We start from the raw sequence: 115,343 nt of genomic DNA on the forward strand, positions 1-115,343 counted from the left end.
TATTTACACCATGCACATAATGGGAATTTATGAATTATTTGACTTAAAATAGATTTCCTCGCAACTTCATCATCCACTTTTTCATATAACTCGTAAGCCCTCTCATACGCGACATAATCATCACTAACTTCAAGTAATTTTGTATAAAAAAGCTGTGCATCTTGATAATATTCAGAACTAAGACAGGCATCACCCAGCATCTTAATAATACTTATATTCCTTGGATGTTGTTCAAACAGTTTAACTAATAGATCAATGGCTATCTCGTTAAAACCGTAGCTCACAAGGTACCCACAGACTTTAATCTTCACATCAACACTACCCTGCCACAAATAATTCAGTATTATTTCAAAGGTTTCAAATTCTTGTAATCGAATTAGATGTATCAGTGTTCTCTCTAATATATTCTCGAGATGTGATGTTAACTTTACATCTTCAGAAAATTCATTCATCAAAATTTTGTATAAATTTTTTTGTTCCTTTTGACTTAGATTGAGCAGTGATTTGAACCTTCTAAATAGAGTTTCATCTCTGAGAATAAAGGATAATAATAAAATGTCCTCCCCATTTTGCTCATCTACATCCGCCATTTTCAACCATAAGGCTTGCGCTCCATTATAATCCCTAGTGTATTGCCTCGCAGTAGCCATGACATTATCTTGAACAGTCACCATATACTCTGTCAGATATCTTTGCAAGAGGGGATGTCTCAACTTATACATCACCTCTAATAGCTTTTCTAGCTGTCCACTGTTTGATATTGGATACAACTGTTGCGTAAATGAAAATACTTCCTCTAATGGAACATTTACCTTCTCCATAATTCTAAAATATTTCCCCATAACTGGTACAAAATCTTTTTTCAGCTTGAAAGCTTCTAAAATATGCTCATAGCTCTTCATCAAATCATTTCGTGATTCATACCATTCTGCGAGTCTGAAATGTGCAATATAGCTGCCGTTGCCCTCAGTGACTGTGATACCTCGATCACCCACTTTAAGGCATTTGTTCATTCTCGCTATTGCATCTCTATAGTAATTAATTTCCATATAAAACAGCGCCTGAAGATGAATTAAATCCACTTCACCAGGATAAATTATTGTGGCCTCTTGTAATATAATTAGAGCCTCTTCATATCTCTTCAACTCACCTAAACTCCTACATAATGTTGAAATCAACTCCGGAGCAATTGTAAGTTCTTTGCTTAAAGGGTATGCTCTTTGTAAGTACTTAATTGCTTTTTCATGTTCTCCCACCCATGTGTACGTCCTTCCCATATTAAAAAGGTTATAGACAGTAGGATTCTCTTCCACTTCTTTTAACATGAGGGGTAAATTTCTGTTTGCCTTCTCTCTGCTCTTCATCATTTCATCTGTGTAACCAGTATGGGAAATAGTCAGCTCAGCATATGCTTCCTTTAATTTATCTTCTTGTTCCATCGTATTTAAGTGTTCATGAAGACGATTACGATAATGCAAGCCCTTATTGTTAGCAAAAATGCGAATGGCTAAATGAGTTATCCCTCTATCAGATGACATAACATTATATATTTTTGTGAAGTAGTAATCCGCTCCTGATGCAATTTCCTTTTGTAAATTAGCGGATCCCTCAAGATATTCATCCCCGTCAAGTACGAGAATATAATCTGTAGTTGCATATTTAATAGACTCATTTCTGGCAGCTGCAAAATCATTGATCCATTCCATATGATATACATCATTAGTGTATTCTCTAGCTATATTAACGGTTTCATCTGTTGAGCCTGTATCGACAATTACAATCTGATTTACTTTATCTTTTACGCTATCAAGACATCTTCTAAGATACTCTTGCTCGTTTTTTACAATCATACATAACGCTATAGTTTTCATCATGCATTCCTCTCATTTCGCATTTACGAATCAGTTAGTATATATATCGGTTAATTGATAATTATAAGTTAGATTCGACTTATAAAATATGAAGGTAACAACAATTCCTTATATGTAAAATATAAACACAAAAAAACTGCTGAGAATATTCTCAGCAGTTCCATTAAAAAATGATTAACGAAGCAATTGAAGAACAGCTTGCGGTTGTTGGTTCGCTTGTGCCAACATAGCTTGAGAAGCTTGAGCAAGAATGTTGTTTTTCGTTTGGTTCATCATTTCTTTAGCCATGTCTACATCACGAACACGGGATTCAGCAGCAGACAGGTTCTCGGAAGTAGTTCCCAAGTTGTTGATTGTGTGCTCCAAACGGTTTTGGTTTGCTCCCAATTTCGCACGTTCAGAGGACACTTTTGTAATAGCCGCATCCAGAACTGAAATTGCAGCATTTGCACCTGATTGAGTTCCAATTGCCACTGTACTAATACCCAGTGATGTAGCACCCATATTTCCAATAGACAATTTAATATTTTGGCCGATATTAGCGCCAATGTGGAACACCGCTCCGCTGACACCAGCACCGTCCAACAATTTTTTAGTATTGAATTCAGTATCTGTGGAGATACGGTCTATTTCTGTTGTCAATTCCCCTACTTCTTTTTGAAGCTCAGCACGGTCAGCATCAGTGTTTGTATCATTCGCAGATTGTACAGCCAACTCACGAACACGTTGCAGAATGCTGTGTGTTTCGTTCAGTGCGCCTTCAGCTGTTTGGATCAAAGAAATGCCATCTTGAGCATTTTTAGAAGCCATATCCAAACCACGGATTTGACCACGCATTTTTTCGGAAATTGCCAAACCAGCAGCATCGTCACCAGCACGGTTGATACGAAGACCGGAAGACAGCTTTTCGATCGCTTTGTTTGTGTTAGTAGTGTTGTTGTTCAATTGACGGTGCGTGTTCATTGCAGCGATATTGTGATTGATAATCATTTTAAATTTCCTCCCTGAAGGTAAATGTCCCACATCCATGTGGTTTATTGTTGTTACAGCTATCCGTTGAAGTCGGCCGCCCCTCCGCAATAGCTTGTACTATATATATCGACATTCTCGTCGAACTTTTAATAGCATTTTAGGATTTTTTTTATTTTTCGTTATTTTTATTTATCATCTTGCGCAAAGCATCTAAATTTGACTGCGTATGGGCAGCAGATTCACGATTGGACTCTTGAATGGATAAATAGATTTCTTTGCGAAAAATGTCCATCTGTTTGGGTGCTGAAATTCCTATACGAACAGTATCTCCCTCTACTCCGAGCACCGTGACCTCAATGTGATCCTGAATAATAATAGATTCGCCTTTCTTACGCGAAAGTACCAGCATGCTTATTCACCTTCCTTTGAGCGGACGGTTTTGTCTTCCTTAACGGGTTGCAGTGAATGCTTGGTCTGATACGGAGACTGGTGCAGAACAACTTGCTTGGCTTGCCTATTATCGGGATTGAACACTAGAGGTGCCAATAGATTAATCGTTGAGTTTTCCACCTGCTCCTGTAATGTTAGTATGCTACGAACGACCAAATTAGATTCAATCTTCAGTTCTTCTGCTTCGCTATCAGGGAGTTCAAACTCATATTCAGGATAAAAAATAAAAGGATCCACTACAACAAAAGAGAGTTCTTTTTGCTGAAGGGACTGGAGATAGTAAAAGGGTGCCTCATCTTGATCAAGCAACACAAATTCAGTCGTCTCCTCAAATCCCGGAATTCCTTTTTCAAAACGATATATTTCTTTTTCATTAACTTCAAGGTCACCCCAAATAGATGTGGATATAATCACTAATATTCCTCCAATATTTAATCAGATCTATACGTACCTTTTATTAAAAAAAGGCTATAGATGGCTTGAACAACCTCTATAACCTTAACTTATTTTACATCATGACATCAATTTCAGGTGGAATATAGGTCACGGATGGATACTGCTGCATATAAATCTCCAGTTTCCCCCGAGTATACTCAATCTCTGGACGATTAACGGTCACATGCATTTCCGATACAGCAGGTGTATATGTAATATCAGGTGCACGCGTTTCAACACGAATATCGACATTATCCATAGATGCCGGGCCCCTAAATTCAGGAAGCACATGCGTTTCTGTATCCTCTCCATAAACATTGGCTACAGTATTGCCAGGAATGTGAATCGCCGCCATTCGGTTGCCTTGCTCCACTTTATGCGCAAGAGCTTGTAAAAAAATTTGCGGCAACCCTGAATAAATTCGATTATTCATCTCAAGGTAATTGCCACCATTATAGGCAGAGAAGGCCGCACTTTGATCTATGGTCAGCTGTGGCTGGTACTGGTGAATTTCAAGTTGAGCACGTCGTGTCTTTAATTCCATATCAGCCGAAGGCTGTCGAATCGAATACTGCCCAGGGTCTGCGTCAATATGCAGGATAGCCGGAGTTTGCCGGATCTGAAGTGTAGGAATGATGGCCATCTCTCCACCTCCTTAGACTATCTTAAGAAATCAACTAATGATGCAGATATGATTTTTGCTCCCGCTGACAAAGAAGCATTGTAAATATTCTCTTGAATCTTGGAATTCATTAAAAGCTCAGCATAATCCGCATCTTCCGTTTTAGATTGCAAGTCTGTTAAGTTTACTTCCAAATCACTCAAGCGATTCTGCATTAACTCCACACGGTTGGATTTAGCCCCCATTTCCGACCGCACTTTCAGCATTTTATCCACACGCGAATCAATATTAGCTAGTTGATCCCCGCTCGTTTTAATATCACCACTTGCCAAAGCTGAAGATAGCTGATTAAAAATAGTAAATAAATTATCAGTATCTGTGCTTGTTCCTACGACTTCGTTACCAGTAACATTAATTGGCAATGCTACATTCTCGCCCACTATAAAGTTAACATTCCCAGTATCCGTAACTATTGATGCTGCTCCAGACGTATCATGCGTATTATCAGCGTTCAAAGGGAGGTCATAAGGCTTCTTGTCATAGGTCTGACCATTGAATATATATTTTCCGTTTAATTGACTGTTCAAAACATCAATCATTTGTTCCTTAAGCTGACCAACTTCTTTATTAATGCTGTCCAACGCAGATTGTGGATTAGTCCCCGTGGAGGCCTGTACTGTAAGTTCACGTACTCTTTGCATAATTTGGCCAGCCTGATCCATGACCGTATCATTAAAATCAAGCCATGACACTGCGCTGTCCACATTCCGCTGGTATTGTTCATTTGAAGACAGTTCAGATCGGTACCTTAAGGAATACGTAATGCCTACAGGATCATCAGAGGGTTTGTTCAACTTACGTCCAGTCGACATCTGGTTCTGCGTATTATTCATACGCTCAGAATTTCGATTTAAATTAAGCAAAAGCTGTGAGCTTAGCATATTGTTAGTAACGCGCATAGTTATATCCCTCCGTAATTAAATATCCAGTGTATATAAACATCAGATATTTAATCCCAATTCTTATCTTCCTACTACACCTGTGGAGTTAATTAATTTATCTAATAATTGATCGAATGTGGTCATAAACCGAGCAGCGGCACTATAGGCATGCTGAAACTTGATCATATTGGACATTTCTTCATCCAGTGAAACACCGCTCACAGATTGACGCATAGTTTCTACCTGAGATACGAGAGCTGTCGAGTTTTGTGTCTGTCTTGTAGCCTCTTGAGCCTCTATCCCCAACTGACCAACCATAGAACTGAAGAAGCTATCAATAGTAGCTGTATTCCCTGTAGAAACCGAAGTGAAATTGCTTAATTTCAAATTGGACATCAAAGATGCCAATGTATTATTACCCTTAACCAACTCCTCAGTAGGAGCACTGCCTGTTACCCGAAGGGATGCTGCAATAGCATTAGGATTATCTACTATAGCAGTGTTTAACGTGATATTACCTGCTGTTATTGTCCCACCATTATTTGAAGTTACAAAAAAAGGTTTACCCGCAACCATATTACCATTAGCATCTTTATCTTCTTGGGTATAACCCAGTTGATGCAAACCATTAAGACCTTTAACTGTAACTGTTAAATCCGATTGAAGTGTTCGGCTGGTCCCTGTGTAAGTCACTCCATTCAGGACAGTGCCTTCTGGCAAAACTGAGCCTTTAGGTAGCGTTACAGTAATATTACCTGTCGCCAAGGTGTTGGCGAGATTATCCATTTGGGCTGTGTAATCTGCTACAAATTGATCTCTAGAGTAGATCATTCCATGCACTTCGCCACCTTGTAAATCATTAGAGGCAAAAGCTGCTTGTAAAAAGGCGCCGTTAATTCCAGTAGTCGGTTCAAATCCAGTTACTAATGCTTGCCCCCCCATATTAACGTTGTAGCCTTGATCAGTATCAGTTACCGTAACATTAACGATTTTTGAGATTTTATCGACAATCAAATCACGTTGGTCACGTAGATCGTTAGCATTATCGCCCAAACCTTCAATTTTAGTAATCGATTGGTTCAAATCAGCTATGGAGTTTACATAACTTTGTAGCTCACTAGACTTAGCCTCCACATTAGAGGTTAAATCCGCAGATAAATTACTCAACTGTTTACTCATATGATTCATTGCATCAGTCAAGGCAAGTGCATTTTCTTTAACAATGGTTCGTGCGGTCACGCTTTCTGGATCTTTACTTAAATCAGACCAAGATTTATAAAAGTTATCTAGAACCTTCCGAATCCCTGTATCGGACGGCTCATTCATAATCTGTTGTAGCTTATCAAGCGTATTACTACGGATTGTCCAACTACCCAATTCAGTATTTTCTCCGCGATACTGGCTATCCAAGAACTTTTCACGAATACGTTCAATAGCGTCAAATTCAACACCTGTTCCCAATTGACCAGGTACATTAGAACGGTTAATACCGTAAGCCTCCATGGGGATGGAAGCCTTCATTTTGACCGTCTGCCGTGTGTAGCCTTCCGTGTTAGCGTTAGCTATGTTGTGTCCTGTTGTATTTAAAGCTGCCGTTTGTGTAAAAAGACTTCTTTTAGCTGTTTCTATGGAATGAAATGTGGATGGCACTCTATTTTCCTCCTCGGCTCAAGCCTTAGTGTCAAACAATCCAGGTCGTGCGTGTTGATTACTCTTCTGATCAGGATGCATATAAGTCATCTCCTGATTAGGACGTCCTACAAGTAGATCTAAAGAGTAATCAATAAACACCAACGATTGCTCGATGAGTTTTTGATTGATTTCATTAATTTCCTTTAATTCTGAAAGAGTGTGGGATAAGCGGCTCTGGACACTGAGGAGTTTGTTCTTATCTTCTAGATCAAAGACAAGGCGCGCCAGCTCGGTTATAGTCAAATTAAGCTGAGACTTAATACCACGTTCACGAAGAAGCTCATACGAAACCTCCATACGAGCTTCTTCCAACTGTTCTACTTGTTTAAGGAGTCTGGATTCCTGGTTCAAATGCTGTACCAGGCTATCCATATCATTTTCCATGACAATCTTTTTTTTACTTTTCGCCAGTTCTAATAAAATAAGATGCTTTTGATCTAGCTGTTCCAGCACACCAATCAAACGTTCTAAAGGCATATCCTTCACCTAGCTTTCGGAAGACTGCTTAAAGAAAGGTAACAGCTTCTCTGCAATTTTATCGGCATCCACACGATAGGTTCCAGAAGCTACTTGTTGCTTAAGCTCCTGAATTTTCTTAACGCGGTCTGCATCACTGCTGCGGTTCAGCATTTCCATTGCTTCTGGAGAAATGGAAACCTCGTCCTTACGGCGGGACTTCTTAAGCTCCTCCTGGCGTCCTGTTTCAATATTTCGCTGATATGGATTAATAGCTCCGATGCGGTTGGTCTCGTTAATTTTCATAACTTCCACCTTCCTTAGTTATTTGATATGGTCAGAATGTATCAGACGACATAGCGTCGAACATGGTTCGTATTATGCCTTACTTCTTTATTTTGGGCATGGTTGCTAAAATAAAAAAACCGATAAGCTCTATAAAGATTATCGGCGGTATTTGAAACTTTTTGAATAGCTGAATGCGTATTTAATTCCCCTGTACTAGTTTCCACGAAGTTTATCAATCGCGCTGTAGGTACCTGAGCCCATATTATTACTTTGATCCTGATTACTACTTTCGCGTATGGCCTGATTCAGGTCTTTAGTCAGACGCGTTCGACAAGAATCGCACATATGCCCTTCACGAATTGGTATCCCGCATACCTCGCAAGGATACGTCATATTAGGCGCATTAGCAATGGAAATACGTCCCTCACGTATAAATGTCGTGATTTGTTTAACGGAGACACCTGTAGCTTCCGAAAGCTCATGCATATGAATACCTTTATTTTCACGTATATGTTTGACACAGTGCTCGTATTCAACCTCAATTTCTTTAATACAGTTCTGGCAGATTCCTCTGACATTCTTAACAAACAACTTTCCACAGCGAGGACAGTTATCTAAATTCATCCTCTGTAGCGCCCCTTTCCAAGTTCCGGTCTTTAATTACTATTATCCTTACATTAACTTATAGTGAAGAGCCTCGTCTAGCAAATATTTCAAAACTCTTTTTTAGTTTTAACACAATTCCACATTTTGTTCGTTATCATAGTAAAAGTATAAGAGAGGAATCAACGGACAAAAATTCTCCCATTATATGTACATTAATATGCAACAACATAAAATGCAGAGGCAAATAAGTACTCATAATCCAGCCTATTACATGTGAGTATTTATCGTCAAACATTACTCCCTACTTTAGAGGAAAAAATAAAATAAGCGCCATTCCAGTTATTCTCGGGAATAGCGCTTCATTATCATTAAACAGCTATATATGAATATGGTTAAAATGTAGAAATAAAATGAGGGAAAAACCGGGCGAAACAATCCTCAGAAGAATTCATGTTCACCTGTGCCCCGAACACAATCAAGAAAATACTATAAATCCGGGGGATCGGCGTCCATACGAATGCTCCGCACATGGAGTGTGGGTATTCATAAATCTCATACACCTAACATCATTTCAACTTATAAGCTATCTGAAATTAAGCTAGACGTACCATTGGAAATTTGCAGCCCAAAAAAACAAGCAATTTTACAAATAATTATTCAAAAAAGCATTGTTTTAATAGAGGCCTTCCCGTATACTATAGTCAAACGCTTGGTTTAATAAATACATTTTATAAAACAGTTTATAATGTTAATTATTTATTTGTGTTTGTTTGTGGCACTTGCAGTTCTTGGCCAACTTTAACCAGGTTGTTGATTTTAACCAGTTCTTCGACAGTTACACCGTATTTTTCAGCAATAGAAGCCAGTGTGTCACCTTCTTGAACATTTACAGTGATTGTTTTTACAGTTGTTGCTGGTGCTTCAGTTGTAGTTGTTGCTGGTTTGGTACTTGTTGTTTGGTTGTTGTTCTCTGTTGTCGATTGAGCAGGTGTTGTAGTTGCTGCACTTTCAGTAGTTTCAGTTTTGAAGTACTTAGCTTCAAATGCTTTTTGCGCTGCTTCTTGTTGTTCTCTCATGATTTGGTCTTCCAATTGCTGTACTTCGTCATCGGAGCTGGATTTCGCCATTACTTGACCTGTTGCAAGTGGACTCAACAAAGATACTGCACCTAAGCTAACTGCCAACATGCTAGAAACTGCTACTTTTTTCATTACGTTTTTCATGATTTTGTTCTCTCCTCTTTTTAGCTTTAAATTTTAATTAACTGCTTTACTACTGAGCGAGACACTCCCAATGTCCGCTCTTTTGTCGTTAGCTGATCACTTATTACCAATCATGTTAGCTATCAACAGATAGAAATTGTACTCCTCTTTTCCAAAAAAATCAACCTCTAAATTGAAATATTCTGATTTCATCCCTCACTTCCTAACTTTTTGTTCGTCTCTATATTTTTATTATATACCTCTCTCTAGCTTGTTGTCAAATTCTGCTGATTGTACGGATTAAAAGGCTTCGGCCCTAGCATTTGATCCTTCTTTCAAAAGAATTATAACCTTTTTTTCATAGTTTCAAGCATAAAATTATGGAATATAATAGAAATTTAGACTCATGATCTCGCTAGAGTCAGGCAAAAGATAGCCAAATGTACTCCTCGTTCTAATGCCTTTTCTCTCAAAACACGTGCACACGCCTGCAATGTACTCCCCGTTGTATAAATATCATCTACAAGCAAAATTGTAACGGAGTGCGTGCACTCCTCCGTAGCACGTCGAGATTCAGCTTTTAAAGTAAAGGATTTCATCAAATTCATCATATTGGGGTGAACAGAAAATGCATTATTCATTGTATTCATGCGTTCATTTTTTGATTTAAAGCTTTGCTTGCCTGTATCTTGCGGGCGAACAAGTAAAGGTAGAAAGGGGAGCTTATTTCGCTTTGCAATCTCTTCTGCCAAAATTTCAGCCTGATTAAAGCCACGCTCTGTCAGCCTCTTTTCACTTACCGGGACACAGGTCACTATATCTACATCCCACAAAGATTGCTTGAAACGATTACATTTATGACCTGCAAACTCATGTCTCATCGCCTGATAGGCACGGTTCATGATTTCGCCCAGCAGGGGGCCAAACTTTTCATTGCCGCGGTATTTAAACTGTCCTATCCATTCTTTCATCATCGGCGTATACCTGGTTGCACTCCGATTACATACATAATAACGCACTAATCGGTCAGGCCTGACACAATCTGGACAAGACGTCGGACGTCCACAATGTGCACAACGAATGTTGTAAACCCAAGGAATTTGGGTCGAACAATGAGTACAAAGCCCAGTAAATTCGGAAAAATGACCTGTGAGAGTGCCGCAAGCAACACATGTTTGCGACTGACGATGGAATAACCAATTCAAAAACAAACGGGTTCTTGGAATCATCCCCATACCAAAATGCACCTTTCTTGGTAGTTTACGTACCAACATTGTTTCAGGTTTCACAGTTCCAAAAAAACTTTTTTTATTTAATGCATTTAATGCTTCACCAATTTCAGATATCCTTTTTTCCGAGCCAGTGCATTCATACGTTTAATCTGTTTAATCGCTCTCTTTTGACCGCTAGTCCATTGAGGGGATATAAAAATAACACTACCACATGGGTCATCCTTAGATCTACCAGATCGGCCAGCCATTTGGACAAGGGACGCTTCATCAAAAAGACTGCTGTCCGCGTCTAGCACATACACATCACTCCGCGGAACAGTCACTCCTCGCTCCAAAATAGTGGTTGTGACCAGCACACGTATTTCAGTAGCCCGAAATAAACGCACCTTAGTGGTTCGTTCTTCATCCTGCGATGAGGTACCGGCGATAGGTATATCAGGAAATAGTCTAATCAGCAGTTCCACAAGACCTTGAATATGTGAGATTCGTGTCACAAATAGAAAGACCTGCGCCCCCCGTTGAATGGATACGTTTAGGCGCTGAATAAATGAAGCAGGAAGCTGACCTTTTTGCAGCCACTGATGCACTGGAGGAGTCCCCAAACGAATTGGGACAGGTAGGGGATGACGATGAAAACGAACGGGAACCTTGGCATGTGGCAGTTGACCACGTGCAGCCTCTTTCTGCAAGGGGCGCGGTGGCGTAGCAGACAAATAAATAAACTTTCCTTCCCGCTTACATACTGCTTGGGCAGCAAAGGCAAGCATTGGATCATTGTGATAAGGAAATGCATCAATCTCGTCAATTACAACCAAATCAAAAGAGTGGCGATAACGCAACAGCTGATGTGTTGTTGCCAGTGTCAGTTGTCCCCTTTGCCACCGTTCTGCACTCCCTCCATAAAGCCTCACCATGCTAACCTGGGGAAACGCAACTGCCAAGCGAGGTGCCAATTCCAATACCACATCACGGCGCGGTGTTGCTACGAGCGCTGTCCCTCCGCGCTCCAACACATGCTGTAAAAGCGGAAACATCATTTCCGTCTTGCCCGCGCCAGTCACGGCCCAGAGCAGAAATCGTTCGGCCGCAGAATCGGGTACTTGCCGGCCAGCAATCTCCCAAGCACGCTCGCCAGATTTGGGCGATGACTGCTCGTTGAGGGCAAGAGTGCTGCCATGCGCAGTGGCAGCACCTAATTCCTGGCGCGCACGCATGCTGCGCCGGAATAATTCGCGCGCTCGTTGCCATTGGCCTGCCGGGCGAGAGCATTTTCGCACCCCTCCGGGTGGTGCGGCCAAAAAGCACAGCGCTGCTTCGGCGGCGGCACGTTGCGCAGGGCTCAGCCCCCAGCGGTCGAGATTCGTCGCCGGGGTTGCCTCTGCCGTGCGCGGCATGGCAAGTTTCGCTGTACCGCGCAGCAGCAATGAGCACTCACGACTGCGTCCAAGCGTCAGACATGTCTCGCAGTAGGCGCACGCCTTACGACCGCACGATGCGCAGCTTGTGCGGTGCACCTTTCCGCTGCCACAACGGTTGCAGCGGAGTTCCTGTCTACGCGCGGCAGACCAGCGCGCACGTGGTGCTGGAGCGAGACCATCAGCAAAGCTGAGTCGGCCTTGCAGATATGCAAGTTGCGCAGCTGAACGCCAAGTATGCTCCAAATCCGGGGCTGCCTCTGCTAGCAATGCTTCAGCTTCAGGAACAAGCAACTGGCGTCCTGCCAACAAATGAGTCAGCTCGTTCGCTTGTCGTGTTAAACATTCCATATCCAATCCATTTACTCCCGTGGCGAGCTTCCGGTTTTGAATAGAACGTACAGTTCCTATTGTTTCTTGTCCCTCATTCCCATGTTGAGTGCGTGAAACCCACCCTTGGTGCCGGTCCCAAATGCATATATTGTCTACTCCTCCAGATAAGATCCGTTCTCCATTAGAAGACTCAAGAACCAGCTCATTCTTTAGCTGTGCAAGAGTATAGGCCCACCATTGTCGATCCCCCCACCGCTCCATATCTGCTAATTCCTTAAATCTTCCACATAGGCTTACTCCCCAAGACAAGGGAAGCTCGTCTCCTAATAACACCCACCTTTCGACAGCATTCTCCTGGTGCTTATCTTGACACCACCACCATGTCATATCTACTCGAATATCCACAGATAATCGAAGATTCCAATTTCCTTTATACCTGACTGCATATACTGCAATTTTCATCTTTGTTCTCTCCTCTCATTCATCATTGTTCCTAGTTCTTATCACCCCAGAGAACAGCAAAAAAGCACACTTCCATGGCTATTAGCCTGAAGTGTGCTTCACATCAAACAGATTTCAACGAAATCCCTATTGTCTTGCATATGCAACTGTCTATAAATATTTATATCTGATTTTAACCACGATGTCCACAGATCCCTGTCACTAAGGAACAAGTGGGACGCCCGCCAACGGGTTTGCTGTTCTAAGATCAATAACAACCTGTTTTTCACCGCCTGACTTCGGCAAAACCGGGTTCCCCGGTGAAAAACGACATGAGATGACTGAAACATCCATATGACTATAGCGCACCAGCCGGGTCAGAATCGGTAGCGTATCGTCTATAGATTCATCATCCAGTACCGTTACATGTAGCGGCCTCCGGTGTAGCCAGGCAAGGATACTCAATGAACGCATCACCCATTCCACACGATCTCCATCATTGGATGTAATCACAATGTAGCGAGTCGCACGACGATTCAGCGATGTCGTGTGAGCATCTTCGCCATTGTGATAAGCCTGAACCGCCTGTCGTATATACATGAGATGCACGACTGCAGCTCCCACACCGTATATAAGCAATATCCAAACCAAGTGAGCCGTCACGAGGGTTCCACCTCCTCCTATAGCGACAATATATGCCGTATAACAGGAAGAGGTGTCACGGTTATGTACTGGACTTCCATACGAGCGGATATCTCGCTCTAAAAGAGAGGCGGTACAGCATTCATATCTAGGCAGCTGCATCGTCTAATACATGAAAAGACTACACTTTACAGCGTAACCCATCCATATTTGATGGAGTTAATAACTGCTTGTGTACGGTCATCCACTTCCATTTTTTGCAGAATACTGCTGACATGGTTTTTGACCGTTTTCTCGCTAATGAATAAATATTCACCAATCATCTTATTGCTCTTGCCTTCGGCCATCAGACGTAACACTTCTGCTTCACGACGAGTCAGCGGATTATTTTCACCTGCGACAAACTTCACGCCTGCTTCCTTAGTATGACCTTCCGCCATAGCCCCTGTTTCATTCAGGTAAGTCATCCGACGAAGCTGCTGAATAAGCTTGCCCGTTACCTTCGGATGAATAAATGCATATCCTTCATGTACTGAACGAATAGCATTAATGAGGGACTCGGCTTCCATATCTTTTAACAGATAGCCATTGGCTCCCTTGCGCAACGTCTCGAATACATAGCTTTCATCATCATGAATGGATAAAATGATCACTTTGACATCCGGGAACATCTCCCGTAGTTTTTCAGTTGCCTCTACACCATTTTCAATTGGCATATTAATATCCATCAGAACAATATCCGGTTTCTCTACGTTGCAGAATTCCAACACTTGAATGCCATCGCCACATTCTCCGATGACCTCAATGTCGTCCTCCATATTCAAAATACGTTTAAGTCCTTCACGAAACAACTGATGGTCGTCCGCTAAGAGAACTTTAATGGGTGCATTACTCATTTCCTGATTTTCCATGTTGTTACTCCTTTCCCTTTTCCACGTTGGTTGGGATATGAATCACTATCTTGGTGCCTTGATTCTCAGCTGATTCGATCTCCATTCTCCCCTCGAGCAGTTCAACCCTTTCCCGCATACCAATCAGACCAAAATGCCCATGGTCTTTGCTTTTTTGCTGAAAAAGCTCTGGCTTAAAGCCCAGACCATTATCCTGCACAACAATTTTTACAAGCTGTGCCTGGTAGGTAATCTCCACAAGCACATAGGTAGGGTAAGCATGCTTGGCAGCGTTAGTCAAAGCTTCCTGGATCAGACGGTAAATGGCTGCTTCCATCGCGGAAGAGAGACGGTGTTCCTTGCCCCTTGTTTCAAAAAGCGCTCTAATCTTCGTTTTTTCTTCAAAATCCTGCACATATTTCCGGAGCGTCGGAATAAGCCCCAGGTCATCCAAGGCCATGGGACGCAAGTTGAAAATGACCTTTCGCATTTCTTCAAGACTGGAGCGAACTTGTTTCTTCAAGTCTACTATTTCGTCCTGAACCATCTTAAATTCCTGCTTGGCGATCATTCTTTCCACAATTTCCGTCCTAAGCACTAGATGCGCAAGGAGTTGCGCAGGTCCATCGTGAATTTCACGGGATATGCGCTTACGCTCCTCTTCCTGAGCCAAAATAATTTTCAGACCAATAAACTGCCGATTTTTGGCCGATTCAATGATCCGCGTCACTTGTCCCAATTCACCCGATAAATATTCCAGCACGACCCCCATCTGCGAACCGATAGTTTCGGCCCGCTCGACAGAAGCCTCGACACTTTTGGCCCGCTTTTGAAGATCATCTCTTCTGGCTTTGAGATACATTTCCTTCTCGCGAAAAATCATCACATCGAGTTGAAGCTGTGTCGCCTTCTCATAAGCCTGTTTGATATCCTCTTCCGAGTAACGGACGAAATCACGGCTGACCTCAGTCAACCGAATTCGGGACCGCCGATAGTTCATTTCCAGCTGGTCCACTTTTTCGATCGTTTCTGCCGTTTCCTTCAATACGCTCTGAAGCTCTTGATTTAACGTAACCAGTTCGGTCCGGGCCGTGTCCAATATTTCGAACATCTGATATTTGCTGTTCTCCATCACCTGGATGGCATTTTTAATGACTCGGTCTATGATATCGGCTTGAAAGTCCACAAATGTTCTACTCCAATCCTAGCATTTCAAGTATATATCATACCATATCATGACTGGAGGGTGATGGTCTTCGTTTCTTGTTCCCATTTTACAGTCATTCCTAACTGTTCAGACACCAGTCTTAATGGGACTAAAGTCCTGCCTCCCAGTACAATAGGTGCAACTTCAGTGCTCTGACGCTTTCCGTTTAGAATCACTTCTTTTTTTCCTACAGTCAAATCCATCAGCACACCACCGCGCATAATGGTGATCCGCTGATCGCCCGCATTCCATTTGGCTTGTCCGCCAAATGCGTCCAGCACATACTTAATTGGAACATATGTCGAACCATTGCGAGTCATCGGAGCTGCATCAATCGTTGTTGGCGTTCCATTTACCGTCATTGATTTTTGACCGATCGTCATCTGAGCTGTTCCCTTTTTAAGTCCTTCTGTGCCGACCGTCCCCGGTGTATTAAAAGAGATATTATCAAAAGCGACCTTACCTGTCTTAGCGCGCTCATCCTGACCCTCGGCTACATTGACCACATAGAGACGTTTCAGCTTCGCCGGATAGGAAATATTCAAACTGCTCATATCTGCGTTAATCGTTTTCCAGCCGTTCCAGTCAATCACTTTGGCGAGATCAATGTATGCCGTTTTGCCTTGAGCATCCTCCAGCTCCGCACGCAGCCAGTTCAGACTCTTATCCCCTTTGACATCAATCGAGATGGATGTAGCTGCCTGCTCCAACGTCTTCCCGGATGTGCCATTTAATTGAGCGTAAGCATACATTTTGCCACTGCCGTTCGTCATGTCGTAGCTTAGCTCCAGCACTTTGGAATTGGCATGGTCTCCATCCCCTTGTACAACAGCCGCTGTACCGGTAACACCTTCCACATTTGAAGTGAAATCAACCGGATACGAAACATTTTCGAAGTTTTCCCAGTTATTTGTACTTGCCCCGCCAGCGGACAGGAAGACAACCGCACTGAAACCATCGTAGCGACCAATAGCATAGCCTGTTTTCACACCCGCATCCACTGTATTTACCGTAAGCTGATTGTCCTTAACGTTTCCCTTAAAGCCGATGAATTCCCATTTGAGCGCATCTGATGTAATGCTGACACTCTGTCCATCTTTCGTCTTGGCCGTTATCGGTACTGCGATTTTAGCTCCTGCAGTAAGCGAGCCTGTCCCACTTCCTGCAGTAAGTGATGAAATTTCATCTGCTCCAAGCACGGTGACCTTGGTTGTCGCACTAGCTGAGCCACTGGATGCAGTTAAAGTAGCAGTTCCCGGTTTGGCTCCCTTCACAACACCGCCGCTCACGGACACAACAGCTGGGTTGCTGGACTTCCACGTCACTTGTACTTTCGAGGTATCAAATGGATTGTAGTAGTTGTCGTAGCCTTTGAAGGAGTAACTTCCGCTCTGACCAATCAGCAGCGTTTTATTGCCCTTGATGGTAAAGCCTTTGAGCGTTCCTTTAGGAGCAGTGGTATATACTCCCACTCCATTTACGATGCTACGTTGCTCTGTACCATATTCTGTATTGAATGTAAGCCCCGCTGTCGTATCTCCCAAATCACGAGTTACCATGGTGGTAGAGCCGCCACCATCGAGGTTCATCCCCTTCCAGACACCAATATCTTTCATCAGTGTTTGCAGCTCGCTCAAGGATACACCAACGCTGTTCCCATTCTTCTCAACGGCGATGACATAGGTATATCGCTTGTCACGGGAATATCCCAAAGCCGTACGCGCACGCGTCCCGCCTATACTTGTCGTACTTCGGGAGAACGAAGTCTTCTGTCCGTCATTTACTAATATGGTATGTCCACCGATCATCATTTGTAGGTTGGAAGGATCTACTTCACTCCCTGTCGATTTGACACGAAGGTGATAGTTCGTTTCTACAGTCTGTCCCACAGTCAGATGCGCTTTGGCATAATCCGCTGCTTTACCGTGTGTACGCAAAATATAGCCATCCTGCGGAACAGTCATATTCAATGTAGCATTTTCGGAGACTTGCGTAACCACGCCATTTTGTACCAATATTTCAGTAGGCGTTGTCGAACTGTTTTTAGGTCGTTCAATTGCTTTCCAAGCAGATGTATAAATATACATAGCATTGGAGTGACTATAGCTGCTCCCACTCGTCTCAGGCGAGTACGAAGCCTTATTCATCCCTGCCAAAGAGAAGGAAGACCCATCACCAGCTTTTACTGTACCTTCAAAAGTAAATTGCTCAACCATCGGTGAGCCATCCTTCGTTACTGCAAAGGCATACATCCCTGTTAAATCAGAGGGAGTAGACATCAACACCCCTTTGGACACCTGTCCACCGATCGGTGCTCCCTCGCTAGAGGTATTAAAATAATCCCCGTTCACACCAGCAACCGCACCGGTCTCTTTTGCCATACCGCCTGTACTCTGACGGGTCGTAAACTGTCCGTTCTTCCCAGTCATGACATCCAGCTTTACGTACGGATTTTGCAGGTCTACTCGAACGATATCAGCCAGCGCTGTTCCCTTGGACCCTTTAAAACGATATTTCAATAATGTTGCGCCCGAAGTAATGATCTCCTCACCCAATTTTACCGTTGAACCGGAGGCAGCACTCGCGATTGGCGCAGATATCCAATTATTTAACGGGACTAGAACCCCAGTTCCGGCAACCGGACCGACCCATAATACTCCTGCCAGCGTTAAAACAGCCCATCTTTTAGCAATTCCTTTGCCATCTACTTTCACTTTGCTCTGTTTTCTATTACTTAAAAACATTTGGATAATAGCTCCCATCTTCTTTGTATTCAAACGGATTAATCCGCGCATGTACTCTACCAATAAACAAAAAAATCCTCTTATGTTAATAGACTTATTATAAAGGCAAAAGTTCCGAAATTCCGCCAACTAATTCATAAAATCCAAAACAGTGAATTGACGAATGCAATATAGGCGCACTATAATACACATGAACTAATGAGTTCATTTTAAACCAATTAGTTTAAACTCGATTTTATGACCCTATCGGAAGGAAGGATAATCATGAATAAACAACGGGCCATCATCATGCTCACCTTATCAATGAGCCTCGCAATTGCCGGATGTTCTACCGAAAAAAAAGATGCTGCTTCAGGTTCATCCGCACAGCCGACCGTTGTGCGCACTACAATCGTCAAAAATACACCACTCCATACCGCCTATGACTTGTCAGGCACCCTTCAGGCTTATGAAGAACGTACACTGGCCTTTCAAAATGGAGGTATCGTCGCCAGCGCAGAGGTCACTACTGGCACTCTAGTCCAAAAAGGGGCAATCATTGCCCGTCTAGATGATGCTGACTACAGGCTACAGGTTGCACAGGCAACGGCCTCTATCCAAGAAGCTTTAGCCGGTATAGATAACGCACAGGCTAACCTACAGGCAGCTGCCTCTGCCATTCAATCCGCCGATGCAGGTATTACGAGTGCTCGTGCAAATGTCAGCAAGGCCAGCAAGGGTGCGCGCGCTCAGGAAAAACAGCAAGCACAGATCACTGTCGATAAGGCACAAAGCGCCTATAACAAGGCCAGGACGGATAGCGAGCGGACGCAAAAGCTGTTTGAGGCAGGTGCAGCTACCGCGTCGGATAACGAGAACGCCCGCCTGAATGCAACTGCTGCTCTTCAAAATCTGGAGCAAGCAAAAGCTTCCTTATCTCTTTTGCTGGAAGGGGCCACAGCCGAAGAGCATCAATCTGTCCAAGCTTCCTTTCAGGATGCGATTGCAGGTAAAACTAAAGCTCTTGCAGCCAGCGAACAAGCAGAGGCTTCCCAGAAACAAGCACGTGCCAACTACGAAAAGGCCCTTGTCGCCAAGGACCAGGCGGAGCTGGCATTGTCACGCACCCGTTTAACTTCTCCCGTGAACGGCGTAATCTTAGACAAAATCGTGAATACAGGTGATTTGGTCGCGTCGGGCCAAGCCGTCTATCGCATAGGCTCCACCGACCGTCTTAAAGTACTCCTTCCCGTACCAGACAGTGAAATTAAGAATTGGAAAAAGGGACAACAGGTGAAGGTGGCACTCTATGATGAGACTCGTCATGGTATGGTGTCCAACATCTATCCTTCAACCAGCACCGATACGGGGCGGGTTAACGTAGAGATTATCATTGCCAATCCACAGCGAGACTGGTTACCCGGCCAGGTCATTAAAGCTGCGCATCAGGTGACAGACAAGAATGGTATTCTTGTGCCTGCTGAAGCAGTCATCAATACGGGAAGCAAGCCTTTTATTTTCAAAGATGTTCAAGGAAAAGCGGTTAGAACCCCTGTGGAGCTTGGCAATCAGGTTGTAGATAATCAATTGCAAATTGTATCCGGGCTTCGTGAAGGAGAACGTATTGTCATTAAAGGGGCAGAATCCCTGTTTGATGGAAGTGCGATTCAGTCGGAGGAAGGCGGACGTCCATGATTGAGTACATCGTAAAAAAGCGAAAAATAACATTGCTGTTTTTTGTCATGCTGATTGTAGTTGGAGCTTTCGGTTTTTTCCAGTTACCACAGCAGGAAATGCCAGACGTGACCATACAGAATGCTATGGTCACAACCGTTTACCCCGGTGCTTCGCCACAAAAGGTAGAACAAACCGTAACTAAAGAGCTGGAGAAACGCATCAAGGAGGTTGAAGGTGTTAAAACGATTAATTCGACTTCTGGCAACGGATTCTCCTCTATTCTAATCGAATCCAAAAATGGAGTGGATCCTCAGACAGTTTGGGATAATATGCGTAAAAAGGTGCAAGATGCACAAGCCGATCTTCCTCAAGGTGCTGAGGTGCCTGTTGTAAATGACAAGCTGACCAGCTCGTTTATCGGCTCTTATGCTCTGACCGCCGACTCATCTGCACCACTGTATAAACTAAATGATTTGACCACCACCTGGAAAGATCAACTTAATACGATTTCCGGCGTATCCAGTGTCAAATTCAATGGTCTTCCTGACCAAGAAGTACGTGTCCATATCGACAATCAGAAGCTCCAGCAATATCAGTTGTCGTGGGGACAAGTGGCACAAGCGATCCAATCTCAGATCGATCGAGTTCCTACCGGTAATATTGAATACAACGGACGTACCTATCAACTCATTGTTCGTGAGACCGAAAAAGCTGACGAATTAAATCAGGTCATTTTGACACGTACAAAGGAAGGTAATCCTGTTTATTTAAGAGATATTGGAACAACTGAGCTGGCACATCCTGAGGCAGAATATTTCGCTTATGTAGAGGGTAAACCGGCCATTACGCTAAGTATTGGAGCGGAAACAGGCACAGACATCCCCTCTATGAGCGAAAAGGTCAATACCAAGCTCAAAGAGCTGGAGAAAACACTCCCCGTAGGTGTTCACTTACAGACTCTCTTTGCACAAAAGGATCAGGTAAACCATATCTTTGACGACTTAAAGCGTGAAACGATTCTGGCAATTGCGGCTGTTATTCTCGTTTGTATGTTGGGCCTGAATTTGCTCACCTCTGCTTTTGTCGCGCTGGCAATCCCTATTTCGGTTTCGATTGCCATTATCTTTCTACCTATGTTCGGCATTACTTTAAATCAGATTTCCGTTGTCGGTCTGATCATTGTACTCGGCATACTCGTGGATGATGCTGTAGTGGTAAACGATAATATTGAGCGCAGACTTACGGAATTAGGAGAATCACCCTCCGTTGCAGCTATAAAAGGTACCAAAGAGGTCATGCTGTCTATTTTGGTTGCAACATTGGCCACCATCTCAGCTTTCGCTCCACTGTTGTTTCTTCCCGGAAATGTAGGTGCCTTTATTAGACCCATTCCCGCCATTGTTTCTCTGACCATGTTAGCCTCTATGATCATGTCCCTCACGATCATCCCTATTTTTCGAGAATGGTATGAAAAGCGCAGACAGACTCGTCATCCTCAGGGGAAATCAAAACCAGTAGGCTTGCTCGGTCAGCAGATTCACTCTTTAAACAAGCTTTATTCACAAAAGCTGATGCCTAAAGTCATTCAGCGTCCCTTGCTGACGGCTATGGTTGGACTCATGCTTGGAACAGCTGCTTATGGATTAGTTCCCTTTACATCCGTTGAGCTTTTCCCTGAATCGGAAGACCCTCATGTTGCACTAAATGTAAAAATGCCTGTAGGCACTTCCATTGCGGAAACCGATCAGGTCGTTAAAGATCTTGCAGGCTGGATCAAGAAGCAACCTGAAACTTCCAAGGTCGTTTACAGTGCAGGAGGGACTGCTCCCCAACTGTTTAGTGACATTAATAGCATGGGTGGAAATATTACTTATAACGAAACCGTAGGTCAGATTGCTGTCGTCGGAAAAGAGAACGTATTCGATCTCAATTCGACAGTTGATGCCTGGGAACAACATGTTAAGAAATCCTACCCTGGCGTCACGGTTACCATGTATGTTCCCCGTCTTGGGATTCCAGTAGGCAAACCCGTTTCTATTCGTATCTCAGGTCAGGATTTGAATGAACTGCAAACCCTTGCCCAAAAAGCAAAGGAGCAGATCGCGACAGTAGAGGGCACAACGGGCATCGTAGATGACATAGGAATTGAACGATATGCCCTCGAGCTTGAGGTCAACAAACAAGCCATGGATCAATATTTAGTAAGCTACACAGATTTGACTCGTACCCTTCTTCTGTTAAAAGAAGGAGCCCAAGTCAGTCAATTCGATACTGGAAGCAGTCTGGTAGATATCAAAATGTATTTGAATCACAGTAACGAGGAGCCAAGTAAGCTTTTCCAACAACTAAGTGTAGTGAATGCAGCCGGAAAGCAAATTCCATTAAACCAGCTAGTACAGATTAAGCCGTCATTTGCTATTCAGCAAATCAAGCATTACAATATGGAGCGGACGATTACAGTCGAAGCCGACTTGAACGGACGAACTGCAAGCGAAGCCATGGTAGATGTGGAAGGCAAACTGGCACAAATGAAGTTCCCTGAAGGCTATAAATGGGAGGTAGGCGGTGAAACATCCGATCAGTCTACCATATTCGCGGATTTAGGGAAGCTGGCGATCGTTGTAGTCTTACTCATTCTACTCTTGATCACAATGCAGTTTTATTCACTCTCCATTCCTATTATTATTATGACAACCGTGTACCTAGCAGCAGCCGGCGGGATAATTGGTATTTTTCTGACTGGTATGCCCATCGGTTTTATGAGCATCATGGGAATTATTGCACTTGCGGGTATTGTTGTGCGGAATGGGATTGTCTTAATTGAATTTATCGAGGATGCAAGACATGAAGGAATGGAATTAAAGGAAGCCGTAATACAAGCGGCCGCTGCTCGTTTCAGACCGATTTTATTGACTTCCCTGGCTGCCATTGTAGGCATGATTCCCTTAGCACTATTGGGAAGCCTGCTCTTTAAGCCACTAGCGTTCACCGTTATTTTCGGTTTGTTATTTTCGACCTTGTTAACTTTGTTTGTGGTGCCGTCCTTGTATATGATCATGGCCAAGTACAAGATGCACCGACAACTCAAAAAACAGCAGCACACAGTTATTACACGTGACCAACCTTTGTAATGTATGAAGTGGTAAATCTGCATGCTGTCGAGTTGGTTCCTGGAGGGAAGTATGTATGGAAAGTAAAAAAAATGATATTTTACAGGCGGCCATTCGGCTGTTCTCCAGAAAAGGCTATTATTCAACATCTGTTGAGGAAATCGCCAAAGAAAGTGGAATGGCAAAGGCATCCTTCTATAAATACTTTCAAGGGAAAGAAGAACTGCCTTTGGAAATGTGCATCATTCTGGAGAATAACATTGAACAAGACATCCGGGCTCTCTACAGTAAACCTGATCTTTCTAAGCACGATAAACTGCAAGGTTTTATTGTACTTTATTTGAAAAATCTCGTTGAAAACAAAGTGTATCTCATGATGGATCTTCCTGAGCCTTCCATGCTTATTTTTCAGAATGAACAACTCAATGGTGCGTTTGAACAGCATGAATACAAATTGTACAAATGGGTTCACGACTGCCTAATTGATATTTTTGGACCAGGCATTGAAGATCATGCATGGGATATAACCTTTGTACTGAAAAGCATTGTGTTCGAATATATTCGCTTCTTTGCCGATCGGATGAATGATGAAACGATTGAGCATCTAACACAGTTTATCATCTTCTTATCCAGTTCCTTGGCAACCAGCCTGAGCAGTGCTGATTCCGCTCCACATTTGTTCTGGAGCAAAAAGGGCTGGTTACCCGAGAGCGCACTAAGTAATCCCTTTGACCAAGGTCGTCAAATTAACGGCCTGCTCCACTCCCTGGAAGACAGTATACTGCTTTCTTCGTGGAGCACAGAGGAGAAACAGGAGTGTCAGCAAATTTACGCTCAATTAAAGGAAGAGGCTCTGAAATCGAACCCTCAAAAAGGTCTCTTAAAAGCTCTTTTTGCGTATTTGGAGCAATATAAGGAAGTACAAAAGGTGTGTCATTTACTCAGAAATTTATTGGGTCTCGCACCGATATCCGAATAGTGGTGTGAAATTAAGTACACCATGGCAAGTTCATAATTAATAGCAAAGCATATCAAAAAAAGACTGTCTCATGCATAGCATGAACAGTCTTTTTAGGTTAATGCGTTATTCTGATAACTTACGAGGATTATAACCCCGCTTGCTCTCTCAGAATTTCCGCTTTATCTACACTCTCCCACGGTACATCCAGATCTGTACGTCCAAAGTGGCCGTAAGCAGCTGTTTGCTTGTAAATTGGACGACGCAGATCCAACATGCGAATGATGCCTGCTGGGCGAAGATCGAAGTTATTTCGGATCAGTTCAACGAGTTTTTCATCACTAACTTTCCCTGTGCCGTATGTATCGACGTTAATCGAAACAGGCGTAGCTACACCGATGGCATAAGCAAGCTGAATTTCCACCTTGTCAGCCAATCCAGCTGCCACGAGGTTTTTCGCTACATAACGAGCAGCATAAGCAGCAGAACGGTCCACTTTGGTTGGATCTTTACCCGAGAATGCTCCCCCGCCATGACGTGCATAACCACCGTACGTATCCACAATAATTTTACGGCCTGTCAGACCTGCATCCCCTTGAGGACCACCGATAACGAAACGCCCTGTTGGATTAATGTAGTACTTGGTTTGCTCATCCAGCAATTCTGCAGGAACAACTGGCAAAATAACCTTTTCCTTGATGTCTGCTTGAATCTGTTCCAAAGTTGTATCTTCTGCATGCTGCGTAGAAACCACAATAGCATCAATACGAACAGGTTTTCCATTTTCATATTCTACCGTTACTTGAGTTTTACCATCTGGACGAAGGTAATTCAGCGTTCCATCCTTACGCACTTCAGACAAGCGTCGTGCAATACGGTGAGACATAGCGATAGGAAGAGGCATTAGCTCAGGTGTTTCGTTCGTAGCAAAACCGAACATTAATCCTTGGTCACCAGCCCCAATGTTTTCTGTTTCCTTATCTACTTCAGCAGGATCACGGCTTTCCAGGGCAGCGTTAACCCCTTGAGCAATGTCTGGCGACTGTTCATTCAAAGAAGTCAATACAGCGCAAGTATTATAGTCAAAACCGTATTTTGCACGTGTATAACCAATTTCCTTAATCGTATTACGAACAATGGATGGAATATCCACGTATTCCGATTTGGAGCTGATTTCACCAATGACGAGAACGAGACCGGTAGCTACCGATACTTCACATGCTACCCGTGCATTAGGATCATTAGCCAAAAAGGCGTCCAATACAGCATCGGATATCTGATCACAAATTTTATCCGGATGGCCTTCTGTTACAGACTCGGACGTGAACAAATGACGACCTTTTACAGACATGAATTTCAACCTCCCACAATTAAAATACATGAGGATTTTTAATAAATCCTAACATGGCATGGCATTATTCAGTTACCTTCAACTCAACAAATGACGGAAGATATCTTTTACACCTGATTAACAAAAAATGAACCTTTTCCGGTAGGAAAAGGTTGCGTACAAGCCTCAAATGCCATGATATCCTATTTAAAACAAGGTGTCAATTCATGTCATCCAAATAACAAAATTCGAAAATGAAGTGAGTTTACATGCGAACCATTATGATCCACATGTAAATAGCTCCAGTTTATACCTACTATTTGTTTAAAATCTATATCAATAATTACAATTTATAATGTACCAAATTCAGACAAGCTACGTTCAGCGGATTGTATCAATCGTTTAGTAATTTCTCCACCAACGGAACCATTTTGTCTTGAAGTTAAATCGCGCCACTCTACATTTTGATTCCTTGTAAACTCCCCCAATTCTGCAGCAAATTCACTATCAGCATTCGGATGTATATGTGCATATTGAGGATTATAAACAGGTAACCCAAACTCGGCAGCAATTTCATACTTCAAATCATCTAACCTCGCACGGCTTTCGGGAATTAATCGTCTTTGACTTCTTGACGCCATCGTATGCACCCTCCACTCAATGAATTATTTTTCATGAAGTTAGTGTGCAGTGTTTAAAGTCAACTTAGCCAAGAACAATTTGCTATCCCAAGCAGTATTTAAGAAAAAGAGTACCTTAAACAGAGATAGACACCAGTTATTGAACAGTATAACCGCCTCGTACCATAACGACTAGGCCAAACTTCTGCCCTTCTTTTACTTGAATACCTCTTCCTTCTCTAGGAAACGATAATAAATGATTTTTTTCGACAGCCTGGTTATGAACAATTTCAGTTCCAGAAGTAATATCAATAGCACCACTGGCATCCATGCTGTACACAACAGCATTTCCATTACGTAAAATAAATTCTGCCCCAGCTTTGGCAATCAGTTTCTGACCAGGCTTTACATCAACAACCTTCAAAGCCTCTGTCTGCTCCACCGTTGAACTTTTAGCAGCATTAGAGGTTCCTGAAGACGTTGTATTAGAAGCAGTGGTGTTTGTTGCTGGAGCAGTCGAGTTAGTTGTTTTACTACTAGTACTGCTTGCAGTTCCCCCACCTTTGATGGCCTGAGCAATTTTTTGGTCAACGTAGCTTTTGGTTACGACTGGATCATCAGCTGTTCCAGGTTGTCCAGAACTGGAGGCTCCATTAACTGAATTGTTCATCAAAGAGCCAGCCACAATTCCTCCTCCAAGTAAAACAGCAGCCAACGATACTTTATAGCGTGATTTCATGAAAACCTCCTACTGCAGTTATAACAAGTATAGGTAAGCTTAAATTATTGCGCACTTGCTCCAGCGGAACCTTGCATAGCCCATGGCTTATTGAAAGCCAGCTTCAAAGTATCAATACTTGAAACAATATCTTCCGCTTGTTGTTCAGCGGTAGTCACTTTCAAATTAGCCTCGTAAACCTGAAGCTCTGTAGCCAATCCAACATCAAATTGCTTTTTAGCCATATCAGCCGCACTTCTTGCACTCACCAAACCAGCTTGGATCTGTGAGTATTGGCTTTCCAGTGCCTTGATATTGTTATAAATCGTCCTTACAGCTTCTTCCAGTTGTCTCTTTGTGCCTTCTGTAGCATACTGAGCCTTTTCAACATTAAGTTGTTCAGCTTCATAAGGGGTATTTCCTGGACTGCTAAAGTTATAAAGCTTTAAACCCAGTTCAGCCAAATCCACTTTTTGCTCACTCAACCAAATAGCAGTACTGCTAGTGAGTACTTGGCTTACTTTTGTCTCTACATTATCTTTAAATTCAGAATAGACAGGCTTATCCTTTAATTCATAACGTTGCTCTGGTTTGTATCCAATTACTTGGTTCAATGACACATAAGCACTATCCAGATCTTTTTTTGCTTTTTCCAGAGCAGCTTGATTTTGAGTCACCTGATTAGTCGCTTGGGTAACTTCATAATCACTCGACATTTGATTATCTCTCTTGATTTGCGCAACTTTAAGTTTGCGCTCTGCATCTTCAATATTCAATGCTGCCAGTTTAACCGCATTTTGTTTTTGCAGGAGCTTGTTATAAAGATCCTTCACATTATATTCAATACTTTCTTTGGTCATTTCCAGATTCTTTTTGGCAGCCTCATAATTAAGATTGGTTTGGGCATACCCTTTAAAGGCTTTATCTTGACCCTCATCTCCTGCTTCAGCAGGAACAAAATCAATATTTTTTCCAGTTTCTTTCATAATTTTCCCTGCTTGATCGATACTCACTTCTCCTGTTTTAACTGAAGTACTATCAGCTATAGCCAGTTTTACTGCAGCATCATAGGTCAAGGAGTCATTATAGTAAGTATCATAAGTAACTTTGGTCACAGGAGCTGCAAGTGGCTTACTGGACAAGCTAATAGTGTCAGTGGCACTATTAGCTTGATTCGAAATGGTCACTGTTCGTGTAGTTTGATCCCAATTTACTTTGGCGCCTAATGATTGGCTCACAAAACGTAAAGGAACGAGCACTTGACCCTTTTGAATTTGAGTTGCTGCATCCAGCTGTACAGGCTTACTGTTTTTATAAGCAAGTTTAGAACCAATATTTAAAGTTAATGTATCGTCATTTTTAGATGCTATTACTTTTTTGGCTTTGCTGTCCCACTCTACTTGCGCTCCCAAGCTTTCAAAAACACCACGAAGAGGCACTAGGGTTGTATTTTGACTGACTATCGGAGACTGTGTATATTGCTGAGTTACACCGTTAATAATAACCTTTATATCACCTGACTGAGCTCCTGCAAGATTAGCAAACGCAGAAGTAAGAACCAATGTGGATAGTAATGCCACTCCAAAACGTTTCATAATTTCTCTCCTTTGTCAATAAGACTAATAAAAGAAAAGGGCTCCAAAAGGAACCCTCTTCTCATCTAATTCAGTTAACTCAAAAGAGTTGCTCTTAAATTAGTTGTTGTTTTCAACAGTTACTGTTTTAGCAGTTGCATCATAGTTGATGGATGCATCCAAAGCTCTGCTCACCCAGAAGATAGGCAGTACAGTACGGTTTTTGTTAGTTACAGCTTTAACGTCCATACGAATCACAGAACCGTTAACAGTCAACAGGTTAGTGTTCAGTTTGATTTGAGCAACGCGGTCACCTTTAATCAGGGTAACTGTGGAAGTTGCTTTGTCAAACAGGATGTTTTGTGGGGATACACCCAAAGCTTCAGCTGCATAACGTACTGGCAAGTAAGTGCGTCCGTTTTCAGCATAAGCAGCTACATCAGCTGTTTTAGTTTCGCCGTTCACAGTGTAGGAAGTGCTTCCCAGTGTGAAGACAGCTTTAGTTTTAGTAGCACCTGGAGCTGGAGTTCCAACAGTTGCGATTGCTACTTCAGCAGCTGCAGTGTTGTTGTCTTTCCAGTTTTGAGTGTTGTCAGTTGCGCCTTTGTATGCAGTGTAAGAAACTGCGCTACCTTTCAGCTTAGCAACGATGTCGCCTTGTGCTACAGTACGGTCAACAGTCAGCTTAGGAGCGGAGATTGTGATTGTACTTGGAGTAGCAGATTCGCTGTCGATGTAGAAGCTCAGACGGCCTTTGTTGCTTTCGCCGTAAGTATCAGTAGATACGCTCTTCACTTTAACGTCACCAGCTGTAACTTTTACTTCTGGAGTAGAAGCAAAACGTACGCCTGTTGGCAATTCCAAGATTACTTCACGGCTACCGTCTTTCTTAACGAAAGCTTCTTTAGCAGCTTCAGTGATTGTGATATCGCCAACTTGTTGATCGCCCAGACCGATTGTCAGGGTTGGTTTGGAAGCAGCAGCCAGAGTAACTGCTTGTTTCACAGTTGCAACCTTAACAGTACCGCTCAGACCTTGGCTACCAGCAACATCAACATTCAGATCGCCAGAGAAACCTGGTTGCGTAGCAACTTCAACGTTTTTCAGTTTCAAAGTACCAGCGTCTGTTGTGCTGTTAGCGCTATTGAAAGTCAATTTCAAAGTACGTTTGTCAGAGTCAGTGTAGGAAACCTCTGCTCCACCCAAACCGTTAGTGTTCTCCATAGAACCAGAGAAGTTGCTTCCTGGGTTGTTGCTTTCAAAAGTAGACTGCCAACGAGCACCTTCAGGCAGACGCAAAGTTACAGTACGTCCTTTTACGAAAGAACCAGCAACAGTTTCTTTAATTGTTACATCACCAATTTTTTGCTCATCATGACCAGCAAGAATTGTTGTTGGAGTAGCAACGGAAACGCCACCACCGATTTGACCATAGCTACCTACTACCAGGGAGCTAACATCAGTTGTTGCATTACCAGAAATGCTAACTGTTACGTCGCCTTCTTTAGCGCTGTTTTCATCATCAACGTAGAATCCTACAGGCAATTGGAAAGATGTTTGATCACCACTTACTTTATCCAAAGACAAAGTCAGAGTGTCGCCGTCAGTAGAATATTTTACATTTTCAGGTTTGATATCAGTACCAAACAGAATAGTAGCTGGGAATTTAGGAGCGGAATCCCATTTGAAACCGCTTGGCAATTTCAACTTAATGTTGTTGTTACCCAAAGAACCAGCTGTTTCTTCTTTAACTTTCAAAGTTGCAGTAAAATTTTCTTCGCTGGAAACAGTATCAGCAGCACTCAAAGAAACTTGACCAGAAGAAACCACGTTACCAATCACTACTTCACCACTAGTCAAACCGCTTGCGGAAGCAGCATCAACAGCAACTTTGATTGGTCCATTGCTAGGTCCAGTAACATTGATTTTACCAAAGTTCAGGTAAAGATCAGCAGCATCAGCAGAGTTACTGAAATTCAATTCAACTTTTGCAGATTTGTTAGTCAGCTTAGTAACTACAACTGCGTTTGCATCATTGTAACCAGTAGATTCAATGTTTTCAGCGTCGTCGTTATCTTTTGCATCAAGATATACGCCCAAACCATAAGTAGCGTCAGTAGCAGTCTTTACGCGACTAACACCGTTTCCAGCGCCAGAAAATTCAAAACCTTTTGGCAATGTTACTGTAAACGATGCACCAGGTCTGATGGAAGCTTGGCTAATGCTAACTTTTGCTCTACCCAATTCAACATTATTTTGTGCACTGGAGCCAATGCTAGGATTGCTCAGGTTTTGATAGCTAGAAGCTGCATGGATTGCAGTTGGTGCAGTCAATGCTGCGATTGGAGCTGCTACACCAGCAACCAATGTTGCTGTTGCCAGCACGTTGATCATTTTTTTGTTAAACTTTGTCATAACCTTTTTTTCTCCTCCTTGAATATAAACAGAAATATTATTTTTGTCTTTTTGTCGGATCTTGTCACTCATCAGTCGTTACACCTCCTTTCCGAGCTTTATGAGAACCCTTATAAAATGATATCTGTGACAATATCACAGAAGCTTGGAATCTAGTTGAAAGAAAGCGTCCATTTATGACGTACTCCAGTATTATACAATGTGATAACAATGCAGTAAAGATTTTTTTTAGCGAATTTTGTCTTTACGCTTTTGTACCCCTTTGTTTCATACTCACCCAATTAGACGTAGCATGGGTCTAAAAAGTTGCGTCTGTTTCAAAAAAAAATTTATTTTTTTGATTATGTATTCCGCTTTCCACAGTCATAATTATACTATTGAACCTGTTCCTCCGTCATCCTACAACTTTTACCTTCTCAACCTTAAATGTACAAGGGTAATTTATGTACATTAATCAGGTCTTTAATGGAGTATATTCGTAACGAATAATCCATAGAATACATAAAGTACATAAAGACTATAGATTCCTTAGAAATCTAATACTCTAATACACTTTAAATAGTAGAAATGACGGGGAACAGTAATATAATGTAAATATAACAAAATAAATTATTTTACTACATTAATCTTCGCGCCATCAGAAAGCAAACTTACACCCTTAACGACAACATTTTGTCCCTCAGTAAGCCCCTTGGTTATCTCAACCTGTTTGGCACTTTCCTGGCCTGTCTGCACTTCTACACGCTTAGCAACAGAACCCTCCACTACATATGCATACTTCTTACCTGCCTGCTCCGTAATGGCGTCCTGCGATACTAAAATGTTTTTAGGAGCCTCTGTCTTCATATATACAGTTACAACCATCCCTGATTTTAATTCGCCAGAACCATTAGGAACCGAAATCTCGACAGGATATGCCTTAAGGTCATTATCCATTACCGGATTGACGGCCGACACTCTGGCTTCAATGCGCTTGTCTAACGAGTCCACACCTACAGTTACAGATGAACCCACCTGCATCTTCAGAAGCTCTGATTCAGAAACGTTGACCTTAGCAATGATAGGATTGGTATTCGCAATTGTAACAACTGCAGATTGCGCACTAACCATTTGCCCTTGGACTCCTGTTACTACCGATATCGTGCCGGAAATCGGAGCTTTGACTACAGCATCCACCAGTTGACTACGCGCTGTATCTAAGCTTGCTTTGGCTTGATTTACAGAAGCGCGGGCTACATCTATGCCTGTTTTCTGTTGTGCAAGACGTAATGATTTCAGAGCATTATTATATGTTGTTTGTGCACTTTCCTTGGATGTTTGTGCATTGTGAAGTGCAATCTGTGCATTTTCCACCGCAGTTTGAGCCTTTCGGTACGCTATTTGGGACTGCTCTAACTCGGATTGAGATAGAGCGCCCGCACTAAACAACTGTTGGTTGCGGTTAAGCGTATTTTGTGCATCACGTACGGAATTTTGAGCATCAACCAGGCTGGTCTGAGCTTGAGTAATGGAATTGTCTTGCTGTACAAGCGCACTTTTGGCTTGATCCACACTGGACTCTGACTGTTGCACAGATTGCTCTGCGCCTGACTCAGCCTGTTTTAAATTGGCCAAGGCAACCTGATATGATTCCTGGGATTGCTTAATCGAGTCCCGTATATCCTTTTGATCTATAGTAAACAATGTGTCGCCTTTGCTTACCTTTTGCCCCACTGTAAGGTTAATACCTTGAATCTTACCACTAATTTTTGGAGATACTTGAGCCGTCTCCTTGGGAGCAAAGCTTCCAATAATACCTGTTGAGTCGTTAATACTACCTTTGGCCACTTTGGCTACTTGAACCGGAATAGCTTGCTGCGCGGCAGTTGGAGCGGCAGGGGCCTCACCCCCACCGCAACCCGCTAATGCAACTGATAAAAGCAAAGTTGTAGCAATCAGAGCACTTTTTTTATTCATTATGTTTCTCCACCTCACCTTATATATGAACACTTTTTTGTAGTTTCGCTTCTTTTTTCAGTTGTCTCTTTGCCTGTCTTTTCAATTTCCGATTTTTACGTTTTTGTATCATATTATCTAGGATTACGTAGACTACCGGAATAAGAATCAATGTAATAATAGCAGCGAAGGACAACCCGAATACAACAACTACTGCCATCGGTGCTTGTGTTTCGTTACCACTGCCTGTAGCAAATGCCATTGGAAGCAATGCTAGTACAGTTGCCAGCGTCGTCATCAAAATTGGACGTAACCGTTCAGACGCTCCATGAATAATGGCTTCATCTCGATCTTCGCCTTCTTTTCGAAGCTGAATTATAAAGTCAATCATAACAATCGCATTGTTGACGACCAAACCGACGAGCATGATATAACCGGTAAATGCTGATACGCTGAGGCTTGCTCCCGTTACAGCTAAACCGATAAGCACACCAATTACCGTAGGTGGAACTGAGAACATAATAACAAATGGTGTAAGCAACGATTCAAACTGTCCAGCCATAACCATATAAATCAGCACGACTGACAGCAAAATAGCTATCGCTAAGTTCATAAAAGATTCCATCATTTGTTCATTTTGTCCGCCACCCGTATCTGCACTATAGCCTTCTGGGAAGTGAGTACTTTTCAAAAGAGCATCTATTTTTTGATTAATGGTAAGAATATCCCCTGTTCCGTCGATATCAGCTGTAATCTGTACTTGACGGGTTTGGTTTTCACGAGTAACAGTATCGGGTACACTCCGTTTATCAATACTTGTTACTGATGATAAAGGAACATCAATCCCCTGCGAGGTGGTAATACGCAAGGCTTGTAGAGATGACAGATCATGGCGGCTTTGCTCTGGCAATGATATCTTCACATCAATCTGATCATCACCCGTACGATAGCTTGTGGCGGCTGATCCATTAAATGAAGTATTAACTGCAGATAAGATTTGAGTTGCTGACAAGCCATATCGACTAGCAAGCTCCCGATTAACGGTAATTTCATATTCTTCACGAACTGCACTCAAGCTACTTTTGACATTAACGGTACCCGGTATTTTTTTCACATCCGCAACGAGATTGTCCGAGAGTTCACGCAGGACGTCCATATCGTCACCTTTTAAATTAATGTTAACAGCCTTTCCACTCGAAAGACCTGTTGCAGATGCTAGTGTAATCTCTGCATCTGGAATACTATCAAATTTCTTACGAAGGCCTTCAACTACAGCGTCTGTTGGCTGATGCCCATCCTTCAGCGTTACATTTATATCTGCCGAGTTGGATGGGGCTGCACCTGAAAAGCCTGAGTTGCCACCAGAACCAACCGTGACTGTCATTTTATCCAGATCAGGAACTTTCAAAATTTCTTTTTCTATACCTTGAACTACCTTCTCCGTTTCTTCCAAGACTGTTCCATTCGGAAGTTTCACATTAATCGAAAATTCACCAGTATCGGACTCAGGGATAAATTCAGCCTTAACCAAAGGAACCAAAGCACCTGCCGCCACAAACATTAATAAAGTAATGATTAACACAGATTTTCTGTGGTTAATTCCCCACTTCAGTACACGTCGATAGCCACCCTTAAATTTCTCAAATCCGATATTAAACCACACAATAGGGTTAATACCTTTATAAGTACCTGAAGAGTAAATGGATTCATCTGGTATGCTAGGTAACCAACGCGAGCTAAGCATCGGCACAATTAGAAGGGATACCAGCAAAGCAGCGATGTGAGAGAAAATTACAGTTAACGCCAACGGTTTAAATAGGACCCCTGCAATTCCATCAACAAAAACAACTGGTAAAAATACTACAATCTGTGCAAGTGCAGATGCCATAACCGCATTACCCACTTGCTTGGAGCCGTCAATAGCTCCTTGTAGCATACTTTTGCCTTCATGTCGCTGCCTAAAAATATTCTCAATAATAACAACGGCAAAGTCGACGAAGGATCCTAACCCCAAAAGCAAACCGCTCAATGAAATAACATTAATGGTTTGTCCGGTGAAATACATCATCATAAACGTTGCTACGAAGGAAATTGGAATAACGATCGCAGCAATAATAGTAGAACGTATACTGTTCAAAAATAATAGCAGTACAATGGCTGCGATAATAAGTCCCAATATAGCATGCTCTATTAGCGAGTGTACGGAGTCTCTAATAGGCTTAGAAGCATCTGTTACCATTTCCAATTGAGTTCCCGCAGGTAACTCTTTCCGTATTGAATCTAAACTCTCCTTCACTGAATTGGCGATTGAAAGAGTATTTCCACCTGTAGCCTTAGTAACAGAAATATTAATACTTGGCTTTCCATTAAAGGTAGAAATAATAGTAACATCTTCGGTGGAATCTTCAACAGTCGCAATATCCTTTAATTTCACGCTTCCCTTACCTACAGGGATTGGCGTTTCACCCATTTCCGAAACAGCCTGATATTCACCTTGTACCCGAAGCTGAATTTGTGTATTACCACGATATACAGAACCAGCAGACCCAGCAATGTTATTAGCCGATAGCGCTTGGCTGATTTGGTCCAGAGTAATACCATAGCTTTGTAGCTTGGCCTGATCTACAGTGATCTTTACGAGTCGTTCTTGGCCGCCTGACATGTTGGCTGCGGCTACTCCCGCAATTCTTTCAAGTCGCGGCTCAATAATATCTTCAGCAATAGGCTTCAGCTTGTTAATATCCTGGTCCCCTGTAAAAGCGAGGGTTATAACTGGTGTTGCGTTAAGATCCAATTTAAGTACGCGTGGCGAATTTGCCGCCTTAGGAAGAGAGCCTCTAACCCCATCGATTTTATCTCGCATATCGAGGGTTGCCTGATTTATATCTACTCCCCAGTTAAATTGAATCATGACCATAGATGTTCCTTCTGAGGACTCGGACATGATCGTATCCACATTCTCGATAGAAGCCAGATTTTTCTCAATAGGTTTAGTAACCAATTCCTCAACTTCTGTAGGTGTTGCATTTGGAATACTGGTCACCACTGCAGCATATGGCAGCTTCATATCCGGCATCTGCTCTACAGGAAGCCTTAACGCAAAAATACCGCCCCCGATTAACAAAGCAATAATTAACATAAATACTGTTACAGGACGGCGTATTGAAAACTGAGACATCTCATCACTCCCCACTCACTTCTCTATGTAATATTTAAGCACACACATCCTCTACTACGATGAAATAGGCGTAAAGTTTCAGATAAATGCGCAAAAAAAACATATATAAAAATAATAAACACATTTTGAGATAAATCCTTAAAAAAAAGCAATTAATTACAGTCGTTTAAGGCAAATCAAAAATAAAAAAAACGCCGAAATGCTTATCCAAAGTATTCATCTCACTGATATTATGGCACAGGCCCGTAATTCCAGTCAAATAGCTGATTTATAAAAAACATCCCTCTCATGTATATGAAAGGGAATTTCCATTTCGCATGGAGGGATGTTTAATAATTACAGGTTTTTAATTGATTAGATTTTAGGAAGCAGTTTTTTATCAGCCATAACTTTGGCTACAATAATCGCTGCATCTCCGCGCAAGGTCAAGGATGTAGGATTAAACATATAACCTTTTTTCGGATCACTTGCATCTACAGGAGACCCTGTGATAAAGCCTTTCTTGGCGATAGCCAATACAGATGCTTGCGCATAGTAATCGATCTTGTCCGCATCTTTAAAGGTCTTGGACAGATTTTTCATGATCTTGTCATGATCTGTTTCCAGCTTCAAATTCAATGCCTTGGCGATAATGACTGCTGCATCTTGACGTGTGATTACATCTTCCGGCATAAAGATTCTTGGTTGCGAACCTTTGACAATACCGGCACGCGCAGCTGTTTCAATATAACGATAATCGTAGAGCGCATCTGCGGATATCGTGTTTGGAATAGACACATCGTCGAAATGCTTCGCTCCGCTGAAATTAAGCGGAATTTGCAGACCTTTCACAATCATCGACGTGAATTCGCCTCTTTTAATATAGCTGTCAGGTCCAAAGCTATTAATTGGATCCATTGGGTTCATAACACCTTTAGCCAAGATTGCTTCGATGTAATCTCTGGCGTACTTGTGCTTAATGACATCACTATATGTTTCTCCAACCTTAGCAACTACATAATAGCCAAAACGATCAAACGGTACTTTAATGGTATGTTTCTTCGGATCCACCACACCACCAATGTTCTGCCAATCCTTCAAATCAGGATCAAAAAAGAACACCGTCATTTGTTTCCCTGCATCCTGAGCAATACTGCTATCATACGTCAGCGTCAATGTAGCACGCTTGGAAGGTACCAGCTCGTTGGATGGGTCACGCCAGTAGAAGTTTTTAATCTTGCTACTGTCATTTTGCGATTTGTTTGCCAATTGATATGGATCGGCACCATACGTTACCGGGTCGTAAGCATCTGTTTTGATATCATCTGCTGTACCAGGGTCAATCCAGAATACTGGACTGGACTTGGTAAAGCGACTTGGGAAATCTCTGTTGAAGTATCTACTTCCATCTGCAATCAGACTCTGCATATCGGACAATGCTTTTTCAGTTTCAAATTCATGACGATCTACCACACCATCTTCGCTATTCGCGATCGCAAAGTACAAAGTATGACCAGAGAAAACCTGATTTTTGAATTGCTGTGGTTGATCGTAATCCCGACGTATCAGGCTCGTTCCCTTTGCAAAAGCAAGTGTAAGATTACCATCGAACACTTTGTGTGATGTTTTCATCGCTTCCATGTACTGCTCGCCAGGGATATTAGTAGGCACATATTTAACAGTAATGGTCTGTTTTAATTTTTCCTTGCCTACTGTAACCACTACATCAATTTTATTATCTTTGTTGGCTTTTAGACCTGTAACGATGGCTTTGTAAGTTGATGGGTAGTCCACAGTACCATCATAATCAGAGTCGAAGCCTTCTTGAACTGCTGTTTCCTTACCTACTGTAACACTATCTGCATTACCTGCGTTTACAACAACTTGCACAAAGTTTTGATTTACGATCCGTTTTTCAGGAAGCGGACGCAAGATATCAAAAGATGTGGATTGACCGGATACTTGCAGCCGGAAAGTAGCAAACGGCCCGCTCTTGCCGCTATTGTACAAGGTAATGTTATAAGCTACTGGCGTTCCATCTTGCGAAATAGTTTGGTTTTTCAATACAAAACTGAAATACTTTTTGTCCGGATGGTAGTATACGAGCAGATCTTTTAGATCTTTGCTTGTAAACTTATCCGTAGTAGCACCAGAGTTGTATGCCGTTTTGGCATCTTCTGCCGAGAAGAACTCGTTATTCAGCGTCCAGTTAACCTCACTGTCGTCTGATCCCTTAATCTCTAAAATGTATTGATCTTTATTGGCAATATCACTTAATGAACCACTCACCTGATCCGCTTTACCCAAATCAGCAATACTGAAGGTACCAAAGATATTGATATTTTTCAGAGATGTTTTGTAGTTAGTGTCATCTACTTTAGTGAAATTTGCATCTTTTGCTTTCGGTGCAATTTCGCTATACTTCGGCGTATTGCTCAAGCCGCTAACAGGTGTAAAAGGAATAATGCCCTGTGTGTTTGGAACAGGAATTACTGGAATATTCGTTTGTGTAAAGTTTACTTTTACCGTATTGCTATACTCAATACCTGGCTTGAACACAAACTTGATTTCATTATTTCCGTTTGCCAGTGCGTTGGCAGCCGCATCATACGAAGAAGCAGCCAGCTTAAAGTTCGCTCCGGAGCCATCAAGATCAACTAATACGTTGTTCACATACAAAAATACATTTCGGTTACTGCCAGTGTAGTGAATATCCGCTGCATTACTTACATCCAGCAATTTACCTTTAAAATAACCTAATTGATTCAGTTTATACGTATTCAAGTTTGCACTTGATGTATTCAACGGAATTTGTTGACCATCATAAATCGTATCGTATTTCATGAATGGCCCCTGCAATAAGTTTACAGTTGCCTTAATCAATTTGCTTGAGTCATTCAGGTAGAAACTCAGGACGTTTTGTCCTTCTTTAGGCAAAGTATCTACATAAGCGACAACTTTCTTCACTTGTGTTGACTTACCATTGATTGTCCGAATCACATCTTGGGGTGAACCCACGGTATGAACGGATACACCAGAAAGCTCGCTAATTGAACTAGGTGTACCATTAACAATGATAAACTCCATACCTACAGGCACAGATGGAGCATCTGTAGTCTTGTTCTTCATAGAACTTCCCGTTAATTTCATAGCTTCATCTATGGCAGCAGCTTGATCAGACCCACTACCATTAATTCTACTTAACAGCTGATTATTAAAATCAGGGAGAAAGTTCACGTCGTCAATATAAGGCTGAGTGCTGCTGCGCAATGTAAATTGAACCGCAGATGCATTGGAGCTTGTTCCATCTGCAAACCCTACACTCAGGGATGCACGAATCAAGTGGTCAGTTACGATACCATCAGGCACAGTTACCTGGAACGGATATACTTTGTAACCACTAGATGTAACCACATTGGCTGTATCAATCGTAGCATCAATTCCATTGGTATCCCCAATGGCGCTACCGTTATTGCTTACATCCGTAAATCTGGCATTAATTTTGCTCACTACTGGATCAGTTGCCCCGGAAGGAACCAGAACATTACCTTTCAAAACCACACCGCTTGTAGACGATACGGTAAAGTCAGGCGAAGTCGTCAGATCAGCAGACACATTGCCGTCCTTATTCAAGGTCAAATCAGAAAATTCAGGTTTACCGGTATATATCGTAATTTCACGCGTAACTGTAAGAGCCTGAGTTCCGTTATTCACTTTAATCGACACTATATTTTTACCCGGAGTGAGTACAACACTACCTGTTAATTTATAGCTAGTATAAGAGGAAACATTATACGTGTTACTACTTTTTGTAGAAGTGAGCGTTACACTGTCAGCATTAGGCGCTGTACCTTGAATGACTACCTTCACGTCATCTGTGCCGCTATTTTTTGCATCTGTCAGCACCGCCGTCTGATTCTCTAGCAACTGCTGGGTTTGGCCATTCAGCGTAGCAGACAGATCATATAGCTTGGGTCCATCCTGATACTCAATGTAAATGGAATCCTTCATTTCAGCCGAATTTTGACTGCTTTGGAATGTAATTCGGTTCAAACCAGGGAACAGTTTAATATCTGAAATTTGAATTGTAGAGCCATTGACCGTAATTCCGCCCTTTTGACTCTCATTTTTATTAACTACTGTAAGGTTTGTTCCATTTTTGGAGAGTTGGAATACACTATAAGATATAGTACTTCCATTCACTCCGTTAATCGTACCGTTAACTGTAACACGGTCGGTGTTTACCATTCTGGCCGAATCCGCATCATATTTTTCATTTGGAAAAATGAAATAAGTTCCTGTCGCAGCATGAGCCGTACCTACCAGGGCCGCCGGCACCAAGCCAATGATGAGACCAACCGTCAGCAACATGGATAGCAATCGTTTCAAATCATTGTCCTCCTTTGATTCTGTCGCACCTTGGGGTACGTAATCATTCATTACTTTTTTTATCGGTAGCAAACATACAAAAAATTAGTAAATTCTCAAAAAAGGAGGGAGTTTTTTTACAGCAAACATCAAAAAAGCCTTCAAACCCGCGGTATACCGCTAAGCTTGAAGGCTTACATTTAAATTAAAATTATAATTTCGATCGCGTCTGGGAATCTGGCTTAGCCAACAACCGAATTAGTGTGTTAAGAACAGGACGTTTGGTTTTGCCAACGAGCCCAATAACTTCTGCCCCGATCTGTAGGAAGAACATCATGATACATATCACGACAAAGGTGACCCAGTTGGCTTCATTAAGCGCAGCCGACGATTGAATCACGGCTAATATACCGAAAAATACAGCAATACCGTAGATAATCAACACCGTCTGTCTGTGGCTGAAGCCTAGTTCGCGTAAGCAGTGATGCAAATGACCTTTATCCGGTGAGAATATCGGTTTTTTCTGCAACTTGCGACGAATAATAGCAAAGAATGTATCTGATAAAGGCACACCGATAATAATCAATGGCGTAATAAATGATACGATAGCAATTTGCTTGAAACCAAGCATTGAAAGCATAGCCAAAGAAAAGCCTAAAAATAAGGACCCTGTATCACCCATAAATATTTTTGCAGGATGAAAGTTGAAAAACAAAAATCCGATAATACTGCCCAACAGTACAAGGCAAAGCATGGCTACCATGTAATTGCCCATTAGTAGTGACATCACAGCGATCGTTCCAATCGCAATTCCTGAGACACCTGCAGCCAGTCCATCCAGACCGTCAATCAAATTGATGGCATTGGTCACACCTACGATCCAAAAAATCGTAAGCGGAATGGAAATCCAGCTTTCTAAAGAAGAGTATGCATCTTGAAAAGGTACATTTACAAAATCCACACGAATATCAAAAGCAAACACGACCATACACGCCACGGCAATTTGAGCCAAAAATTTCAATTTTGCATTAAGATCAAGACGATCATCGAGAGCACCAATCAATGTAATCAGCGTACCGCCAATCAGAAAGGCTGCAATAAAGTTAATATCCCGCGAGGACAGCATTCCGTCAGGCACAAAAGGTAACATCGCCAATAAGGACAACAGAAATGCCAAGAAAATCCCCAGACCGCCAAGACGCGGCATAATTCGGGTATGTACTTTTCGGGCATTCGGCACATCGACGGCTCCAACCTTCACAGCGAATTTCTTGACGAGCGGTGTCAGTAACAGCGCAAGTCCCAGTGCCATGATGAAACCAATAATATAGATCAATAACATTTGATCATTCGACCCCCAATTTTAAAGCAATGCCTTTTCAGATGTAACCGCATTGAATTATACTCTGATCAAAAATAAATACCAAGCCTCATATTCTGGCAAATTAGCGGGTTTTAAAGGCAGATTCAAGCTATTTATCACACTTTTGTGACGTTTTCTTTTTCACGCATCACTTTCACTGCGAATTTCGGCAACGCAAGCATTCTTTTGTAACGAGTGGGCTCTTTTAGGAGTCTATATAACCACTCGGCTCGTAGCTTTTGAAACAGTTTAGGTGCGCGTTTTGTTTTGCCTGATATAACATCAAAACTACCGCCGACCCCCATCATCACCGGCACACCAAGTTTATCCTTGTATTTACCAATCCAAGGTTCCTGTGTGTCCGCTCCACGTGCTACAAACAACAAATCAGGGTTCGCTTCACGAATAGCCGCAATCACTGCTTCGTCCTCGTTAGGACCAAAAAAACCATCGCGCTTGCCACAAACCGTAATTCCAGGATAAAGCTCATGTACCCGCTGAGCGGTCGCCTGAATCACTTCAGGCGTCGATCCAAGTAAGTAAACTTTCCAATGATAGTTTTCTCCAGCTGCGAGCAATTCATGTAACAAGTCAAAACCCGCCACCCTCTCGGGTACAGGATGCCCAACATAGTTTGCAGCCCAGACCACACCAGTTCCATCCGGAACAATCAACTCTGCCTGTTTCATCACATTCATATACACTGGATCTTCCAATGCAGCCATTACCATAATCGGATTGGCAGTGATCACTTGATGGGGGCGGCGAGACTTCACCGCCTGAATTAATACATTTAATGTATCTTTCATATTAAGCCTTGATACCTGAACACCGAAAATCGGGACGGTAGGCACACTCGTAACCTTATCAACTGTCACTGTATCCATCATCCTTTGCGACACAAGTAATTAACGATATGTTGTGCTGGTAAGCGAGCCTCACTTTTTAACAAAGCAATTGCTGCCCCCTGGCTCTCAATCCATTGACTGCGCTGATCCAGCAGTCGTATGGACTCATTAGCCAACTTTTGCCCATCCAGTGCATCTGTAGTACCTACAGGCTGGCTACCAACACGGCTGAGGAAATGATCAATTTTGGGATCGTAAGATATCCCCAACGGGGGCACCTGATGGGACGCTGCATAAATTAAGCTGTGAAGCCTCATCCCGATCATCAAACTACATCTGCTGACTTCCAAAAGCATCTGTTGCGGATCGGTAACTTGTTCACACATGCTGACAAGGCTTCCCGTCCCCCTAATATCCCCCAACAAATCCATTACCATCCTTGAAGCCTGTACGTCGTCAGGTAAATGGAATGGCAAGAAACGCAAGTGAACACGGCGTTCCGCGGCTAATCTTTTTAAGCCGTCTGCAATAGCCGTTAAATCGCGTTGTTCCTTATCCCAGTAGCGTACAGACACACCAACAACCGGGAGTTTATCCTCATCAGTCTCAGTTGCTGCATTATGTAGCTCGGAACCAGAGGGCAAAGGAAGCCCCATTACAGGGTCAGGAACAACATGAACAACCGGGCGTTTCAGTTTCATGGTACCCAGCAAAGCAGCAGATTGCTCATCTCTGACGGAAACATATTCACAGCGTTGAAACACAGATCGGATCATAGGATAAAATATCTTCCGCTGTACCGGGCCCATGCCCTGAGCGTATACAAACGTAGGCTTTCCAGCCCATTGAGCCAGTTTCAGAATCGCTAGATAATAAGGAATGCTTTTAGGGCTTGTAGCATCCTGGAGCAGACTCCCGCCGCCACTAATTAGCCCATCGCTGTTTTTAATCGCTCTCCGCACTTCTCCTAGGCTCATACGCGGAACAGCTTCTACTCCGTACATTTTCTGTGTCCAAGCAGGGTCAGAAGATAGAACAACAGGCTTGACCGTAATCCCCGCCTGACGACTCTCCTCTTCTAAAGCAGTCAGAATCGACTTGAGCACCGCTTCATCCCCACTATTGCGAAACCCGTAATAACCCGAGATTATTATCGTTTTAGCTGTGGTGACCATTTCTTCCAACATCCTTCCAGCACTTGCCACACGACAATTGCGATGATTCCCAGCACCAGACCCAATCCCAATCCCAACAGCCCGCGACTAAGCGAGAGTGCAGCTGGAGAGTGAATGTGAGCGAAGGTATCCACCATCGAGGCTTGACCAATAGCAGCTATGATCAGCAAATAGATTGCTTTGCGATATTTCAAAGCCAAGAATATCCCTGCAATAAACAGTGGGTGAGCCATTAAAAATTCCTTATTACGCGGGCGTACACCAAACGCATTCTCAAGGAAATTACGGAAAACCAGTTCTGTGTTCGACACCGTACCTGCGTTTCCAGTACGAGTCAAATAGTAGTAGCCTGCCGCTGCGATAACAGCCAATACGATAACCCACAATACAGTAATCGGCGTACGTAACAGTTTGGAGATTTCCTCCCGTATAGAAACGCCACGATAAAAGAAAATATAAATCGCAGCCAAGAAGATCGGCAGAATGTGAAGCAAGCTTACACCTCTAAATTGGTTTAACACCAGACTGTAGGCAATGCTGTTCAACAGTGCAATAACAAAAGGCACTGCAGCCAGCGACAAGATCGCTGTCTGTACGTATAGTATAAGCGTTTGACTCAAACGTTGACCTACAGAAAGTTCAGGCCCCTGTTCACGTTTAATTCTGATCGTACGCACTGCAATGATCATTGCAACCGTAGGTCCGCTAATCGCTGCGAGCAGCGCCAAACCTTGTTCCATTAAGCTGGAGTTCAAAACATAAAGCCCTGCAGAGCCTACCAAACCGAGTGCAAATGCAAGCAGAGTCAATGCCGGAACGAAATAGGACACCATTATGGAGAAGAAAGCTAGTGCACCCAGTACGACGATCATTTTGAGATAGCGCTGAATGGAGGAATCGACCACTTGGAACGGTTCAGCTTGTCCAAGTTCAAACCCTTTTTTCTCCATTCGTTGTATAGCGTTGCCCGGTTTGTCTAAGCTGTGAATCAGGTTGTCAACCGAGTCTTTCACCTTGGCCTCAGCAACACTACGACTAGGCGCGGTATTCAGATACAACATGCGAATATTCCGATCCTTGGTGGCCAGTGCAAAACGATCGGCCAACGTTTCCACATCGAGCGTTGCATCTTTATCACTTAGTGAGTATAGACGCACAACATTATAGTGGATATCGTAAGCAAGCTTATTGAAGCCTGCCTGCGGTTTTTTTAAGTTTTCGATAGCAGCTAGGCCAATATCGTATTTGTTCAGCAATTTAGCAAATGCCGCTAAGCTATGCTCTTTCTCATTATCAGTAAAGCCTTTGACTGAATCACCTTCAAACAAAATGCGTTTTACACCATTTTGCTGAAAGGAAGCCAGCATCTCTTCCGTCAACTCCTGGTTATAGGGAAGGCTGTCACTCATGCGTGGAACAATAAAAAATCCTTTGCTCCGAAGCTGCTTCATAGCAATCGGGTCAGGCTGCATAGGCTTGAGATACGCATCCTCGGGGGATGTTTCCACAACAAGCCCCTCCTGTCCCTGATAACTCCACGGCTTTACGTTGATGCCCAAACTTGTAAACGTACGTAAAATTAACGGCTTTAGTGCCTCAGCATTTTCTTTGTCAGCGAAAACAACGTACGTATAATTCTCATTTGCAGGTGAAAGACGTTTTTCTAGATCCGCAACATTCTGAGTCGTATATGTTACAATACGGCCCGCTTTACGGAAATCATCCAGCGTACTTTCATACATCGCCATGCTGTTCACACCAGCCTGTTGTAAGCGGTCAAGCTGCTCATTCAGATAGTCCTGCGGATGAGCCTGATACGAAGCCGCCTCCGTCAAATCCCGATAATCGAATACAATCTCTACTTTTTTACTTGAGGATTCTGTCTTTACACGATCGGCGATGACTGGAATGGAAGCCAGCAAGCCAACAGCGACCAGAATCCACAACCATTTTCGAGAAGTCGTATTCCAATACTGCCATTTCTGATACACCAAAGAACCTCCTTAATATTCGGGATTTTGCAAAATTCAATGCTGCCCACTTGCCATTCTGCCCTTTAGGTAGGTCACTCATTGAATTTTGCAAAATCCTCCGTTGCCGGAATAAGCCTATTTTTCCAAAGCCTCTTCCAGGTTATTCTGCAATACAGAGAAATGACCTCCACGGCGTACTGCCCTTTGCCGTGAGAGGTCACCGATTACTCATTTCATATCTAATTACCTTAACCTATTCTATTATAAAGGGAATTTTCTCAAGCGTCTACGCGAGCCATAACAGCATCGACCAGCTGACCGATTCTTTGCTCCGCGTCTGACAGCGAGGAACCACGTACTGCAAAATATACTTTGATTTTAGGCTCTGTGCCCGAAGGACGCAGGCAGAACCATGAACCGTCCTCCAATAAAAACTTGAGTACGTTTTCCTGCGGAAGTCCGTCCAGGCCTTGAGAGTAGTCCAGTACTTTGTCTACCTTCACACCTGCAATCTCTTGTGGTGCGTTGCTGCGCCAATCCGTCATTTTGCCCTGAATTTGCTCTACTCCATCCTTACCCTTGAGTGTACGAGACTCCAGCTTCTCAAGGAAGTAGCCAAACTGCTCGTACAGCTCTTGTAAAACATCATAGAGCGTCTTGCCTTGCGTGCTGTAATAAGCAGCAGCTTCAGCGATCAGCATGGCCGCCAAAACAGCATCCTTGTCACGAGCATAATTCCCTGCCAGATAGCCGTAGCTCTCTTCATAGCCAAACAGGTAGGTATACTCGCCAGTTTGGTCAAACTGGTTCATTTTCTCCCCAATATACTTGAAGCCAGTTAGCGTGTTAAACACTGTTGCTCCAAAATGCTCAGCAATGACTGCACCCATTTCGCTAGTAACGATGGTTTTGATAACTGCACCATTATTCGGAAGCTTGCCGGTTTCTTTCAGTTGATTCAGCAAGTAGTAAACCATAATGGCGCCGGACTGATTACCGGACAAGACCACATATTCGCCATCACGGTTTTTCACAACTGCCCCCATACGGTCAGCATCAGGGTCTGTTCCGATCAACAGATCTGCACCAATTTTCTCACCCAGCGCAATCGCCAGTTTGAACGCATCACGTTCTTCCGGATTAGGCGACTTAACGGTTGAAAATTCTGCATCTGGCTGCTCTTGCTCAGGCACAATATGCACCTGTTCAAAACCGATTTTTTCCAGCACACGACGAACAGGTATATTTCCGGTACCATGAAGAGGTGTAAACACAACTTTGAAGTTCTTGCCCGGTCCAGCTGCAATCAGTTCCCGGTTTACACTCACACTGGTTACCGTATCCACAAACGCTTCATCTTCCTCTTCTCCAAGCCAAACCAACAATCCCTGTGCCTCTGCTTCTTCACGTGTCAGACTTTTGATGTCAGCAAAAGAAGGAACCTCACGAATATAGCCAATCACCTTTTCAGCCTGATCAGGAACAAGCTGACCACCTTCATTGTTGTATACCTTGTAACCATTGTACTCGGGAGGGTTGTGACTCGCTGTTACAACAATCCCTCCACTGGCACCCAAATGACGTACACTAAACGAGAGCTGTGGTGTTGGACGCAAGGAAGGGAACAACTTAGCTACGATACCATTGCCCGCCAGCACCAAAGCTGCATCCAGAGCAAACTCTGGCGAAAAATGACGCGAATCATGTGCAATGACAACTGAAGGTTTTCCTTCTTTGCCAGCATGCTGCTCTAAGATATAGCGAGCGAGCCCTTGAGTCGCACGTCCAATCACATAACGGTTCATCCGGTTACTGCCTGCCCCGATCACTCCGCGCAGACCGCCTGTACCGAATTCCAGTTCTTTGTAAAAACGATCCTCTAGTTCCTGGTCGTTGCCTTGCAATGCGCGCAACTCCTGTTTGGTTTCTTCATCAATATAAGGGTCTTGCAGCCAGCTCTCAATGCCTTCTAATGCTTTTTTACTCAACTGCGTCATACGGAATTTCCCCTCTCCATTTTTGGGTTGTCAAAACAGGATCTCTATGTACACATGCACTCGGTTCAGACGTCGTGCTTATGTCGGCAGGGCTTGTCTATTGTGGTGGGTCTGATAAAGCAAACATAATCTCGCCCTCAGCTACTACCGTGTCGCCCACTTTCGCCGTAGCTTTCCCTTTGCCAAAAGCGCCTTTGGAACGAGTAATTTCCACTTCAAGTGTCAGCGTATCCCCAGGGACTACCTGTCCACGGAAACGGAAACCGTCCAACCCTGCCAAAAAGCCGATTTTGCCGCGATTGCTCTCTAGGTGCAGTAATGCGACTGCTCCGACTTGCGCCAACGCTTCAGTGATCAACACACCAGGCATAACGGGATAACCCGGAAAATGTCCAATGAAATGAGGCTCAGTCATCGTTACATTTTTAATGCCTACTGCTCTCTTCCCTTCCTCCAGTTCAATAATACGGTCCACCAACAAAAATGGCGGTCGATGCGGAATAATCTCCTGAATTTGATTAACATCCAATTGCAATTTGTCCATTTAGCTTAATAACTCCTCCCGCTTGCAGATTTCACTCTGTTCAGCCAGAGTTACTGCAAGCATAATATTACCCCGCTAACGCTGTATAAAAACAGCTCATCACGGCAACAATGTTAGATATCCTTCACCTACTGCAGAAGTGAAGGTTGAGATAAGGGGCTTTTTCCGCCGGTTACGCAACCAGAGGCGAGAAGAAGCCCTTTTGCTCGTGCTTGGTTTTACCCCGCAGTGTTATAAACTCCCCATCATTATACATTCATCAGGTGCAAAAAGAAAATTATGCGGAAGTACCATATTTGTTGCTCCTATTATGGAGTGAAGCGAAGTTTCAATTGAGTCAAGGTGAGCAGGCTACGGGGGATGGATCATTCTTCCGATCGCTGTTATCCTCAGATTTTCCATTATATAAAACCCGAAAGGGTTAAAATCCGAGGATAAAGGCGAACGCTATCGCTTCTTCAGAACGATTCACATCCCCTCCGCCAAGTTATTTTTGACTCATAAAGAAAGCTCGCTTCAATAATACTCGCTTGTCGTGAAGGGCAGAGAAACAATCGGAGGGCTCTGCGAATGGCCTACATTGGCCGTAAGCCATGCGTGCTGCGCTGGCGGCTCTTGCCGTTGGAGATAAAACAAAACCCTGCGCCACTGGCACAGGGTTTTGTTTTCTATACTCCCCACACAATCGCGGGTGGTTTATTTTAATAAGAGTGGCCCTAATGGCGGGTAGCTAGCGGAGCGGGCAGAATTGTTTTGGAGAAGCACAGCGTTTGCCTTTATCCCCGGATTCAAACCTTGAATGCCTTAAAATCAAAATGAATCTGGGGATAACAGCAATCGGAAAAACAATCTGCACGCAGAGCGACCTTTTCCCGCCCCCACTCATTAAATTAAACTAAGGCGCAAATATAAGATCAATGACATGCTGCCAGGTTTTCCATTCAAATACGCCTGCCAGCCCTTGCTTACCTACAATTACATATCCTGCAATTAAGCCGCCTAACAGCGAGAACAGAAGCAACAACGGAACTACGAAATAACGTGCAGTGCGCCAGCGGGATTTAGTCTTTTCAGGCATCGGACGGGAATCAGATTGTTCTTCCTTCATCACCAAATCCTTAAGCCCTCAAATTGTTAGCCAGGTTCATCATCGTATCGCTAGAGGTTAATGCCCGTGCTGCCATTTGATACATCCGCTGGACTTGCATCATATCTGTCATTTCGCCCGCTAAATCCACATTAGACTCCTCAAGATAACCGGAACGCACAGATACGTCCGTTGGAACAGCACCTGCCACCCCTGCTGCACCGAATACGTCGGCTTCTGTCACGCCATTTGCTAACACAAACAGGTTATCATCCCGCTGTTGCAAACCTTCTGGACGCTGTACATCCATTAGCTTTATTCGCTGACCAACTGTCGGAGCGCCAGTTCCATTAGCACGAATCAGCAATTCGCCATCGGAGTTAATAGCTACTTTGGAACCCGCTGGTGCAGTCACAGGAACATCGTTATTATCCAGCACAGAATAACCTTCGGCAGTGGTCAACATCATCGTCTCATTATCATTCGGATCAGGAATAAAATGAAAGCTGCCGTCACGCGTCCAAGCTTTTTGCCCATTTCCTTGGATTTCAAACAAAGCATTCCCCTGGATCGCCAGATCGGTAGGAAGTCCCGTCTCCTTGAGCGGTCCTTGCTCCATATTTTTCATAATTGCGGTCGTTTTGACTCCGTAGCCCAAATTATAGCCGAGCGGCATCGCCCGTCCATTTTGGAGATACGTCGAAGGCTGTTGCTGCACATTGGCCAATACATCTTCAAAGGATCCCTGTTTACTCTTATAACCAACCGTATTGACATTGGCGATATTATCGGCAATTAAATCCAAACGCTGCTGCACACTGGCCATAGACACCATTGCGCCAATCATGGAGTTGTTCATCACTTACCCCCTGTTATACACGGCCTACTTCGTTAACGGCCTTGTCCAAGCTTTTATCATAAAATTGAATAACCTTCTGATTCGCTTCATACGCTCTTAACGCAGCCATCATATCCACCATCGACTGAGCAGCATCTACATTAGATACTTCCAGATAGCCCTGGCGAACAGATACAGTATCGTTAGCGGTCATCATTCTAGCCGTAGCACCATCCGTATCATTCAGACGGAAATTACCGTTGCCCTCACGAACGAGCTGGTATGGCCGATCAATAACACTAATTCCAAGCGTCGTTCCGAGCAACTGGTTAGATTGGCTGTCCACCAATTGACCCCGTTCATTTACTTTAAGCGCTGAGACAGGCCCCGTCAATTGAATTGGGTTTCCATTCGTATCCAACACTGCTGAACCAGTCGACGAAAGCAATGCTCCCGTTCCATTTACTTGAAAATGTCCATCACGTGTATAGCGGACATTACCATTATTGTCCCGTACCGTAAAAAACGCTTCTGGACGATAGGTGACTTCACCGTTAGCATTGATGAATTTTCCCGCCTGATCAAAAGCCATAGGTCGACCAGTAGCCGGGTCATTCACATTAATATTGGACTGTATCGCAAAATCCGTAGTTTGTCCACTATCCTTCAACGCTCCCTGAATGTAAGGAGAGAGGCTTTCCTCAGCAAAAACGCCAGTATTAAGCTTGCCGACCGTACGGTCCGGGTTATCAGGGTTTCCCCCCGTCATGGAAATAAGCATTTCGGGGAATGAGCGCTGAACGCTATTCTCCTGTTTATATCCCGTGGTATTCATATTAGCAATATTTTGCGTCACAGTGTCATGACGTCGTTGTTGTGTCATCATTCCGGCGGCCGCAGTATATAAACCTCTCAACATGTATTGTGCACCCCAATCCTATACTCTGCTCATCAATTATATGCTCGCATGGAGGCACTAAAGCCAAAATGCTAGGCAACCTGCCTGACCGCACACGAGTCTCTTATAGTCACTATCGGCAGATTAGAACTTTTTCTTAACCACATGATCCAAATTATCCAGCATAATTCCTGTACCTTTAACGACACAATGCATCGGATCTTCGGCAACCAGCACTGGAACACGCAATTCTTCAGCAAGCAGCTCGTCCAAACCGCTAAGCAACGCACCACCGCCAGTCAAAATGACACCACGGTCAATAATATCGGCTGATAGCTCCGGTGGCGTCTGCTCCAGTACAAACTTAGCTGCAGCTACAATCGCTGACACGGGATCTCTCAGCGCGTCCTGCACTTCTTCCGCGGAAATACTTAACGTTTTGGGCAATCCGGATACCATATCCCGTCCACGGATGTCCATCTCAGCACGTCGTCCGCTCGGATGCACGGTTCCGATAGCAATCTTGATATCCTCAGCCGTACGTTCCCCGATGAGAAGCTTGTACTTCGTTTTCACATATTTCATGATGGCTGTATCAAATTTGTCCCCTGCCATTTTAATAGAAGAAGCTGTTACAACATCTCCCATAGAGAGGACTGCAACGTCTGTTGTTCCGCCACCAATATCTACGACCATGTTGCCGCTAGGCTCAAAGATATCCATTCCGGCCCCGATGGCAGCCGCTTTTGGCTCTTCCTCCAAAAATACTTCTTTCGCCCCGCTACGCTCCGCCGCTTCACGAATCGCTTTTTGCTCCACTGAGGTAATGTTCGTCGGCGCACAAATCAAAATACGAGGGTGGCTGTACCAGCTTTTACCCCCTACCCGATTAATAAAATATTTTAACATCGCTTCCGTTACTTCAAAATCGGCGATGACACCATCACGCAATGGACGGATGGCTATGATATTACCAGGAGTACGTCCTACCATACGGCGTGCTTCCTCTCCGACAGCCAGAACTCTTTTTGTATCGCTTTCTATCGCAACAACGGAAGGTTCGTCAAGAACAACCCCCTTACCTTTGACGTGGATAAGCACGTTGGCCGTACCGAGGTCGATACCAATATCATTACTGAACATATTAAAAAGGCCCCCAAAGTGATATTTTAAAAAGCTAAGATTCGACAAGAAGCGGCAAATATATGTATAAACCTACGGTTACATGTCATTTTTCGTCTTGTACCATCTTTTAACATATCATACTTCAGGGGGTTGATTCAATGGCTTTGCCAGCCAATTCACTATATATTTTTAGGACTTGCCAGAAACAAGAATTCCCCTTCTTTTCCCACTCGTTTTTTTGTATTTAATTTTCGTCGCTTCACCCCCCCGCAGATGGCGGATGGATTTATGGTATTCGAGAATGTGCTTCACCTGATCGGCAAGATCCGGGTTAATTTCAGGCAGCCGTTCGGTCAGATCTTTATGCACCGTGCTCTTGGAGACACCAAATTCCTTGGCAATCGTACGGACCGTATTCCTTGTTTCCACGATACAGCGACCGATTTTGATGGTCCGTTCCTTGATGTAATCGTGCACGCTCCCGCCTCCCTACTGTGGATAGTTTGGTACATTATATGAGGAGCGTGCCTATATATTCGCGGTTTGGTGGTAAGACATGCTTCGGAAGGCCTATTTATTTGGCAAAAGTAGCTTATGTTTACCTTATGCGCTAAAACTACACAAGAAAAAAGCAGGGAATATGAATTCCCCGCTTTGCATGCAAAGCTATGACCCATTTATTTTTTAGGAAGCAGACCTGTTGGATTCACCGGCTTGTCATCCTGGTACACTTCAAAATGCAGATGTGTTTTCAAATCCTTTTCGAGCTCATTGCGACCTGCTGAAGCAATCACATCATTTTGTTTCACTTGATCGCCTTCTTTTACTTTCAGATCGCTCAAGCTTTGGTACACTGTTTTGAGATTATTATCATGCGTGATTTCTACGACGTTACCTACCAGCGGATGTTGTTCCACACGGGATACTTTCCCACTCAGTGCAGCTCTCACTTCAAACGCCTGATCGTCGGACCGAGAAAGGTCAATCCCGGTGTTAGCGGTAAATGTTTTATCGTACTCTACCATAGCTGCCGCTTGCTCATCAGCCGTCGCGTTTTCGTCAAAGAAAGGCTTAACGACCTGCACTGCGCTAGCATCTGCCACCGGCCATGCGATATTTTCCGACTGAGCAACAACCTCCACACTTTCTGGTTGTTGTTCGTTAACATCGGTACTCACTGCGCTTGTGCTTTGTACCGATGGACTAGCTGGGTCAGGTTTGAAAGACTTATGGCTAGCATCCTGATAGACCCACACTAAGGTTAGTATAATGGCTGCTGCGGCAATGTAGGCTGCCGGGTATGCCCACCTTTTGGACAACAGCTTTTTCCACGAAGACGGCCGTGAAGCTCTTCCACCCTGAAAGGTTTTGGGTGTATCTTCATGATTTTGGTTCTGGTTTTTATTTTGTTCACTCATTTGCTCATCACCTCAGTAACCAGTGTTACCGGGCGCAACTCTTTTATACTTCAAAGTTACGAAAAATTTACTAACTTAGAATACGAGAGGCATTCGCAAAAGAAATGCCAGTATAATAGTGAAGAAGAATCTGAGTGGCCGTATGTCCTTCCTTGGCCATTCCATTGGCTCCCCACTGACTCATACCGACGCCATGGCCATAACCGTAGGTCGTTATAGCAATCCGATCCCCTTCGGTCTTCCACGTAAATTCAGCCGATCGTAGCCCTAGTTTGTTACGAATCTCCGGTCCCGTAAAGACCGAACCTCCCACCTCAATCTTTTTGATGCGATGCCCTTCTGTTTTGGAGAGTATACGAATCTCTGGCATACTCCCCCCTCCAGTAGAAGCAGTGACCGCAGCACGACTCAATCCTAATCTATCGAACACGCTCTGACGACTCAGTGTAACGGTTTCTGTAAAACGAGGAGCCCACTGCTTGTCCCATGGACTGGACACACTTCGTAAATAGGGCACGGCCTTCGCCCATACATCCTCTGAATTTTCGGTATAGCCGTTGCTGGTAGAAAAAAAAGAAGCTGTAATGGGTTTGCCATCATATACCATGATTGTATCCTTGGTGTCGCGTACAGCCTGACGAATTTTAGTCAGATCTGCGGATTTACCAGAATGCTCCCATTCTCTAGTAAGTTTAGCTTTGGAGATGTAAGCCTGGTGTTTAACGGTATCTGTCACATCTGCGCCCGCCGGGGCACCACTGGTATCATCAGCCAACAAACGCCGGGTAATGAAGGTACGCGCGGCAATGGCCTGTGCCTTCAATGCCTCTTCCTCAAAGCTGGGCGGCATTTCAGCTGCTACTACGCCGACAATGTATTGCTCCAAAGGCAGTGTCTCCGTCCGGCCAGTAGACGTGACGTACACCCGCACGTCCGGCTCTGCCGCAGCCGGCACGCTGCGCGCTGGAGCAGCCGGTACGGCTGGCATCGGCGGGACACCCGGCAGGCGCGTAACGGGCGCCTCGCTCTTTGCCGCCGTATTAGGCTGCGCGGGTGCGGCTGTGCGGCTCCCAGACGGCAAAGGCTGCACTGCCTGTCGAGGCCATGCCATTAGTGCGGGCACAGCCATGGCAAGCACCAGCACCCCTGCCATGGCGGCAAAGGGCAGCCATGGGCGGCGGCTCCCCCAACGTGGGGCTCGACCGGCTACAGGCCGCAGATGCGGCTGCGGTCCCTGCCGCCTGCTTGCGTCGTATGTGTTACCGGGAGCTGTTCCAGTGTCAGGAAGCATCGCACCGACAGTGTGTATAGTGGAAGTCAACGCTGTGGTACGCCGATGGGTCTTGGCGATAGGCGGCAATGCGCCTGTTGTGCCTGGTTGCTGCTGCATAAGCTTATTTTTCTGCAACGAAGTTGCTATAGAGCCAGAGCTTTCCTTCGCAAGTGAGGCCTGGCGATGTTCCTTAGGATGATGTATTGGTATACGGATGCGAACCTGTGAATCTTTCATAAGCTGAAACCTCCATCAAAGGGTTAAGTGTCCGGCTAAAGTACACATATACTCCAGCAGATATTCTCAATCATATGAGGTCGTCCACTTTGATAGAACCGTTTTGAGAGAACTGAAAGAATGAAAAAGACAGGCAGCAAAAACACAAAAAAACCAAGTCCTTTCGGACTTGGTTCTAATGGTTCAAGTTAATACCTATGCCAATACGTTAAAGGTTAGGCGAGGGAAGGTTGAATCTTCTTGAACAGATTCCCTGACGTTTCTTCTGCCACAACGCGCTCTGTGCTGGCCGAATGATCCAGTTTGGATTCATCTACAGTCACTCTGTAAATATCCGCTCCCAATCCAGTCAGTTTCTCAGCCAAATGAACGTAACCACGATCGATGTGATGAACGCCAGATACCTCCGTTGTACCTTCCGCAATAAGTCCGGTCAGAATTAACGCAGCTCCTGCACGCAAATCTGTCGAGGTTACTTTCGCACCCGTCAGCTTAGCATTGCCAGTTACAATCGCCGAACGACCTTCGACCTTAATTTCCGCATTCATGAGATGAAATTCATCCACATGCATAAAACGATTTTCAAACACAGTTTCCGTAATGATGCTCGTTCCTTCAGCGGCAAGTTGAAGTGCCATCATTTGAGACTGCATATCGGTCGGAAACCCAGGATAAGGCAGCGTTTTAACATCAACGGCCTTTAGCGGCTTATCCGCAATGACACGAATACCATTTTCATCGGGTTGAATCGTTACACCCATTTCTTCCATCTTGGATATAACCGGTCCCAAATGATCGGATATCGCGCCTTCTACATATACGTTCCCGCCTGTGATCGCAGCAGCAACCATATAAGTACCTGCTTCTACCCGGTCGGGAATGACCGTATGTTTTACACCATGCAGCTTCTCGACGCCTTCTATACGAATTACGCCTGTGCCTGCACCGCGTACTTTGGCTCCCATGCCATTCAGGAAGTTGGCGAGATCAACGATCTCAGGTTCCTTAGCAGCATTCTCAATGGTAGTTACGCCCTCAGCAAGAGTAGCGGCCATCATAATATTCTCGGTTGCTCCTACGCTGGCTACATCCAAATAAACTTTAGCTCCGCGCAGACGACCGTTACTTTTAGCTTCAATAAAGCCCTGGCCCAAGCTTATCTCGGCGCCCAACGCTTCGAACCCCTTCAAATGCTGATCAATAGGTCTTGTTCCAATTGCGCATCCGCCTGGAAGCGAGATTCTTGTACGTCCCAAACGTGTAAGCAATGGCCCCATAACCAAAAATGATGCGCGCATTTTCCTAACCCACTCGTAAGGGGCTTCACAGGAAATTATCTTCCGCGCGTCAACACGAATGACCTCGTCTTGGTATGTAACGCCTGCTCCTAAGGACTCCAGCACTTTGTTAATGGTCATCACATCGTCTAGAGGAGGTGCATCCATAATAACACTTTCTCCTTCTTCTCCTAACAGAGAAGCGGCGATGATCGGCAGAACTGAGTTTTTGGCTCCGCTGACTTTGACACTCCCGGTCAATCTGTTGCCACCGCGGACGATAAATTTGCTCATCTATGGTTCCCTCCGCGCGTCATTTCTCTTTTCCATTTTTGAAAAAAAGAACATATTCCGCTATTTTCATGCCTTGCTTTTTCATTACATAAAAAAACAAGATTTTACTAATACCCTAACTGCCATCATACCACTGATTAAAACAAGTATACAAGCGTTTTTTTGTACTTGACGACCATTGACGACCATTGCGTTCTAACTGATTGAGCCAGTTATACATGTATGGTTCTTTTGTTTACCATTGTTAACAATATGGCACGATGTTATTCGACAATTCCTGCAACATCCACAATCATAAAATCATATAACCCGCCTACTTCATGTTAAAACAAATTCTAGAGCATCTGGCTCCAAGAGATGTAGTTCAACAAGAAACCAGAAACCAACTGTCCCAAAATTATAGCAAGAAACAAGTGCAGCAATCTGCCCTGCGGTCCTTTGGGTTGCCGGATTAACAAATCCAGCTTTAAGCTTTGCAAAGCCCACCAAGCTAACGCTATACAGACGAGCGATACGATCATGGAGATCAGCGCGGTCATACTCGCCGATTGACTTAACTGTTCAGCCAACTGCTGCTTCCCGTTCATCCGTAATTCCTCCCATCTGCGTCACAGACTTCTTTATAATACTCGGCGAGCGCCTAATATGCCAGTGCTATTTCTGTTTCCAGTACATTTATTTCGACAAAATGTGAATAATCACTTCTGTTTCGCGAATTTAAAAGGTACTAAATACCTAGCCATCAAACAAGAAATAGGACTATATTTTTGGAAAAGACAGCTAAAAAAGGGCTCGATCACAGTGATCGAAGGAAGCAAAGGCGTCACTTACCTTCTGCAGGCATTCTTGGGCAGAAGTTATGAAGTGGTCTCTTTGTCATTCCATCCGTATACTATGCCGAACCCTTTTAAAATTCCACTCAAAATCCAATATTAATTCTTATTGGTTCTGATACTTGTAGCATTCAATCGGTTAAGCGCCCGTTGCAGAGCGACTTCTGCCCGATGATGATCTATCTGTTCCTGCTTGCTCTGGAGCCGCAGTTCTGCCCGCTCCCTTGCCGCACGGGCACGCTCCACATCAATATCTTCGGAACGTTCCGCACTCTCAGCCAAAATGACCACTTTATCTTTGCGGACTTCAACAAAGCCCCCATTGACCGCGATCACTTCAGTTTGACCACCGATTTTAATACGTATCGGTGCAATCTTCAAGGGAGTGACCAAGGGAAGGTGTCCTGGTAAAATCCCAAGATCGCCTTCCGAGCCGCGAACACTGATGCTGTTTACCTGTTCCGTATAGACCAGGCGCTCCGGCGTCACAATCTCTAGTAAATACGTGCTCACTTGAATCCCTCCTGGAAGCTGTCCACAGACAGCTCACTTCGTAAGGCTCGGCTATTCTCTGCCTGTATGTTTACAACGTTTTAGCTTTTTCAACTGCTTCTTCGATGGCTCCTACAAAAAGGAAGGCCGCTTCTGGAAGGTGGTCATACTTGCCCTCCAAAATTTCTTTGAAGCTTCGTACAGTTTCTTTAACCGGCACATATTTACCCGGGAAGCCGTTAAATGCTTCGGCAACATGGAAAGGTTGTGAAAGGAAACGCTGGATTTTACGGGCACGTGCTACCAGCATTTTATCTTCTTCACTCAACTCGTCCATACCCAGGATCGCAATAATATCCTGAAGCTCATTGTAGCGGGCCAAAATTTGTTTTACCCCTTGCGCTACATTATAATGCTCTTCACCCACAACGTCTGGAGCCAAAATACGGGAGCTTGATGCGAGTGGATCAACCGCTGGGTAAATACCCATTTCGGAAATTTTACGTTCCAGGTTTGTTGTAGCATCCAAATGGGCAAACGTCGTAGCAGGAGCCGGGTCAGTGTAGTCATCCGCAGGCACGTAGATTGCCTGAATGGAAGTAACTGAACCTTTTTTAGTAGAAGTAATCCGTTCTTGCAATTGACCCATCTCAGTTGCCAGCGTAGGCTGGTAACCTACTGCGGAAGGCATACGTCCCAACAGGGCAGAAACCTCAGAACCTGCTTGGGTAAAGCGGAAAATGTTATCAATAAAGAGCAACACGTCACGGCCTTCTTGATCACGGAAATACTCAGCCATCGTCAGACCTGTGAGGGCAACACGCAAACGCGCACCCGGAGGCTCGTTCATTTGTCCAAACACCATCGCTGTTTTGTTGATAACGCCGGAATCTCTCATTTCATGGTACAAGTCATTTCCTTCACGTGTACGTTCACCTACACCTGCGAATACAGAAATACCACCATGCTCCTGAGCGATATTGTTAATCAATTCTTGAATGGTTACGGTTTTACCTACACCAGCACCACCAAACAATCCGACTTTACCACCTTTGGCATAAGGAGCCAGCAAGTCGATAACCTTAATACCAGTTTCGAGCATCTCTGCTTGAGTTGTCAATTCTTCGAAAGAAGGCGCTTGACGGTGAATCGGATTTCTAGCCGTTTCACTCATATCAGCACCATTATCAATTGGCGTTCCAAGCACGTTAAATACACGTCCAAGAGTAGCTTCGCCGACAGGTACCGAGATAGGCGCTCCCAGATCTATTGCTTCAGCTCCACGAACCAAACCATCTGTGGAAGACATGGCAATACAACGCACACGGTTGTCACCTAGATGTTTTGAAGCTTCGAGCGTCAGATCAATTTTGACTCCGCTCTCCAGCACAGTCCCAATATGAATGGCATTCAGAATTTCCGGAAGCTGCCCACGTTCAAACTCAACGTCGACAACCGGACCCATGATGCTCACTACGCGTCCTTTGTTCATCTTTTGGTTTCCCTCCTACAAGCTTGCACAGCCGCAAATCCGAACCATTCTGATTTGTTTTGCGCCCGCAATTTATACATAATAGTGTAGACCCTGTTATAAAACAGTCGCAAGAAGTCGCATTAAGACTGAGCGTTAGCCCCTGCGACAATTTCCGTAATTTCCTGGGTAATAGCCGCTTGACGAGCACGGTTATAGGTTAAGGAAAGCTCTCCAATCAACTTGGTAGCATTCTTCGTAGCTGATCCCATTGCCGTCATCTTCGCTCCCAGCTCACTTGCTTTACCATCCAGCAAAGCGCCGTAAATGAGCGTTTCCGCGTAACGCGGTAGCAATACTTCAAGCACACCTTCTGGTGAAGGTTCATACTCATAGTTAATTGAGGATGAAGTCGTAGCAGAATCCGGTGTTGCCATCGGTAACAAACGATCAACTGTTGGAATTTGAGTCAATGCGTTGACAAAGCGGTTATAGCATAGATAAAGCTCATCAAATTCTTTAAGTTCAAAGCCTTGTACTGCCTTGCTAGCAATCGTTTTGATATCTGCAAATGCAGGTGTATCTGACAGATCTGTTACCGATTCAGCGATAGGAAATTCACGACGTCTGAAATAATCCCGTCCTTTTCGCCCAATGATGAAAATCATAAATTCATCCTGTGAACGGTGACGTTCAGCAATCGTCTGCGTAACCTGTCGCAAAATATTGGCGTTATAACCACCAGCCAGACCACGATCAGATGTAATGATGAGATAAGCCGTCTTTTTAACTGGACGCGTCTCTAGCATTGGATGCTTGATGTTATTCGCTCCAGAAGCAATGCTACTCACAACTTCTTTAAGCTTTTCCGAGTAAGGACGAGCCGATTCCGCTTTTTCCTGAGCTTTTCTCAGCTTGGATGCAGCGACCATTTCCATTGCTTTCGTGATCTGCTTCGTACTCTGCACACTTTTAATCTGACGTTTAATCTCGCGCATACCTTTTGCCATGATTTCACCACCTTCAAGCTTTGACAAAGCCAAAGCTAACTTCGTAAGATTCAAATCCAGCCGGACATATGTTAAAGGGCCTGTTAGTGAGGGTAAAACATGCCAAGGAAGCCACAACCCAGAGGGTACGCTTCCTTAGGACATCTTTCATCATAAACAGGCAAATTCCAATGTATTAAACCGACGTGGCGAATGATTTTTTGAATTTCTCGATAGCTGCCTTCAAAGCTGCTTCATTATCAGCAACCAAGTCTTTCGTGTCGCGGATAGATTGAAGCACATCCTGATGATCGGACTCCATGAAAGACAGGAAGTCTTTTTCAAAACGTTTTACATCCGCTACAGGAATATCATCGAGGAAGCCTTTTACAGCAGTATACAAGCTCACTACTTGTTGCTCTACAGCAAGCGGTTGGTTAACACCTTGTTTCAAAATTTCCATCATGCGTGCACCGCGATCGAGACGGGCTTTAGTGGATTTATCCAAGTCGGACCCGAATTGGGAGAACGCTTGAAGCTCACGATATTGAGCGAGATCCAGACGCAGGGAACCTGCAACCTTTTTCATCGCTTTAATCTGAGCGGAGCCACCTACACGAGATACGGAAATACCTACGTTGATCGCCGGACGTTGCCCAGCATAGAACAAGTCAGCTTCCAGGAAGATCTGTCCATCCGTGATGGAAATAACGTTAGTTGGAATATACGCAGAAACGTCGGAAGCCTGTGTCTCGATGAACGGCAATGCGGTAAGTGATCCGCCACCGAGCTCATCATTCAGCTTCGCTGCACGTTCCAGCAAGCGAGAGTGCAGGTAGAAAACGTCACCCGGATATGCTTCACGACCCGGTGGACGACGCAGCAACAGGGAAAGTTCCCGGTAAGCAGACGCTTGTTTAGTCAAGTCATCATAAACAACGAGGACGTGCTCGCCTTTGTACATAAAGTACTCACCCATGGCACAGCCAGAGTAAGGAGCAATGTACAGCAATGGTGATGGTTCGGAAGCAGATGCCGTAACGACAATCGTGTATTCCAGCGCACCATGACGACGCAATGTTTCAACAACTTGAGCAACCGTGGATTGTTTTTGACCAATAGCAACATAAATACATTTCATGCCGTTGCCTTTTTGGTTCAAAATAGCATCGATTGCGATAGAAGTTTTACCTGTTTGACGGTCACCGATAATCAACTCACGTTGACCACGACCAATCGGAACCATCGCATCAATAGCTTTAATCCCTGTCTGCATAGGCTCATGTACCGATTTACGGGCCATAACGCCTGGAGCCTGACTTTCAACCGGACGGAATTCTGTTGTAGCAATCGGTCCTTTACCGTCTACTGGTTGTCCCAGCGGGTTAACTACACGTCCGATCATTGCTTCGCCTACAGGGACTTGCATGATCTGACCTGTACGTTTTACTTGACCACCTTCGCGAATGTCGGAGAATTGACCCAAAATAACAACACCGACATTGCTCTCTTCCACATTGAGCGCCAAGCCCAATACGCCAGTGTCGAATTCGACCAATTCACCGGCCATAACTTTTTCCAGTCCGTAGACGCGGGCAATACCGTCGCCGACTTCAACAACAGTGCCGACTTCAACGACCTCGATATCATTTTTATATTGTTCAATCTGACTTTTAATCAATGAACTGATTTCCTCAGGTTTGATACTCAAGTGTGTTCACCCCTATCTTCTATACTCGTCTGTTAAAGGATTTCTCGAGACGATCCAGCTTGCCGGCCAGACTGCCGTCGTACAGTGTATCGCCGATAACCACTTTCAATCCGCCCAGCAGACTCGGGTCCACTATATTTTCCACACGGATTGTTTTATGTTCACGGGTTCCGAATTCCTCGGCTACCGCTGTTTTTTCCTGATCACTTAAAGCATAAGTCGAATACACCTTAGCATGGGCAATCCCCAGCTTGTATTCCTGAATATCGAGATATCCGGCCAGGAGAGATTCGAACAAATCTGCTCTACTGCGCTGAATCAGCAGCTTAATCGTGTTAATCAGCGACGCAGACAACTTGCCTTCAAAATTGCTAGCCAGAACCTGAAGCTTGACTGCTTCCGTAATGTTAGGAGAATTAATGAATTTACGGATTTCAGCATCCCCCGATACAGCTTCTACAAAGGCACGTAGCTCCTGTTCGGTTTCCATAATGGTTTGCTCCTGCTCTGCTACTTCATACAAAGCTTTCGCATACCGTTTGGCAACTACCGTATCTCGGCTCATGCTTTGCCTCCTACCTCTTTAAGGTATTGGTCGACAAGCTCTCCCTGGACTTGGTCTTCCTTAATTTCCTTTTGAATCAGTTTGGAAGCAATTTGTACCGAAGCTTTACCCACTTCGCTGCGCAATTCGGCAACTGCCTTATTACGCTCGCTTGTGATTTCACGAACAGCTTCGTCTTTCAGGCGGACAGCTTCGTCTTTGGCCTGAATAATAATTTGTTCCGCTTGCTTGTTACCTGTTTGTTTTGACTGCTCTATAATATCGTAGGCTTCCTTACGCGCCTGCTGGAGAGCCTGCTTTTGCTCCTCAACATAAGCAACAGCCTGTTCACGTGTTTGTGCCGCCTCATTCATTTGCTGTAACACGAGTTGACGCCGCTTTTCCATAACGGAAAAGAGAGGGCCAAATGCATAGCGCGTCAGTAACCAGTACAAGATCAAAAATGCAATGATAGTGAAAACGATACTTGTCCAATTTAAACTCAATTGAAGTCACTCCTTTCCGGTGAACGTCGGTTCTGGGTCTTTCATGTTCAAACGAACAAAGAAGGCGCGGATGGCTGTGCCTTCCCCGCCAAACCTTGCTTCCATTCAATTAAGCACCTGCGTAGAAAATGAATGCCAGAACGACCCCGATGATTGGCAGGGCTTCGACCAGACCTACACCGATAAACATTACCGTTTGCAATGTTGCTTTAGCTTCAGGCTGACGAGCAATACCTTCAACTGTTTTACTTACGATCAGACCGTTACCAATACCTGCGCCCAAAGCGCCCAAACCTACTGCGATTGCAGCTGCGATATATGCCCAAACTCCCATTTTAAAAAATCCTCCTTAGTGATGTGTATTTGTGTTTTACATGTATTTGCAGTTAAGCGCGAAGCGTACTCCTGAACTTAACTAAAAACCGGAAAACGTGCTTGTCTAATGCTCTTCTTCATGCGTGTCAATGGACTGCGAAATATATACAAACGTTAGAATCGTAAAGACGAACGCTTGGATACTGCCGACAAAAATACTGAATCCCTGCCAGACTACGAGTCCCAATACGGAAGCAACCATACCTCCCACACCAAGTGCTGTCATTTTCAGCAGAACACTAATCAAAACTTCGCCGGCAAAAATATTACCGAATAGACGCATACCGTGTGTCAATAGTTTTGAGAACTGCTCAATCAAGTTAATTGGCAAAAAGAACGGAAATGGCTGAACGTAATGCTTGAAGTAAGCTTTGGTATTACGGAAGATCCCCAGGAAATGAACCAGGACAAAGATCATCAATGCCAGTCCAATGGATACCCCTGCATCTGCGGTAGGTGATTTCCACCAGCTGATACCTACATGGGCAGCTTCGCCCGGGTGAGACGCCTGTGCTTGTTCTAATGCTTCTTTGACTGGAATGATTTCATGTCCAAATACTTGGGCACTTTGCACATTATCGAATTCAGTCACAATGCCGAACGGTAAACCCAGCATATTGCCCACGAAAATGAACATGATCAGCGTCATCCCCAAGGAGAGGAATGGCTTCCCTTTTTTCAAATCCATCGTGCTGGAAATCAGTCCTTGAACGAATTCTACGACCCATTCCATAAAATTTTGCAACTTGCTCGGATTGTCCACAGACAAATTGCGCGTTGCAGCAAATGCCAGTCCAAATACAATCGCGCAGGTCACAACCAGCATAATAATGACGGACAAGTCAATGTTAAACCCGCCCAATTGGATAATCGGTGATTCATGCAACATGTTTTCTCACCCCTTTCTCAGTTGAGCTATCATTTTTCCTGAAGCGCGAATATGATGCCTATAATTAACAGAAGGAATTGTCCGGTCACCAAGCTTGCCATTACAGCGATCTCATGGAAATAGGCCGGGAATTCTATAGCCAGCACCACTGCCAAAATTGAGGTCCCTAATCGAACGCCAAAGCCAATACCAAACACTCTCTTCTTTCTTTCACCGGCGGCCGCACTCGCAACCTGTCGAATTTTGTAGGCCATATACAGCACATTTAGACAGCTTACTCCCGTTCCCAGAATGATTCCGTGAGCAATGTCACGATGTTGGGGCATGAAGGCGGAGACCAGGAAACACAGAGCCATAATACCAAGCGCCACGATCCATAACATTTTTTGCATACGGGTCATCTCATTCATGGTTATCCCTCAATACCTTTCCGATCACAAGGGCAATACTTAATGCGCCTACAACCAAGCCTGCGAGAACGCTTACGCCAATCCAAATTCCGGAGCCACCAAGTTTGGTATCAAGCCATTTTCCGGCATAGAAACCACCCAGTGTGCATATCGTCAAATCAATGCCGATCGCGCTCACCAGTCCTATAGCCTTAAAGGCATTTCCGGTGTTGTTTCGGTTGTTGTTTTGCTTGGAAGGTTTGACCACTTTTCTCATGTCACCCCTGCAATTCCAGTCCATTTTACTTAAATATAAGATGCTTTGTCAATTGAGATATTTTAGCGCCCTAAAGTATAAAAATCAGTCGACAAAGCATCTAAAAGTGCTGTATCCCTTGGTAACCGTACAGTTTAACTGTATGCTTACCTTGTAAAGATTAATTATTACGAACGGACGCCTTTTGTGAACATTGTGTGAAATTCTTCAGGACGTTCTGTTTGAACACCATAATGGTGCAAAATCGCATTGACAATTCTTACAGATGCCTGTCCATCACCGTAAGGATTCGCTGCCTGACTCATAGACTCATACAACGCGGAATCTGTCAAAAGAGCCTTGGTCCGATTGTACACGTTCTCTTCACTTGTACCCACCAGTTCCAAGGTACCCGCTTCAATCCCTTCCGGTCTTTCGGTCGTATCACGCAGCACTAGGACAGGTACTCCGAACGAAGGCGCTTCTTCCTGAAGACCACCGGAATCGGTAAGAATCAGATGCGTGTGTGGATAAAAATTGTGCAGGTCCACTACATCCAGCGGATCAATCAGCTTAATACGCGGATGGTTGCCCAAAATTTCAAATGCAGGTTCCTTCACAGCCGGACTCGGATGAACCGGGTAAACAATTGCAATATCCTCAAACTCATCTGCGATCCGCTTAACCGCATTAAAAATCTGACGATGCGGTTCCCCTTGGGATTCCCGGCGATGTGCTGTCATGAGAATCAGGCGTTTGCCCTGAGCCCAGTCCAGTACCGGATGCTCGTAGTCCTGGCGAACTGTATACTGAAACACGTCAGTTACTGTATTGCCTGTTACATATATTCGCGATTCAGGTTTATTTTCCTTCCGCAAATTTCCAGCCGATAAAGAAGTAGGCGAAAAATGCAGATCGGACAGCACACCTGTGAGCTGACGATTCATTTCTTCAGGATATGGAGAAAGCTTGTTCCATGTCCGCAAACCTGCTTCCACATGCCCTACTTCAATTTGCTGCATAAAGGCTGCATAGCTAGCCAAGAAAGTCGTCAGCGTATCGCCGTGAACCAACACGATATCAGGCTTGGCTTCACGCAATACGGGTTCCAGACCTTGAAGTACACGTATGGAGATTTCATTGAGTGTCTGGCGATCCTTCATTACATCCAGATCATAGTCAGGGTGGATATTAAAAACTTCCAGAACCTGATCAAGCATCTGGCGATGTTGAGCTGTTACGCATACTACGGACTCGATATGCTCCGGATGGCGCTGAAGCTCCAAAATGAGAGGTGCCATCTTAATCGCTTCCGGACGCACACCGAAAATGGTCATCACTTTAATTTTAGACATTTTCTGTTGAACCCCTTTTCATAATAAACGTCTGCTTCCCAGATCTTCCGTGATTCAGATAGATGATCTGTCTTAGCGTCCATAGATTGTGCCGAACCGCTAAAAGCAGTCTACTTAGTTCCGTACAAGCGGTCTCCCGCATCTCCAAGACCCGGAATGATGTAACCATGATCATCCAAACGCTCGTCCAGTGCAGCGACATAAATGTCTACATCAGGATGCGCATCCTGCACAGCTTTCACTCCTTCAGGAGCGGCAATCAGATTCATCATTTTAATTTGAGTACAGCCTCTTTTTTTCAACACATCAATCGCTGCGATCGCCGACCCGCCCGTTGCGAGCATCGGATCAATTACGATCAATTCACGTTCAGTTACATCCGTAGGCAGCTTCGTATAATATTCTACGGGTTGCAATGTCTCAGGATCACGGAACAACCCCACATGTCCTACTTTTGCAGCAGGCAAAAGCTTTACGACACCATCCAGCATACCCAGGCCTGCACGCAAAATCGGGATAAGGCCCAACATACGACCAGAAATCACTTTACCTTCAGTTTCAGCAACTGGAGTCTGTACCGTAATGCTCTCCAGCGGAATATCTCTTGTAATTTCATAAGCCATCAAAGTTGCTACTTCATCAACCAGTTCACGGAAATCTTTCGTGTTGGTCCGCACATCGCGGATAAATGTAAGTTTGTGTTGGATCAAAGGGTGATCGCAAACCACCAGTTTTGCCATAATATATTCCCTCCGGTATTATCGTCACGTTCTTCCGCACCAGCATATCGAACATCCTGATTCGAAAGGATCTATGTAACCTATTTGTACAAACCAAATAAGCACAGATGCAATGCGTGCCTGTAAATCCTGTTTATTATAACATTCCCTTGATTGATTTAACACCTGCCACTGCAACCTTTTGTCAAGGGAAAGATATGACAGGCAAAATACTTGGCAAGGCCCATTTACGTGTGACTTTTGTCATATGAAATCATACTAAAAAGGCTCTGACGGTCCTTGACCGTCAAAGCCTACCAGTTCTAAACTTCCTGCCTGAGATATAGCCTCTGCTATCCCACGCATATATTCTTTATCTATACTTAAGATTATCCCACGCTCCCTGAAATTGCTGAAGCATTTCGTCCTTCGTAATAACGCCTGCGATATAGGCTTGCATACTACTGCTTAAATCCTGATTTAGCCCCTTTGGAAAGCGCTGGAAGTTCCAGCTCCATATCTTGCCTTCCTTCACGTGCCGAGATATTTCCGCACCCAAATCACCTGTGGTCTCGTCACTGGACGTGATACTTTTGAAGGCAGGAACGAACTTAAACTCCTTGGTAATATAATGCTTGCCTGTTTCTGATGTGACCAGCCAGTTGAGAAATTCCTTTGCCTCCTGCTTCACAGGCGAGTTTTTGTTGACAACCCAGTTCGAGGCCACTCCCACAGCCAGTTTGTCTCCAGTGGAAGAATTATTGTCTATAGGCGTAGGAAGAATACCCAAATTCAAGTTAGGATTAATTCCATCTATTTGCGGCTGCGTCCAGTTCCCCTGGTGCATCATAGCGGCCTTGCCTGTTGAAAACAGTGTCACTTGTGTATTGTAGTCCGTCGTGAGCGGATTGGGGTTTCCATATTTTAAAGTCAGGTCAAGCAACTTCACCCACTGATCGAACACGGGGTTACCAGGAATGCGAGCAGTTCCTTGGTTTAAATCCGCAACGTAGCTCTCCGGGTTCGGCTGTCTGGCAAAGGGGATATTGATAAAATGGTTTCCCAGAACCCACCATTCTGCATAGCCGTTAGCAAAAGGGATAATCCCTGCTGCTTTCAGTCGCTTGGCTGCTTCCTCCAATTCATCTAACGTCTGAGGCAATTTGGTTATACCCGCTTTTTTGAACAAATCCTTATTATAAACAAAACCAAATCCCTCCAGGTTCATAGGCTGTCCATAAATCTTACCGTTAACCGTCATCGGCTTACGGGCGAAATCGTCCAGGTCCTTCACCCATGGCTGATCCGACAAATCCTCCAGATACTCAAACCACGTATCGCGATCCTGGTAACCCTCATTCGTGAAAATGTCCGGCTGATCGCCTGAGGCGAATTTAGCCTTCAACGAAGCAGCGTAGTCCGTACCCCCACCGACAGATTGAATATCCAGCTTGATACCAGGGTGCGTTCTTTCATACTCAGCCTTCAGTTTGTTCAACGGTTCCGAAATCTCCACTTTGAATTGATAAATGTGTATCGTTTTGGTCCCACTCTGTTGAGCCTTTGTATTACCACAACCTGCAAGCATACACGTAAGCAGCAACATCAGGGAGATGACAAGCAGCACTGTCTTTTTCATCCGATAACCCTCCCATCAGCCTTTAACCGCTCCGGCCGCAATGCCAGAAACGATATATTTTTGCATCACCAGAAAAAACACAACGATTGGCGTGATTCCGAGCACCAGTGCAGGCAACGCCAAGTCCCATTGCTTGGTATATTGACCAAACAGCATATAGGTCGCAATCGGAATCGTACGCAGCTCAGGATCATTTAAAATGAGCGAAGGCAGCAGATAATCATTCCAGATCCATAACGTATTCAAAATAAGTACGGTCACGAACATAGGGAGCAACAGTGGACAAACGATGCGAAAGAACACCCCGTAACGAGAGGAACCATCTACTCTCGCCGCTTGCTCAACCTCAATAGGCACCGTTTTAATAAAACCATGAAACAGAAAAACCGATAAAGGCGCTCCAAAACCCAGATAGCACAAAATCAGTCCTGGTATGCTGTTGTTCAGGCTCAATACGTTGGACACTTCCATAAGCGGCAACATAATCGATTGAAAAGGTACGACCATCGCAGCCACAAGTAAACCGAACAGGAACCGATTAAAAAGAGTATCATGCCGAACCATTTGGTAGGCGGCCATCGAGCTGATCAGCAGCAAAAGCGCATTGCTGACGATGGTGACGATCAGTGAATTCCCCAGTGCTGTGGGAAAGTTTATTTTATTCCAGGCGTTAGCATAGTTTTCAAAACGGAAGGTTGTCGGCCACGAAGCGGAATGAGCCAAAATGTCTCCAAAAGATTTAACCGAGTTCACGAGCAAAAAATAGAACGGAATTAGAAAGATCAACCCAATCACAATAAGCAATATTTCAGCTACCCATGTGCTCAAACGATAGTTCGATGTTTTTTCCATTACATTTCGACCTCCTTTTTCTTCGTGAGGCGCACCTGAATGCTGGTAATGATCGCAACGACCACGAAGAAAATCATAGCCTTGGCAGTTCCCAATCCAAGTCGATTATTTGTAAACGCTTCATTATATATGTCCAACGCTACAGACTCTGTCGCCTTGAATGGTCCACCCTTTGTCAAAGCCAAATTCAGCTCAAATACTTTAAAGGACCAGGATATCGCCAGGAACAAGCAGACGGTCACTGCTGGCATAATAAGCGGCACCACGATATGACGCAAAACCTGTCTTCGGCTCGCACCATCAATTTGGGCTGATTCAATAAGAGCATGCGGGACATTATTTAGAGAGGATATGTAAATAACCATGAGATAACCTGCGTATTGCCAAACAAACACAATGACAGTTCCCCAAAATGCAGTAGGCCCATCACCCAACCACGGCAGTTTGAAAAAGGAAAGCCCTGTGGCCTCTCCCACCGCTGAAAAGCCGCGTACAAATATAAATTGCCAGATGAAGCCGAGCAGCAAGCCGCCGATCATATTAGGCATAAAAAATACAGTTCGCAGTGCATTGCGGGTACGCAACGGCTTTGTAAGCGCATAGGCCAGGAAAAAGCCCACCAGGTTAGTTAGAATGACACCACATACGGTAAAGCGGACCGTAAACCAAAATGCATTACGGAAGTCCGGATCATCTTTAAAAATATGAATGTAATTCCCTAGTCCGAGCCATCGGACATGTTCAGATACGCCATCCCAGTTCGTCATGGAATAATACAGCCCCAACAGGAACGGAATGACCATAATTAAGACGAAAAACAACGCCATCGGTCCTACAAATATGAGCTGCTGCAATAATTGCGCGGATTTTCTTTGGCTCAATGCAATCACTCCTTTGTCGTAGATCATGAAGGAAAATGCGCATAAATCCTTACTTTAATCGCTTATTACCCAAAAACGTAAGTTTCGAGTCGTCTGGAATCAAAAAAAAGGCTGTTCTCCCTTCGCTAACGAAAGGAAAACAGCCTTATCATATAAAGATTAAAAGGAATGGCGATGAATTAGTATTGTGTTCCTGGATAGATCGGGAACTTATCTGTCAACTCGCCCACCGCTTGGCTTGCTTTGGACAATACAGTATCATCTTTTGGATTTTTAAGAGTATCAGCAATAATTTTACCAATTTTAACCATAGCTTCTTCATCCATACCACGAGAAGTTGCAGCAGGTGTACCAATACGGATGCCGCTGGTAACGAACGGACTCGTTGGGTCGAAAGGAATGGCATTTTTGTTGACCGTGATACCCACGGAATCCAATACATGCTCCGCTTCTTTACCTGTAATATTCAAATTGCGAGTATCCAACAGCATCAGGTGATTATCCGTACCACCGGATACAATGTTGATTCCCTCTGCCAGCAGTGTTTCAGCCAGCACCTGTGCGTTGCGAACTACGTTTTGCGCATAGGTTTTGAATGATGGCTGGAGCGCTTCACCCAGAGCAACTGCTTTGGACGCGATCACGTGCATCAGTGGTCCTCCTTGAGTACCAGGGAAGATAGCTTTATCAATCGCTTGCGCCCACGCTTTGCGAGTCAGAATTAGCCCCCCACGCGGACCACGCAGCGTTTTGTGTGTCGTTGTTGTCACAAATTGGGCATGAGGAACTGGACTAGGGTGAATCCCTGCTGCCACGAGACCTGCGATATGTGCCATATCCACCATGAATAAAGCACCTACATCATTAGCAATGGAAGCAAAGGCTTCAAAATCGATAGTACGCGGATATGCACTTGCACCAGCTACGATGAGACGAGGGCGGTGCTTGAAGGCTGCTTTGCGCACTTCATCATAGTCGATGCGGAAGTTGTCTTCACGTACACCGTAAGCAGCAAAGTTATACAACAAACCGGAGGCATTAACCGGGCTTCCGTGTGTTAAGTGGCCGCCATGCGCCAGATTCATACCCAGTACAGTATCTCCAGGTTGAAGAGCTGCCAGATATACCGCCATGTTAGCCTGCGCTCCAGAGTGAGGCTGCACGTTCGCATGCTCGGCGCCAAATAGTTCTTTCGCACGGTCACGTGCAATATCTTCGACGATATCTACATGCTCACAGCCACCATAGTAGCGTTTGTTCGGATAACCTTCAGCATATTTATTGGTAAGCACGGAGCCCATGGCTTCCATTACTGCTTCACTGACGATATTCTCAGATGCGATCAGCTCGATATTGTGGCGTTGCCGTTTCAGTTCAAGCCCCATTGCTTCCATCACTGCCGGGTCACTTTTACGCAGATGTTCCATCATGATTGATTACTCCCTCTCCATGGTCAAATTGTTGGGTATACAAGCAAATGCCTGCTCCTCTGTTGGGTACCTCATCATCAATGCAAAAAAGATCAGTACAAACATGCCGACATGCCAAATGCTAATCGCAGTTTCCACCGGCTTCTTGTTCCAGACTGTACACTGCCCGTTGTCCGCCAATAAGCGGAGGACGAGTGAACGCAGCCGTCACACGTGCTTCACCAATCCAGCGAAGGCTTGGGCGAAACGGAACGGCAATCGGGCGCAAATGCATGCCAATCAGCGTTTCGCCGATGTCTATCCCGGCATGAGCCTGCACATTCGCCGCCAGACACGCATCGTCCATAGAGCGATAGGCAACGGTAGCCATAGAGCCCCCTGCTGTACGAACAGGAACAGCCGCAACCTCCATCAGGCCTAATCGCTCCAGTAGAGAACGTTCAACGACCAGTGCTCGGTTCAAGTGCTCACAGCATTGAAACGCCACATCAAAGCCATACTCTCTGCGAACGGATTCTACTCCAGACAACACTTGCTGAGCCACATCCAGCGCTCCTGCTGTGCCGATCCGACTTCCAGCCACTTCACTCGTGCTTGCGCCAATAACCAGCAGGCGACCAGCTTTAAGACTGGCCACTTCTGCAATTTCCCGCACGACAGAAGCGGTCTGTGCTTCGAGTGAAATCTCATGATCCAATTGTTCTACCATTGGAACCTCCTTTGGTTGAACAGCCTCTCAGAGACTAGGCATGGTCCCATGCCCCAAGTTCAACACACTCTCTCCTGATCACAATCTGACTATATTATAGCCGATGTTTCAGATTTCGAGCAGAAAAAATGGAAGAACAAGAAGGCAACAGAAGATCTGCTGTAGCTCGTATACGAAAAAAGAGCAGTCCACACCTATGTGGAATTGCTCTTTTGCCCAGGCGACCGGCCGTATATCCGATGCTCCATCGTGGTTAATCCCACTTTTGTCGCCAGTTACATCGGATTCTCATTTTTCCACCTTATCTTAACGGATTAACTGTCGAAAATCAACAGATTCCGTACAAAATAGAGGAATGGTACCGACTTTATTCGGAAGATCCCTTTAGCTTGTCCAGCAACTTATGCAAAGCTACACGGATTTCCGCAGCTGTGACATCGTAGTCCTCCCGCGAACCGCCAAACGGATCTGAGATATCGAAGCCCGGAATCCGTTGATGTAATTCAATCATTCGCTCACGTTCCTGCGCTGATAGCTCTTGTCCAAGTGAAGCCATCAACTGCTGTGATGCATACAAACCATCTAACTCCTGTACGTCATTCAGCACTGCGTCCCGGTCCTCCACATATTCCTTCAGCGTAAATACTTTGCCCGCCGTTTGTGGAAACCGTTGAATGACATGCTGTTTATGTCCTTGCGTCAAGGTTAAGATCAGATGTGCCCACTCGGCAAGCCCGTCGCTTAAAGGGGTTGAAGTGATCTGATCGGATATATCGTGATCACGTAGAACCGCCTCTGCATGCCGGGATATCGACGCCCCGTCCATCGCAGCTACTCCAGCGGAACGCACTTCCAGTTCCAGTCCATGCTCAGCAGCCAACTTACGTAGCATCCCCTCAGCCATTGGACTGCGACAGGTGTTCCCTGTGCATACAAATAAGATATTCTTCAACGTCTTCACCCCCCGTATGTTGAAAAAATATATAAACAGAGGATTACTCAAATCCTGTATTTATTTTACACTGTCTACGTTAAAATCAAAACATAAACATAAAGCCAAATGCCAGCAAAACGGCACCGCCCACCGCCTCTCCATAATCCCCCAGATTGCGGCTGACCTTGCGCCCCAGTAACAGCCCCAGCATCGCCATCGCTCCCCCGCAAAAACCAAAGGCCAGAACAGTCAGCACCAGGTCACTCTGGAACATCCCCAGGGACACTCCCACAGAAAATGAGTCAATGCTCACCCCAAGTGCAAATAGCAAAAGACCCAAAGGCGACCGATGATCCAATACGTGTACGCCGTCTCCCTTGAAGGAATTGTACACCATATGCCCGCCCAAAAGGATGAGTAATCCCCCTGCGAAATAGGTCGTCACATGGCCTAATAAAGAACTCATATAATGGCCTGTGAACATTCCCAGCAACGGCATCAGGATGTGAAAAAAACCAATCACAATGCTGATGCGCAGCACGTCTCGCAGGCGTATCCCCTTCATACCGATCCCTACGCCCAGCGACAGCGCATCCATCCCTAGCGCTACCGCCATGATCAGAATCGTTACAACCTGCCCAGCATCGGCAGAGGCTGCCAGCATACTCCATCCCTCCATTATCCGTCTGTTCTTGTACACGTTATGCGGACAAGGGGCAAATCAGTACAAGCAGGTACTGAAAATACCCAAAACAGAGACGAGGAGAGAGGAGGAATTAAAATAAGAGACTCCATTCTTTACAGAAGCTACAATCGGATAATTCGATGACCTGCCGCTTTAAGCAGTCGATTCATGACGGCGTCTCCCAATCCCTTCGGCGGGCAGGCTTCCGCCAAAATGTAGGTGACGCCGTCTTCATCGCAGCGTCGGAGCACGCCATATAGACGCTGCGCTGCCTCATGAAGCGCGTCCAGCTTGCCCAGCGTGTAGACCCGTTCTCCGGCGTAGCCGGCGGCATGGTCGTCGAACGCGAGCACCGCCGTGCGCTCCCCGCGCGCGGCAGCCTCCGCCAGCGCGTCGCGAATCCAGCCCGTCACTTCAACAGGCGACGGGCCTTGTACCACGCTCAAGCGGCCTCGCGGCGCGTAGTGTGTATACTTCATGCCCGGCGAGCGTGGCGCCAGGCTGTCGACATCCTGCCCCGGTGTGGCAGCCAACGCCGGGTCCAATACGACGGCGCGAGCAACCGCAGCGAGCTGTTCAGCCGTCACGCCGCCAGGGCGCAGAATGGTGACGGTTCCGTCGTCACCCACTTGCACTACCGTGGACTCCAGTCCCACCCCCGTGGGACCTCCGTCCAAAATACCGCCGATGCGACCCTCCAGGTCCTCCAGCACATGCTGTGCTAGAGTCGGACTGGGTCTTCCCGAGCGGTTGGCGCTTGGTGCAGCCAGCGGACAACCGGCTTCCGTGATCAAGCGCAGCGCGATCGGATGATCCGGCATGCGCACACCGACCGTGTCCAAGCCTGCTGTCACACGCGATGACAGTGCCTGCGGCACTACCGGCAATACGAGGGTCAGCGGTCCTGGCCAAAATGCATTCATCAGCGCTCGGGCTGTATCGTTAATTTCCGCTACCATACCTTTTAATTGAGCAGCATCGGAAATATGTACAATGAGCGGGTTATCGGAAGGACGACCTTTGGCAGCAAATACCGCCTCCACCGCTTTAGTGCTGCGTGCATCGGCCCCCAGTCCGTACACGGTTTCCGTAGGGAAGGCTACCGTCTCTCCAGCCTGGAGAAGTACGGCGGCCTCGCGTATGCCCTTTTCCGCTGCGATCAGAGCCTGTCCAGCTGAAAGTTCGTCAGAACCATCCCCGTCAGTGTTGTTCACAGAATCAACGGAATCCACTTTTTCCACCTCAAAAGACGAGGTAGCAGATACAGTCGTGCTCTCTACAGGAACCAGACATCTTACATCCCACCAGTGTGTATGAGAAGGCTGTAACGCCTGCTCCTGCTCTGCTATCTCTTTTTTCACAAAACCTACGTGCATGTCATGCATTTGATTCACTTTATCACTCATATCAGATCATCCCATATCTTATTGTCATACAGGCCATTTCATGGCCCTGATCCCCAAAACCTACTTTAACAAATCAGTTCGATTTGGCTCTGCCCTCTGTATATCTATCGTAAGTTCCATTATAACATATGGGGAAAATTACACTCGTTGTTCTCTTTTCCATAGCACTGACGAAACATTTAGGCAAACAAGCCACTCACCCAGCTCCACAGCCCCGTAAGGGCATCCCACAGGAAAAAACGTACTTCCGGCTCCTTGTCAGCGGCGTTCGTTCGATTGTCTTCATGACTTGTTTTTGCCGATACAGTTTGTGCTGCTGCTTCACCGCTGCCTGCATCAATAAAGCACAACGGCGGGAACAGCACACACCACCAATTTTGCCCTTTCCCTTGCCCCAGTGTAACCCGAAGCGCCTCATAATTCCCTGCCGGGTAGACAAGACCACCGTACATTTTCGTCGGAAAAGGTACACTTGCCAGCTCCACCTGATGATCATACGCTATACCGCGATGAGCCAGTTCTTCACCTACTAAGCGATCAATTTCAGGTAAATGTGCGTCAATCAACACTCTGGCTTGACTTAGGCTTTGTGGATTGTCCAGCTCACCCACCCACGCATTCATCTGCTGCACGATGGCATCCCGTATTTCGCGCTTAACCAACTGATCCTCTGGACGATCTGAATTTGCTAAAATTCGCAGTCGAATGGAATCGTGCGGAATTACCTTCAACCCTGTGGTGGTTACTCCAGACGCTAAAGTTCCTCTTGCTCCCGTGGTCATCGCAGCATCTGTTTTTTGACCTTCCCAAGACATCATTAATATTGAAATACAAAAGAGTATCATTGCAGCTTGCTTTATCCAACTTCTCATCTTCGTCCCCCCAAACCCAAACTCTATCATGTCTATCAGTCTGTCCGGTTTGGGAGAGTCTAAACCTATGAATCTCGTAAAATAATTCAGGCTATTGCAAGCTAGATCGTCACCTAGGAATATAAAAAAGCCCAGATTTCACAATCTGGACTCTTTTGTTGCACCGTTTCAACTCGTAAAAATAACTATTAATATTAAGCCACAACCCACCTGTACTAGGCTTTTTTCGCCTTCGTCAAGCTTACTCTGGAAGGCTGCGGCAGGTCATCCTCTAGCTCCTGACCATGCACCTTAATGCTCATAACTAAGCCAATACTAGCCATGTTAATAAGCAACGAGGTACCGCCATAGCTTATGAACGGGAGCGTAATCCCCGTAAGTGGCATAATGCCCAGAAACGCACCAATGTTCTCAAAAATCTGATATAGCAACATGGACACAATCCCGACAATAATATATGGTCCAGCTCGATCCCGGCATTCCAGCGAAATCAGGATCATTCGATGAATCAAAATAAAATATAGCAACAGCAGAATGGATGAGCCTACAAACCCAAACTCCTCTGCTACAACTACAAAAATAGAATCCGCATAGGTATAGGGAACACGTCCGGACTGTACCGAGGTTCCTTGCAAAAAGCCCTTGCCCATCATACCGCCAGAAGCTATGGCCAGTTTGGCATTTTTCGTATGATAAGATGCCTTCGCAGTCGCTTCTTCTGGTACCAGCCAAGGGTCTAAACGCTCTACCCAGTGACTACGTCCAATGCCTTTCATAAAGGAATCAATCTCATCATGAAACGAAATATACGCTTTGATCCCGCCACCAACGGCGACTGCAAATACGATAAATCCGATTAGCGCATGGGACGCCTTCACATTACCAATCCATAGCATACCAATGACGATGACAATGTAACCGAGCGCATTCCCCAAGTCATTTTGTGCCATGACCATGGCAAATGGGACAAAGCTCACCAGAGCAACTGGAAGGACATCCTGAATAAAATACAGCTTGCTCTTGCGCTTTTTAATCAGCATATACGCCAAAAAAATGATAAGAACCAGCTTGAATACCTCAGCAGGCTGGAGATTTAAGCCACCAATTTTCAAAAAGCCTTGAGAGTTATTAACCGTCCCGCCAAAAAAGCCGAGAATCAGCAGAAATATCCCGCCTCCATATACATACAAGGCTTTTTTAATGAATATCCGAAAATCAACTATCGCTAAACCCAAGATCGCTACAAAGCCCAATATATAATACCCGATCATCTTCTGGTAATCGTTGCCGTGCTCTGCCAAGTTCGTAGGACCCCTACCAGCACTGTATACCGTTATGATACTAATCGCCATGAGCAAAACCAGAATAAAAATAACCGGACCATCAATTTTTTTCAATTTCTGAAGCATGATTTCCCCCTGAGCCGTTTCTCGGTCATACTCCTCTTATTCTAAAGGAAAGACTCGCAAAAAGAAAATGCAGCATTACTCCGAGACGCCTAGGACATGTCGCTCGATCCCCGCAAGGTCAGGAATGATTAGAATGTTCTTCCAATGACCTGCCTGTTCCAGCAGGTCAGCCACGTCTCTGGCCTGTCCCATCCCCAGCTCAAACCCGATTAGCCGGGGTGGGGCCTGAAGGAGCCCAAGCTGCTCCAGCATTGCCCGATACGGGCCAAGCCCGTCAGGACCGCCATCCAGCGCCATTCGCGGCTCATGGTCGCGCACCTCTGGCTGCAAGCCAGCGATGTCAGCAGCCGGGATATATGGCGGGTTGGACACGAGGATGTCCACCGCTGTTCCCGCAAACGGCACCAGTAGATCGCCCTCGCGGAATTCTACGGCTGCGCCGTTTGCGGCGGCGTTCTGGGACGCCATTTCGAGCGCAGCAGCAGAAATATCCCCCGCTGCTACGTGCCAGCGCGGCCGCTCAGCCGCCAGCGTCACGGCAATCGCGCCGCTACCCGTGCCAATGTCGAGCGCGTGCAGAGCACCGCTCGACCACAGCCGGTCGCCGTGCTGGAGTATCGCCTCGACGAGCAGCTCTGTCTCGGGGCGCGGAATCAGCACCGACGGTGAAACCGCGAACGGGCGTCCATAAAATTCCTGCCGTCCGATAATATACTGCGCCGGTTCACCCGCAGCTTTGCGGGCGATGATCCGTTCCCACGTCTCCTTAACGGAGGAAGGGAACGGATCGCCCAGAGCGGCGTAAAACCTCGTACCTTCCAGCCCAAGCACATGTTCCAGCAGCAAGCGGGCATTATGCTGCGGCTCCAACACGCCGCAACTTCCTAAAAAAGAAGAAGCCTCAACTAAGGCTTCTCTGACACTCATGTTCCGTTCCGGCGGCATCCGATACACACAATCGCGTTCGTTCCCCAAAACTTAAACCTCTTGTTCCATCAAATCAGCCTGCTCTGCAATCGTGAGTGCTGATACGATTTCTTCGATCTCTCCGTTCATCACCTGGTCCAGCTTGTGCATGGTCAAACCAATGCGATGATCCGTTACACGGCTTTGCGGGAAGTTGTAAGTACGTATACGCTCACTGCGATCCCCGGTACCTACTTTGCTCTTACGCTCGCCTGCATATTTGGCTTCCTCTTCCTGACGCATCATATCCGAAATACGGGCACGCAAAACTTGCAGCGCCTTCTCCTTGTTGGAGTTCTGGGATTTGCCGTCCTGGCAGGTTGCCACAATACCTGTTGGCATATGCGTTACACGCACCGCCGACTTGGTTGTATTAACGGACTGACCGCCCGCACCGCTGGAGCAGAAAGTATCCACGCGGATATCCTTGTCTAAAATTTCGATATCCACTTCCTCTGCCTCAGGCATCACGGACACCGTGGAGGTAGACGTATGAATACGTCCGCCAGATTCTGTTGTCGGAATCCGCTGTACACGGTGTGCGCCGCTTTCGAATTTCATTTTGCTATAGGCACCGCGTCCATTAATCATGAAAATAACCTCTTTAAAGCCTCCAAGGTCATTCATGTTCGCATCCATCAATTCTACACGCCAGCCTTGTGTATCTGCATAACGAGTGTACATCCGGTACAAGTCCGCTGCAAACAGTGCAGCCTCGTCCCCACCCGCAGCACCACGAATTTCGATAATAACGTTCTTATCATCGTTCGGGTCCTTCGGCAGCAGCAAAATGCGGATTTTCTCGTCCAGTTCCCGCTTACGGGCACTCAGCTCTTCGATCTCCATTTTGACCATTTCACGCATCTCGTCGTCAAGCTTTTCAGCCTGCATGGCTTTAGCAGCGTCCAGCTCCTCAACGACAGTTTTATATTCGGTATATGCTTCATAAGCAGGCTGTAAATCAGACTGTTCTTTGGAATAATCTCTAAGTTTTTTGCTATCGTTCGCCACATCCGGATCGCAGAGCAGTTCGCTCAGTTTATCGTAGCGGTCCGCCAATGATTGCAATCGGTCCAACAAGCGATTCACCTCTTCAGTTAAATTAATATGAAACCAGCTTTGAATTCACTGGCTACAGCTCTTTATTATAACAACTAATCGATTAATTAGCTACATAAAATACTTGCTAATTTAGGATTTTGCAAAAATCAACAAATCAATTGAAGTCGAATAAACAAAATTCCGCTAAAGATTTGGTAACAAACTCTCAATCAGGAAAAAGGAATACGAATCAAATAAAAAGTCGCCGCCCGGGACAGGCAGCGACTAAGTAAGTTAGTACATGCGGATAACACATATACAATGACCTAATATGTTTGTATATAAACCCTGTTTGCTATACGCCGAGATGCATCCTAAACATTAAAACGGAAATGCATAACGTCTCCGTCCTGCACCACATATTCCTTGCCTTCCAAACGAAGCTGACCACGTTCTTTGGCCCCGTTCATAGATCCAGCAGCGACCAAGTCATCGTAGGATACAACCTCAGCGCGAATAAATCCGCGTTCAAAATCCGAGTGGATTACGCCCGCAGCGCCAGGTGCTTTTGTTCCTTTGTGAATAGTCCATGCGCGTACTTCCTGCACACCTGCTGTGAAATACGTATACAGTCCCAGCAAGCGGTAAGCTGCTTTGATCAGACGGTTCAGACCAGACTCAGCCAGCCCCAGCTCCTCAAGGAACATTGCCTTGTCTTCGCCTTCCAGCTCAGCAATTTCAGCCTCTACTTTGGCACTGATCGGTACCACTTCAGCATTTTCCGCTACTGCAAATTCACGTACCTTTTGCACATATGGATTGCTGTCAGCTTCCGTTACACCATCTTCACTGACATTAGCCGCGTACAATACAGGCTTCATTGTAAGCAAATGAAGGTCGCGTATAATCAGCTTTTCGTCTTCTGACAATTCTACGCTACGTGCAGGTTTATCGGCATACAGCGATTCCTTGATCCGTTCCAGTACTTCAACCTCTTGGGCATACTGCTTGTTGCCGCCCTTCATGTTCTTACGTGAACGATCAATACGCTTGTCTACACTTTCGATATCCGCCAGAATCAATTCCAGATTAATCGTCTGAATATCGCTGATCGGATCAATTTTGCCGTCCACATGAGTAATATTCTCATCTTCAAAGCAGCGTACCACATGAACAATGGCATCTACTTCACGAATATGAGCCAAAAACTTGTTACCCAAACCCTCGCCTTTGCTGGCACCTCGTACAAGTCCTGCAATATCAACAAATTCAAAAGCCGTTGGTACCGTTTTGTTCGGTACTACCAGTTCAGTCAGCTTATCCAGTCGCTCGTCCGGTACTTCAACGACCCCTACATTAGGGTCAATTGTACAAAATGGATAGTTTGCGGATTCCGCCCCCGCCTGCGTTATTGCGTTAAACAGTGTTGATTTGCCCACGTTCGGCAGACCCACGATCCCCGCTTTTAAAGCCATAATCAGAACAACTCCCGTTTATATAAAATATGCGCTATACCCTCTGTTAGTTTACCAACCCACATTATATAGGAGAACCTATACATGCGGCAAGCATACGGCTGTGAATTTAGGATTTTGCTGCATCCCTATTTAGATAGCTTTATTTAGATTTCCTTGCTCATCTGGATATCCGTAACCCGATAACCAGACTTGCGATATACATGTAAAGCCCGCTCATTATGCCCAAATACATGCAGACCGATGCGAACCGCACCCAGCCTCCGAGCTTCTTGTTCCAACGCCTGCATCGTCAACGTACCCAGGCCTCGCCCCTGATATGAATCGTAAACGAGAATATCCAGCAAAAAAGCTTCTTTGCCTTGCGTACCTTCTGTAATGTTGAACCAGATATATCCCGCTTCCTCGGAGCCTTGACCCACACTACCTGAATACTCAAGCATGTACAGGTGAGCATGGGGCGTATCCAGTCTTTGTGGCAAAAATGTTGCAAAGCTTTCCTTTGCCCGTTCTGGTGCCTCTTCCACCGTCCACGCGCCTGCCTGGATTTTCTCTTCCGCGTAATCTGCGAGCGAGCGTTGCTCAAAGCGATCATACTGCTCTGCGTTCATCGGAACCAACTTAATGAATCCACTCATCCGTTCGCCTTCTTTCTTAGTCTAGTCGTTTCTTTAAGACCTTCGATCCCAGCTACTCCGATGCCAAACATGACTGTACGCAATTCCAGCTCTACTTGCTCCAATCGCGCTTCCAATGCCTCGCTGGAGGTGACCGCCGAGCCAAGTAAAGAGCGACCGAAGCCTGCCATGTCAGCGCCCAAAGCAAGTGCCTTCGCAGCATCGACACCGTTTTTCAATCCACCGCTACCGATCAGAGCGCCATTAGGCTGGGCTGCTCTAACCTCCACGATACAATCAGCGGTCGAATTGCCCCAATCGGCGAACGCCTCTGCCGCTGCACGGCGCACAGGATCAGGATTGCGAAATTTCTCCACTTGGCTCCAGCTTGTCCCGCCCGCACCAGCGACATCAATAAAAGCAGCGCCTGCATCATATAATCTCGATGCCGTCTCACCATCTATGCCCCAGCCTACTTCCTTCACGCCTACAGGCACCGAAAGACGACGACACAACTCCTCAATGCGCTCAAGCAGCCTGCTAAAATCCAAATTCCCTTCAGGTTGGAATATCTCCTGCAAGCTGTTCAAATGCAGCACCAACATATCCGCTCCGGCAATTTCCACTGCACGTTGGCAATCGTCCACACCAAACCCGTAGTTCAGCTGCACTGCACCCAGATTGGCAAGGATCGGGATGCTAGGTGCTAGACGGCGAACTGCAAAGGTTGAAGCCAACTCTTCTTTTTCCACCGCAGCTCGTACGGAGCCGACACCGAGCGCCCAGCCGCGTCTCTCTGCTGTCTCTGCCAACCGCTCATTAATCGCTCCTGTCTCGGCGCTACCGCCTGTCATCGAACTGATGAGCAGCGGTGTCCGTACAGTGCGCCCCATAAAAGTTGTATCTAGACGCACCTCGTCAAAATGTAGCTCCGGCAAAGCGCAGTGCTTAAAACTATATCGCTCCAGTCCGCTGGTAATGCCGTGTCCGGCCACATCTTCCTGCAGACAAAGGCGGACATGCTCAATTTTCCGTTCACCTGTCTGCGTGGCAGGCAACAAAGAGCCGGATCTGTCTGAGCCGTCAGGTGATCCATTTTTATTTTCTGTATTACTCATCTATGTTCCACCTCATCCAAAGTCAATCTGTGCATTCCATCAGGTTCGTGAAGCACAAATAAGACCGTTCCCGAACACGGTAACCGATCTATTTATCATCTCATATATCAAATATCTAGGCCCTTAAAGCACTATTTTAAGATATTTTCATTGTATCATGGATGGAAAAATATATACATGACCGTGAACATTTTTCTTTGCCTATGGGATCGAAAAGCAGCACCTGCTTAAGATGCAGCTTCTCTGCAAAATGCAAAATACCCCTCCGAAAGTGGGACCCCAATCAAGCAGGATTAAGGTCATCACAACCTTCTTTAGCTCTTCATCGAATCAGGTATAGTTGTAATATTTTCTTGTGGTTCCTTTGTACGCCCATGTCCAAATTTGAAAACGAGAATACCACCGATAATGACCAATACACCAATCAACTTATTGAAGGTAAACGGAATCTTCTCTAGTCCAAGCCATCCTAATGAATCCCACAACAAGGCTGTACCTAATTGTGCCGTCAATACGATGGAGATCGCATAGGTAGGGCCAAGTCGCTTCATTCCTTGCACCAGACAGAACACAACGCCGACACCAATCATGCCACTGAACCAGTACCACAGCTGCATATGCTGTAAAGCAAATGTATTTTTCCCTTCAAAAATAAAACTTCCGAGCAAGGAAGCCAAGAACCCTGTTCCCAGTACCAATGTCGTTGTGGCCCATGAACCTGTCCGCTCATTCACCTTATTATTGAATATCGTTTGCAGACTGACCAAAGCACCTGCGATAACTGCCAATATAAGCCCTAATAACATATTTAACTCTCCCTTGATAGTCCCTTTATTGTGCTGCATTTATTCAAAGCACTATGATTACAACGATTCATAAATATTATGGCCAGCCAGTTCACTCAAACCTTTTCTGTCCTTAATGACAATATAGCCTTTTGCCCGTTCAACCAATCCCTCTTCGATCATCTTGCGAATGACACGGTTGAGGTGTCTGTAGCTGGTTCCGATCAAATTCGCCACATCCACCAGACTGGATACCCGTAGTTTCTCATGAAAAGCAGAATTGGATTCGTCAAAAGAAACAGATAGCAGATAGCTCGCAAGCCTAACTTCCACCGGATACATCAGGTTGAAATTGGAGAAATCTGAGTCCAGGCAAAACTTCCGCGTGACAATATCCAATAGAAATTGCAGCAAAGGAGCATAATCTCTGCCGTACTTATTCATCCATTGATGATGAACACCAATCACATAGATCGGCGACACTGCCTCTACTGTATTGATGACGTGACTATTACGAATATATTCAACATCTCCTATGACCTCGATCGGTGTTTTGAAGCAAAGGATCAGAGTCTTTCCTTCTGTAGAGCTGGTAAAAATTTTGACCTTGCCCTGCACCAGAATATACAGATGCTCAATGGCGTCCCCCTGCGAACAGAGCTTTTCCCCTTGCTGCAAACGATGCAGCGACAAATAGGGATGTAGTGGCTCGTAGAGTATGGATTCTAACTGATGCAGATGCAAAAAATACTTTAGCTGCTCTTGATCCTGAATTTCTCTCATTGCTTAGCTCACCTTCATTTTCTACGTTCTAAGCTTTTTCTATAAATAAAGTTTTATTTTAGAGTTTTAATATAATGACACCCGCGATCATCATACCAATACCTATAAATTGTGGCAGCTTCATCTTCTGCTTCACTATGCCGAACCATCCTTTGATGTCTACCAGGAAGGTTAAACATAACTGAGCAATCAACAGCGCCGAGATTGTGAACGTAACCCCAATATGTTGAATGGCTGTGACTTCACTAAATATAATGATAGCCGCAAAAGCACCACCCCAAAGATACATCGGCTTTACCTGTTTCATTTCAGACACACGGCCATCCTTTGTAAACATCCAAACTGATGCTGCCAAAATAAAACCTATTAGCTGAGTAACGGTAGCCGCCTGCCATGTCCCGATATCCTGGCTAATCCGTGTATTCGCTACCCCCTGTAACGTAATACAAGCGCCTCCCAGAAAAGCAAACAAGATTCCTCTCATAAATCGTTATTCTCCCCATATAAATGACTTTTGTATCTATTTAAGTATAGGTCAGCCTGCCTATAAAGGACATATGTCCTCAATTAATAAAACGTTCTTCATTCATTCCGTTCAGCATTCCGCTTCAATCCTGTGGACTTGCGGTAATAATTAGACAGTATCTATATCATAATCTGCATGTTCGGTCACGATAAAATGGAATGCAGCATTCAATGGAGGAGCTGATCGTCGTATGACTAAACAAAATCCGCTGCATTCTGCGCCGGAATCCCAAAGAAAATTCATGTACAAGGGCCGTGCTCTTAAAATCGCCATTTTGGTCCTTATCCTGTGGCTAATTGCCGTTATGCTGTATCAAACCCATAAACCATTGCCTCCGTTCGTCTCTTATGAGAGTCAGGAGTATTCAACGAACGAGGTAAACTTTTGGACGGATTTGACCTACCCTACTGGGGATGGAAGCACTGTACAACATGAAGGACAAATTTTGAATCGTATGCTCGGAATCATTGATGAAGCCCAGCAATTTATCGTCATTGACCTGTTTCTGTTCAACGATTATAAACATAAAGGGCAGCACTTCCCCGAAGTCAGCGCGCAAATGACCCAGCATCTTATCGCCAAAAAGAAAGCCCATCCTGAGATGCCTATCTTTTTCATTACAGATGAAGTCAATACCAACTATAATTCTGCTCCCAATCCTTTGTTGGAGAATATGAAGCAAGTAGGAATTCAGGTCGTGCAGACCGATGTAGATCCATTGCGGGACTCCACGCCCATCTATTCAGCGGTGTGGCGTACCTTTTTCCAGTGGTTCGGGCAGCAAGGCACAGGCTGGATTCCCAATCTGATGGCCAGTGACGGACCTGACGTTACGGCTCGCTCCTATTTAAAGCTGTTAAACGTCAAAGCCAATCACCGAAAATTGGTTACCAACGAGCAAACTGCTCTCATTTCTACAGGCAATGTTCACGATGCAAGTGCCTATCATTCCAATGTTGCCCTAGAGGTGAAGGGGCCGATCATCGGAGATATTTTACAAACAGAGCAGGCGGTATTGGACTTCTCGGGCGGAGGGCAACTTCCTGTCTACACACCTCAAGCAAAGCCCCTAGTCCCATCAGGTAAGGACAGCTACCAGATCAAATATCTCACTGAAGGTAAAGTGTATACCTCCATTTTGAATGGCATTAAGCATACGAAGCAAGGTGACAGCATTCATATGGGCATGTTTTATTTAGCTGACCGCAAAGTATTGAATAGCCTGTTGGATGCCTCGGCGCGCGGTGTGAATATCCAATTGCTGCTGGACCCCAATGAAAACGCGTTTGGTCAGGAAAAAATAGGCATACCTAATCGTCCGGTTGCCCAAGAGTTATCCGATAAATCGGATGGAAACATTCAAATTCGCTGGTATCATACTACCCATGAGCAATTCCATACGAAGCTGATTTATATTGCCAAGGCACAAGGAGAGCATTTGATTTGGGGTGGCTCTAACAATTTGACCCCCCGTAATTTGGATGATTTGAATCTGGAGAATGAACTGTGGGTGGCCGCTCCGGCGGACAGCAAGCTGACCCGACAGGTGGCGGCCTATTTTGATAAGCTGTGGAATAACCGGGGAGCTGAATACAGCCTGGAGCTGGCGGCCTACGAGGATCATTCAACATTTTGGAAAGATATTGTATACCGTCTCCAGGATATTTTGGGCTTTACTACATTTTGACTCTAAGATCTGCTTCCATATCCACAGCTCATCGTTTGTACATTACAGCAGTGGTGAAAGCAGCCGAGCGAGCGATTCCATCAAACGTTTGAACAGACGCTTTTTCATGAATTCCTCACGTACGATCAAGCTGGCATTGTGCAAATCTCGCTCATAGTCGTTCACCATCTGCTGCACACTGTGTGTTTGAATCAACAGAGCGTTCACTTCAAAATTCAAATGGAAGCTGCGCATATCCATATTGGCTGTCCCAATAGTCGCAACTTCCCCGTCAATAATGAGAAGCTTGGAGTGAAGGAACCCTTTTTCATATTCATATACCTTGACTCCCACCTCTAGCAACGATTGGAAGTACGAATGGGATGCGAGAAAAGGCAGCCATTTATCCGGTTTCGCGGGGAACAGAATACGCACATCCAACCCGGATAGAGCAGCCATCCGCAAAGCAGTCAGGATATCTTCATCCGGGATAAAATAAGGAGTGGCAATCCAGACGGATTTCCGAGCGGATGTAATCATGGAGAAAAAGAGATTTTTAAGCACTCTCCGCTCGTTATCTGGACCGCTGGCAATAATTTGTACGCCGCCGTCCGTGATCGGTTCAATATCGGGAGACAGATATTCGCTATCCAGCACCGATTCGCCCGTCATATGAAGCCAATCCTGTAAAAATATAAGTTGCAACGTCCGCACAGCCTCGCCCTTCACAATCATATGCGTGTCACGCCAAAAGCCGTAGGCTTTGTTGCGGCTGAGATACTCATCTCCCACATTTAGGCCACCGATTAATCCAATCTTACCGTCGATAACTACAATTTTACGGTGATTACGGTAGTTTACCCGGCTGGAGAAGAACAAAATCCGAGCGCCGCCGTATGCAACAACCTCGACTCCTGCATCTTTCATTTCCTTCAAGAATGCCTTCGATAATTGTATACTACCGACCGCATCGTACATAAACCGAACCTTAATACCCGCTTTAGCCTTCTCGATCAAAATTTTCTGAATGCTGGTACCAATATCATCCGAGCGGAAAATGTAATATTCCATATGGATATGATGCTGCGCCTTGCGCAGTTCTTCCAGCAGCGTGGAGAAGGTTTCATCCCCATTATTCAGAATCTGGGTTTCTGTCGCAAAATAAATCGGGGAGCGTGCCAGTCTGCGCGCCAGACGCATCAACTGCTGCTGCTCATCTGTAAAGCAGGTCAAATCTCGTTTGACCCGCAAAGCATCCTTTTCGATACGCTCATAAGCCTGTTGGTCACGCAATGCCTTTTTGTCATACTTACGGCGCTTGAATACATTTTGCCCAAACAAAAAATAAAGAGGAAGTCCAACGACTGGCAGCAACGCCAGCAGCAAAATCCATGACATGGTGGTGGAAGGATTACGATTCTCCGTAAAAATAATCAGACTTATGGAAATAACCGTCAGCGTGGAGAAAATACTGATGACAGTTCCTTCATTTTTACCGATGTAATTAAACAAGCCAAAATAATAAATAATAAACACCATAGCCGCGATCAATACGGCCAGTAAGCTTCGCCTCATAACTAACCTCACTTCCAATGGACTGCATTTAAACAGGTATTCCTCATTATATTGTACATGAGCCCCTTATTTCTTCCCACTTTTTTATTTAAATGTTGAATAAAAAAATCCAAAGTACATTACGAAATGTTGATGGGTTGACACTTACTTTTTTTCATGTAAAAATAAACTAACGAACGTTAGGTAGGTGATGATAATGGGAATGGAAGAGATTCGAAAGGCCGCTCTTTTCCAATTTGCTGCCAATGGGTATGAGGGAGCATCCTTGAGCAGTATTGCCGCCGAGGTTGGAATCCGAAAACCGTCTATATATGCGCATTTTCAGGGCAAGGAGGATCTGTTTTTGCAGGTGGCACGTTATGCGTTTCAAGAGCAGAATTTACGTATTTTCGAATACTTTACGGAACGCAAAGAACAGTCGCTGGAGCACACACTGCATGATTTCCTGTTCTGGATGGAACAGGAATATGAGGACAACAACTCAGCCAAGTTTATGCTCCGCTTTTCCTTCTTTCCGCCTGTATCTTTATATAACGAGGTACTGAATATTGTGAATCCTTTTCTGGAGCAAATGGAGCGAAAATTAACTCGTCGCCTCCGAAATGTACGGGATCGGGAACTCTTTGGGCATATGGAACCAGCAGATGTGGCTTTAGCCTACATGACACTGGTGGATGGAATCATGGTAGAGCTACTGTACAGTGGAAGCACCAACTACCACCGAAGGCTGAACGCTGCATGGCCTATTTTTTGGCGTGGGATTACGTTAACTTCATCTCATGAAGGGAGAAGCAGTCGTAATTGAAAATTATACTGAATTAAGGAGAAATTCATCATGAATCGCAGTTGGATTTACGTTTTTGTTGGAGGCCTGATTGAGGTCGTATGGGTATCAGGCTTGAAGCATGCAGATTCTGTACTCACCTGGGCTGTAACTGTGCTGGCTGTGGTGGCCAGCTTTTATTTAATCATGAAGGCTGCAAAGCGTCTACCTGTAGGCACGGTGTATGCTGTATTTACCGGACTGGGGACAGGGGGAACCGTCGTAGGCGAAATGCTGCTTTTCGGGGAACCGTTTCAATGGTCCAAAACGCTGCTAATCGCCCTTTTGCTAGCAGGTGTGATCGGCTTGAAGTTAGTTACCGATCGTGATGCTCAGGAAGGGAGTGGTGCATAATGGCTTGGATTGCATTGGTTATCGCGGGCTGCTCGGAAGTGCTTGGAGTCATCGGCATGAAGGGAGTTACGGTCGGTAAAGGGTGGAAGGCTTTAGCACTTATGATTTTATCCTTTATTCTTAGCTTCTCTCTGCTCAGCTTCGCCATGAAAAGTTTGCCGATGGGAACTTCTTATGCCGTATGGACAGGCATTGGAACCGTCGGCAGTACGATTACAGGCATGTTCTTGTATGGTGAGCAAAAAAGCGTACTGCGTGTTTTATTCATCGCCATGATTCTTGCCGCAGCATTGGGCTTAAAGCTGATTTCTTAAAGGAGTGATGCCTTGTGATTACCACCGTAACGCTTAACGCAGCAGTGGATAAAATCTACACGGTTGCAGGCTTTGGACTGAATGCCGTCCACCGCATTGAAGGGGGCTTAACCGTACCAGGCGGCAAGGGCGTGAATGCCGCTCGTGTCATTCGCACGCTAGGTCAGCCTGTACGGGCGACCGGATTTGTAGCTGGACATACCGGACGGCTGCTCATCGACGGGTTGAGCACGGAGGGCGTAAGCGCCGATTTCATCGAAACGGCATACGGGGAAACCCGTCTCGCCATAACCGTGCTCGACCCGGCTACTCGCACGCAGACCGAGCTGATTGAGAGCGGCCCGACCGTTGGGCCGCTTGAACTAGCCGCGCTGCGGCGCAAAATCGCGACCCTTGCCGAGGATTCGGCTTGGGTCGTTCTCTCTGGCAGCCTGCCACCCGGCTGCCCGCCCGATCTGTACGCCGAGCTGTGCACGCTGGCAAAGGAACGCGGCGCGCGCGTGGCGCTGGACGCGAGCGGCGAGGCGCTGCGCTTGGGGCTGCGCGGGAAGCCCGACCTCGTGAAGCCTAACGAGGACGAGGCCGCCCGCTTCGCGGGGATCGACGCCACGCGCCCAGATGCCGCTGAAGCGGCGGCATCACAGCTACTGGAAGCCGGAGCGCAGCTGGCCGTCATCTCGCTCGGCGCACGCGGGGCACTAGCGGTAACGCGCGATGCACGCTACCGCGTAAGCCTGCCGGACGCGGACATTGTCAGCGCGCTCGGCAGCGGTGACGCCATGGTCGCCGGGCTGGTTAGCGGCGCGGTGGCGGGGCTGGAGCTCCCTGCCATGCTACGACAGGGAGCGGCCTGCGGCACGGCGGCTGCTCTGCACGCCATGGCCGGCAAGATCGAGCTTCAGGACGTGGAACGTCTGAAGCAAGGAATTACGGTGACGCTGGTGTAATTCAGCGTCACTTTTTTTATTTCATCCAATCATTCGCTTAATTTAATGCTACGAATAACAGCTTTCTGAATGATTTATGTTCCAAATATGCGTTGCCGGATGACTTACAACAAAACCCTGTTTTCCAGTATATTTTTCATACAAATATGCGATTTGGAAGGCCCCAGCTTGACTAGTGAATCCTGAAACTCTGCAATTTCCTCTACAGACGCGCTTTGTACCTTAATGAGATAATTAAATTCCCCGCTGATGCGAAACAAATCGGTAACCTCCTTCGCCTCCTTACAAAAATCAATCAGCTCTTGGCAATGTTCTGTCTTTATCAGAATAAACGTAGTTGTCCCCCGATCCAGTTCCCGTAAATTAAATACAGCATTATATCCAGAAATAATCCCTCGTTCTTCAAGCTTGGTCATTCTTTCTTTAACGGACGGTTGTGACATCGAAATTTCTTTGCTGATTTGGGAAATCGTTATTCGCGCATCATGCTGTAACAATTTCATGATTTTGTAGTCTATCTCGTCTATGTGATGCTGCATATCAAGTACCTCCTGATTTTGATTTAAAAAGTAACGTTTTTCGCCAAAAATATTTTCGGTTTCATAACCAATATAGTATAAAAAGCTTATTTTAAATATATATGTAGCACATAATTATTCATATAATAAGGTTTACTTACATATAAGGAGGATCTGAAATGAGTGTGAAGGGACTAGCTCATGTGGCCATCCAAGCCCGTGATTATCAAGCAACCATTGCATTTTATACCGAAGTACTGGGATTTAAAAGAGGACATCACTGGAGTCTTCCATCCTTTCGGATTCAAGAAGCTTCCATGCTGATCTCACCTGACCAAAGAACCTGTCTCGAAATCTTTGATAACGATGCCGTCATTCCTGCCCAAGGGAAAAAGGCTGCATCCGAGGAGGATATTGCTCATGGGGCTTTATTACACCTCGCATTTTACGTAGACAATGTGGATGAAATATACCAAAAAGCCCTTGTCCACGGAGCAAGAACCTTTGTGGAACCCAATCAGCTTACACTTGGCGAACCTCCTCTAGTAGTCACCAATGCATTAGTCCACAGCCCTAATGGTGAGGTTATCGAATTTATCGAGGATGTTGATTTTGACATGTCCCAATCGAGCAAGAAGTAGTCCGCACAGCTATTAAAAAGATCCACTTCCCAGGGAAGCGGATCTTTTTTTATACTCCATTCATCTCCACCTTATTCTCTATGGAAAAATTAAACTATTCCTAAGTATATCCGATATATTGTTTATCACTTGGTTTGAAGGAGTAGATTATCATTTCAATTGATTTCAATGTGTACTGGTTTCATTTTAGCTCCGATCTGCTCATGCCGTTGTTCAGCTTGATCGGTCTGCTGCTCATCTATTTCGGATTCAGAACGATCCGTCGCCACCGTTATCGTAAACGCCACTGGGTCCGTACCAAAGGGCAAATCGTTGACGCGCATATCGAAGTAGACATAGATGTCGTTCCCTTTGACCGTGAAGATCCGGTAGATACCAGCTACACCCGCCGATTAAAGGTACGCTTCTATACCGCTTCAGGTGAAGTCGTGGAATTCTGGAATCCTTATAGTACCAATCTCAGCCTCAACCGAGTTGGCAGCAAGATTAAGGTATTATACAATCCGGCCAACCCTCGGGACGCCCGAATTGCCGGTGGTGTAAATGGTGCCGGCTGTCTGGCCTTTATGTTGTTTTTGATCGGTGTCCCCTTTGCTTTGAGCGGTGTATTCGCTTTATTGAAATTTTTCTTCTAACAAGGCTTGGGTCACATACTAGTCATAAAAGTTATCGCCATATAAATGGCCAGACCCAAAATAATCAGTGCCGATATTTTGTTGAGCATAGTACCAAACTTTCCTTCTGAATCCATACGTCCTACAAGCCGGCCCGCCGTTGCCAGACCCACAAACCATATCCACGATACTGACACGGCAGCCAGACCGAAGGCCCAACGTTCCCCGCCGTTATATTGAAGGGAGCTGGTTCCAATTACACCAACCGTGTCAAGTATGGCATGTGGATTCAGTAGCGATACCGAGGCAGCAAAAATCATCTGGCGTTTCGGCAGCATCGGCTGGCTTTCTCCCGAGGAAGCAGCCTTGGACCTCCAAAGAGTCCAAGCCATATACAGCAAAAACAAACAGCCCGCCGCATAAAGCACATTCGTGAGCCATAGAAATTGCTGCAAAACAAGGGATACACCCCCAACAGCAAGCGTGATCAGAATGGTGTCACAGATACCCGCTGTAATGACCGCAGGCAAGGCATTGCGAAACCGCGACTGGGACGCCCCCTGATTAAACACAAATACATTTTGTACCCCTAAAGGCAAAATCAATCCCAATGCCAATAAAACGGCATGAATAATAGCTTCCAGCATGTTATGTACTCCCCCAAATTCATTGCTTAATATTCTCTAAATGCTTCTAATCCTTCCGGAACTGCTCTAACACAAGCTTGTAATCCTGAGGATTGTTCATGTTGAACACGGCATTGTGCCACATATTCTCTGTCACTCCCGGCATGTCCTCTATAGTGGCATAACGAACATTCAACGTTTCCAACCATTCGGTGAGACGGAGCCGTTTATTCCGCAAACGTTCCTCAGCAGATGGCAGTATGCTCCGATGATACACTCCCAGCAAAGGATGCATACGTCCAGCCACAGAAGCAATTACCGCTTGCAGTGGTGATTCCGCTGCTTCTTTGGGTGCCGCCCACTTTTCAGTTAAAACGAGCAAGGCTTGCAGCACTTCCAGCTGTACAAAAGGCATATCACAGGCCACGACTATTCCCCATTCGGTAGTAGATGCAGATAAGCCTGCATGAATACCACTCAAGGGTCCCATACCCGGATAGATATCAGATATAGTCTCAATACCGCTCAGTCCATATTCTTGATCGTCACGAGTGACTACTACCACCCGTTGGACCGCCTGCTGTAAGGTAATAAATGTCCGTTCAAGCATAGTAGCTCCCTCAATCTCAAGCAGGGCCTTATCCTGTCCCATTCGGCTGGAACGTCCTCCTGCGATGATAATACCAGTCACTTCCACGGAAAACTCCTCCTTTTTTTCTAAAAACAATCACAAATATGCATATGGAATTTTGGACAAAATTGAAATTTACATAATTGTAATTTTATTGGTTTGTTAACCCTTTCAACACATGATACATTGGAATAAAGAACATTCCCACAGATCGACATCGGTGCGTAGTTCTCTATCGGGCTAAGAAAGGAATGGCTTGTCTTGCAAAAGAGAGAAATTCAAGAGACTCCCCTATATTCCCTAAAGCTATATAACTTTTTTCTATATGGAGCTATGGTCATTTTCTCCAGCTTCTTTCCGTTGTATCTACAAGATATCGGCATGGACAAGCTGGAAATCGGGAGTCTGATGGCCATCGGACCTTTTGTATCTGTATTCGCGAATCCTTTCTGGGGATATACAAGCGACCGCAGCCGAAATCTCCGACGTATCCTACTATTTATGATTATAGGTACACTGTTACTGCTCCAAGCTTTATTTCATGTTCACACGTATGTCATGATTTATGTGTCGATGATTGGCTTTTACTTTTTTCAAAGCCCGTTATTTGCTCAAAGCAATACCCTGATTCTCAGTTATATTGAGGGCACGGACCGGAAATTTGGTTCATTTCGCATATGGGGTTCCTTCGGTTGGGCTGTGACTGCGGCAGTTGCCGGCATCGTTGTTGACCACACAGGAGTATCCAGTATATCGACTATCTTTACGATACTTCTTCTGGCTGCATTGATCTGCACTTTGGCAATTCCACCACTGAAAAGCACTGTGGAGACGGCAACCATTCATTTGCGTGGCTTCGGCAGTATTTTATTAAACGGATACTTCATATCCTTCATTTTGTTAGGCATCCTTGTATCAATTCCTAATTCAATCAACGGCGCCTTTATGTCCTTGTACATCACCGAACTGGGTGGGTCCAAGCTGATGCTTGGTTTTGCCGTTTTTATGTCATCGGTATTTGAAATTATTGTCTTTTTACTGTTTGATCGCTTCTTGAGGAAAAAAATGACCGTGATGGTCGGCTGTTTGGCACTCGTCAGTTTGCTGTTTGCCTTACGTTGGGAACTCATGGCGCTGGCTACAGACCCGATCCAGATCGTGTTCATTCAGGCACTTCATTGTGTCACCTTCGGTGGATATTTCTATGTAGGCACCCAGTTGACCGTCCTGTTCACTCCTGCAGCATACCGATCATCCGGACAGGCCGTATATACCTTGACTTGGAGTGGTATATCCGGTATCGTAGCAGGTTTTGCTGGCGGTTGGCTATTCCAGAACTTCGGCGGTGAAATGATGTACCATGCAGGTGTCTTCTTCGCCCTGCTGGGCTCTGCGGGATTCGCTATCATGTGGTATATGCTGTACAAGAACGGCTACCAGCCAGGGCATGGCGGCGAGCACAAACCAGGCGAGCATAAACCAATAGAAGAAGCACCACAACGACAATAGAGTGTCTCCAAGTCAATGGTCATGCTCTGAAGAACGGTTGTGCGTAAAATAAAGGAGTCTGCCGTTGGCAGACTCCTTTTTCACTTGGTCGCACGAAGCAACCATCCGTCCCACTGTTTCCAACGTCTTATTGCTTAGGCAATTGGAAAGAGCTTTTCAATGATACCACACGGTTAAATACAGGCTCACCCGGTTTGGAAAGCTTCGGATCTACACTGAAATAACCATGACGGAAAAATTGGAACTTGTCCTGCGATTGTGCTTCTTTCATATTCCGCTCCACATAGCCATGAGCAATTTCCAAAGAGTTCGGATTTAATTGATCAAGGAATGTTTTTTCCGATCCATCCTCTTCCAGCACCTCTGGTTCCTCTGCGTTAATCAATGGCTCATACAAACGGAATTCAGCCGGAACAGCCTGAGTAGCCTCAACCCAATGGATTGTACCTTTCACTTTACGTCCCGTAAAGCCCGATCCACTCTTGGTTTCTATATCATAGGTACAGTGAATCTCTGTTACATGACCGTCCGCATCCTTAATGACATCGTTGCATTTAATGAAGTAAGCATGTTTGAGACGCACCTCATTACCAGGGAACAAACGGAAGTATTTGCTCGGCGGATTCTCCATGAAATCCTCACGCTCAATATAAATCTCACGAGAAAACGGAATTTGGCGTGTTCCAAGCTCCGGATTTTCTGTATTGTTCTCCGCCTCCAGCATTTCCACTTGTCCTTCAGGATAGTTCGTAATGACCACCTTCAACGGATCTATAACTGCCATCGTACGAGGAGCCTTAAGCTTCAAATCCTCACGTGCAAAATGCTCCAGCACCTGCAAATCAATGACTCCGTAGGCTTTGGAAATGCCTGTCTCATATACGAAGCTGCGAATGGCCTCTGGCGTATAGCCGCGACGACGCAAACCGGAAATGGTTGGCATCCGCGGGTCATCCCAGCCGTCTACGTGTTTTTCATCAACCAGAAGCTTGAGCTTACGTTTGCTGGTTACCGTTTGAGCTAGATTTAGCCGTCCAAATTCGTATTGATGAGGTACGTTTTCCATCTCGCATTCAGCTACAACCCAATCGTACAGTGGGCGTTGATCTTCGAACTCCAGCGAACAAAGCGAATGGGTTACGCCCTCAATTGCATCTTCCAGCGGATGAGCATAGGAATACATCGGATAGATGCACCAGGTATCGCCTGTATTGTGATGGGCCGTGTGTGAAATGCGGTAAATAACTGGGTCACGCAAATTGATGTTTGGCGAAGCCATATCAATCTTGGCACGCAGCACCTTTTCACCATTCTGGTATTTGCCTGCACGCATCTCTTCAAACAGCTTCAGATTGTCTTCCACACTGCGATCCCGATAAGGGCTGTTTTGTCCCGGTTCTGTCAGTGTTCCGCGCGTTTCACGGATTTGGTCCGCACTTTGGTCATCTACGTAGGCTTTCCCCTTTTGGATCAGCAGGATAGCACGCTTGTACATCTCTTCAAAGTAATTGGAAGCAAAATGTTTTTCTTCCCATTCATAACCAAGCCACTTCACGTCCTCCTGAATGGAGTTCACGTATTCCGTGTCTTCCTTCGCCGGATTGGTGTCATCAAAACGCAGGTTCGTGCGTCCTCCGAATTCATCTCCCAACGAGAAATTAATCCAGATGGCTTTAGCATGTCCAATATGCAAATATCCGTTGGGTTCAGGTGGAAAGCGTGTAACAACCTCCTTGACCTTACCCGTACGTAAATCCTCTTCAATAACATTTTTAATAAAATTGGGGGGAGTAATCGGCTTCTCCACACTAATCAACCTTTCTTCCGTATAATCTGTATACAACCTGTTCCCTTAAATATACCCTTTCACACCGCATAACTCAATAAAATGAAAATCGGGATGCTCTCTTCAGCAAAAAAAGATGCAAGTTATGAAAAAGAGTTAACATTTTCGGCAAATAAATTCGTTATAGTGTATATATCTTTTATTTTACCGGAAAAGGAGACCCACCCGTGTTTAAGCTGTTGATCGTCATCCTGCTGTCTATGCTACTGTCCTCTTCCGTTATGACTACCGATCATCCTTCTTCAAGCATGGTGACCGAAACTGCATTATCTCATCCGCTGGCCAGCGCGCCAGAAGACTCATCTGTCCGCTTATATGCCGTGAGCCCGTCTCAGGGGCTCTTTCATTCAGCCGTACTGGAAATCGGCCAGCAGCGCCGCACATTCCAGTGGTCGGGCTCGGCGGATATTTCCACCGCACCACAGTTATTTTACAGAGATGTAAACGAAGACGGGATCCGTGAAGCCGTTGTCATTCTCACGCGTGCCTCGGGAACGGGTGTGGACTTGCAGGAGTTGCATATTGTTAACGTACAGACAATGGAGGAATATGCCGTTGAATCAGCGGAAAATGCTGTATCCCAGCGAGTACACAGCTCCGTGGAGCTACGTGACCACAACCGCCAGGTACATATCGCTGTTATGATTGACGGTACTACACACACGATGGACCCCAAAGCGTCTGTATTTTACGATGATCCAGCCCAGTTTACAAAGCATCTCGATTTTAGCTCTGTTGTAATGTATGACGCCGAACAATTCCCACTCCATGCCACTGTATCCGGTAGCGTATCGCCAAGCGAATTTGTAGGGGATTTGGATCTGAAATATGTATACGAGCAGGAGCGGTTCCGGGTGGGACCTATAAAATTTGAAGCTTCCTCTCCCTTTTGACGACTCTCGCAGAATAAGGTAGCATGGGATTAAATGCTAGACTGGCTGGTTTAGCGATTTTCCGAGTGAAAGAGGGGATTAATCATGTTTACATATGCGTTGGACGAACGCACAGTCCTTCGGCCGCTCACCAAGGAGCATGTGCAGCCTCTGTTTGAGCTGATCGAAATGTCCCGTGACCGTCTGCGTCAATGGCTTCCATGGGTAGACTCCACCACGGAAATCAGCCATACAGAGCAATTCGTGCAAGGCGCCTTGAAACAAGCCGCAGAGAACGGTAGCCTGACCGCTGGAATTTGGATAGACAACGAGCTTGCTGGCATCATCAGCTACCATGAGATCAATTGGGCTCACCGTTCGGTTAGCATCGGATACTGGCTTGGGCACGGTTACGAAGGACAGGGTCTCATGACCAGTGCCTGCCGCGTATTCGTCGAATATGCGTTGATGGAGTTGGACTTGCATCGGGTCGAAATCCGTTGTGCAACGACAAACCGCCGCAGCCGCGGTATTCCAGAACGCCTGGGCTTTGTGCTCGAAGGCATTGTACGCGAAGCAGAGTTGCTGCCAGATGGCTATATGAACCACGCAGTGTATGGTATGCTCCAGAATGAATGGAAGCAACTTCGATAGCCTTGTACTGCACAACAACGCCGCAGGCCTGATCAGGTCTGCGGCGTTGTTGATTATGAACAGGACATCACAACCGAATGTTGCTGCCTGTCTGTATCCTCCGGTCTATTTTAAGAAATAGGCCATTAGAACATCATCCACAAATTGACCTGCGATATAAAACTCCTCATGCAGTCGCCCTTCAATTGCAAAACCACATTTTTCATAAAACATAAGGGCTTCCGTGTTACAGGAGAGTACACGCAAACTTAACTTGCGTATGCCCTCCGCAGCCGCAATCTCCTTCATGGAGTTCATGAGCGCCGTCCCAATACCTTTGCGATGATAGTCTGGACGCACAGCTATATTTATTTCGAGTACATGACAATTACTAGCCAACAGCGTTGGAGGACGAAATCCAATATACCCGCAGAGCACTTCCTGTTCGATGGCGACCAGTTGAGAGCCTGGAGGCGTATTGCGCAGAAACTCTCCGCGCGACTTCCATGACAGCGAAGCAGGAGCCGTGCGTTCATTCCATACCAATTCATCCAGCGCAATCAGATCAGGAGCATCCTTCATCTCCGAATGACGTATCGTCAAGGGTTGACTTGTAAACAATTCCTTTCAATCCTTCCTGTGAAGGCTTTCCTGAAGCAATAACTGCAACCATTCGTCACTTATTGTACCATAATCGCAGCTCATTACTGAACTTTTATTAGGACTTAAGAACTGGGAACGTCCACCTTGGAAGAAGTGTCAAAATCACCCATATTGTGACGGTAACGATTCAACCAGCTATGCAGGACGAAAAATAGAATCGACAACACCGCTACGCCCGCTGCCAGCCAAAGTGTAGGAGGTAACCCACCGCCATCATACAACTTCCCCATAAAATAAGGTCCCATCACCCGTCCGGCTGCACCAATGCCCCCCACAAGTCCAATGTAAAAGGGGGCGCCCCGACCTCCATGATCAGACAGGAATGCTGGAACCGCAGGTGCAATCAGCATTTCTCCCAGAGTCGCCAGTACCATAGCGAATATCATCCCAGTATAGTTCTGTGTGCCCAGTATGACAATATAAGCTGCCAAATAAAATCCTCCAGCCCATGTCATTTGCGCAGAAGCGTGATGAGCGTACAGCCGTTTGATCCAGAAAATAATAGGTTGTGCGGCAAAAATGAGAATACCATTCAACGTCCATAATAATCCATACATCGTTTTAGGCAAGCCCTGTTCAATAATATGGGGAGAGACTCCCGTATTCCAGATCGAATTGCCGAACCATAAAAAAAGCGAGCCTAACCCCACAAAGAGATACAGCCTGGTATCACGAAACAGCAACCGAGCGGGTATTTCTTCTGTTTTCATCACAGACTTGCTGAGCTGGACTTCTCCCTCTTCCCGATCTACCCTGCTTAGATAAGACCAGAAGAATCCAGCAAATACCGCAGAAGTCACCCCGTTCATCACAAAGCTGAGCTGGTAGGAAAGGTCGGCCAGAACGCCGCTCAGTCCCGTTCCGAGTGCTACCCCAATATTGTTCGCGACATAAATGATATTAAACAGCTCTCCACGCCGGTCAGCAAAACGAAAACCTACAAAGGCCTGAATCGCAGGCACAGATACCACATTAAAAAAGCCGATAAAGCCCATCATGATGACAAAAGCCACCCAATGACCACTGGTAAATGGAAGCGAGAGAAGTCCCAACGCATTCATGGCCAGTGAGCCGACAATCAGTTGCTTGGCTCCAATACGATGATAAAGGGCCCCGCCCAGCACTTGACCAAAAATTCCGCCTAAAGACTGCACTAAAATTGCAATTCCCGCGTCTTCCATACTACGGTTCAGTTCGTCAAATACATACATGCTAACGAGCGGCCACATGAGGGAACTTCCGGCGGAATTAATCAGGCTGGCAATGAGAAATACTTTTACTTCTTTCGGATAAGACTCCAACCATTTCATATGTTTTGCTTCTCCTTTTGCACCTGGCGCCATGAAAGGCAGTTTCTCATTGGCGCTTCACATTCACCACCGTTGAGAAAAAAGTAGCCCCCTGCCCCATATCCGACAGCCGGTCAGAGGTTAACGCATTGGCGCGCTGTCTGCGTCCTTTGCCTTTCCACCATAATCCTTGGCTAATCACCGTGCCGGGCAGCATCAGATCGGTGACCTTGGCTTTCAATTCATACATCCCCCTGTCATTCCAGACGGTAACCGGATCACCATCTGCGATGTCTCTTGCCTGAGCATCCTCCGGGTGAATTTGCAGCAAGGGCTCCCGTTCCAAGCGCTGATGTTTGGGCAAATTAGCAAATGTAGAATTCAAAAAATTATGGTTTGGCGGTGAAACAAACATCAATGGAAAACGGTCATCCGCTTGCGGCCGATGCTCTCCGTCATACCCTTCGACCAGCGGTACATAGGAGGGCAATGCAGGCAGACCTGCTTGTTTCATCTTTTCCGAATACAACTCTATCTTGCCTGAAGGCGTAGTTAAACGCTCCAAATAAGTAGCCTTTGGCGTCATATCGAGCTTTACAAAAGGCGACTTTATTAAGGCATCCAAGGTTACACCATTGAGATAAGGGTTCGTTGGATTATCAAGCGCTCCTGTGATCATATCCTCTTCACTTTCCGTAAAGGCAGCTTCATCAAAGCCCATTGCCTGTCCGAGCAGGCTAAATAGCTCATAATTGCTTTTGCTTTCCCCTAGCGGATCAATAACAGGCTTCTGCATCTGGATATAGTGGTGCCAGTACGATTTGTATAGATCTGTTCCTTCAAAAGAAGACGCAGCAGGCAGCACAATATCTGCATAGCAGGCCGTATCAGTAAGGAACAGGTCATGAACAACCGTAAACAGATCCTCTCGTTCAAATCCCTCCGTTACCCGTTGCGAATCGGGTGCTACAACTACCGGATTACTACAATATACGAATAACGCCTTAATCGGCTGTTCCTTTTGTAGCAGCGCCTCTCCAATCCGGTTCATGTTGATCACCCGGGCATCCGGGTTCTGTCGCAGATCAGGACGCTCCAGATGGGCGCTGTTAATCTTGGCATAAGCGCCATTGGAGCGCGACGCTCCTCCGCCGTGCTTCAACCATTGTCCAGTGAGTGCAGGCAAGCATGTAACTGCGCGTACGTTCATACCGCCATTATCATGGTGCTGAAGCCCATTTCCAATATTGATATAGGCCGCTCGCGCCTTTCCGTACATTTCCGCCAAACGGATAATATCCTCTTTCGGCACGCCGGTAATCCGCGAAACCCGCTCTGGTGTATAGGTCTTAACATGCTCGCGCAGTTCCTCGTGACCTACAGTATAGCGATGTAAAAATTCGTCGTCTGTCAGTCCCTGATCAAACAGTACATGCATAACCCCCAGCGCAAGCGCCGTATCCGTACCCGGATATAACGGAATGAACCAATCCGCCCATTGCGCCGTCCGGTTGCGATGAACATCAATTACGACCACCTTAGCACCTTTTTTACGTGCTTTCTCAGCCAATACGACCTGATGCATGTTGGTGCTGATGACATTTCCGCCCCATACAATAATGAGATCTGCATCCTCTGTATCCTCCGGGCTCGTGCCGCCCTTAAACCCCATAACGGATGCCCAGCCTTCATTCCCAGCCACGCTACAAATCGTCTGATCCAGCTGGCTTGAACCCAGTGCATTGAAAAAGCGACGATCCATTCCATCCACACTCAATACGCCCATATTGCCATAAAAGCTGTAGGGGAGTATGGATTCCGGTCCATCCGTGCGTATCAGCTCCTTGAACCGACCTGTAATGGTATCGACCGCTTCCCCCCAGCTAATTCGTTCAAATTTCCCTTCCCCTTTGGCACCTACACGCTTCAACGGATAAAGCACCCGATCCGGATCATATACGCGCTCGGTCATATTGCGGACTTTGTTGCATATAGCCCCTTTCGTAATGGGATGATCCGGATTACCAGTCACCTTGACTATCTTTCCATCTTCCTTGTGAAGCAGGAGCCCACACGTATCCGGGCAATCCAACGGGCATACAGCCGGAAAAACACCGTTCTGCTGCTCCGTCATTCGCTGTCCTCTTTGTAGATTTTGTTGAAGTGTGGCCTCAAGAGGCGCGCTATTGCGATGATCCATGGTTAAATGCTCCTTTCCGTTACCGTTTCCAAAAATTACACTGTTCTTATCATATCTACAGCTTTGGCCTATGGCAAGAGAAGGATTTTACCACACAGCAGCTCTCCAAAATATATAAAAAATCCGTCTGCTGCATAGAGCAAAACGGATTTTAAAAAGTATAATTATTTTTTTATCATTCTGTTTCATCATTACATACCCAGGGTAAAAGAGATCAAGGCATTATGGACGAGAGCACACTCATCCTCCATGCCAAATCATGGACCACTCCCAAAAAAATCCGCCATGACAGGTTTCGTTCCCCCGGGCCTGTCATGGCGGATTTGCTTTGTTTATTGCTTCATAAAGTAACGTGATTATGCATGATCACTCAACGGCTTGGATGTAACTGAAGAAGTAGTTTGAGGTTCATTCACGGAATGTGTGTTGGCTTGAGTTTTTTTCAGATAGGCCAGCCAGTAGGCTCCAGCCACAAACAGACTGCCTCCTACCAAATTCCCCAACCAGACCGGAATGAAATTCATAACATACTCTGCCCACGAAAAATGACCTGCAAATATAGCCGCCGGAATGAGAAACATATTGGCAACAACGTGCTGGAATCCAATAGCAACAAAGGCCATGGTCGGGAACCAAATTCCCATAATTTTGCCGCCGATAGAGTCTGTGCTATATGCCATCCATACAGCCAGTGCTACGAGCCAGTTACATCCTATACCTGATATAAAAGACTGCAAAAAGCTTTCATGCAGCTTATGCCCTGCCATATCCACCACTTTATCCAGGTAAGGACCCGTTTCGGTCAAGCCTAGAACATGCCCAAAGAAAAACGCAACAAATAATGCACCTGCAAAATTACTGAGCGTAATAATTGCCAAATTACGAAGCATGGCTCCTGTCTTAATTCGTCCTGCCCATCTCGCCAAAGGGACTGCCATCATATTGCCGGTCAGCAATTCCCCACCAGCTATCAAAACTAACACCAGACCTACAGGGAACACCGCAGCTCCAATAAAGGTAGCAATGCTTCCCCATTCTTTAGGTGCACTTGCAATAACGCGTATATCCAGCAAAAACCCGAGTGCAATAAATGCACCTGCCAAAAATCCCAATACCACCGCCACAGTCCACGGGTTATTCGCCTTGGCCACTCCTGTTTCCACCGTCTTTTCGGCAATTTGCCCCGGTTTATAGCTTGCCATCTGCCCCCGCTCCTTTAATATCTTTTAAACAAAATATTCTCCTTTCATATTTTATTTAAAATCAGTGATTTTGTTTGTGAAAAAAATCACTTTCTCAGCTATAAAAAAACAGCCCTCGAAAAAGGACTGTCTTTCTATTTTATTACATCTTTTTATTACATCTACTGCTACTGCGCTGCTATGCGCTTTACATTTAATTATATTCTTCCTTTTCAACGGCTTTCAAGAACCAAAGTACTCCGCCCAGACCGATGGCTGCGACAACTACAAGAAAAAGGATATAAAACAAACCCATTATCTACTTCTCCCCCTAATCCTTATGCTCTCTATATTGTACTATAAGGATTCATCCGTACGCTTTCAGATTGTTGACAAACTTATGAACAATGTCACAGACAAATCGGATTATACAGTAACTGGATTCCGTTCGGATATTGTAGGCAATGCCTGCAAACCTGCCGCGTTCAGGAAATTCCAAGGCTTGTTATAGTGCGGCTGGAAGAAGAAATCGACAAAGGCCAACTGATCAATGGTCATATGATTTTGAATGGCTACAGACAGGGTGTTAATGGATTGCGTCAAATCGACCTTCGACATAATTTGTGCCCCAACAATTCTCCGTGTCTCCTGCTCATATACAACCTTCAGCAACACCTTTTCAGAAGTTGGCATAAACTCAGGACGGTAGCTGTCCTCAATGGTTACAGCTTCTACAGTCATCCCCTCGTCCATTGCTGCGGCTTCCGTCATTCCTGTTCCTGCAATATTGTCTTCGTAAATTTTGATACCCGAGGTTCCTTGGGTTCCCATGTAGGCAATGGTAGGTTGTACCAGATTACGTGCCACCAGCGTACCCATACGAACCGCATTGGTCGCCAATGGGATATAAGCTGTTTTGCCGGTTGGATTATAACGAATTGCACAACTGTCGCCTGCTGCAAACACGTCTGGGCAGCTACTTTGCATATAATTGTCCACAATGATCGCACCGTTAGGCAACATATCTACCTGACCTTTGAGCAGATCCGTTTGAGGTCGGAAACCGATACAGAGTATAACAAGCTCTGTTTCATATTCTCCTTTGGAGGTCACGACCTTACTTACTTTACCGTTAGTCCCCTCAAAACGACTTACTGTCTCGCCAAGTACCAGCTTAATGCCATGTTCTCTCAGGGAATTCTCAATCCGGTCTGTATACTCATGGTCTAAATACTTATTCAATATACGATCAGCACTGTCGATCAGCGTTACGTTCTTACCGTTCATTTGAAAAGCTTCTACCAGCTCAACACCAATGTATCCAGCTCCCACGACAGTAATGTTCTGTACGTGCTGGGCTTTCTCTATGATTTCATTCGAATGATTATAGTTTTTGCAGAGCAAAATATGATCAAGTTCAATGCCTTCCAGCTTCGGAATAATTGGCCACGATCCAGTAGTCACAATCAATTTATCAAATGTATCCGTAAATTCCTCACCGGTTTGGAGATTACGTGCATGCAGCGTCTTGCCCGCTGTATCTACACTCGTTACCTCATGAAGCATCTTGGTCACTACACCCATATCAGCCAGTTGATCTGGGGACGAATAAAACAATCCGTGCGGATCTTTGACGACACCACCTACATACAGTGCAATACCACAAGATAAAAATGAAATATTGTCATTACGCTCATAGACCGTAATTTCGGCATCTGGATAACATTTAGCTGTGTTGACTATGGCTGCCGTACCTGCGTGTGTACATCCGATAACTGCTACTTTCATGTTGAATTCCTCCTTGGTGTGTGGGCATAAAATGTATAATAATTGTGAATGCTTTCACTTAGATAACTCATTACTTCTTGTGATTTATTTCACTTCATGCGCTTATTATAGTGTGATATTTTTCACATTACAATAGCTTTTTATGATATTCACAATTTGTCCACATTTTAAAAGGCAAGGATATCTGAACTCAGCCGTTTGCTGAAATCTTTTTTTGCTCCATTCAGTTTTCCCTACCTGCCTCTTGATTATGCTCCTGGAACAGACTTTCACACGATACGTCAATCTTTAGGCAAATGCGTATGTAGGGAATAAAAAAAGGTCCGTTTCCCCTAAGACAAGCGGAAATCAGACCTTGTTTACACATATACTTTGGAATTACACGAAGCTATTATAATAACTGCTCAATGGCCGTTTTCATCGCTTCCGGTGACTCCTTGGGCTCAAAGCGTCCCACAGGCACACCTTCACGATTCACAATGAATTTTGTAAAATTCCACTGAATTGTACCATCTTCCTGTTCTCCAGGCTGTTGCTTCTTCAAATATTCAAACAGAGGGGCTGTATCTGGTCCGTTCACATCCACTTTAGCGAATACCGGGAAATTAACCCCGTAATTCAATTGGCAAAATTCAGCCGCTTCCTCGCTGCTGCCCGGCTCCTGACCGCCAAACTGGTTGCAAGGGAAGCCTAAAACAACGAGTCCCCGATCCTTATATTCGTCATAAAGCTTTTGCAAATCCCCATATTGCGGGGTAAGTCCGCACTTACTAGCGGTATTCGCAATAACCAGCACTTTACCTGTGTAAGTTTCCAGAGAAACCTCCTGATTGGCTGGTGTTACGGCATTATATGAATAGACAGACATATAGCATCCTCCTTCATGTCGCTTGGTTTAGGTTCTCAACCTATTTTACCCAAAACGTGACGGACATGCCAATATTCACAAACCCTTACCGTGATGCTGCCACTTGGCGCACCCTCTAACCTCTTGCTGCTACTTGTGGTCTAGCATCACGCCGCTCGGCAACAGAACCCACCGTTTGTTTCTCTTCTACATTCATTCCCTTTACTGCTTGGCTTACCGCAGGCTGACCAGCCAAAGCATACGGAAGACAGAGTGGTACCCCCGTACGAGGATCAGTAACAATATCCGCCTCAATTCCGAACACCTCACGCAGCACATCTGGCGTCATAACCTCCGTCGGGGCTCCTACCGCCTTCGCTTTCCCTTTTTTGATCGCAATCATATGCTGAGCATATCGGGCTGCATGGTTCAAGTCATGCACGACCATAACAATGGTGCGTTCTGCCGAAGTATTCAGATACTCCAGCAGATGCAGCACTTCCAGTTGATGCGCCATATCCAAAAATGTAGTCGGCTCATCCAAAAACAGTATATCCGTATCTTGTGCAAGCGCCATAGCAATCCAGGCACGTTGACGCTGCCCCCCAGAAAGCTGATCAATCGGACGATCGTGAAATTCGCTCATTCCTGTTACTTGGATGGCCCACTCTACCATTTTGCGATCGTCCGCTTTCATGGAACCAAAACCTTTTTGATAGGGAAAACGTCCGTATGATACCAGTTCCGTCACGGTCAATCCTTCCGGTGCCGTCGGATTCTGCGGCAAAATAGCTAACTGCTTGGCTACCTCCCGGGTGGATTGCTTATGAATGGATTTACCATCCAACAGAACGCTACCGCCTTTAGGATTCATGATGCGAGCCATCGTTTTCAGAATGGTCGACTTACCGGAGCCATTTGCACCCACCAACGCTGTAATTTTCCCTTGCGGTATTTCTACGTTCAGATCTTCTACTATCAATCGATCTTCATAAGCAATATCCAGATTTGCCGTTTTCAGACGAAACATTTGGAATCATCCCTTTCCCTAATCCAATATATATAATCACGGGCTTAACGCACGACATTCATCAAAACTTCATTCTATCTTTATATAATAAAGATATTGATAATCATTATCAAGTGTTAACGCACAAAAAAAGATCACAGCCCTCAAGCTGTGATCTTCTGATTCTGGCCATTCGCATTAAGCCTGTACAGAGGACAGTCCAAATGCTTCAGCCATGAGACGTATAGATTTCATTTTGGCATCGAAGTCGTGAATAATGCTCGCAACCATGATCTCCTGTGCATTATAGTCCTTGGATAATTGCTCAAGCTGACGCTTGACCTGTGCGGGTGAACCAACCACCATACGCTTGCGATTCTCACGAATGCGCATCCGGTCATATGGCGTATACGGATACGCAAGCGCCTTTTCGACGGAAGGTGTTCCTGCGGAACGCGTTCCCTGTTCCAAAAGCACCAGGGACAAGTCCATGCTGGATGCCAAACGATTGGCCTCCTCTTCAGTATCCGCACAGATCGCAAATACGGAGACAAGCGAACGCGGTTGGTCACTATGCTGGGAAGGCTGGAAGTTTTCCTGATATCCCTTCATAGCACCTGTGCCGCCTTCACCATTAATAAACTGCGCGAACGCAAAGCCTACGCCACGCTCGGCGGCCAGACCCGCGCTATCACCGCTGGAGCCAAGCAGCCACATTTCCGGCACAGTCTCTACGAGCGGCATCGCCTGTAGCGAACCGAAGCGATGCTGGCTGCCTGTGCTATCGTGCAAGTAGGCTAGCAGATCATCCAGCTGCTCGGGGTACAGATCAATGCCGCCCCGCATTTTCCCCTCCTGCAAAGCTCGGGTAGCAATCGGCATTCCTCCGGGCGCTCGCCCCAGACCCAGATCAATGCGCCCCGGATACAATCCCTCCAGTACCCGGAAGTTTTCCGCTACTTTATAAGCGCTGTAATGGGGCAGCATCACACCGCCCGACCCTACCCGAATCGTCTGGGTACGAGCAGCCAGGTGTGAAATCAATACCTCGGGGCTGGACCCTGCAAGATTAGAGGCAGCATGATGCTCGGATACCCAAAAGCGATGATAACCCAAGCGTTCCGCCTCTATAGCAAGCTCAGCAGTCTTTTGTAATGCTTGTGCATGCGTCATGCCTTCCGATACCGGAGATTGGTCAAGAATGCTGAGTTTTATCATAAAAAGTCTGACCTTTCTATTTTGGAATAAGAATAGGCATTAAGTATAGCACGTAAAGCCACAGTTAACCAAGAGGGGCAAAATAGTAGATTTAACGCGCCCATTAGTCATGTTTACTTTTCATAGAGACTGCTTTTTACTTTACTTTATCTGCTTCATAAAGATGTGAACGCTTTTGAAAGAAACTAAACAGATGGGTCACGATGACTTTCAAGACGGCATAACCTGGAACAGCCAGTACAATCCCTACCACACCAAACAAATTGCCTGCTGTCAAAATAACAAAGATAATCGTAATCGGATGTACTCGAAGCGATTTGCCCATAATTTGTGGTGAAATAAATTTACCCTCAATAAGCTGGACAACTGTCCATACGATAACCATTTTGAGCAGCATGATCGGTGAGGTAACTATAGCTACGATTAACGCGGGTGTAATGGCAATTACAGGACCTAAGTAGGGAACCACGCTCGTAAAAGACGCAATGACCGCAAGCGTCAAAGAGTAGTCCAATCCAATAATCAGATAACCTATATATAGCAGCACTCCAATACAGAAGCTAACAATAATTTGTCCACGAATGTACGAGCTGACCTGATGATTCATTTCGGTCATGATACGATCTGTCTCTTTACGAAACATAGGTGGAAGCATTTTTAGAATCCACTGCGGCAGCTTGTGTCCATCTTTCAGCAAATAGAACAGAATGAACGGAACCGTAGCGATCGCAAGCACAGTTTCCGTAATCACACCCAAAAAGCTTCCCACACCCGTCCATGCATTATTGATAAAGCCAGATAACTTTTCAGAAGCTTTGGAGGCCAGTTCAGATGGATCTATTTGAATGGTGTTCTGGAACTGGTTCACAAAGTTACTGCCAATCAGTCGCTCAAACTGTTGTTTGACTTGCTCGGTATAAGCAGGGACATTTTGGATAAGGCCCTGTATCTGATCACGGATCACAGGTACCACCGACGTAACCACAATAGCGATAATCCCTATAATGAGCAAAAACAGAACAACAATGGAGTATACTCGCTTTACCTTATTCCGCTCCAGTACATCTACCAACGGATTGAGCAGATAGTACAATACACCGGACAAAATGACAGGGAGAATAATCGTTTTCAGCAGCACGATGACAGGGGTAAATATGTATGAAATTTTGGTAAGCACTAAGATATTCAAGCCGATCAGCAGCAGTACCAACAGGAATAACACAAACTTGTTGTTCAGAAAAAACTTCTTAAACCGGTCTTTCCATGCCGGAGTTATTTCCACATGACATTCCCCTTCTCTTTAGACAGATGAGTATACGTTCTTCATAATTACGATATATTTTTGGAACAAAATATACAAGGTTATACCCAAATAAACACAAAAGCAAACAAAGTTGTACGTTATTGTACGAACTTCGCTTGCTTTGAATGGTTATGGAGTATCATTTGTCGTGGTGGCAGCCTCCACCGTCGTAGTCACAGGTTTGTTTTCTTGATCAAAAAGATTCTGTATGAACCGCTTGAGCTTCCGCTCATCCACACCCAACACCTGTGCACCCTTGATGGTTTCCCCGCGCACCAGTTCATTTGGCGGGATTTGCTGCTTCGCTACTGTTTTAGCATCGATATTAAAACCCAATGAAGCCAACTGCAGCATTTCCGTTGTACTCAGATTCGTTTCAATATAAGGAGAAATGCTATTTAAAATACTTGGCAGTTTAATGAGCGACGAGGTCGATTGTATTTTACTGCCCAGTTCGGTAATGAATTTGCGCTGTCGCTCCGTACGTGTAAAATCCGAAGTCGCATCATGACGGAAACGTACATATTGCAAGGCTGTTTTACCGTCCATGTGCTGCATTCCCTTTTTCAAGTCAATATCAAACTGGTGTTTGTCTGCCTTGGAAGTGTAATGCATATCTTTTTCGACATCCAGGTCAATACCACCTACAGAGTCAACCAGTGCAATGAAACCATTAAAATCAGTATATACATAATATTGAATCGGTATGCCCAGAAGGTCGCTCACAGTCTGTCTGGTCAAATCCGGCCCACCGTAGGAAAAGGCAGCATTCAATCGACTTTGCCCATGACCCGGGATCTTGACATACGTATCACGAAGAATCGACATAAGTGTGGCCTTTTTCGTAACCGGATCAACAGAAGCAACCATAACCGAGTCAGAACGCCCTGAATCTTCTCCACGGGAATCTCCGCCAAGCAGCAGTATATTTACTCTTTCTGTTCCATCCCATTCCGGTGGGAGTGATACCTCTACAGGTTGTACATTGGTTGAAGTTTGGGTTTGCGGTTTAAATTTCGAATCCTGTCCGGAAGCAACCGAAATTTGGTTCGTAAAATGATATATAGAATAAGCATAATATCCGCCCACTAAAAGGACTGCAGCAGTCACAGAAATACCTAGCCATTTTAAAAATTTTCGCATATTTTCGGGTAACCTCGCTTTTATTCATCATCGTTCGGCTTTTAAAAGCATACCCTTCCGGCAAGTTATCTGTCAATTCGCGTCGTATGTTCTAGGGGCGTTATTCGTATCGGTTATACCTTATCTTCAGAGTCTTTTTGTGTTGATTTTACAGCATGGAGGTCGTCTGCATACCACGGATTCAAATGGACAAGCACCTCATAAACCCGCGGCTCCTGCTTCATGACGGCCCTCTTGATCAGCCGGATAATATCGTGTCCCTGCTGAATCGTCAAAGAGGCATCCACTGAAGCTCGGATATCAACGATAATATAATGACCATGCTCACGGGCACGGATACGATCAATACGCTGAACCTCGACTACACTCAGTGCCGCTGCTGCGTAGCTTTCGATTTCCTCGGTTGCAATGGCCTTCTCCATGAGCACATCTATGGATTCGCGACCCATTTCCCACGCCAATTTCAGAACCAGCAACGCCACTACGAACCCCGCAATGGGGTCGCCGTAAGATAAAATCGGAATATTCCAATGTTCCCCGATCAGTCCTAATCCGATCCCCAAGACAGCCGCTCCCGAGGCATACACATCAGCCAGGTGATCTTTTGCCGTCGCAATGAGACCCTGACTATTGGCCGCTCTGCCAATACGAATCGTGTAGATATACAGCCACTGTTTCCAGAGCAAGGAAATAATGGCGGCCACCAATGCCAGTATATGCTCCTGTGGCATCGGTTCGAACAGTGCGGCAATGGAATGATAGCCGATAAATATGCCTGCCCCGAACAGTATGACCGCCACTACACTAGCACCAATTACTTCTGCCTTGCCATGACCATAAGGATGATCCTCATCCGGCGGCTGGCTGGATATTCTCATCGCTCCCAGTGCCGTTGCAGAAGCAATGACGTCCCCGGCGTTATGCACACCATCGGCCACCAGTACCTTACTGTTGAACATGAGTCCTGCGATTATTTTGATGCCGGTTAAGAGGATGTTGCTGATCAGGCTGATCCATGCTGAGACCATGGCACGCTTGCCCATATCCTGTTCCTGCATGATGTATAACCCCTCCAAATTATCTTTTAAAAAATGTCCTGACCGCTATTCGGTTATCTCAGGGCATCTTTGGTTGCTCTTTATCTTATGATGCTGTTCTTACAGCGGCATATATGAAGATTACAATAGCCCCGGAAGATCAGCCTCCCCGGGGCTATTATGATAACCATAGTGGAGCATTCTATGAGAATACCCCCATTTTATCTACCTGGACCGACCGCGTCGGCCTCCTTGACCTTGTCCACCGCGTCCACCTTGGCCTCCGCGTGCGGAACCGCCGCTGCTACGGTCATATCCGCTACGTCCGCTGCTTTGGCCTGCCGAACGACCTTGACCTCCGCGTGCAGATCCGCCGCTGCTGCGGTCATATCCGCCACGTCCGCTGCTTTGCTCTGCGGAGCGGCCTTGACCTCCGCGTGCAGATCCGCCGCTGCTGCGGTCATATCCGCCACGTCCGCTGCTTTGGCCTGCCGAGCGGCCTTGACCTTCGCGTACAGAACGGCCGCTACTGCGGTCATATCCGCCACGTTCACTGCTACTGCGGTTGGAGCGACGCTCGCCGCTTGCACCGTCACGACGACCCGCCTGTTCGCGGCCGCTGCGGCGGCCGCCGCCAGCATCGTTGCCGCCAAAGGAACGGCGGTCGTTTCTGCCTGAGCGGTCATTTCTACCCTGCCGCTCAGGCGTATCGGGAGCAGATCTACGCTGCCCGCCGCCCTCACTGCTGGTGAATGTGACACCAGCAACTCTTTGGATGTTCCGAAGCTCAGGAACATCCCTTGGCGTGGCGAGCGTCACCGCAACGCCTTTGCCTCCGGCACGACCGGTACGTCCGATGCGGTGGATGTAGCTTTCGGCATCCTGCGGCATGTCATAGTTGAAGACATGCGTGACGCCTTCTACATCGAGGCCGCGTGCGGCTACATCTGTCGCTACGAGCAATTGAAGTTTCGCTTCACGGAACGCCTTCATCACTTGCTCCCGCTTGTTCTGGGACAAGTCCCCGTGCAGCTCACCGCTCTCGAACCCCATCTCCTGGAGTTCTTCATTCAGTTTGGAAGCCCGGCGCTTGGTACGGCAGAAAATAACAGCCAGATACGGACGATCCGTATTCAGCATATCTACCAATGCCTGTTGCTTACCACGGTCTGTTGTTTGCACAACGACCTGACGGATTTGGCTCACGGGAACGGAAGAAGCCGATTTCACTTTGACATCAACGGGTTCGTTCATATAGACACGAGCCAGCTTGCGAATACCAGCTGGCATCGTAGCGGAAAACAGCATGGTTTGTCTTCGGTAAGGAACCTCCTGAAGAATCGTTTCCACATCGTTCAAGAAGCCCATGTGTAACATTTGGTCAGCCTCATCCAGGACCAGCATTTTAATGCCGCCTAAATCAAGCGTGCCACGTCTCAGATGATCCAACAGTCGCCCAGGTGTACCAATAATCAGTTGTGCGCCACCTTTTAGTTTACGAAGCTGACGCTCCACGTCCTGTCCTCCGTAAACAGCTAGCAGAGATAAACTCGGTTCCGCAGCAGCCAAGCATTTTGCTTCCTCTGTAATCTGGAGCGCCAATTCACGCGTAGGTGCAATCACGAGCGCCTGCGGATGCCGCTTGTCCAAATTCAGCTTTTGTAGAATCGGCAGTAAAAACGCAAGCGTCTTCCCCGTGCCCGTATGTGCCTCGGCAATCACATCCTGACCTTCCATCAACAGTGGAATGGACTCCTGTTGTACAGGTGTTGGCGCTGAGATGCCTTGCTCTTTCAAGGCTTCTACCCAATGTTGCTCCACGCCTAATGCTGTAAAATTCTTCAAGTTGTATTCACTTCCCTTATCTGTATTCAATATGTGTCACGTAAAATAGGTTCATGTGCCATATGACATCTATCGTTCCATAGTTCAGAATTCCCATTTTTGTATCGGTTCTCATTCTCCCCTTTTCAGGAAGGGAGCATATCCGTTATCGTTGAATCTGTTCATGTAACTCAACATACGGCCGCAAGGCGGCTCAGGCCGTTCCATATATGACTTTCCTAGTATACGCGAAGTTGAACTGGTTTCCAAACGATTTTAACGAATCCCTCAAAAGGTGAATTCAATCACCATGTCATATATTATGGTAGGATAATTGGTAATTCATGAATAAAGGGTGGATGCTTGTGGTTAACAACCTACATTATAATTTCATAATGACAGGTTCCTTGTCGGAGAAGCACACTTTGTTTGCCGAAGACTGCTTTACTAACCTGTTCGATTGTTTTGAAGCGCTCTTGAATATATCAGGAATCCGCAATACCCGTGTGTCTGTCTATCAATCGAAGAAAGCCAAACACGGCAAGATCCGCTGGGACAAGCAGGAGCTGCTCCGCATTGTAACCGATGATGAAATGACTCCTTTGATGCTGGTTATAGAGGCTCCTAGTATCAAATCGTCCTATAACAAAGGGACGACGCCGGAAGTGTACATTCTTTTGTCCAATGACACCATGTCCCGATCTTCCAACAATTGCGGGATGCTTGTTTCGATTCGTCAGGACGTTTATGAACGTATTGACCGAACAAGCGTGGAAAACGTTATGCTGCAGCTCAGCCAGTTAATAAAGGCAAACAAACTGTTACATAGCTCCCGCAACTTTTATGCTGGCAGTAAAGCAAGAGCTATTATGGATATTCTCCCATTTATGCTCGAAAAGGATACCCCGGATATGAAGTATGTTTTTCAATCGTGGACTCCGTACCCTTTACGTCACACTTAAACTATCCGTCATCCCATTAACCCTAG

101 protein-coding genes and 1 riboswitch (1 of these 102 running past the window's edge) are annotated in these 115,343 nt (G+C 45.4%); of the genes, 14 read left to right on the top strand and 87 right to left on the bottom strand.

Annotated elements, in window-relative coordinates; all coding sequences use genetic code 11:
• From ACUC6J_RS22380 to ACUC6J_RS22460, 17 genes are all read right to left on the bottom strand, one after another.
• Positions 1-1,874 carry the 5' portion of a glycosyltransferase gene (locus ACUC6J_RS22380; protein WP_447249441.1) on the bottom strand. Its footprint begins 16 nt before the window's first position, so the window shows 1,874 of its 1,890 coding nt (coding positions 1-1,874); its start codon is at positions 1,872-1,874; its stop codon lies beyond the left edge, outside the window.
• A 171-nt stretch (positions 1,875-2,045) separates the two neighbouring features.
• Positions 2,046-2,861, bottom strand: a complete 816-nt coding sequence (locus ACUC6J_RS22385; protein ID WP_250251366.1) for a flagellin N-terminal helical domain-containing protein — start codon at positions 2,859-2,861, stop codon at positions 2,046-2,048.
• A 151-nt stretch (positions 2,862-3,012) separates the two neighbouring features.
• The gene (gene csrA, locus ACUC6J_RS22390) at positions 3,013-3,252 is read right to left on the bottom strand and encodes a carbon storage regulator CsrA (RefSeq protein ID WP_029514583.1); all 240 of its coding nucleotides are present in this window, start codon (positions 3,250-3,252) and stop codon (positions 3,013-3,015) included.
• A 2-nt stretch (positions 3,253-3,254) separates the two neighbouring features.
• Entirely contained in the window at positions 3,255-3,707 is a 453-nt protein-coding gene (fliW, locus tag ACUC6J_RS22395; protein WP_016822921.1) for a flagellar assembly protein FliW, read from the bottom strand.
• 94 nt (positions 3,708-3,801) lie between these two features.
• Positions 3,802-4,371 carry a DUF6470 family protein gene (locus tag ACUC6J_RS22400; protein ID WP_113051035.1) on the bottom strand — a complete coding sequence of 190 codons (570 nt, stop codon included), beginning with the start codon at positions 4,369-4,371 and terminating at the stop codon, positions 3,802-3,804.
• 17 nt (positions 4,372-4,388) lie between these two features.
• On the bottom strand, positions 4,389-5,309 hold the full coding sequence (gene flgL, locus ACUC6J_RS22405) for a flagellar hook-associated protein FlgL (protein WP_016822919.1): 921 nt from the start codon (positions 5,307-5,309) through the stop codon (positions 4,389-4,391).
• 63 nt (positions 5,310-5,372) lie between these two features.
• Positions 5,373-6,941, bottom strand: coding sequence for a flagellar hook-associated protein FlgK (flgK, locus tag ACUC6J_RS22410; RefSeq protein ID WP_447249442.1), 1,569 nt, complete (start codon positions 6,939-6,941; stop codon positions 5,373-5,375).
• 18 nt (positions 6,942-6,959) lie between these two features.
• Positions 6,960-7,460, bottom strand: coding sequence for a flagellar protein FlgN (locus ACUC6J_RS22415; protein WP_025365993.1), 501 nt, complete (start codon positions 7,458-7,460; stop codon positions 6,960-6,962).
• A 9-nt stretch (positions 7,461-7,469) separates the two neighbouring features.
• Positions 7,470-7,745 carry a flagellar biosynthesis anti-sigma factor FlgM gene (gene flgM / locus ACUC6J_RS22420; protein ID WP_016822917.1) on the bottom strand — a complete coding sequence of 92 codons (276 nt, stop codon included), beginning with the start codon at positions 7,743-7,745 and terminating at the stop codon, positions 7,470-7,472.
• Between the two features lie 195 nt (positions 7,746-7,940).
• Positions 7,941-8,351, bottom strand: coding sequence for a TIGR03826 family flagellar region protein (locus tag ACUC6J_RS22425; RefSeq protein ID WP_016822916.1), 411 nt, complete (start codon positions 8,349-8,351; stop codon positions 7,941-7,943).
• A 734-nt stretch (positions 8,352-9,085) separates the two neighbouring features.
• On the bottom strand, positions 9,086-9,556 hold the full coding sequence (locus ACUC6J_RS22430; protein WP_447249443.1) for a LysM peptidoglycan-binding domain-containing protein: 471 nt from the start codon (positions 9,554-9,556) through the stop codon (positions 9,086-9,088).
• A 383-nt stretch (positions 9,557-9,939) separates the two neighbouring features.
• The gene (locus ACUC6J_RS22435) at positions 9,940-10,509 is read right to left on the bottom strand and encodes a ComF family protein (protein ID WP_019688800.1); all 570 of its coding nucleotides are present in this window, start codon (positions 10,507-10,509) and stop codon (positions 9,940-9,942) included.
• Between the two features lie 347 nt (positions 10,510-10,856).
• The gene (locus ACUC6J_RS22440) at positions 10,857-12,977 is read right to left on the bottom strand and encodes a DEAD/DEAH box helicase (protein WP_447249444.1); all 2,121 of its coding nucleotides are present in this window, start codon (positions 12,975-12,977) and stop codon (positions 10,857-10,859) included.
• Positions 12,978-13,178: 201 nt separating this feature from the next.
• Positions 13,179-13,619, bottom strand: a complete 441-nt coding sequence (locus ACUC6J_RS22445) for a hypothetical protein (protein ID WP_017427118.1) — start codon at positions 13,617-13,619, stop codon at positions 13,179-13,181.
• 167 nt (positions 13,620-13,786) lie between these two features.
• A complete protein-coding gene (locus ACUC6J_RS22450; RefSeq protein WP_013373401.1) occupies positions 13,787-14,509 on the bottom strand; it encodes a response regulator in 723 nt (240 codons plus the stop codon).
• Between the two features lie 4 nt (positions 14,510-14,513).
• Complete coding sequence (locus ACUC6J_RS22455) at positions 14,514-15,674, bottom strand: sensor histidine kinase (protein WP_013373402.1); 1,161 nt, start codon at positions 15,672-15,674, stop codon at positions 14,514-14,516.
• A 47-nt stretch (positions 15,675-15,721) separates the two neighbouring features.
• Complete coding sequence (locus ACUC6J_RS22460; RefSeq protein WP_290402578.1) at positions 15,722-18,439, bottom strand: stalk domain-containing protein; 2,718 nt, start codon at positions 18,437-18,439, stop codon at positions 15,722-15,724.
• Positions 18,440-18,703: 264 nt separating this feature from the next.
• Between ACUC6J_RS22460 and ACUC6J_RS22465 the strand changes: the two genes are divergently transcribed.
• Genes ACUC6J_RS22465 through ACUC6J_RS22475 form a run of 3 tightly spaced genes read left to right on the top strand, consistent with a single transcriptional unit; the run spans position 18,704 to position 24,184 of the window.
• Entirely contained in the window at positions 18,704-20,113 is a 1,410-nt protein-coding gene (locus tag ACUC6J_RS22465) for an efflux RND transporter periplasmic adaptor subunit (protein ID WP_447249445.1), read from the top strand.
• On the top strand, positions 20,110-23,226 hold the full coding sequence (locus tag ACUC6J_RS22470; protein WP_330707829.1) for an efflux RND transporter permease subunit: 3,117 nt from the start codon (positions 20,110-20,112) through the stop codon (positions 23,224-23,226). The genes ACUC6J_RS22465 and ACUC6J_RS22470 overlap by 4 nt, the downstream gene beginning before the upstream one ends.
• Before the next feature lie 55 nt (positions 23,227-23,281).
• A complete protein-coding gene (locus tag ACUC6J_RS22475) occupies positions 23,282-24,184 on the top strand; it encodes a TetR/AcrR family transcriptional regulator (protein ID WP_447249446.1) in 903 nt (300 codons plus the stop codon).
• Between the two features lie 127 nt (positions 24,185-24,311).
• On the opposite strand, the gene metK is transcribed toward ACUC6J_RS22475, so the two are convergent.
• The 53 genes from metK to ACUC6J_RS22740 form a co-directional block, all read right to left on the bottom strand.
• On the bottom strand, positions 24,312-25,514 hold the full coding sequence (metK, locus tag ACUC6J_RS22480) for a methionine adenosyltransferase (protein ID WP_013373407.1): 1,203 nt from the start codon (positions 25,512-25,514) through the stop codon (positions 24,312-24,314).
• A gap of 329 nt (positions 25,515-25,843) precedes the next feature.
• Positions 25,844-26,134 carry an alpha/beta-type small acid-soluble spore protein gene (locus tag ACUC6J_RS22485; protein ID WP_044786140.1) on the bottom strand — a complete coding sequence of 97 codons (291 nt, stop codon included), beginning with the start codon at positions 26,132-26,134 and terminating at the stop codon, positions 25,844-25,846.
• A gap of 136 nt (positions 26,135-26,270) precedes the next feature.
• Complete coding sequence (locus tag ACUC6J_RS22490) at positions 26,271-26,852, bottom strand: hypothetical protein (protein ID WP_044786141.1); 582 nt, start codon at positions 26,850-26,852, stop codon at positions 26,271-26,273.
• A gap of 44 nt (positions 26,853-26,896) precedes the next feature.
• A complete protein-coding gene (locus tag ACUC6J_RS22495; protein WP_447249447.1) occupies positions 26,897-28,426 on the bottom strand; it encodes a stalk domain-containing protein in 1,530 nt (509 codons plus the stop codon).
• A gap of 99 nt (positions 28,427-28,525) precedes the next feature.
• Positions 28,526-30,892: a copper amine oxidase N-terminal domain-containing protein gene (locus ACUC6J_RS22500; protein WP_447249448.1), complete on the bottom strand. Its 2,367-nt coding sequence runs from the start codon at positions 30,890-30,892 to the stop codon at positions 28,526-28,528.
• A 537-nt stretch (positions 30,893-31,429) separates the two neighbouring features.
• Positions 31,430-32,776, bottom strand: a complete 1,347-nt coding sequence (locus ACUC6J_RS22505) for an efflux RND transporter periplasmic adaptor subunit (RefSeq protein ID WP_016822903.1) — start codon at positions 32,774-32,776, stop codon at positions 31,430-31,432.
• 19 nt (positions 32,777-32,795) lie between these two features.
• A complete protein-coding gene (locus tag ACUC6J_RS22510; protein WP_447249449.1) occupies positions 32,796-35,933 on the bottom strand; it encodes an efflux RND transporter permease subunit in 3,138 nt (1,045 codons plus the stop codon).
• A gap of 354 nt (positions 35,934-36,287) precedes the next feature.
• The gene (locus ACUC6J_RS22515) at positions 36,288-40,301 is read right to left on the bottom strand and encodes an S-layer homology domain-containing protein (RefSeq protein ID WP_447249450.1); all 4,014 of its coding nucleotides are present in this window, start codon (positions 40,299-40,301) and stop codon (positions 36,288-36,290) included.
• Positions 40,302-40,491: 190 nt separating this feature from the next.
• Positions 40,492-41,622, bottom strand: a complete 1,131-nt coding sequence (locus tag ACUC6J_RS22520) for a glycosyltransferase family 4 protein (RefSeq protein ID WP_019688811.1) — start codon at positions 41,620-41,622, stop codon at positions 40,492-40,494.
• 137 nt (positions 41,623-41,759) lie between these two features.
• Positions 41,760-42,521, bottom strand: coding sequence for a WecB/TagA/CpsF family glycosyltransferase (locus tag ACUC6J_RS22525; protein WP_016822899.1), 762 nt, complete (start codon positions 42,519-42,521; stop codon positions 41,760-41,762).
• Positions 42,522-42,529: 8 nt separating this feature from the next.
• Positions 42,530-43,666, bottom strand: a complete 1,137-nt coding sequence (gene csaB, locus ACUC6J_RS22530; protein ID WP_016822996.1) for a polysaccharide pyruvyl transferase CsaB — start codon at positions 43,664-43,666, stop codon at positions 42,530-42,532.
• Complete coding sequence (locus ACUC6J_RS22535; RefSeq protein WP_447249451.1) at positions 43,642-45,657, bottom strand: DUF5693 family protein; 2,016 nt, start codon at positions 45,655-45,657, stop codon at positions 43,642-43,644. Before ACUC6J_RS22535 ends, csaB begins: the two co-directional genes overlap by 25 nt.
• A 260-nt stretch (positions 45,658-45,917) precedes the next feature.
• Positions 45,918-47,636, bottom strand: coding sequence for a phospho-sugar mutase (locus tag ACUC6J_RS22540; RefSeq protein WP_447249452.1), 1,719 nt, complete (start codon positions 47,634-47,636; stop codon positions 45,918-45,920).
• A 97-nt stretch (positions 47,637-47,733) separates the two neighbouring features.
• Positions 47,734-48,180 (bottom strand): 3-hydroxyacyl-ACP dehydratase FabZ, encoded by a 447-nt coding sequence (fabZ, locus tag ACUC6J_RS22545; protein ID WP_013373420.1) that lies wholly within the window; start codon positions 48,178-48,180, stop codon positions 47,734-47,736.
• An 895-nt stretch (positions 48,181-49,075) separates the two neighbouring features.
• Positions 49,076-49,288: a DNA-directed RNA polymerase subunit beta gene (locus tag ACUC6J_RS22550; RefSeq protein ID WP_019688814.1), complete on the bottom strand. Its 213-nt coding sequence runs from the start codon at positions 49,286-49,288 to the stop codon at positions 49,076-49,078.
• A gap of 10 nt (positions 49,289-49,298) precedes the next feature.
• The gene (locus ACUC6J_RS22555) at positions 49,299-50,126 is read right to left on the bottom strand and encodes a flagellar hook-basal body protein (protein WP_016822895.1); all 828 of its coding nucleotides are present in this window, start codon (positions 50,124-50,126) and stop codon (positions 49,299-49,301) included.
• 13 nt (positions 50,127-50,139) lie between these two features.
• A complete protein-coding gene (locus ACUC6J_RS22560) occupies positions 50,140-51,024 on the bottom strand; it encodes a flagellar hook-basal body protein (protein ID WP_016822894.1) in 885 nt (294 codons plus the stop codon).
• A gap of 123 nt (positions 51,025-51,147) precedes the next feature.
• Positions 51,148-52,146, bottom strand: coding sequence for a rod shape-determining protein (mreB, locus tag ACUC6J_RS22565; RefSeq protein WP_016324820.1), 999 nt, complete (start codon positions 52,144-52,146; stop codon positions 51,148-51,150).
• A 171-nt stretch (positions 52,147-52,317) separates the two neighbouring features.
• Positions 52,318-52,605 (bottom strand): sporulation transcriptional regulator SpoIIID, encoded by a 288-nt coding sequence (spoIIID, locus tag ACUC6J_RS22570; RefSeq protein ID WP_013373425.1) that lies wholly within the window; start codon positions 52,603-52,605, stop codon positions 52,318-52,320.
• A 200-nt stretch (positions 52,606-52,805) separates the two neighbouring features.
• Entirely contained in the window at positions 52,806-53,546 is a 741-nt protein-coding gene (locus ACUC6J_RS22575) for a M23 family metallopeptidase (protein ID WP_016822893.1), read from the bottom strand.
• A gap of 70 nt (positions 53,547-53,616) precedes the next feature.
• Positions 53,617-55,056, bottom strand: coding sequence for a stage II sporulation protein D (gene spoIID / locus ACUC6J_RS22580; protein WP_447249453.1), 1,440 nt, complete (start codon positions 55,054-55,056; stop codon positions 53,617-53,619).
• 215 nt (positions 55,057-55,271) lie between these two features.
• Positions 55,272-56,627, bottom strand: coding sequence for a UDP-N-acetylglucosamine 1-carboxyvinyltransferase (gene murA, locus ACUC6J_RS22585; protein WP_017427134.1), 1,356 nt, complete (start codon positions 56,625-56,627; stop codon positions 55,272-55,274).
• A gap of 335 nt (positions 56,628-56,962) precedes the next feature.
• On the bottom strand, positions 56,963-57,214 hold the full coding sequence (locus ACUC6J_RS22590) for a DUF1146 family protein (RefSeq protein WP_016822891.1): 252 nt from the start codon (positions 57,212-57,214) through the stop codon (positions 56,963-56,965).
• Between the two features lie 345 nt (positions 57,215-57,559).
• Positions 57,560-57,973 (bottom strand): F0F1 ATP synthase subunit epsilon, encoded by a 414-nt coding sequence (locus tag ACUC6J_RS22595; protein ID WP_016822889.1) that lies wholly within the window; start codon positions 57,971-57,973, stop codon positions 57,560-57,562.
• Between the two features lie 70 nt (positions 57,974-58,043).
• Complete coding sequence (gene atpD, locus ACUC6J_RS22600; RefSeq protein WP_016822888.1) at positions 58,044-59,444, bottom strand: F0F1 ATP synthase subunit beta; 1,401 nt, start codon at positions 59,442-59,444, stop codon at positions 58,044-58,046.
• Between the two features lie 122 nt (positions 59,445-59,566).
• Positions 59,567-60,433: an ATP synthase F1 subunit gamma gene (gene atpG, locus ACUC6J_RS22605; RefSeq protein ID WP_025366011.1), complete on the bottom strand. Its 867-nt coding sequence runs from the start codon at positions 60,431-60,433 to the stop codon at positions 59,567-59,569.
• A gap of 175 nt (positions 60,434-60,608) precedes the next feature.
• Positions 60,609-62,123: a F0F1 ATP synthase subunit alpha gene (gene atpA / locus ACUC6J_RS22610; protein ID WP_016822886.1), complete on the bottom strand. Its 1,515-nt coding sequence runs from the start codon at positions 62,121-62,123 to the stop codon at positions 60,609-60,611.
• Between the two features lie 19 nt (positions 62,124-62,142).
• Positions 62,143-62,688, bottom strand: coding sequence for a F0F1 ATP synthase subunit delta (locus tag ACUC6J_RS22615; RefSeq protein ID WP_016822885.1), 546 nt, complete (start codon positions 62,686-62,688; stop codon positions 62,143-62,145).
• Entirely contained in the window at positions 62,685-63,173 is a 489-nt protein-coding gene (atpF, locus tag ACUC6J_RS22620; protein ID WP_013373436.1) for a F0F1 ATP synthase subunit B, read from the bottom strand. The genes ACUC6J_RS22615 and atpF overlap by 4 nt, the downstream gene beginning before the upstream one ends.
• Before the next feature lie 109 nt (positions 63,174-63,282).
• Positions 63,283-63,507 carry a F0F1 ATP synthase subunit C gene (gene atpE / locus ACUC6J_RS22625; RefSeq protein ID WP_007432750.1) on the bottom strand — a complete coding sequence of 75 codons (225 nt, stop codon included), beginning with the start codon at positions 63,505-63,507 and terminating at the stop codon, positions 63,283-63,285.
• 105 nt (positions 63,508-63,612) lie between these two features.
• Positions 63,613-64,437, bottom strand: coding sequence for a F0F1 ATP synthase subunit A (gene atpB / locus ACUC6J_RS22630; RefSeq protein WP_016822883.1), 825 nt, complete (start codon positions 64,435-64,437; stop codon positions 63,613-63,615).
• 29 nt (positions 64,438-64,466) lie between these two features.
• A complete protein-coding gene (locus tag ACUC6J_RS22635; RefSeq protein WP_013312329.1) occupies positions 64,467-64,847 on the bottom strand; it encodes an ATP synthase subunit I in 381 nt (126 codons plus the stop codon).
• Positions 64,840-65,103, bottom strand: a complete 264-nt coding sequence (locus ACUC6J_RS22640; RefSeq protein ID WP_016822882.1) for an AtpZ/AtpI family protein — start codon at positions 65,101-65,103, stop codon at positions 64,840-64,842. The genes ACUC6J_RS22635 and ACUC6J_RS22640 overlap by 8 nt, the downstream gene beginning before the upstream one ends.
• A 167-nt stretch (positions 65,104-65,270) precedes the next feature.
• The gene (gene wecB, locus ACUC6J_RS22645; RefSeq protein ID WP_016822881.1) at positions 65,271-66,437 is read right to left on the bottom strand and encodes a non-hydrolyzing UDP-N-acetylglucosamine 2-epimerase; all 1,167 of its coding nucleotides are present in this window, start codon (positions 66,435-66,437) and stop codon (positions 65,271-65,273) included.
• A gap of 110 nt (positions 66,438-66,547) precedes the next feature.
• Complete coding sequence (upp, locus tag ACUC6J_RS22650; protein WP_013312332.1) at positions 66,548-67,177, bottom strand: uracil phosphoribosyltransferase; 630 nt, start codon at positions 67,175-67,177, stop codon at positions 66,548-66,550.
• Positions 67,178-67,529: 352 nt separating this feature from the next.
• A complete protein-coding gene (locus ACUC6J_RS22655; RefSeq protein ID WP_045244657.1) occupies positions 67,530-68,795 on the bottom strand; it encodes an ABC transporter substrate-binding protein in 1,266 nt (421 codons plus the stop codon).
• 15 nt (positions 68,796-68,810) lie between these two features.
• Positions 68,811-69,647: a carbohydrate ABC transporter permease gene (locus ACUC6J_RS22660; RefSeq protein ID WP_123797734.1), complete on the bottom strand. Its 837-nt coding sequence runs from the start codon at positions 69,645-69,647 to the stop codon at positions 68,811-68,813.
• Positions 69,647-70,528 carry a carbohydrate ABC transporter permease gene (locus tag ACUC6J_RS22665; protein ID WP_019688821.1) on the bottom strand — a complete coding sequence of 294 codons (882 nt, stop codon included), beginning with the start codon at positions 70,526-70,528 and terminating at the stop codon, positions 69,647-69,649. The genes ACUC6J_RS22660 and ACUC6J_RS22665 overlap by 1 nt, the downstream gene beginning before the upstream one ends.
• Positions 70,529-70,707: 179 nt before the next feature.
• On the bottom strand, positions 70,708-71,958 hold the full coding sequence (locus ACUC6J_RS22670) for a serine hydroxymethyltransferase (RefSeq protein ID WP_016324828.1): 1,251 nt from the start codon (positions 71,956-71,958) through the stop codon (positions 70,708-70,710).
• 121 nt (positions 71,959-72,079) lie between these two features.
• Complete coding sequence (locus ACUC6J_RS22675; RefSeq protein WP_016822875.1) at positions 72,080-72,667, bottom strand: TIGR01440 family protein; 588 nt, start codon at positions 72,665-72,667, stop codon at positions 72,080-72,082.
• A 207-nt stretch (positions 72,668-72,874) separates the two neighbouring features.
• Positions 72,875-72,956: riboswitch (ZMP/ZTP riboswitch) on the bottom strand.
• A gap of 78 nt (positions 72,957-73,034) precedes the next feature.
• Positions 73,035-73,619, bottom strand: a complete 585-nt coding sequence (locus tag ACUC6J_RS22680) for a low molecular weight protein arginine phosphatase (RefSeq protein ID WP_019688822.1) — start codon at positions 73,617-73,619, stop codon at positions 73,035-73,037.
• 85 nt (positions 73,620-73,704) lie between these two features.
• Complete coding sequence (locus ACUC6J_RS22685) at positions 73,705-74,265, bottom strand: manganese efflux pump MntP (protein WP_016822873.1); 561 nt, start codon at positions 74,263-74,265, stop codon at positions 73,705-73,707.
• Positions 74,266-74,408: 143 nt separating this feature from the next.
• Positions 74,409-75,692, bottom strand: coding sequence for an L-threonylcarbamoyladenylate synthase (locus ACUC6J_RS22690; RefSeq protein WP_447249454.1), 1,284 nt, complete (start codon positions 75,690-75,692; stop codon positions 74,409-74,411).
• Between the two features lie 179 nt (positions 75,693-75,871).
• Positions 75,872-76,564, bottom strand: coding sequence for a stage II sporulation protein R (gene spoIIR / locus ACUC6J_RS22695; RefSeq protein WP_447249455.1), 693 nt, complete (start codon positions 76,562-76,564; stop codon positions 75,872-75,874).
• Between the two features lie 215 nt (positions 76,565-76,779).
• Positions 76,780-77,973 (bottom strand): FtsW/RodA/SpoVE family cell cycle protein, encoded by a 1,194-nt coding sequence (locus ACUC6J_RS22700; RefSeq protein WP_013373452.1) that lies wholly within the window; start codon positions 77,971-77,973, stop codon positions 76,780-76,782.
• Between the two features lie 75 nt (positions 77,974-78,048).
• On the bottom strand, positions 78,049-78,948 hold the full coding sequence (gene prmC, locus ACUC6J_RS22705; RefSeq protein ID WP_447249456.1) for a peptide chain release factor N(5)-glutamine methyltransferase: 900 nt from the start codon (positions 78,946-78,948) through the stop codon (positions 78,049-78,051).
• 3 nt (positions 78,949-78,951) lie between these two features.
• Positions 78,952-80,019 carry a peptide chain release factor 1 gene (gene prfA, locus ACUC6J_RS22710; protein WP_013373454.1) on the bottom strand — a complete coding sequence of 356 codons (1,068 nt, stop codon included), beginning with the start codon at positions 80,017-80,019 and terminating at the stop codon, positions 78,952-78,954.
• Positions 80,020-80,354: 335 nt separating this feature from the next.
• Complete coding sequence (ychF, locus tag ACUC6J_RS22715) at positions 80,355-81,455, bottom strand: redox-regulated ATPase YchF (protein ID WP_016822869.1); 1,101 nt, start codon at positions 81,453-81,455, stop codon at positions 80,355-80,357.
• 146 nt (positions 81,456-81,601) lie between these two features.
• Positions 81,602-82,093, bottom strand: a complete 492-nt coding sequence (locus ACUC6J_RS22720) for a GNAT family N-acetyltransferase (RefSeq protein ID WP_025366017.1) — start codon at positions 82,091-82,093, stop codon at positions 81,602-81,604.
• Complete coding sequence (fni, locus tag ACUC6J_RS22725) at positions 82,090-83,190, bottom strand: type 2 isopentenyl-diphosphate Delta-isomerase (RefSeq protein ID WP_107733812.1); 1,101 nt, start codon at positions 83,188-83,190, stop codon at positions 82,090-82,092. The genes ACUC6J_RS22720 and fni overlap by 4 nt, the downstream gene beginning before the upstream one ends.
• Before the next feature lie 314 nt (positions 83,191-83,504).
• On the bottom strand, positions 83,505-83,996 hold the full coding sequence (locus tag ACUC6J_RS22730) for a DMT family transporter (RefSeq protein ID WP_447249457.1): 492 nt from the start codon (positions 83,994-83,996) through the stop codon (positions 83,505-83,507).
• A gap of 57 nt (positions 83,997-84,053) precedes the next feature.
• Positions 84,054-84,758: a Crp/Fnr family transcriptional regulator gene (locus ACUC6J_RS22735; protein ID WP_447249458.1), complete on the bottom strand. Its 705-nt coding sequence runs from the start codon at positions 84,756-84,758 to the stop codon at positions 84,054-84,056.
• A 58-nt stretch (positions 84,759-84,816) separates the two neighbouring features.
• Positions 84,817-85,242, bottom strand: a complete 426-nt coding sequence (locus tag ACUC6J_RS22740; protein WP_016822864.1) for a DMT family transporter — start codon at positions 85,240-85,242, stop codon at positions 84,817-84,819.
• Positions 85,243-85,474: 232 nt separating this feature from the next.
• Between ACUC6J_RS22740 and ACUC6J_RS22745 the strand changes: the two genes are divergently transcribed.
• Positions 85,475-86,971: a phospholipase D family protein gene (locus ACUC6J_RS22745; RefSeq protein WP_447249459.1), complete on the top strand. Its 1,497-nt coding sequence runs from the start codon at positions 85,475-85,477 to the stop codon at positions 86,969-86,971.
• Positions 86,972-87,013: 42 nt separating this feature from the next.
• Here ACUC6J_RS22745 and cls read toward each other — a convergent pair whose 3' ends face one another.
• On the bottom strand, positions 87,014-88,525 hold the full coding sequence (gene cls, locus ACUC6J_RS22750) for a cardiolipin synthase (RefSeq protein ID WP_025366021.1): 1,512 nt from the start codon (positions 88,523-88,525) through the stop codon (positions 87,014-87,016).
• Between the two features lie 196 nt (positions 88,526-88,721).
• Here cls and ACUC6J_RS22755 point away from each other — a divergent pair, with 196 nt between their 5' ends.
• The 4 genes from ACUC6J_RS22755 to ACUC6J_RS22770 are packed head-to-tail and all read left to right on the top strand — an operon-like array spanning position 88,722 to position 90,963.
• Positions 88,722-89,330: a TetR/AcrR family transcriptional regulator gene (locus ACUC6J_RS22755; RefSeq protein ID WP_447249460.1), complete on the top strand. Its 609-nt coding sequence runs from the start codon at positions 88,722-88,724 to the stop codon at positions 89,328-89,330.
• Between the two features lie 30 nt (positions 89,331-89,360).
• Entirely contained in the window at positions 89,361-89,702 is a 342-nt protein-coding gene (locus tag ACUC6J_RS22760) for a DMT family transporter (RefSeq protein WP_016822861.1), read from the top strand.
• Positions 89,702-90,016 carry a DMT family transporter gene (locus ACUC6J_RS22765; RefSeq protein WP_016822860.1) on the top strand — a complete coding sequence of 105 codons (315 nt, stop codon included), beginning with the start codon at positions 89,702-89,704 and terminating at the stop codon, positions 90,014-90,016. Before ACUC6J_RS22760 ends, ACUC6J_RS22765 begins: the two co-directional genes overlap by 1 nt.
• Positions 90,017-90,030: 14 nt before the next feature.
• Positions 90,031-90,963, top strand: coding sequence for a 1-phosphofructokinase family hexose kinase (locus ACUC6J_RS22770; protein WP_025366023.1), 933 nt, complete (start codon positions 90,031-90,033; stop codon positions 90,961-90,963).
• A 104-nt stretch (positions 90,964-91,067) separates the two neighbouring features.
• On the opposite strand, the gene ACUC6J_RS22775 is transcribed toward ACUC6J_RS22770, so the two are convergent.
• Complete coding sequence (locus tag ACUC6J_RS22775; protein ID WP_019688833.1) at positions 91,068-91,502, bottom strand: Lrp/AsnC family transcriptional regulator; 435 nt, start codon at positions 91,500-91,502, stop codon at positions 91,068-91,070.
• Between the two features lie 158 nt (positions 91,503-91,660).
• Here ACUC6J_RS22775 and ACUC6J_RS22780 point away from each other — a divergent pair, with 158 nt between their 5' ends.
• A complete protein-coding gene (locus tag ACUC6J_RS22780) occupies positions 91,661-92,122 on the top strand; it encodes a VOC family protein (protein ID WP_123797742.1) in 462 nt (153 codons plus the stop codon).
• A gap of 170 nt (positions 92,123-92,292) precedes the next feature.
• A complete protein-coding gene (locus ACUC6J_RS22785) occupies positions 92,293-92,757 on the top strand; it encodes a DUF3592 domain-containing protein (RefSeq protein WP_025366025.1) in 465 nt (154 codons plus the stop codon).
• A gap of 11 nt (positions 92,758-92,768) precedes the next feature.
• Here the strand turns inward: ACUC6J_RS22785 and ACUC6J_RS22790 are convergent, their stop codons facing one another.
• Both ACUC6J_RS22790 and mobA read right to left on the bottom strand, forming a co-directional pair.
• Positions 92,769-93,383 carry a LysE/ArgO family amino acid transporter gene (locus tag ACUC6J_RS22790; protein WP_025366026.1) on the bottom strand — a complete coding sequence of 205 codons (615 nt, stop codon included), beginning with the start codon at positions 93,381-93,383 and terminating at the stop codon, positions 92,769-92,771.
• A 46-nt stretch (positions 93,384-93,429) separates the two neighbouring features.
• On the bottom strand, positions 93,430-94,059 hold the full coding sequence (gene mobA / locus ACUC6J_RS22795; RefSeq protein WP_031462363.1) for a molybdenum cofactor guanylyltransferase: 630 nt from the start codon (positions 94,057-94,059) through the stop codon (positions 93,430-93,432).
• A gap of 195 nt (positions 94,060-94,254) precedes the next feature.
• Here mobA and ACUC6J_RS22800 point away from each other — a divergent pair, with 195 nt between their 5' ends.
• On the top strand, positions 94,255-95,502 hold the full coding sequence (locus ACUC6J_RS22800; protein ID WP_031462364.1) for an MFS transporter: 1,248 nt from the start codon (positions 94,255-94,257) through the stop codon (positions 95,500-95,502).
• Positions 95,503-95,629: 127 nt separating this feature from the next.
• Here the strand turns inward: ACUC6J_RS22800 and ACUC6J_RS22805 are convergent, their stop codons facing one another.
• Positions 95,630-97,309 (bottom strand): glutamine--tRNA ligase/YqeY domain fusion protein, encoded by a 1,680-nt coding sequence (locus ACUC6J_RS22805; RefSeq protein WP_025366028.1) that lies wholly within the window; start codon positions 97,307-97,309, stop codon positions 95,630-95,632.
• Between the two features lie 206 nt (positions 97,310-97,515).
• Here ACUC6J_RS22805 and ACUC6J_RS22810 point away from each other — a divergent pair, with 206 nt between their 5' ends.
• Positions 97,516-98,241: a copper amine oxidase gene (locus ACUC6J_RS22810; protein WP_447249461.1), complete on the top strand. Its 726-nt coding sequence runs from the start codon at positions 97,516-97,518 to the stop codon at positions 98,239-98,241.
• 84 nt (positions 98,242-98,325) lie between these two features.
• On the top strand, positions 98,326-98,874 hold the full coding sequence (locus tag ACUC6J_RS22815) for a GNAT family N-acetyltransferase (RefSeq protein WP_013373475.1): 549 nt from the start codon (positions 98,326-98,328) through the stop codon (positions 98,872-98,874).
• Between the two features lie 105 nt (positions 98,875-98,979).
• Here the strand turns inward: ACUC6J_RS22815 and ACUC6J_RS22820 are convergent, their stop codons facing one another.
• The 12 genes from ACUC6J_RS22820 to ACUC6J_RS22875 all read right to left on the bottom strand — a co-directional run bounded on the left by ACUC6J_RS22820 (position 98,980) and on the right by ACUC6J_RS22875 (position 114,376).
• Positions 98,980-99,474: a GNAT family N-acetyltransferase gene (locus ACUC6J_RS22820; RefSeq protein WP_016822850.1), complete on the bottom strand. Its 495-nt coding sequence runs from the start codon at positions 99,472-99,474 to the stop codon at positions 98,980-98,982.
• 104 nt (positions 99,475-99,578) lie between these two features.
• On the bottom strand, positions 99,579-100,826 hold the full coding sequence (locus ACUC6J_RS22825) for an MFS transporter (RefSeq protein WP_031462365.1): 1,248 nt from the start codon (positions 100,824-100,826) through the stop codon (positions 99,579-99,581).
• Between the two features lie 46 nt (positions 100,827-100,872).
• Positions 100,873-103,005, bottom strand: a complete 2,133-nt coding sequence (locus ACUC6J_RS22830) for a molybdopterin-containing oxidoreductase family protein (RefSeq protein ID WP_447249462.1) — start codon at positions 103,003-103,005, stop codon at positions 100,873-100,875.
• 356 nt (positions 103,006-103,361) lie between these two features.
• Positions 103,362-104,207: a formate/nitrite transporter family protein gene (locus ACUC6J_RS22835; protein WP_016822847.1), complete on the bottom strand. Its 846-nt coding sequence runs from the start codon at positions 104,205-104,207 to the stop codon at positions 103,362-103,364.
• A gap of 405 nt (positions 104,208-104,612) precedes the next feature.
• On the bottom strand, positions 104,613-105,974 hold the full coding sequence (locus ACUC6J_RS22840) for an FAD-dependent oxidoreductase (RefSeq protein ID WP_025366031.1): 1,362 nt from the start codon (positions 105,972-105,974) through the stop codon (positions 104,613-104,615).
• A gap of 391 nt (positions 105,975-106,365) precedes the next feature.
• The gene (locus ACUC6J_RS22845) at positions 106,366-106,842 is read right to left on the bottom strand and encodes a glutathione peroxidase (RefSeq protein WP_016822844.1); all 477 of its coding nucleotides are present in this window, start codon (positions 106,840-106,842) and stop codon (positions 106,366-106,368) included.
• A 115-nt stretch (positions 106,843-106,957) separates the two neighbouring features.
• A complete protein-coding gene (locus tag ACUC6J_RS22850; RefSeq protein WP_016822843.1) occupies positions 106,958-107,851 on the bottom strand; it encodes an ABC transporter ATP-binding protein in 894 nt (297 codons plus the stop codon).
• Between the two features lie 177 nt (positions 107,852-108,028).
• Positions 108,029-109,048, bottom strand: coding sequence for an LLM class flavin-dependent oxidoreductase (locus ACUC6J_RS22855; RefSeq protein ID WP_016822840.1), 1,020 nt, complete (start codon positions 109,046-109,048; stop codon positions 108,029-108,031).
• A gap of 136 nt (positions 109,049-109,184) precedes the next feature.
• A complete protein-coding gene (locus ACUC6J_RS22860; protein ID WP_016822839.1) occupies positions 109,185-110,330 on the bottom strand; it encodes an AI-2E family transporter in 1,146 nt (381 codons plus the stop codon).
• 150 nt (positions 110,331-110,480) lie between these two features.
• Positions 110,481-111,494 (bottom strand): LCP family protein, encoded by a 1,014-nt coding sequence (locus ACUC6J_RS22865; protein ID WP_016822838.1) that lies wholly within the window; start codon positions 111,492-111,494, stop codon positions 110,481-110,483.
• 113 nt (positions 111,495-111,607) lie between these two features.
• The gene (locus ACUC6J_RS22870; RefSeq protein ID WP_123797751.1) at positions 111,608-112,552 is read right to left on the bottom strand and encodes a cation diffusion facilitator family transporter; all 945 of its coding nucleotides are present in this window, start codon (positions 112,550-112,552) and stop codon (positions 111,608-111,610) included.
• A 204-nt stretch (positions 112,553-112,756) separates the two neighbouring features.
• On the bottom strand, positions 112,757-114,376 hold the full coding sequence (locus ACUC6J_RS22875) for a DEAD/DEAH box helicase (protein WP_123797752.1): 1,620 nt from the start codon (positions 114,374-114,376) through the stop codon (positions 112,757-112,759).
• Positions 114,377-114,699: 323 nt separating this feature from the next.
• On the opposite strand from ACUC6J_RS22875, the gene ACUC6J_RS22880 reads away from it, so the two are divergent.
• Positions 114,700-115,317: a hypothetical protein gene (locus ACUC6J_RS22880; protein ID WP_447249463.1), complete on the top strand. Its 618-nt coding sequence runs from the start codon at positions 114,700-114,702 to the stop codon at positions 115,315-115,317.
• Positions 115,318-115,343 lie beyond the last annotated feature (26 nt).

Source organism: Paenibacillus sp. JJ1683, from assembly GCF_053006485.1.

Coding starts and splice junctions, on each gene's coding strand:
- ACUC6J_RS22385 (WP_250251366.1), bottom strand. CDS start 2,861: ATGATTATCAATCACAATATCGCTGCAATGAACACGCACCGTCAATTG.
- csrA (WP_029514583.1), bottom strand. CDS start 3,252: ATGCTGGTACTTTCGCGTAAGAAAGGCGAATCTATTATTATTCAGGAT.
- ACUC6J_RS22400 (WP_113051035.1), bottom strand. CDS start 4,371: ATGGCCATCATTCCTACACTTCAGATCCGGCAAACTCCGGCTATCCTG.
- flgL (WP_016822919.1), bottom strand. CDS start 5,309: ATGCGCGTTACTAACAATATGCTAAGCTCACAGCTTTTGCTTAATTTA.
- ACUC6J_RS22415 (WP_025365993.1), bottom strand. CDS start 7,460: ATGCCTTTAGAACGTTTGATTGGTGTGCTGGAACAGCTAGATCAAAAG.
- flgM (WP_016822917.1), bottom strand. CDS start 7,745: ATGAAAATTAACGAGACCAACCGCATCGGAGCTATTAATCCATATCAG.
- ACUC6J_RS22425 (WP_016822916.1), bottom strand. CDS start 8,351: ATGAATTTAGATAACTGTCCTCGCTGTGGAAAGTTGTTTGTTAAGAAT.
- ACUC6J_RS22430 (WP_447249443.1), bottom strand. CDS start 9,556: ATGAAAAACGTAATGAAAAAAGTAGCAGTTTCTAGCATGTTGGCAGTT.
- ACUC6J_RS22435 (WP_019688800.1), bottom strand. CDS start 10,509: ATGATGAAAGAATGGATAGGACAGTTTAAATACCGCGGCAATGAAAAG.
- ACUC6J_RS22440 (WP_447249444.1), bottom strand. CDS start 12,977: ATGAAAATTGCAGTATATGCAGTCAGGTATAAAGGAAATTGGAATCTT.
- ACUC6J_RS22450 (WP_013373401.1), bottom strand. CDS start 14,509: ATGGAAAATCAGGAAATGAGTAATGCACCCATTAAAGTTCTCTTAGCG.
- ACUC6J_RS22460 (WP_290402578.1), bottom strand. CDS start 18,439: ATGTTTTTAAGTAATAGAAAACAGAGCAAAGTGAAAGTAGATGGCAAA.
- ACUC6J_RS22465 (WP_447249445.1), top strand. CDS start 18,704: ATGAATAAACAACGGGCCATCATCATGCTCACCTTATCAATGAGCCTC.
- ACUC6J_RS22470 (WP_330707829.1), top strand. CDS start 20,110: ATGATTGAGTACATCGTAAAAAAGCGAAAAATAACATTGCTGTTTTTT.
- ACUC6J_RS22475 (WP_447249446.1), top strand. CDS start 23,282: ATGGAAAGTAAAAAAAATGATATTTTACAGGCGGCCATTCGGCTGTTC.
- metK (WP_013373407.1), bottom strand. CDS start 25,514: ATGTCTGTAAAAGGTCGTCATTTGTTCACGTCCGAGTCTGTAACAGAA.
- ACUC6J_RS22485 (WP_044786140.1), bottom strand. CDS start 26,134: ATGGCGTCAAGAAGTCAAAGACGATTAATTCCCGAAAGCCGTGCGAGG.
- ACUC6J_RS22490 (WP_044786141.1), bottom strand. CDS start 26,852: ATGAAATCACGCTATAAAGTATCGTTGGCTGCTGTTTTACTTGGAGGA.
- ACUC6J_RS22495 (WP_447249447.1), bottom strand. CDS start 28,426: ATGAAACGTTTTGGAGTGGCATTACTATCCACATTGGTTCTTACTTCT.
- ACUC6J_RS22500 (WP_447249448.1), bottom strand. CDS start 30,892: ATGAGTGACAAGATCCGACAAAAAGACAAAAATAATATTTCTGTTTAT.
- ACUC6J_RS22505 (WP_016822903.1), bottom strand. CDS start 32,776: ATGAATAAAAAAAGTGCTCTGATTGCTACAACTTTGCTTTTATCAGTT.
- ACUC6J_RS22510 (WP_447249449.1), bottom strand. CDS start 35,933: ATGTCTCAGTTTTCAATACGCCGTCCTGTAACAGTATTTATGTTAATT.
- ACUC6J_RS22520 (WP_019688811.1), bottom strand. CDS start 41,622: ATGTTATTGATCTATATTATTGGTTTCATCATGGCACTGGGACTTGCG.
- csaB (WP_016822996.1), bottom strand. CDS start 43,666: ATGGTCACCACAGCTAAAACGATAATAATCTCGGGTTATTACGGGTTT.
- ACUC6J_RS22540 (WP_447249452.1), bottom strand. CDS start 47,636: ATGACGCAGTTGAGTAAAAAAGCATTAGAAGGCATTGAGAGCTGGCTG.
- fabZ (WP_013373420.1), bottom strand. CDS start 48,180: ATGGACAAATTGCAATTGGATGTTAATCAAATTCAGGAGATTATTCCG.
- ACUC6J_RS22550 (WP_019688814.1), bottom strand. CDS start 49,288: ATGAAGGAAGAACAATCTGATTCCCGTCCGATGCCTGAAAAGACTAAA.
- ACUC6J_RS22555 (WP_016822895.1), bottom strand. CDS start 50,126: ATGAACAACTCCATGATTGGCGCAATGGTGTCTATGGCCAGTGTGCAG.
- ACUC6J_RS22560 (WP_016822894.1), bottom strand. CDS start 51,024: ATGTTGAGAGGTTTATATACTGCGGCCGCCGGAATGATGACACAACAA.
- mreB (WP_016324820.1), bottom strand. CDS start 52,146: ATGTTCAGTAATGATATTGGTATCGACCTCGGTACGGCCAACGTGCTT.
- ACUC6J_RS22575 (WP_016822893.1), bottom strand. CDS start 53,546: ATGAGTGAACAAAATAAAAACCAGAACCAAAATCATGAAGATACACCC.
- spoIID (WP_447249453.1), bottom strand. CDS start 55,056: ATGAAAGATTCACAGGTTCGCATCCGTATACCAATACATCATCCTAAG.
- murA (WP_017427134.1), bottom strand. CDS start 56,627: ATGAGCAAATTTATCGTCCGCGGTGGCAACAGATTGACCGGGAGTGTC.
- ACUC6J_RS22590 (WP_016822891.1), bottom strand. CDS start 57,214: ATGAACGGGAAGCAGCAGTTGGCTGAACAGTTAAGTCAATCGGCGAGT.
- atpD (WP_016822888.1), bottom strand. CDS start 59,444: ATGAACAAAGGACGCGTAGTGAGCATCATGGGTCCGGTTGTCGACGTT.
- atpG (WP_025366011.1), bottom strand. CDS start 60,433: ATGGCAAAAGGTATGCGCGAGATTAAACGTCAGATTAAAAGTGTGCAG.
- ACUC6J_RS22615 (WP_016822885.1), bottom strand. CDS start 62,688: ATGAGCCGAGATACGGTAGTTGCCAAACGGTATGCGAAAGCTTTGTAT.
- atpE (WP_007432750.1), bottom strand. CDS start 63,507: ATGGGAGTTTGGGCATATATCGCAGCTGCAATCGCAGTAGGTTTGGGC.
- atpB (WP_016822883.1), bottom strand. CDS start 64,437: ATGTTGCATGAATCACCGATTATCCAATTGGGCGGGTTTAACATTGAC.
- ACUC6J_RS22635 (WP_013312329.1), bottom strand. CDS start 64,847: ATGAATGAGATGACCCGTATGCAAAAAATGTTATGGATCGTGGCGCTT.
- ACUC6J_RS22640 (WP_016822882.1), bottom strand. CDS start 65,103: ATGAGAAAAGTGGTCAAACCTTCCAAGCAAAACAACAACCGAAACAAC.
- wecB (WP_016822881.1), bottom strand. CDS start 66,437: ATGTCTAAAATTAAAGTGATGACCATTTTCGGTGTGCGTCCGGAAGCG.
- upp (WP_013312332.1), bottom strand. CDS start 67,177: ATGGCAAAACTGGTGGTTTGCGATCACCCTTTGATCCAACACAAACTT.
- ACUC6J_RS22655 (WP_045244657.1), bottom strand. CDS start 68,795: ATGAAAAAGACAGTGCTGCTTGTCATCTCCCTGATGTTGCTGCTTACG.
- ACUC6J_RS22660 (WP_123797734.1), bottom strand. CDS start 69,647: ATGGAAAAAACATCGAACTATCGTTTGAGCACATGGGTAGCTGAAATA.
- ACUC6J_RS22670 (WP_016324828.1), bottom strand. CDS start 71,958: ATGATGGAACATCTGCGTAAAAGTGACCCGGCAGTGATGGAAGCAATG.
- ACUC6J_RS22675 (WP_016822875.1), bottom strand. CDS start 72,667: ATGGTAGAACAATTGGATCATGAGATTTCACTCGAAGCACAGACCGCT.
- ACUC6J_RS22685 (WP_016822873.1), bottom strand. CDS start 74,265: ATGCTGGCAGCCTCTGCCGATGCTGGGCAGGTTGTAACGATTCTGATC.
- ACUC6J_RS22690 (WP_447249454.1), bottom strand. CDS start 75,692: ATGAGTGATAAAGTGAATCAAATGCATGACATGCACGTAGGTTTTGTG.
- spoIIR (WP_447249455.1), bottom strand. CDS start 76,564: ATGAGAAGTTGGATAAAGCAAGCTGCAATGATACTCTTTTGTATTTCA.
- ACUC6J_RS22700 (WP_013373452.1), bottom strand. CDS start 77,973: ATGCTTCAGAAATTGAAAAAAATTGATGGTCCGGTTATTTTTATTCTG.
- ychF (WP_016822869.1), bottom strand. CDS start 81,455: ATGGCTTTAAAAGCGGGGATCGTGGGTCTGCCGAACGTGGGCAAATCA.
- ACUC6J_RS22720 (WP_025366017.1), bottom strand. CDS start 82,093: ATGAGTGGATTCATTAAGTTGGTTCCGATGAACGCAGAGCAGTATGAT.
- fni (WP_107733812.1), bottom strand. CDS start 83,190: ATGAGTAATACAGAAAATAAAAATGGATCACCTGACGGCTCAGACAGA.
- ACUC6J_RS22730 (WP_447249457.1), bottom strand. CDS start 83,996: ATGTTATTAGGGCTTATATTGGCAGTTATCGCAGGTGCTTTGGTCAGT.
- ACUC6J_RS22735 (WP_447249458.1), bottom strand. CDS start 84,758: ATGAGAGAAATTCAGGATCAAGAGCAGCTAAAGTATTTTTTGCATCTG.
- ACUC6J_RS22740 (WP_016822864.1), bottom strand. CDS start 85,242: ATGAGAGGAATCTTGTTTGCTTTTCTGGGAGGCGCTTGTATTACGTTA.
- ACUC6J_RS22745 (WP_447249459.1), top strand. CDS start 85,475: ATGACTAAACAAAATCCGCTGCATTCTGCGCCGGAATCCCAAAGAAAA.
- cls (WP_025366021.1), bottom strand. CDS start 88,525: ATGAGGCGAAGCTTACTGGCCGTATTGATCGCGGCTATGGTGTTTATT.
- ACUC6J_RS22755 (WP_447249460.1), top strand. CDS start 88,722: ATGGGAATGGAAGAGATTCGAAAGGCCGCTCTTTTCCAATTTGCTGCC.
- ACUC6J_RS22760 (WP_016822861.1), top strand. CDS start 89,361: ATGAATCGCAGTTGGATTTACGTTTTTGTTGGAGGCCTGATTGAGGTC.
- ACUC6J_RS22765 (WP_016822860.1), top strand. CDS start 89,702: ATGGCTTGGATTGCATTGGTTATCGCGGGCTGCTCGGAAGTGCTTGGA.
- ACUC6J_RS22775 (WP_019688833.1), bottom strand. CDS start 91,502: ATGCAGCATCACATAGACGAGATAGACTACAAAATCATGAAATTGTTA.
- ACUC6J_RS22780 (WP_123797742.1), top strand. CDS start 91,661: ATGAGTGTGAAGGGACTAGCTCATGTGGCCATCCAAGCCCGTGATTAT.
- ACUC6J_RS22790 (WP_025366026.1), bottom strand. CDS start 93,383: ATGCTGGAAGCTATTATTCATGCCGTTTTATTGGCATTGGGATTGATT.
- ACUC6J_RS22815 (WP_013373475.1), top strand. CDS start 98,326: ATGTTTACATATGCGTTGGACGAACGCACAGTCCTTCGGCCGCTCACC.
- ACUC6J_RS22825 (WP_031462365.1), bottom strand. CDS start 100,826: ATGAAATGGTTGGAGTCTTATCCGAAAGAAGTAAAAGTATTTCTCATT.
- ACUC6J_RS22830 (WP_447249462.1), bottom strand. CDS start 103,005: ATGGATCATCGCAATAGCGCGCCTCTTGAGGCCACACTTCAACAAAAT.
- ACUC6J_RS22835 (WP_016822847.1), bottom strand. CDS start 104,207: ATGGCAAGCTATAAACCGGGGCAAATTGCCGAAAAGACGGTGGAAACA.
- ACUC6J_RS22840 (WP_025366031.1), bottom strand. CDS start 105,974: ATGAAAGTAGCAGTTATCGGATGTACACACGCAGGTACGGCAGCCATA.
- ACUC6J_RS22845 (WP_016822844.1), bottom strand. CDS start 106,842: ATGTCTGTCTATTCATATAATGCCGTAACACCAGCCAATCAGGAGGTT.
- ACUC6J_RS22850 (WP_016822843.1), bottom strand. CDS start 107,851: ATGTTTCGTCTGAAAACGGCAAATCTGGATATTGCTTATGAAGATCGA.
- ACUC6J_RS22855 (WP_016822840.1), bottom strand. CDS start 109,048: ATGATAAAACTCAGCATTCTTGACCAATCTCCGGTATCGGAAGGCATG.
- ACUC6J_RS22865 (WP_016822838.1), bottom strand. CDS start 111,494: ATGCGAAAATTTTTAAAATGGCTAGGTATTTCTGTGACTGCTGCAGTC.
- ACUC6J_RS22870 (WP_123797751.1), bottom strand. CDS start 112,552: ATGCAGGAACAGGATATGGGCAAGCGTGCCATGGTCTCAGCATGGATC.
- ACUC6J_RS22880 (WP_447249463.1), top strand. CDS start 114,700: ATGAATAAAGGGTGGATGCTTGTGGTTAACAACCTACATTATAATTTC.